Source organism: Glycomyces salinus (genome assembly GCF_016428645.1).
In the GTDB taxonomy this organism is placed as follows: Bacteria; Actinomycetota; Actinomycetes; order Mycobacteriales; family Micromonosporaceae; genus Glycomyces; species Glycomyces salinus.
In genome coordinates this window covers 1-114,829 of sequence record NZ_JAELXW010000001.1, presented here as the reverse complement: position 1 = coordinate 114,829, position 114,829 = coordinate 1, and the positions used below count along the sequence as shown (strand labels likewise).

Genomic DNA, 114,829 nt, shown 5'->3' with positions numbered 1-114,829 from the left:
GAGGAGGGCATCGCCCAGGGCAAGTACACCGGGCCGATCCACTTCGACTTCAAGCCCCCGCGGACCGAGGACGACGAGGGCGTGTGGGTCTCGGCCGCGGCGTGCATGCGCAACTACCTGATCCTGCGCGACAAGGTCAAGGCGTTCCGCGCCGACCCGGCCGTCCAGGACGCCCTGAAGGCCGCGCGGGTCGACCGTCTGGCCGTCCCGACCCTGGCCGAAGGCGAGACCGCCGCCGACCTCAAGGGCATCGAAGTCGACGTCGCGGGCCTGGCCGCCAAGGGCATGGCCTTCGAACACCTCGACCAGCTCGCCTTGGAACACCTCTACGGCGTGCGCTAGCCATCGCTTTACCGCACCTTGGCCCCGGAGCTACCTCCGGGGCCAAGGTGCGGTGTGGTCTAGGCCGGAGGGCGAGATGCATCGATACTTTCTGTTCAGGTATTTCTACACGCCGACGATATGGGTATGATCTATTGGGGTGAGCACTTAGAGTGAGGGGGTGACAATGACAATGTCGAAGACATCAGGAACCTCGAGAACAGTACTGAACCTGAATGACGAGCTCGTGACCAAGGCCAGCCAGATATTCGGGACGACGACGAAGGTAGGTACCGTTCACGCCGCTCTGAAGGATGCCGTTGACCGTCAGCGGAGGCTCAACCTCCTCAACTGGTTGGCGGATGGCGGGCTTGAATGGACCGACAGCGATGAGCTCAGGGAGCGCGCATGGCGGCGGTAGCCAAGTACCTCGCTGACACCAGCGTCCTGACCCGCGTCACCAAGCCGACGGTGCTTGAGCGGCTTCAACCGCTGTTCGAGAAGGGCATCGTCGGCATCTGCTCAATAGTCGAAATGGAACTCATCTTCGGAGCACGGGACCCCAGTCACTGTGACCGCATCCGCGACTGGTTTCGAGGATTCGAACACCTTCCGATCACAGATGATGTCACGGAGCGCTCAGTCGAAGTCCGGGCGGCGCTCGTGGAGCGCTCCGAGCATCGCACCGTCAAACTTCCCGATCTGATCATCGCGGCGGCCGCCGAGCGGCACAGAGTCACGGTCCTGCACTATGACAAGGACTTCGACCGGATCGCCAAGATCACCGGCCAGCCCTGCGAGTGGGTCGTCCCTCCGGGCGAGGCAGACTGAGGCGCCGACCCTGGGCGCAGTCGGCCGTGAAATTGAGATCGGGCCCGGGGCGTCAGCCCCGGGCCCGATCTCTTACCCCACACCCATCGTCAAGAGACGGATTTCTCCTAGCACCCCTTGAAAGGAACCCCCTTTGTTCCCCGATGGACGCAACGTTACGGACGCCGGATCGGGATTCCACCCGAAAACCATTAGAGGTTCATTAGAACTCCGGAGCCTCAGGGCTCGACCGGCGTCGTCGGGCGCGGCGGGTCCTCCGGTTCGGCCAGTTCGCGCTGCCACAGCACCACGTCGTACCAGGTCCCGAACTTGTATCCGGCCCTTCGGATGGTGCCGACCCGTTCGTAGCCGAAGGCGTCGTGCAGCGCCTCACTGCCGGGGTTGGGGCTGGTCAGCCCGGCCATGACGCTGCGGAAGCCCATCTGCTCCAGCAGCTTGAGCAGGCGGTCGTACAGGGCCGAGCCGACGCCCTTGCCGGTCTGGCCGTCGGCGATGTAGACCGTGCTCTCGGCCGTCCATGCATAGGCGCCGCGCGGGTTCCACGGCTTGGCGTAGGCGACCCCGACCACGATCGGGCCCTCGCAGGCGACGATCCAGGGGAAACGCCGTCCGAATTCGGCCAGTTCGCGGGCCCATTCGTCCTCGGTCTGGGGCTGGGTGCGCAGATTCGAGGTGTCGTGTTCGATGTAGTGGTTGACGATTGCGCAGATGGCGGGCACATCGTCGGGCCCGGCGGAGCGCACGGAGATGGCTTCGTTGTCGCTCATAACCGGCAATGCTAGCCAAGCGGCCGGTCTCACCAGACCGTACTGGGCCTCCATGAGACCATCTCCGGCCGCAGGCCGCCGGTGGAGCGGAACTCCTCGACCGCGTGGGCCAGGGTCGTCAGCGCGATGTGGGAGTCGGTCGGGAAGGTGCTCTCGGTGTACATGTCCCGGAACAGCCGCACCTCGGGGTGGTACCGGTCCTCGGAGTAGCTGACCCACGCGCCGGGGCCGTAGTCCTCGCCGCCAGGGCCGAAGTAGGCGAGCGCTCCGATCTCGGTCTCGGAGTCGGCGATGATCTTCAGGCCGTGGTCGGGACGCCCGCCCTGCTCGTAGCCGGGCCGGTCGCGCACCAGCGCCGTCGGCACCTGCACCAGGTCGGAGGCCATGATGGTGGCGATCGCGGCGGCCACCCCGTCGGGGTCGCAGGCGAGGAGCACCTGCGGCCCTTTCTCGGTGTGCAGCCTGAACTCGGCGCAGTAGCCGGCGATCCGGAGGCCGGCGGGACCGCCGCTCATGGTGGACTCTCCTTCCGGGTGAGGAGACGCAGGCGCGGACGACTGGGGATCGCGGGGTGAGTCGATTCGAACAGCCATGGCGGACACCGCACCTCATCGGGTCGGGGATTGTCTGAACGACAGTACGTGTATTGACCCGATATATGTGCGACAGAGTCGGAAAATTGACAATAACGGCTCAATGCGCCACAACATCCTGTCTATGCAGATAGTAGATTCCACTGGGGATCGAACTTTCCGTGTTCGCACGGGCACCCGAGCGGACCGGTGCCATCACCGATCCACCTCGGCCCCAACGGTTCCGGCCGTGATCCGGCGAATCGGAGCGAACCCGTCGAACCGGGTGGCGCGAGCGCCCAAGCGGCGGATCGAGCACTCGAAGCGGCGATCGCCGGGCGCGACCGCTCCCGTTGAGTAGGGAATCGGACACAGCTCCGTGGACGATCGGAACCGTCCGGCGCCGCGAGTCGACCCCGAGAGTCCGGCCTCCTGTTCGGGCGGCGCGGTCGAGCGCCGACGAGAGTCCCAAGGCAAGATGATGGGCATGCGTGTAGAGCTGCTCGGGCCGATGCGGGTCCTGGACGACTCCGGCGCGGAGGCCGAGGTCCCCGCCGGCAGGCAGCGCGCGCTGATCGCCAGGCTCGCCCTGGATCCGGGACGGCTGGTCTCGGCGGCGGCCCTCATCGAGGCCGCCTGGGAGGCCGACTCGCCGGCCAACGCCTCCGGAGCCCTCCACACCCAGCTCTCCCGGCTGCGGCGCACGCTCGGCCCGACCCTGCACACCGGCCAGGGCGGCTACCGACTCGACGCCGCGACCGACGTCGCCCAGTTCGAACGGCTCGCCGCCGAGACCGAGACCGCCTCCCGCGAACGGACCGCCTCGACCGTCCGCCGCCTCGCCACCGAGGCGCTGGCGCTCTGGCGCGGTCCGGCTCTGGTCGACGTGGCCGACTCCCGCTTCGCCGACGCCGCCGTCACCCGCCTCGAAGCGCGCCGCGAATCCGTGGCCGGACTGCTCGTCGAGGCCCGGCTCGAACTCGAGGGCCCCGAAGCGGTGCTCGGCGAACTGGCCGCCCGCGCCGCAGCCGACCCGCTCTCCGAGGTCGACGCCGCCCGGCACATGCGGGCACTCGCGGCGGCCGGCCGCCGGGCCGAGGCCCTCGACGTGTACGAGAAGGTCCGCTCCCGACTGGCCGAGGAGCTCGGCGTCGACCCGTCCCGGGCCCTGACCGACGCCCACCTGGACATCCTGCGCGGCGTCGAGGCGTCGCCCCCGCCCGCCGCCGAGAGCCACCTGCCCGAACCGCTCACCTCCTGCATCGGACGCGAACGCGACCTCGAAGCCGTCGAGGCGTCGATGGAGTCCAGCCGCCTGGTGACCCTCACCGGACCCGGCGGCACCGGCAAGACCCGCCTCGCCGTCGAGGTCGGCCACCGGGCCGAACGCCGAGGGGAGACGGTCCGGATGGTCGAGCTGGCGCCGCTGAGCGACCCCCACCAGCTGCCGGACCTGATCGCGGCCTCCCTACACCTGGGCGAGTCGATCCTCTCCCGCCGGCCCGAGGGCGCCCGCGACCGCCTCGAAGAGATCCTCCGCCACCGCTCGCTGCTGCTGATCGTCGACAACTGCGAGCACCTGATCGACCCGGTCGCCGACCTCCTGGCCCGCCTCCTGCCACGAGTCAGGGGACTGCGGGTCCTGTGCACCAGCCGCGAAGCGCTCGGCATCGCCGGCGAGGCGGTCTACCCGCTCGGCCCGCTGTCGCTGCCCGATCCCCGCGAGACCGCGGCCGAACTCGAGGCGCACTCGGCCGTCGGGCTCTTCGCCGAACGCGCCCGCCGCTCCGATCCCTCGTTCGCGCTGACCGAGGCGAACGCCGAGGCCGTCCTCAGCGTCTGCGCGGCGCTCGATGGGCTCCCGCTGGCCATCGAACTGGCCGCCGCCCGGCTGCGTTCGATGAGCGTCGACGACCTCGCCTCCCGCATCCACGACCGGTTCAACCTGCTCAACCGGGGCGACCGCACCGCCGCGCCACGCCAGCGCACCCTGCGCGGCGTCGTCGACTGGAGCTGGAACCTCCTCGACCCGGACGAGCGCCGAGCGCTCGCGCGCATGTCGGTCTTCAACGGCGGAGCCGACCTCGACGCGGTCACGCGGGTCTGCTCGGTCCCGGTCGACCTCGTCGCCGGACTGGTCGAGAAATCCCTGGTCCAAAGGCTCCCCTCCGGGCGCTACCGGCTGCTGGAGACCGTCCGCGAATACGCCGCCTCCCGGCTGGCCGAAATCGGCGAGACCGACCGGACCTACCTGGCCCACTGCGACTACTACACCGAAGTGGCCGCCGAGGCCGAGCCCCACCTCATGGGCGCCGAGCAGGTCGAATGGCTCGAACGCCTCGACGCTGACCACGGCAACCTCACCGCCGCGATCCGGCGGATGATCGCGGCCGGGAACGCCGCCGCCGCGCACCGCCTGGTCGGCCCGCTGGGCTGGTACTGGTGGATGCGCGGCCATCGCGACGAGGGCCAGGAACTGGTGCTCCAGGTCCGAAGCATGGAAGGCGAGGTCGACCCGCTGGACCGGGCGATGGTCGGCATGTCGGCCACTTGGGGCCTGTGGAACGGGGACCTCGACCCGCAGGTGGTCGCCGCCGGCTGGAAGATCAGCAAGGACCTGGCCGACCGCTACGGGCTCTACGAGCGCAAACCGGTGCTGAGGATCGTGCCCGCGCTGCTGGCCCTCATGGAGGACGACGAGTCGGCGCTGCGAGCGTCCCTCGACAGCCTGGAGGCCGAGCGCGACGCCGTGGTCAGGGGCATGATCCTGCTGTTCTGCTCGGGCTTCTCCGAGCGCTCCGGGGAGGTGGAGCGGTCGGACGCCGAACTGATCGAGGCCAACGGCATCTTCGAGCGGATCGGCGAGCGCTTCGGCACGATCATGACGCTTCAGGGCCTGGCCGGAATCCGCGAGGCCCAGGGCGACTACGCCGAGGCCCGGCGGATGGGCGCCCGGGCGCTGCGGCTCGAGTCCGAGTTCGGCGTCGACGCCTCCATGTCGGTCATCGCCGAGGATCTGTGGCGGATGGACGCCGAGCACGGCGAGGACCCCGCGGCGGTGCTGGAGCGCATGCGGGTGGAGCAGCACCGCGCGGCCGAGACCGGAAGCGCCGACAACCTGCTGTCCGCGCGGGTGTCGGCGGCCGTGTGCATGCGCCGTCTGGGACGCACCGAGGAGGCCCGGGACGAGCTCCTGTCGGCCGAGGCCGACCGCCCCAGGTACGTGCAGTTCTCCGAGGTCTCGATCCGGCTCTACAAGCAGCTCGTCGAGGTGGCGCGCGAACTCGGCGACCGCGACTTGGAGCGTCGGGCCGCCGAGTTCGCCGATCAGGCGAAGTGGCCGTTCAGTTCGTGAGCCTGCGCCGGTAGGCCCGGAGCGAGAGCGGGACGAAGACCGCGCAGATCGCGGCGCACCAGCCCAGCAGCGCCGCCACCTCCCCGCCGGGGGTTCCACCATTGAGGAACACCCGCATCGAGTCGGCCAGCGCCGTCAGCGGGTTGAGCTCGGCGAACCACTGGACCGCGCCGGGAAGCGTCTCGATCTCGATGAGCATGCTGGAGGTGTAGGCCAGCGGCATCAGCAGGCTGATCATCCAGGTCTGGATCTGGTCCTCGCTCCTGGCCGTCAAGCCGATCAGGACCATCGCCCATGAGCAGGCGAACATGAACAGCAGCACCGCGCCGGCCGCTCCCAGCACCCCGAGAACGCCGCCGTCGGCCCGGTAGCCGATCGCGAACGCCACGCCGCCGACCACCAGCAGCGCCCAGGCGTGCTTGACGATGTCGGCCGCCACGCGCCCGGCCAGCAGCGCGAATCGCGACACCGGCATCGCGGTGAGCCGGTCGAACACGCCCTCCTTGATGTCGGAGTACATGTTCAGCCCGGTCGAGGTGATCGCGAAGAACAGGCCCATCGCGATGATCGTCGGCCCGGCGTACTGGAGGAAGTCCTGCCAGGTGCCCATCATCTGTCCGCCCATGAAGAACGTGATGGACAGCAGGATCATCAGCGGGATCATGAAGAAGTCGATGAGCTGCGCCGGGTTGTTCCTGATGCCGATCAGGGATCGGCCTGCCATCGACATCGATTGCGCGAACGCGCCCCTGCGGGTGGTCCATGTGACGGCGGTCATGCCGCGACCTCCTCTTCCTGCTCTGTCGTTCGAGTCCTGTGGCCGGTGAGCGTCAGGAACACCTCGTCGAGGGTCGGCTCCTCGAGCCCGAACGAGACCAGGTCGATGCCGGCCTGCGATACCCGCGACATGACGACGGTGGCCTCACCGGCGTGCGTCACCGGCACGATCACCTCGCCGTCCTCGCTCCTGGCCTTGGCGCCTATCGCCCAGTCGGCCAGGTCCACGAGCTGCGGCAGCGCCTCTGGGCGAGCCGGACGCAGCCGCAGCACCAGCCCGCCGACCATCTGCTTGAGTTCCGAGGGCGCGCCGGAGGCGATGACCCGGCCGGAGTCGATGACGGCGATGGAGTCGGCGAGCTGGTCGGCCTCTTCGAGGTACTGGGTGGTGAGCAGTACCGTCGTGCCCTCGGCGACGAGTTCGCGCACGAGCTCCCACAGCCGGCCGCGGCTCTTTGGGTCGAGCCCGGTGGTCGGCTCGTCCAGGAACAGCACCTCGGGCCTCCGGACGATGGAGGCGGCCAGGTCGAGGCGCCGACGCATGCCGCCGGAGTACTTCCTGGCGACCCGGTTCGCGGCGTGGTTCAGTTCGAACCGGTCGATCAGCTCGGCGGCCCGCGCTTTGGCCCGGGGTCTGGAGGCGCCGAGGAGCCGGGCGATGAGGACCAGGTTCTGCTCGCCGGACAGGTCCGGGTCGAGCCCGGCGTACTGGCCGGTCAGTCCGATGCGCTTGCGGACCTCGCCCGGGTGCTCGGCCACGTCCAGGCCGAGCACGCGGGCGGTTCCGGAGTCGGAACGGGTGAGGGTGGTGAGGATGCGCACGGCCGTGGTCTTGCCCGCTCCGTTGGGGCCGAGCACGCCGAGCACGCTCCCCGTCGGGGCGGCCAGGTCCACGCCGTCGAGGGCGCGGACATCGCCGAACGCCTTCACCAGCCCCCTGACTTCGATCGCATGCCGCATGATGAGCCTTTCTGTCTGCGTCTTGCTAGGACGCCTCCAGCCTGCGCACCGGGCCTTTCACTCGGCTTTCACTCTCCTTGCGGTGCGCGGGCATGCGAAGAGGGCCGCCTCCCGGATCCGGGAGGCGGCCCTCTTCGGCTCCGAAACGGAGCCTTCCCTCTCTCACGAGCGGAGTCTTCGGCCGCTCTCGGCGACGCTTGCGAGCCGTAGATCAGCCCTTCACAGCACCGGTGATGACGGCCTTGGTGAAGTGCCGCTGGATGAACGGATACATGATCACGATCGGCAGGATCGTGCACACCACCACGGCCATCTTCAGCGCCGAGTCCGGGGCCTGGGTCTGGTACTGGCTGACCTCTCCGGCCGCTCCGGGCAGGCCCTGGGTGGACATGAGCATCCTCTGGAGCACCACCTGGATCGGCTGGGTGTCCTGGCCGGGGATGTAGAGGACCGCCTGGAAGTAGATGTTCCAGTACATGACGGCGTAGAACAGCGCGATGACCGCCAGGATCGCCTTGGACATCGGCAGCACGATCCGGAAGAGGATGCGGAACTCGGTGGCGCCGTCCATCTTGGCCGCGTCGATCAGCTCGGTCGGGACGCTGTTCATGAAGAACGCTCGCAGCACGATCAGGTTGAACGCGTTGAGCGCCATCGGCAGGATCAGCGACATGTAGTTGTCGAACAGGCCGAGTTTCTGCACGACCAGGAACTGGGGATACATGCCCGGCGCGAACAGAAAGGTGAACAGCACCAGCATCAGCAGGGGCCGGTGCAGCAGCGACCCGGGCCGGGAGAGCCCGTAGGCGGCCCCGATGGTCAGCACCATGCTCAGCGCGGTCCCGCCGGCGGTGAGGAGGAGGGTCAGCAGCAGGGACTCGGTGAGCGCGCCGCCGCTGAAGATCTCCTGGTAGGCCTGGACGCTGAGTTCGGTGGGCAGCAGCAGGAGGTTGCCGCCGGCGCGGTTGAGGGCGTCCTCGCTGGCGAAGCTGGTGGCCACGATCGCCCAGAGCGGGATGACCACGGCGGCCGCGTAGCAGATCAGGAATGCCGCCTTGGTGATCTTGCCGAAGCGGGTCGGTTCGTCGTCCCAGACCGGGCGGGTGTTCTTGCGGCGGCGCGGTCGGGCGCTGATGTCGGTGGCGGTCATGACTTCTGGTAGATCCCTTGCTCTCCGAGGCGGTGCGCGACGTTGTTGGCGACCAGGACCAGGACCAGGCCGATCACGCCCTTGAACAGGCCGGCCGCGGTACCGAACGACGCTCCTTCGGTGCCGACGATGCTGCGGTAGTAGACGAAGGTGTCGAGCACCTCGGTGGTCTGGAACCCGACGGCGTCGCGCTGGAGCTGGTACTGCTCGAACCCGACGGTGAGGATGCCGCCGAGCTGGAGGATCAGCAGCAGCACGATGACCGGCCGGATTCCCGGCAGGGTGATGTGCCACAGGCGCTTCCACCTGCTCGCGCCGTCGACTGCCGCGGCCTCGTACAGGTTCGGGTTGATCGACGAGAGGGCGGCGAGGAAGATGATCATGCCCCAACCGGCGTCCTTCCAGGACCACTGCATCCAGGCCAGGATCATGAAGGTGTCGGGGTTGGAGGTGAAACCGAGGCGGTCCCCGCCGAGTCCGAGCAGCCAGTTGCTGACCAGGCCGTCTGAGCCGAGCATCTGGACGAACACGGTGACGACCAGGACCCATGAGAAGAAGTACGGCAGGTAGACGATCGACTGGAAGGTGCTGCGCAGCTTGGTCGAGATGACGCTGTGCATGAGCAGCGCGAGGACGATCGACAGGGGGAACACGAACAGCAGTTGCGCGAAGGCGAACTGGAGGGTGTTGCCCAGGGCCGGCAGGAAGTAGGGGTTGGAGAACAGGCGTTCGAACCAGCCGAAGCCCACGAACGGGTTCTCCCAGAAGGGTCGGGTGGGCTTGTAGTCCATGAACGCGATGATGTTCCAGGCCGAGGGCCAGTAGAAGAACACCGCCAGCTGCGCCATGGCCGGGAGCGTCATGAGCAGCAGCGGCCAGTCGTGGCGCAGCCGCTGCCGCACCGTCGTCTTGCGTCTGATGGGGATTCGCCCGGTGGTCCGGCCCGAAGCCGCCGGTGCTGAGGTCTCTAGAGCTGCCATCGCTAGTCTGTGTCCAGTCGTGAGGTTCCGTGCGGGGGAGGGCAGTGGACGGGCGGCCCGACTCGGCCGAACTCGCGGGCCGTGGATCGGTGTGGCCGCCCGTCCATTCCGTTACTCGCCTCGGGCCGCTTTGTACGCGGCCGTGTAGTGCTCGCGGGCGGCCTCGCCGCCGCTGCCGAGGAACGTCTCGACCATGTCCGGGATCGAGGAGAGCTCGGCGCGGCCGTAGGCCACGTCGTTCTCCTGGTCCTCCAGAGTGGCGCGGGCCGCCTTGAAGTCGGCCGGGCCCTCGACCCTCATGCCCTCGAAGATGTCGACCTCGGCGTACTCCAGCACGGAGGCGTTGTAGTCGAACCGGCGCTGGACGTACTCGGGGTCGCCTTGCAGGAAGTTCGCGACCCGGGCCAGGGTCTTGTAGTTGACCGGGGCCTGGACGATGCTGGTGCCCGTCTCGGTGAAGACCGGGGTGCCGTCGTCGCCGTAGTCGAAGTGCTCGCCTTCGACGCCGTAGTTGAGCAGCTCGTACTCGGTGGTCCCGTAGGGGGCGGCGCAGAAGTTGACGACGTCGAGGATCTCCTCGACCTGTTCCGGCTCGAGGTCCTTCCTGAGGAAGGTCCAGCCGTCGATGCCGTGGACGACGTGGACCAGCGGGTCCCGACCGTTCGTGGCGATCGCTCCGAGCGGTTGGATGTCGCCTTCGGCCTCGCCGTTGTTCACCCGGTCGATGTAGGTCTGCCACCACGAGATGCCGTCCTGCTGGAACAGAATCGTCCCGGCCTGGTGGAGCGCCTGGGTGTCCAGGGTCCCGGTGGGCGCGTCGGGGTGCACCAGGCCCTCGTCCCACGCGGTACGGCGGAACTCGAGCCACTCGGCGTAGCCGGGGTGCTCGGTCCGGTGCTTGATCGTGTCCGTCTCCTCGTCGTACCACCAGTTGTCGCCGCTGGGCAGGCCGAACCACTGGGGCGTGTAGTAATCGAGCCCGCACAGGGCCCACCGCCCGGCCGCGTCGTCGGTCCAGGCGCGGGCGACGTCCAGCACCTCGTCGACGGTCGTGGGCATCTCCAGCCCGTCGGCCTCGAGCAGGTCGGTGCGGACGAAGAAGCCGTTGCCGGGTCCGCCGGCGGCCGGTCCGGGGATGCCGAATATCCGGCCGGTCTCCGGGTCGTCGGGGTCGGTCGACCACACGGACCTTCCCCACGAGGAGCTCGGCAGGCCGGCCAGCAGTGGCCAGCGGTCGGAGATGTCGCCGGAGACGATGTCGGTCAGATCGTAGAACTTGTCGGTGACCGTGGCCTGGAAGTCGGTGTGGGACAGCAGCATCCAAGCGAACATGTGGATCGCGTCGCCGAACTCGTTCGCCTGGATCCACTGGACCGAGGTCTCGGCGAAGTCGTTGCCGTCCGCGTGCCGGATGTTGAGCTGCGTGCCGCCCCAAGCCTCGAAGAGCGCCTGGTAGTAGGGGTCGTCGCTCGACGGCGGCTCGCCCCACATGGGCACGGTGATCTCATAGGTGCCGCTGCCCGACGGCACGTCGGTGATCGCGGGGACCGGCTCCGGATATGAGGTGAACGCGGACGGGTGGTTCGGCGGCTCGCCGACCAGGTCGGGCTCGAACGGCAGCGGCCATTCTTTGTATTCGGGGAGGAAGTCGAGGCCTTCCGTGGCCTGCGAGCTGCCTCCGCTGGTTTCGATGTCACCGCAAGCGGAGATGACGGGAAGCCCCGCGGCTCCGGCCGCGCCGAGTCCGGCCGCCTTGAACAGAGAACGGCGCCTGAATGGCGACCTGGATGAGGGAGTAGCCACGTTGCTGTCCTTTCCTTCGGAAATTCGTGAGGGTTGAGGGGCTAGCCGGTATTTAGTTCGGCTGCTCGATAAACTAAAGTAGCGCACGGTGACAACCGGCACAAGGCGGGGTCCGACCGATCCGATCGCGGAATTATCACGATTCGGGAACGCGTTCGCGTTGTGAACATGCCTCGGGGCCGCCCGAGGGCTGGTTGTCGCCATCGAAGACAATGCCTATGCACGGCCCGTAAGCGTCGCCGTGGAGTGGCCCCCCGAGTTCACCAGGAGGAAGACATGGCGATGCGCATCGCGGCGAAGCCCGCCGGGGACGGTTCGCCCGATCCCGGCGCGGGCAGGGCCAAGCGCGCCGACTTCACCGATGTGCGCGCCAACAACCTGGGCTACGTGCTGCGGCAGGTCAGATCCGAGGGCCGGTGCTCGCGCGCCGATCTCGCCGCCAAGACCGGTTTGAACAAGGCCACCGTCTCGAGCCTGGTGGCGGAGTTGATCGAGCGGCGGGTGCTTCGCGAGTCCGGTTCGGTCATCGGCAACATAGGACGGCCCGCCGTGCTGCTGAGCGTCGACACCGGTTATTACGCCTCGCTCGGTGTCGAAATCAATGTGGACTACATGACGCTCGTCGCCGTCGACTTGGCGGGCAACCGACTCCTGTCCTGGCGCCGCGCGCACGACGGCTCCGGCTCCACCCCCGGGCGGTCGATCTCGGCCCTGGCCGGCCTCGCCAAGCGCGCCGTGGACAAGATGGACACCGAGGGCCGCCAGATCCTCGGCCTGGCCGTCGCCGTCCCCGGCATGATCGACGACGCCGGCACCGTCCAGCGCGCGCCCATGCTCGGCTGGACCGACTTCGACCTGGCCGCGCGCCTGCGGGCGGCCATGCGCGACCCCAAGTACCCCGTCTCGGCCGACAACGACGCCAACCTCGGCGCGGTCGCCGAGCAGCGCTTCGGGGCCAACGCCGGCGTGGCGGACATGCTCTACCTCACCGGCGAGATCGGCTTGGGCGCCGGCCTCATCGTCGACGGCGGTCTGCGCCGCGGCACCGGCGGATTCGCCGGCGAGATCGGGAACATGCTCATCGAGGTCGACGGACGCACCGGCCGGGTCGAGGACCTCGCCAGCATCAACGCCGTCCTGGACGAGCTGGCCGAATCCGACCAGATCGCCGGGACCGAGGTCGAAGCCGAAGTCGAGGACATCGTCACCCGCGCTCGCACCGGCGAGGCCGCGGTGGTCGAGAGCCTGGAGCGGATCGGCCGCGCCCTGGGGGCCGGAATCGCCCTCGCGGTCGACCTGCTCAACCCCGAGGTCATCGTCCTCGGCGGCCACTACCTGGCCCTGAGCCCGTGGATCGTCCCCGCCGCCGCCTCCGAGGCGACCGCCCGCTCCCACGCCTCCGGGGCCGGAGGCGTCCGGATCGTCGTCTCCGAGCTCGGCCACGAGGCCCCCGCGCTCGGGGCGGCCACCGGCATCCTCAACGACATCGACTCCGGTCTCATGCCCACCCCGCTGGGCCGCTGAGCGGAGTGTTCCTCAACTGTTATCTCCGGTGTATCCGCAGGTAGCATTCCCATCGCCCGCCCCGGTCCGTCGCTGCGGCGAACCCTCGTCTTGACGACGGCCGCGGGCGGGTGTAGAACACAGTTAATTCCTGAATCGAAGCGCTTCGAAAAGCGCGAGCGCCCCGGCACTCCGTCCGTCGAAGCGCTTCGACACGACAGCGACGTCCAAAAGGAAAACCAAGATGACCCTCTCAGACGACCGCCCCGCCTTCCGCGACCCGGCGCGTCCCCGCTCGGAGCGAGTGGCCGACCTGCTCGAGCGCCTGACGCTCGACGAGAAGATCGGCCTGCTCCACCAGTACCAGCATCCGGTCGAACGCCTCGGCGTCGGCCCCTTCAAGACCGGAACCGAGGCCCTCCACGGCCTGGCCTGGCTCGGCGAGGCCACGGTCTTCCCGCAGGTCGTCGCGCTCGGAGCGACCTGGAACCCCGAACTGGTCGAGTCGGTGGGCGCCGCGGTCGCCGACGAGGTGCTCGCCTTCCACCACCGCGACCCCGCCGGGGCCGGGCGCAACGTCTGGGCTCCCACGGTCAACCCGCTGCGAGACCCCCGCTGGGGCCGCAACGAGGAGGGCTACTCCGAGGACGCCTGGATGACCGGCCTGATGGGCGCGGCGTACTCCCGCGGCCTCAAGAGCGACGACGGCCGCGTGTGGAAGACCGCCCCGACGCTCAAGCACTTCCTGGCCTACGGCAACGAAGCCGACCGCTGCGCGACCTCCTCCAACATGCCTCCACGCGTGCTGCGGGAGTACGAGTTCGCCGCCCACCGCCCGGCACTGGCGAGCGGCGACGCCGTAGCGGTCATGCTTTCCTACAACCTGGTCAACGGGCGCCCCGCGCACGTGACGCCGCTGGTCGCCACCGACCTGCGCACCTGGACCGCCGATGAGGTCTTCGTCGTCTCGGACGCCTACGCCCCCAATAACCTCGTCGGACTCCAGGGCTACTTCGACGACCTCCCGACCGCCTACGCCGCCGCGATCAAGGCCGGCCTCGACTCCTTCACCCAGGACGACGAGAAGCCGGACGCGGTCCTGGCCCACATCCGCACCGCCCTGGAGCGCGGCCTGGTCGACGAGTCCGACATCGACACCGCTGCCCGCCGGAACCTGCACATCCGCTTCGGCCTCGGCGAATTCGACCCCACCGACCCCTACGCCGGGATCGGTGAGGAGTCCGTCGACTCGCCCGAGCACCGGGCGCTGGCCCGGGAGGCGGCCGCCCAGTCCATCACGCTGCTGAAGAACGACGGCCTGCTGCCGCTGGAGGCCCCGGGGAAGATCGCGGTCATCGGCCCGCTGGCCGATGTCCAGATGCAGGACTGGTACTCCGGGACGCTGCCGTATTCGATCACCGCCCGGGACGCGCTGTCCGAACGCGGCGAGGTCGCCTACTGCGAGGGCGTCCACCGCATCCGACTGCGCCACAAGGGGAACTATCTGACCGCCTCGGCCGACGGCGGCGAGCTGACCCTGACGGAGACGACCGGCGCGGCCGCCCAGTTCGACCTGTTCGACTGGGGCGGCGGGTCGTACCTGGGCCGCAGCGTGCTGACCGGCGGGTTCATCAACGGCAGCAAGGAGGGCGCGGTCACCGCCGATTCCCCGGGCCCGCACGATTTCGACGTGACCGAGACGTTCACCATCGTCGAGGTCGCCGGCGGCAGCTACGCGCTCCGCCAGGTGCACAGGCCCGAGGGTGCCGAGACCGGCAAGTGGCTGGGAATGGACGGCGGCCGGCTCGGGCTGGTCGAGGACGTCGCCGACGCCACCGAGTTCGACCTCGACTTCGTCTTCAGGGGACACGAGCGGGCCGCCGAGGTGGCCCGCGGGGCCGATTTGGCCGTGGTGGTCCTGGGGGACCACCCGCTGGTGAACGGCCGCGAGACCGAGGACCGCGAGGACCTGTGGCTGCCGGACGCGCAGCGCGAGCTCCTGGGTTCCGTCTACGAGGCCAATCCGAATACCATTCTTGTCATGGCCTCCTCGTATCCCTTCGCGGCCAACTGGGCGCACAAGCACGTGCCCGCGATCCTCTGGTCCGGGCACGGCGGACAGGAGTGGGGCGTCGCCCTCGCCGACGTCCTCTACGGCGACCGCGACCCCGAGGGCCGCCTCCCGCAGACCTGGTACACCGACGCCGCCGAACTGCCGGCGATGCTCGACTACGACATCGTCGCCTCCGACGCGACCTACCTCTACTACCTGGGCCAGCCGCTGTACCCGTTCGGGCACGGCCGGTCCTACGCCGATTTCGAGTACTCCGATCTCCGGGTCGACCGCGAGCGCGCCCGGCCGGGCGAGGACCTGAAGGTGACCGTGGAGGTCGCCAACACCTCCGAGCGCGACGGCGTCGAGGTCGTACAGCTCTATTCGCACCAGTGCGGTTCGCGGGTCAAGCAGCCGCTGCGGCAGCTGCGCGGTTTCGAGAAGATCCGCCTGGCCGCCGGCGAGAAGCGCGAGGTCGCCTTCACCGTCGCCGTGGACGACCTGGCCCACTGGGACAACGTCTCCGGCCGCATGATCGTCGAGAAGAGCCGCCAGCGGCTCATGGTGGGCCGCTCGGCCGCCGATATCGTGCTGTCGGCCTCGGTCCGCGTCGACGGCGAGGTCGTCGGCTACCGCGACCTGTCGGCGCCGCTGGCCGCCGCGGCCAACGACACCTACTCGGGCGTGCTGTGGCGCGACGAGTCCCGCCAGAGCGGCGACGTCATCGCCGCCGCCGAGCCCGGAGGGTGGATCATGCTGGGCGACTGCGATTTTCGGCCCGGATTCTCGACGGTCACCGCTCGGGTGTCGGGGCAGCCCGCGCAGTTGACGCTGCGGGTCGACGACCCGCTCGACGGCGATGTGCTCGCCAAGATCGACACCCCGGCGACCGCCGGCGTCTACGACTACACCGACGTGACCGTGGAGCTCGGGCGCGTCGAGTCCGTGGCGGACCTGTACGTGACCTTCGAGAACGCCGGTGTGCGCCTGTCCTCGCTCAGATTCGGCGGGGCCGAGTGATGGGCGGCGGCCGTGGCGTGACCATCGCCGACGTCGCCTCGCGCGCGGGCGTGGCGGCCAGCACCGTCTCGTACGTGCTGAGCGGGAAGCGCTCGATCTCCCCGGAGACCGCGCAGCGGGTGATGGACGCCGTGGCTGAGCTCGGATACCACCCGCATGCCGGGGCCCGCTCGCTGGCCTCGCGCAAGGCCGGGGTCATCGCGATGATGCTGCCGCTGCGCCACGGCATGCACCTGCCGGTGCTGATGCAGTTCGCCTCCGGCGCGGTCACCGAGGCCCGCCGGCACGATCAGGACGTGCTGCTGATGACCGCCGACGAGGGACCGGCCGGGCTCGCCCGCGTCGCCGCCTCCTCGATCGTCGACGGCCTGATCCTGATGGACGTGGAGGTGCGCGACCCGCGCGTGGAGGCCCTGCGCCGCCTGGGCCTGCCGAGCGTCCTGATCGGATTCCCGGCCGAGGCCGAAGGGCTGACCTGCGTCGATCTCGACTTCTCCGCCGCCGGAAGGGAATGCGCGGAATACCTGATCGGCAGCGGCTGCCGCGAGGTGGCGCTGCTGGGCGCCTCCGAGGCGGTGTACGAGCGGCGCACCGGGTTCGCCGAGCGGGTCCGGTCGGGGTTCTTGAAGCGGGGGCTCGAACGCGGCCCCGATGTGCGCGCCGAGGCCCGACCGTGCCCGGACGACCCGGTCTCGGTGCAGCGCACCGTCAAAGAGCTCCTGGCGGCCCGTCCGGCTCTGGACGGCCTGGCCGTCCACAACGAGCCGGCCGTCCCGCACGTCCTGCACGCCCTCGCCGACGCCGGCCGGAGCGTGGGGGAGGATTTCCACGTGGTCGTCATCGGCCCCGACGAGGTGGCCGAGCGGGTCCACCCGCAGCTGCCCTCGGTGCTGGTACCGGCCGAGCGGCTCGCCGAGATCGCCGTGGGGCACCTGATGCGCAAGCTCGGCGGCGTCGAGGTGCCCGATTCGACGCTGGTGGAGCCCCAGCTGACGATCCGCTTATTCGAGCGGGACCCCGTGCTCCTCGAGCCAGGGGAGCGGGTCGACCTGCTCGCCGTCGACGCGGACCTCGAAGTGCAGATGCGGTCCGGTGGAGTTCCCGGTCGAGCCGGTCAGTGACAGCTCCTCGCCCTGCGCGACCTCTTGCCCCGCGGTGACCAGGATCTCCGAGGCGTGCGCGTAGGCGGTCTGGAGCCCGTCGCCGTGGTCGACGACCACCAGGTAGCCGTAGCCGTCCATCCAGCTCGCGTACGAGACCGTGCCGTCGCCGATGGCCCAGATCGGGTCGCCGGTCCAGTTGCCGAAGTCGAGCCCGGCGTGCAGGCGGCCCCAGCGCTGACCGTAGTAGGAGGTGATCCCCGAGTCAGAGGGGGAGATCCACTCCGGCTCGGGCTCCGGCTCGGGTTCCGGCTCCGGTTCGGGCTCGGATTCGGCCGCTTCGGGGGCGTCGGCCTCGGACTGCTTGGCGGCCTCCTCGGCCTCGTCCCTCGCCTGCTGCTCGGCTTCGGCCTCGGCCTGCTGCTCGGCGGCGATCTCGTCGATGACGTCGTCGACCTCCCAAGAGGTCTGGACCAGCGTCATCGAGTCCTCGTCGGTGCGTTCGGCGGTCCCGTCGGCGGCGCTGCTCCCGGTCAGCGCCGCCAGGACCGATCCGGCGGCGATCGCGGCGATCAGGCCGGCGGCGATGAAGCGCCGGTTGTGATGTTCACTACCCGACCCTCCCCGTCGCAGGAGGGCGCGGAGGCGGCGGCCGATCGGCTCGCGGCCGGAGAACTCGGAGGTGTCGTCGTGTTTGCCCATAGCGCCGGGAAACCTACCTGCACCGAACCCGACATCAAGCCCATGACCTGCCGATACAACGCGCGAACTGGTACCGGCGCCGAGCAATTGGGAACTCGGGGTCGGCCGGCTCTGGGCCGTTCGGCCGAGGCCGGTGACTTCGAGTAGTCAATGGAGACCACACAGTGGCCGCGGTGATATGGGAATGAACGTGACGGCGGTCGCCCCCTAGACTTGACGAGTCTGCCGATCCGGCATCGTCTCCCACTCTGAAGGAGTGCCATGATCACCGCCACCGGTCTCGAGCTGCGCGCCGGTTCGCGCATCCTCCTGTCCGGGGCCGATCTGCGAGTGCAGGCCGGCGACCGGATCGGCCTGGTGGGCCGCAACGGCGCCGGCAAGACCACCACCATGAACGTCCTGGCCGGCCTGAGTCAGCCCTACATCGGCGCGGTCGAGAACAACGGACCGTTCGGCTACCTGCCGCAGGACCCGCGCTTCGCCGACCTCTCCCAGACCGCCTCCAACCGCGTCCTGTCCGCCCGCGGGCTCGACCGGCTCCTGTCGGACATGGCCAAGGCCGAGGCCGAACTCGCCGAGGTCGCCGACGACGCCAAGCGCGACAAACTGGTGCGCCGCTACTCGCGGCTCGAAGAGCAGTTCGCCGCCCGCGGCGGCTACGCCGCCGAGTCCGAGGCCGCCCGCATCTGCTCCAACCTCGGGCTCGAGGACCGGGTGCTGGCGCAGACCCTCGAGACCCTCTCGGGCGGGCAGCGCCGCCGCGTCGAGCTGGCGCGGATCCTGTTCGCCGACGACGGCGACGGCGTCCTCCTGCTCGACGAGCCCACCAACCACCTCGACGCCGACTCGGTCGCGTGGCTGCGCGGCTTCCTCGCCGGCCACAAGGGCGGCCTGGTGCTCATCACCCACGACGTCGAACTGCTCGACGAGGTCGTCAACAAGGTCTGGTTCCTCGACCCCACCCGCAGCGAGATCGACCTCTACAACCTCGGCTGGACCGCCTACCAGCGTCAGCGCGCCGAGGACGCCGAACGCCGCCGCCGCGAGCGGGCCAACGCCGAGAAGAAGGCGGCCGCGCTCACCCGGCAGGCCGAGAAGCTCGGCGCCAAGGCCACCAAGGCCAAGGCCGCCAAGAACATGCTGCGCCGCGCCGAGACGATGATCGACGACCTCGAAGAGGACCTGCTGGAGGAGAAGGTCGCCGATGTGCGCCTGCCCGATCCGGCCAAGTGCGGCAAGGTCCCGCTGACCGCCTCGGGCCTGTCCAAGAGCTACGGCTCCCTGGAGGTCTTCTCCGGCGTCGACCTGGCGATCGACCGCGGCTCGCGGGTGGTCATCCTCGGCCTCAACGGCGCCGGGAAGACCACGCTGCTGCGCATCCTCGCCGGCTCGCTCGAACCCGACACCGGCTCGGTCGAACCGGGCCACGGACTGCGGATCGGCTACTTCGCCCAGGAGCACGACACGCTCGACCACACCGGCTCGGTCCTGGAGCAGATGCAGTCGGCGGCCTCGGACTCCGGCGCGGACCTGACCGAGACCGAACTGCGGAAGATCCTGGGCGCGTTCCTGTTCTCCGGAGAGGACGCCTTCAAACCGGTCGGCGTGCTCTCCGGCGGCGAGAAGACGCGGCTGGCCCTGGCCAGCCTGGTCTGCTCGGGCGCGAACGTGCTGCTGCTGGACGAGCCGACCAACAACCTCGACCCGGCCTCGCGCCAGCAGGTCCTGGACGCCGTCGACCGGTTCACCGGCGCGATCGTCATGGTCACCCACGACCCGGGCGCGGTCGAGGCCCTGCGCCCCGAGCGAGCGATCCTGCTTCCCGACGGCGACGAGGACCTGTGGTCCGACGACCTCATGGAACTGGTCGAACTCGCCTGAGGCTCATCCGGAGTACATCAGGACGATAGCCGCGCACGCTCCGGCCGCCGCGGTCATGAGCGGAACCCGCACCGACCGGCCCCCGCGCTCCTTGGAAGGCGCGGTCGCGGCAACCACCAGCCACGGGCACAGCGCCACCCAGCCGTACTCGGGCCGCTCCAGGCTGTTCCCGCTCAACGGAGCGAGCATCAGCGCCAGCAGCGGACCCGCCATGAGCGGCCACGCCGAGCTCGACCCGATCCGCCGCAGGCTCTCCACCACCGCCGGGCCGCAGGCGACGGTCACCAGCGCCGGCATCAGCAGCAGCCACCACAGCTGCCCCGGGTGGGAGGCGACCTCGCCGATCGAGGCGTTGTAGGTGTCGATCAGCCCGTGCGGCCAGGAGCTTCCGAAGGTCGCGGCCACGGCCAGGACCGCCAGCGCCGCGGCGGCGGTGTTGAGGATGTGGACCGGCCGCCTGCGCGCGAAGTACAGCAGCAGCAGCGAGACGGCGAACCACGCCGCCCCGTAGGACAGCAGGACCGCGACCGCCAGCAGGCCGCCGGTCGCGACCGCGCCCCAGAACGCGTCGAAGCCCCGCACGCGGCGCTCGGAGGCGACCGCGCCGGAGGCCAGCGCCGCCGCGCAGGCCGCGGCCGAGATCCCGTCCAGTCCCAGGGTCGTCCATGCCGCCCAGGGGCCGAGGATCATCACCGGGGCGATCGCCCGCGCGGCCAGCGGCCCGCACACTGAGCGGATCGCGATCAGCGAGAACGGGACCGCCAGCGACGACACCGCGGTGACGGTGATCGCCAGGCCCGCCTGCGAACCGGACAGGGCCACCAGCTGGTCCATGGCGCGGGCCGCGCCGGGCGTGTCGGTCGGAGTGATCGTGGTATCGACATTGGTGTGCAGCGACCCGGCCCAGGTCAGCGACGCCAGATACGACGACACCAGCAGGGAGCCCCACGACATTCGGGCCGCGGCCGGGCGCGAGGCGGCGATCAGGACCGCGGCGGCCGTCATCGGCGCGATGAACATGCCGGCGGTGACGTGCAGCGAGAGGTTCTGCGCGGGCCACCACGGCAGCGTCGACGGTCCGACCACATCGGAGGTCGAGACCGCGACCGAGGCCATCGTCAGGGTCGCCACCAGCAGCGAGATCCAGACCGCGATGTCGCGGGCTTGAGGATGCCGGACTCGGCTCTCGGGGAGCGAGTCGACCTGGTCGGCGAGTGGAGTCTGTGGCGCGGGCACGTCAAGAAACTATCGGGTATCCGACAGAAGCGACCGCCGGGCGGCGGAACTCCGGCAAACTTCACAAGACACCACGATCACCGTCCGTACTCAAGGAAGGACAAATGGCCCCTGACGCTGCCGCACCCCGAGGTGACCATGCTTCGAGCATCGCGCCGAGTGCATCCAGACACGACCCCAATCGGCAGGTCCGCGGCGACGAGCGCCGCGAGCTGACCGAGTACGTCACCGCCGAGTACCTGAAAGGGCAGAGCATCCGGGACATCGCTTCAACCATAGGCCGCTCTTACGGATTCGTGCATCGCCTCCTCACAGAAGGAGGCGTGAAACTCAGAACCCGAGGAGGCGCGCGCAAGAGCAGCGGATAGCGCCGATCCCCTCGGCGGCGCCCGCAGCGCCGCGAATCGGAGCCTCGCGGCCTCCCCGGCGCGTCGCGGAGGCCGCTTCGAAATAAACCAGCCCGTCGTCCACGTTGAGGATCAACGCCAGGATCACGCGTAGGAAGACGGAGCCGGACCCGCATCGCAAGCCGCGGCGGCTCCCGAATGTCAGGGGGAAGACCGAGTGGCATCAATGGGAGCCGCCGGCTGGGAAGCGATGCGCTCCATGCGGCGAGGCGACGAACTCAAGGGCGTCAAACTCTCCCGGGGGACCAGACGCCGCATCTTCCGCTTCGCGCGGCCCTACGCCCGCGACATCGCGGTCTTCCTGCTGCTGGTGACCATCAGCGCGGGCATCGGTGTGGCCACCCCGGTCCTGGCCGGCGACGTGGTCAACGAGCTCACCGAGCCCGGCGGCAGCCGCCGCGGGGTGCTGATCCTGGCCGCGATCATCGCCGGCCTGGCGGTCTTCGAAGCGGCCATCACCATCGGCACCCGCTGGTACAGCGCGAAACTCGGCGAAGGCATCATCTACGACCTGCGCCGGTCCGTGTTCGACCACGTCCAGTCGATGCCGGTGTCGTTCTTCACCCGCTCCCAGACCGGCGCGCTGGTCTCCCGCCTGAACAACGACGTCATGGGCGCCCAGCGCGCCTTCACCTCGACCCTGTCCGGCCTGGTCTCCAACGGCATCGCCGTCGCCCTCACCCTCGGCGTGATGTTCTTCCAGTCCTGGCAGATCACCCTGCTGTCGCTGGTGCTGGTCCCGGTGTTCATCATCCCCGCCAAATGGGTCGGCCGGAAGCTCGCCGAGCTCACCAAGGAGGGCTACGACCTCAATGCCGCCATGAACACCCAGATGACCGAGCGTTTCAATGTGGGCGGCGCGATGCTCGTCAAGCTCTTCGGCCGCCCCGCGACCGAGTCCGAGGACTTCGCAGACAAGGCCGACCGGGTCCGCTCGATCGGCGTCACCACCGCCATGTACGCGCGCACCTTCATCGTCGCGTTGACCCTCGTCGCCGGGCTCTCCCAGGCCCTGGCCTACGGGCTCGGCGGCGCCTTCGTCTTCGGCGGCACCCTCACCGCCGGCACCGTGGTCACCCTCGCGCTGCTCCTGACCCGCCTCTACGGGCCCCTGACCGCCCTCTCGAACGTGCGGGTGGACGTCATGAGCGCCCTGGTGAGCTTCCAGCGGGTCTTCGAGATCCTCGACCTCAAGCCGCTCATCCGCGAGGCCGAGGACGCCCGCGACCTGCCCGGCGGCGCCGCCTCGATCGCCTTCAGAGACGTCGACTTCCGCTACCCGGGGCGCGAGGACGTCTCCCTGGCGAGCCTGGAGGACCTGGCCCGGCCCGACCTCGGCGACGAAGGGCGTCCGGTGCTGCGCGGGGTCTCCTTCGAGGTCGCCCCCGGCGAGCTGGTCGCGCTCGTCGGCCCCTCGGGGGCCGGGAAGACCACCACCGCGAGCCTGGTGCCGCGCCTGTACGACGTGACCGGCGGCAGCGTCGAGGTCGGCGGCGCCGACGTGCGCGAGCTGACGCTCTCCTCGCTGGCCGACCACATCGGCATGGTCACCCAGGACGCTCACCTGTTCCACGACACCGTCAGGGAGAACCTGCGATACGCCCGCCCCGGCGCGACCGACGCCGAGATCTGGGAGGCCCTGGACCGCGCCCAGGTCGGCGAGGTCGTGCGGCGGCTCGAGTCCGGGCTCGACACGGTGGTGGGGGAGCGCGGCTACCGCTTCTCCGGCGGCGAGAAGCAGCGCCTGGCCATTGCCCGGGTCCTGCTGAAGGCCCCGCCGATCGTGATCCTCGACGAGGCCACGGCGCACTTGGACTCGGAGTCCGAGGCCGCCGTGCAGCACGCGCTCGACACCGCCCTCGAAGGCCGGACCTCGCTGGTGATCGCCCACCGCCTCTCGACGGTGAGGCGGGCCGACAAGATCCTGGTCCTCCGGGACGGCCGCCTGGCCGAGACCGGCACGCACGAGGAACTGGTCGCCGCGGGAGGGCTGTATTCGGAGTTGTATCGGACCCAGTTCGCCGAACGAAGTGAGGCGGACCGAGGGCATGGCGCCGAACGAGGTGAGGCGGACCGGGGGCCGGTTCTGAGAGAAACCTGAGCACCGAGTGCGGAGAATGCCCGGTGAGTTGAACCATAGTCATAGGCAAGGGTCGCGGGAATATCCAGCTCAGCGAAGCGTATGAAGAAATTTCCATCGGCGACCGGTTACAACTCGCCGGAATTGCTGTAAAGTCCAGAAGTCACCCCGACAGGAGACTGGCGAGGTGGAGAAGCGCCGAAACGGCGGAATACCTCGGATCGAATCGGTCGCTCACCCAGGTGAAGCATTCCCAGGGCGGGCGGCGGTGGATCCGAACATCAAGCAAGGATAGTTAGCAATGGCGCAAGGCACCGTCAAGTGGTTCAACGCGGAGAAGGGCTTCGGCTTCATCGCTCCGGACGAGAACGGACCTGACATTTTCGTTCACTTCTCTGCGATCTCGGGGTCCGGTTACCGGTCCCTGGAGGAGAACCAGCGGGTGGAATTCGACGTCGAGCAGGGCCAGAAGGGTCCGCAGGCCGCAAACCTGCGTGCTCTGTAGGCCACACTCTTAGGAACACGAAGCCGCCGCCCTTCTGGAAGGACGGCGGCTTCTAACGTGCCCGGAACTATTCGGTGTAGTAGCCGGTCAGGAGCGCCGACCTGGCACCCCGGTGATCGAGCACCCGGTCGTCCAGCAACTGACCCTCATCGTCGAACAGCGAGACCTCCACACCCTCGTCGGTCAACTCGCCGATGATCATGCCGCCGTCGGCCAGGAACACGACCTGGGCGCCATCGGCGCCGCCCGGCAGGTCGAGTTCTGCGCCGGTGGCGGTGTCGACATAGCGGTCGCATCGGACCGGATCGACGTGTCCGGATGAGGCCGACTCCCCCGTGTCGATCTGGAAGCACGCCCGATCCAGGTCGGCCGACACCGATGACAGCGAAGCGAACTCGCCCTCCTCGGTCTCGACTCCCGCCAGATCCGTACGCCCGGTGCCGTCCGGCCGCATCGCGACGGCGCCGTCAGTGCTGACCAGGTACTCGCCGTCGCCCGACCATCGGGGCTGGCACGAGACCTCCTCGGGCAGCTCGGTCTGCCCGCCGGTGGCCACGTCGAGCACATACCGCTCGTCGTACTCGGGACTGGGCACCGTCAACACGACGGAGTTCGAATCAGGCGACCAGACCGGGGCGCAGTAGAGCGAGTCGACGCCGAGATCGATGAGTGCACCGGTGTCGTCGATCGCGTCGATCGGACCGATCGTGCTGGCGCATTCCGCCGCGATGACGTACCGGTCGCCGTCAGGGGCCGGGAAGAGCGATTGGGCGGCGATCACGCTGTCCGATCCGCCGTCCTCGTAGCGCCAGACCTCGCTCATCCGCTCTCCCGTCCATTCGAACTCCACGAACAGCGCCTGGGGCAGCTCGGTCATCGGCCCGATCGAGTCCGAGTCGCCCCACCCGGACCAGTCCTCGCTCGGACGACCGCAGTCAGCGGCCTCCTCGTCGGGTTCGTCCGTCGCGGCGGTCGTCGGGTCGGCGGGCTCGTCCGTGGTCGGTTCCTCGGCCGGTGGTGCGGTGCCGTCGTCCGGCAGGATGATCGCCCCGGCCGCCATGCCGGCGATCGCGAGTCCGGCGGCCGCCCCGGCCGCGACGGCCGCGAAGCGGCGGCGGGCGATGCCGCGGGCCTTGTGCAGTGAGCCCTCGGTGAGCCCGGCAGACGGGCCGCCGGACTCGGCGGCGCGCTGCCGCAGCAGATCGCGCAGGGAGTCAGGCATGGGACTCTCCTCTCAATGGGTGAACTCTGGAATCCGGTCCGGACGGTTCGGCATCGGACAGTCGCAGTTCCGGGAAGCGCCGACGCAGCCGTTTGAGGCCCCGCTGGGTGCGGGCCCTGAGGGTCGAGACCGGGCAGCCGAGCGTCTCGGCGGCCGCGGTCTCGGTGAGGTCTTCGAAATAGCGCAGGACCACCGCCGCCCGCTGCCTCGCCGGCAGCGACAGCAGCGCGGCGTGGACGGCCAGCCGCAGGGCGGCGTCGGGGTCCTCTTCGCCCGGCTCGGGCGCGGCCTCGGCCGGCACCTCGGCCACCTTGGTGCGGCGCCATCGGCTGACGTGCAGGTGGTACATGGTCCGCCGGGTGTAGGCCTCGGCGTTCTCGACACGGTGCAGGCGCCTCCAGGCGCGCCAGGTCCGCGCCAGCGCCTCCTGCACCAGGTCCTCGCCGAGTCCGCGGTCGCCGGTGAGCAGGAACGCCGAGGCCGTCAGGGCTCCGGATCGGGCCCTGACGAACTCCTCGAACTCGCTCAGCCGCGTCGACGGCGGCGCGGGCTGTCTGTTCACGATCGGGCATCCGTTCTATCGAAAAGGGGGCGGTTCACCAACCCAGACGGGAAAAACCCGCACCGGTCGCATGGTCTGAACGGCCGGTCGAATTCATCCGAACGGACGATGCGGAAATTCGATGGTGCCACGCCCCTCCGGACGGCCAAACTGTACCGATGCAGATCATCGAATTCGGCGCCGACGATCCGGACCTGATCGCGGCCACCTTCGAAATCCGGACCGCCGCCCATGCCGCCGACACCCCGGAGAACCCGATGCCGGTGCGGCGCTTCTACGAGACCCTGTTCACCCACGCCTGGCCCGGCCGGAAAAGCCGCTGGTTCGCCGCCAGAAAGAACGGGCGCGTCGTCGGCGTCCTGCGGCTGACGTTCTGGCTCGACTCGAACCCGAACCTGGCCCACTTCCTCCTGCACGTCCACCCCGACGACCGCGGACAAGGCGTCGGATCGGCACTGCTCGACCTTGCCGTCGAGTCCACCCGCGCCGGAGGCCGCCGCAATCTCGCCACGAACACCCCGCTCGCCTGGGAAGGCGGCCCCGCCCGCGACGAAGCGGGAGCGCGCTTCCTGGAGCATCGCGGCTTCACCCGCGCGCTCACCGCGGTCAACCGCCGCTGCAAGGTCGACGCCCTCGACCCGTCGGAGGAAGACCGCCTCTACGACAAGGCCCTGGCCGCGGCCGCAGGCGCCTACGAACTGCGCCAATGGGTAGGCCCCGTGCCTGACGACCTCCTGGTGACCATGTGCCGCATGGACAACATGATCGTCAACGAGATCCCGCTCGGCGACCTCGAGATCGAGCCCGAGGATATCGACACCGAGAAGCTGCGAGCGGCCGAGGACGTCAACCGGGCCGAGGGCCGCATCAAACTCCACAGTGTCGCGCTGGACAAGGACGGCGGAATCGTCGCCTGGAGCGAGATCTCGGTGGACGAAGGCCCCTACACCGCCGCGCACCAAGGCATCACGATCGTCGACCCCGGCCACCGCGGCAACCGCCTCGGGCTGCTCACCAAGCTCGCCAACCTGCGACTGCTGCGGGAGCGCTTCGGGCACGTCACCGAGATCTGGACCGACAACGCCGACGTCAACGCCCACATGATCGCCATCAACGAGGCCCTCGGCTACGAGACCATCGATGCCGATGGCGACTACCAGCGCAAACTCGAGATGTAAAGGCCCGCTGCATGGAGATCCTCCGACTCGATCCGGCCGACACCGACCTGGCCTCCCGGGCCTGTGCCACACTCGAACTGGCCCGCCGCACCGACCTCCCCGAATACCCCGCCGTTTCCCTGGACCGATTCACATCGTTCCTGGCCAACCCGCCCACCGGCACCGAGGCGCGCGGGTACGTCGCGCTCGACGGCGGCGAGGCCATCGGCTACCTGCACCTGTACCTGCCCATGACCTCCAACTCCCACTACGCCGAGGCCGAGCTGACCGTCCACCCCGACCACCGGCGCCGCGGCATCGGGACCGCCCTGCTGGACTCGCTCCTGGACACCGCCCGCGTCGAGCGCCGCACCGAGCTCGTCGTCCTCGCCCACCGCACCTCGGACGACGGCCCGAAGCGATCCGAAGCAGGAGCCGAGTTCCTCGAACGGCACGGATTCGCCTTGGCGCTCACCGAGATCGAACGCAAGCTCGAACTCGCCTCCATCGACCCGGAGGCCGAGCGGCGCCTGTGGTCCCAGTCCGAGGCCGAATCGAGCCGGGACTACGAGCTGATCTCCTGGACCGGCCGAACTCCCGAGGAGCACCTGGAGGCGCTGTGCCGCCTCGAGTCGATGATCTTCGACGAGATCCCCCTCGGCGACGTCGAACTGCACCGCCGGGAGGTGAGCCCGGAGGAACAGCGCGCCAAGGACGACCGAAACGAGGCTAGCGGGACGGTCCCCGTGCGCACCATCGCCGTGCACCGGCCCACCGGCGAACCGGCCGCCCTGACGGCGATCTACACGCGGGCCGGCGAGGAGGAGGCCCGGCAGGCGATCACCATCACCGCCCCGGCCCACCGCGGCCACCGCCTGGGGATGCTCGCCAAACTGCGCAATCTCGCCCAGCTGCGCGAGCACTTCGGGCAGGTGACGACCGTATGGGCCGGCAACGCCGACACCAACGCCCACATGGTCGCCATCAACGAGCGCCTCGGGTACGAGACGGTCGACGCCCGCCTCTGCTACAAGCGCGAGCTGGAGCTGTGACCGGCGGCCGGACCCGCAAAATCGATTGCCGCCGCTCCCGCCGCCGACCACACTGAACGCTATGAACATCATCGAGCTCGATCCCGCGGAGACCCGCTTGGTCTCCGGCGCCTTCGAGGTGCTGCGCGCCGCCCACAAGGCGGACGCCCCCGAGACGCCGCCGCCCCACGAGGGCGTCTTCTCCAAGTCCCTGCACCACCCCGAACCCACCGAGGACGAGCACCACTACGTCGCCCTCGACGGCGACCGGGTGGCCGGCTGGCTCTCCGCCTTCTTCCCGAACCGCGAGAACCTCCACTTCTGCGGCGCCGACATCGTCGTCCATCCCGAACGGCGCCGCGAGGGCATCGGTTCGGCGCTGCTGGAGCGGTTCCTCGACCTGGCCCGCGCCGAAGGCCGCACCGAGGTGACGATCGAGACCCGCCTGAACTGGGAAGGCGGACCGGACCGCAGCGAGGTCGGCCGCCGCTTCCTGGAGAATCGCGGCTTCAAGCTCGCGCTCACCTGCGTGATCCGCCGGACCGACGTCGACGCGCTCGCCGAGGCCGACGAGCGGGCGCTCCTCGACCAGGCGACCCGGGCCGCGGGGGAGGACTACGAGATCATCTCCTGGATCGGGCACACTCCCGACGAGCTGATGGAGACCATGAGCCGCCTCGACTCCATGATCCTGTCCGAGGTCCCGCTCGGCGACCTCGAACTGGAGCCGGAGAAGGTCGACCCGGAACTCAAGCGCGCCAAGGCCGACCGAGCCGACGCCATCGGCATCGTCCCGGTCGCCACGATCGCCCGCCACCGCGAGAGCGGAGAGGCGGTCGCCAACACCGCCATCGGCGTGTTCGACGACCGCGAGTTCGAGCACTCATTCCAGTGGATCACGATCGTCGATCCGGCCCACCGCGGACACCGCCTCGGCACCCTCGTCAAGCTGGTGAACCTGCGACTGCTGCGCGAGCAGTTCCCGCAGGTGAGGCAGATCTGGACCGACAACGCCGACGTCAACGCCCACATGATCGACATCAACCGGAAGATGGGCTTCGAGACCCTCGACGCGGTCGGAGAGTTCAAGAAGAACCTCGACGCCTAGGCGGTGTTTAAGGACCCCCGGCGAGTCGGATAGCGGCCGTCAGGGGTCTTTAAACACCGCCTAAAGGTGTCTCCAGGCACAGAAGGGCCATGGAGCTGGCGGGCCCGCATCGACATCGGCTATTGTTCATAGCTGGCCCGCAAAGCGGCCCGAATCAGGCGCGTCCCGCCCCATCACCGTCGGACTATGGTGAAGCAGTTTTTCCGCGGAACGTGCGATGTACATGTTTCTCGCGGAAGGCGAACGATGAATCCCGAATCTACTGTGCCGGATACTGCCATGCATGAATCCGACACTCACCCCGAAAACCCCGAAACTCCTGAAACCGCGCAAGCGGTCGAGGCCCCCGAAGTTCCCGAAGCCGAGGAGATCACCGTCGAGACCGACGATGTGAAAGCCGCCGACCAGGCCACCTTCGAAGACCTCGGGCTGCCCGCGAAGATTACCGCCGCCCTCGCCGAGCAGGGCATCGAGGTGCCCTTCCCGATCCAGGCCGCCACCATCCCCGACGCGCTCGCCGGCCGCGACGTGCTCGGCCGCGGCCGCACCGGCTCCGGCAAGACCCTCGCGTTCGGCCTCCCGGCCCTCGCCCGCCTCGCCTCGGGCGGGCGCACCAGGCCCGGCAAGCCCCGCGCGGTCATCCTCAGCCCGACCAGGGAACTGGCGATCCAGATCGCCGACGCGCTCCAGTCGTTCGGCGACGCCGTCGGCATCGAGATGAAGGTCGTCTGCGGCGGCACCGCGTTCTCCCGCCAGATCGACGCGCTCCGCTCGGGGGTCGACATGCTCGTCGCCACCCCCGGCCGCCTGCGCGACCTGATCCGCCGCGGCGACTGCTCCCTCGAGGACGTCGAGCTCGCCGTCCTCGACGAGGCCGACCAGATGGCCGACATGGGCTTCCTGCCCGAGGTCGAAGAGCTGTTCGACATGCTTCCCGAGGGAGGACAGCGGATGCTGTTCTCGGCCACGCTCGAGAAGGAGATCGACGTACTCGTCCGCAAGTACCTGTCCGATCCGGTCCAGCACTCGGTCGACCCGTCGTCCAGCTCTGTCACCACCATGAGCCACCACCTGCTGCTCATCGGACCGCGCGACAAGCAGACCATGACCGCCGCGATCGCCGCCCGACCCGGCCTGACCATGGTCTTCGTCCGCACCCAGCTGGCGGTCGACCGCATCGCGGAGGAACTGCGCGATGCCGGGGTGAACGCCGAGGGACTCCACGGCGGTATGACCCAGGGCGACCGGTCCAGGGTGCTCGACCAGTTCAAGCGCGGTCACCTCGAAGCGCTGGTGTGCACGGACGTGGCCGCGCGCGGCATCCACGTCGACGGCGTCGACGTGGTCCTCCACGTCGACCCGCCCAAGACCCACAAGGACTACCTGCACCGCGCCGGCCGCACCGCCCGCGCCGGGGAGTCCGGCGTCGTGGCCACCCTGGTGCTGCCGCACCAGAACCGCACCGTGTTCAGCCTCATCGAACGCGCCGGAGTGGACGCCAAGCGCCATTTCGTGAACGACAACTTCGACCCGGAGCTCGCCGAACTGCTCGGGGCGCGGAACTTCACCGACATGCGGGCGGCCCGAGCCGACCACCAGGCCACCCGCAACGAGGCCGAGATCGGGAACCTCGAACGCAAGATCCAGCGGCTCCGTGAGGACGTCGAGGGGCTGCGGGCCGAGGCCGGCCGGCTGCGCGAGCAGGCCGAACGCGAGATCATCGAGGGCCCGTCCAAGCGGAGCCGCGACCGCGGCCCCCGGCGGGACCGCGACGGCTACCGAGGCGGCGACCGCCGCGGCGGCGGTGGCGGCGGCTACAAGGGCGGCCGTGGCTTCCGAGGCGACCGCGACGACCGTGGTGGCCGAGGCTCCCGCGGGGACCGCGACGATCGCGGCGGACGCGGCTACAAGGGCGATCGCGACGACCGGGGCTTCCGCGGCAACCGCGATGACCGCGGTGGACGTGACTTCCGGAGTCGTGACGACCGTGGGGACCGCGGCGGCCGAGGCGGCTTCCGCGGCGACCGCGACAACCGCAGTGGCGGCTACCGGGGCACCCGCGAGGACCGCGGCGGGCGCGACTTCCGGAGTCGTGACGCCCGCGGGGACCGCGGCGGCCGAGGCGGCTTCCGCGGCGACCGCGACAACCGCAGTGGCGGCTACCGGGGCAACCGCGATGACCGCGGCGGGCGCGACTTCCGGAGTCGTGACGACCGCGGGGACCGCGGCGGCCGAGGCGGCTTCCGCGGCGACCGCGACAACCGCAGTGGCGGCGACCGGGGCAACCGCGATGACCGCGGCGGGCGCGACTTCCGGAGTCGTGACGCCCGCGGGGACCGCGGCGGCCGAGGCGGCTTCCGCGGCGACCGCGACAACCGCGGTGACCGAGGCGGATTCCGAGGGAACAGCGACCGCCGCGAGCGCTGGTAGCCAAGACCTGGACCGAACGGCCGGGAGACGCGAACGCGTCTCCCGGCCGTTCGGCGTTGCGGAGCCCGCATACGATGGAGTGTCCACGCCCGGTGCCCCCTGTCCAGCAGGTTCCCTAGAACGGAAGACTCCGCGTGTCCGCCATCCCAGTCCCTTCTGTACCCGGCTACCGCGACCTCGAGATGTTCGCCCACGGGTCGACCGCGTTCGTCTACCGTGCGGTCCAGGAACGACTCGAACGGACCGTGGCGGTCAAGATCCTCCTGCTCGACGACGCCACCACCACCGCCGCCTCCGTGGAGAAGGAACTCGAGACCACCGTCCGCGTCTCCAACCACCCCCACATCGTCTCCATCATCGACACCGGGACCACCGGAGACGGCCGACCCTACATCGTCATGGAGTACTGCGAAGGCGGCTCCTACTCCTCCATCCTCAAAGCGCACGGCGCCATGGCGGTCGAGGACGTCATCGACGTGGGCGTCAAGATCGGGCTGGCGCTCCAAGCCGCCCACAACGCCGGCATCCTCCACCGCGACGTCAAACCGCAGAACATCCTGCGGGCCCAGTACGGGCCCGCACTGGCCGACTTCGGGATCGCCCGCGCCCCCGAGACCCTTGCGGCCACCGAGGCGATCAACCTGCTCACCCCCTTGCACGCCTCCCCCGAAGCGCTGCTGCGGGAACCGCAGACCGCCGCCAGCGACCTCTACAGTCTCGCCTCCTCCATGTGGCAGATGCTGGCCGGATACGCGCCCTTCGCCGATCCCGGCGGCGCCACCGGCCGCGATGACCACCTCCGGCGCGTCCTCTCCGACGCGCCGCCGCCGAGACTGCCGCGCGACGACGTCCCCGCCTGGCTCGAGAACTTGCTGGTGCGCTCGCTCGCCCGCGACCCGAACCAGCGCCCGCCCTCCTGCCAGGCGTTCGCCGACGAACTCCAGCTCGGCGCGCTGTCCGAGCGCCTCGAAGCCAGACGGGAGGCCGAGCGCACCGAGGTCCTGCCCGACTCGGCGGCGACCGTGCCCGCGCCGCGGTTCGACATCGGCCGCGACTCCGGCCCCAGCGCCCCCTTCGACCCCGGCTCGACCGAGCGGGCCGCGCCGTTCGTGCCCCCGCCGGCCCCGCCCGGACCCGTCCACCCCTCCCGGGCGCGCCGACCGAGGATCCGCCCCGAGATGTACCCCATGCTGGCGGTCGTCGCCATCGTCATCGTGGTGCTGCTGGGCGTCATCGGAGTCGTCTGGGCCGTCGGCGACGCCGACGCCGACCCCCCGTCGGACCCGGAGGCCCTCGGCTCCTCCGAGAGCGACGACCAGGCCGAGCAGTCAGAGGACGAGGAGAGCCCGACCGCCACGGGACTCGAGGTCAGCGACTTCGAAGCGACCGCCTCCACGATCACCCTCCGCACCGACGCCGCGGAAGGCGAGCACACGTGCACCGCGGCCGCCGAGAACACCGAGCGGCGGGCCGAGGGCGACTGCGGCGAGATCACCGTGGACGGGCTGGAGGCCCAGACCGACTACACCGTCTCCCTCCGCGTCCACGACACCGGGCAGGAGATCGTCGAGGTCTACACCACCGACCGGGTGCCCGCCCAGGTGTTCTGGGACTGCCCTCTGACGCGCCAGTACTGCGCCGACCAGAACGCCGAGATCGGCGTAGGCTCCGACCCCGAGCGCAACGACGTCATCGACACCGTCGAGTCCGGCACCGAGCTCTACGCCTACTGCTATGTGGAGACCGACACGACGATCACCCCGCGCGGCGACGAGGCGGAAGGCTACTGGGACTACCACCCCGGCAAGGACGCCTCGAACCTCGCGATCAAGGTCGACTTCCGCGGCGAGGTCGGCTACATCCCGTGGGTGTGGATCGTCATCGACTCCGGCGAACTCAACGACACCGACCCGCTGGCCCCCTGCCTGGAAGGGTGAGAAGCGAGCAGAACCGGCCCGGAGCAAGCCTCCGGGCCGGTTCCATGTGGGACTGCGCGGATCAGGCGGCCTGCTCGGCCTTTTCGGCTTCGGCCTGATCGACCTCGCCCCGCTTGCCGAACAGCCTGTCCACCGCCAGTGCGCCGCCGCCGGAGAACCCGATCACCAACGCGGCCGCGGCCAGGGTGAGAACGAACTCGTAGCCGCCCTCGGCGGACCAGAATCCCGCCTCCAGGTGGACGATGAAGAGCGCACCGAGCATGTCGGCCGCCAGCAGGACTCCCACCACCGGCAGGAGTGCGCCGAGGATGAGCAGCGCGCCGCCGACGAGTTCGACGGTGGCGGCGAAATAGGCCGAGAGCTGCGGCGCCGGTACGCCCATGCCCTCGAAGGCCGCCGCAGTCCCGTCGATGCCCCATTCCGACCACTTCTGCCAGCCGTGGGCGACGAAGACCGCGCCGAGGGCGATGCGGCCGAGCAGGAAGGCGACTGGTTGGATCTTCGTTATCATGATCCTCCTTATCTGAGCAGTCAGTTAAATGTTCAATAAAAAAGACCGTAGCAATGCCCAGAACCATGTGCAAACGAGGACAATGGACTCGAAAGGGTGATACTCGCCTCAGTGACGGCGAACGGCTTCCTCGACCAGGCGCAGGATGCTGGTGATCTCCAGATCGTCCCGGCCGGTCGCCAGATAGCGGACCAGGCCGTCGTACACCAGATGGAGGAACCCGGCCAGCACCTCGATGTCGACGTCGGTACGCAGCACCCCGATCTCGCGCTGGTGCTCCAGGCGCTCCCGGCTCGCCTCGGAGATCGCCTCGCGCCGCCGCCCCCACGCCTCGGCGAACTCCGGGTCGGTGCGCAGCCGCCTGGCCACCTCCAACTGCGTCCCCAGCCACCCGGTCGTCTCGGGCTTGTCGGCCGCCGCCGTCAAGTCCTGCATCACCCCGACCAGGCCCCGCTCGGCCACCGTCGCGGCCATCTCCGCCGCATCCACCGAAGCCACCGCCAGGAACAGCGCGTCCTTGTCGCGGAAATGGTGGAAGATGGCCCCGCGACTGAGCCCGGTGGCCTCCTCCAGCCGCCGCACCGTGGCGCCCTCATAGCCGAATCTGGCGAAGCACGAGCGCGCGCCGTCGAGGATCTGCTGACGGCGTGAATCGAGGTGTTCTTGGCTTACGCGAGGCACGCGGCAATCTTGCCATCCGAAGCTGGCCGCGGGCGAGCGAGTCGCCTACCGTTGTGCCAATGAATCAGCATTCATTCGAGTCCGGGCGGCGGGGGGTGACGGGCGGGTGAAACACAGCGACTTCTGGGATCGCATGAACGAGACGTTCGGCGCCGGATACGCCCGCAGCGTCGCCGCCGACCACACGATCGGGGCGCTGGACGGCCGCACCGTCGACCAGGCCCTGGCCGACGGAGAGAACGCCAAGCGCGTCTGGATGGCCGTCTGCCGGACTTGGCCCGACCGGGTTCCCGCCCGCCTCGTGCGCTGAATACGTGCGTTCCGCCCTGTTCGAACAATCCGTTGCCCTAGGTTGTCGGGCGGGGGGACTACCGTATTCGACATGGCGAAGCAAACAGGTTCCAGGGGAGGCGGCGGCATGAACTCCGCTCAGGACAAGGGCAAGGCGCTCGATCTCGCGCTGGCCCAGATCGACAAGCAGTTCGGCAAGGGCTCGGTCATGCGGCTGGGGGAGAAGCCCAAACAGAACATCAAGACCATTCCCACCGGCTCGATCGCGCTCGACGTCGCGCTCGGCGTCGGGGGGCTCCCCCGGGGCCGCGTGGTGGAGATATACGGACCGGAGAGCAGCGGAAAAACGTCGCTTGCGTTGCACGCCATGGCGAACGTGCAAGCCGAAGGCGGCGTGGCCGCGATGATCGACGCCGAGCACGCGCTGGACCCGGTCTACGCCGAGGCGATCGGCGTCAACGTCGACGAGCTCCTGGTCAGCCAGCCGGACACCGGCGAGCAGGCCCTGGAGATCGCTGACATGCTGATCCGCTCCGGCGCGGTCGACCTCATCGTCATCGACTCGGTGGCGGCCCTGGTGCCGCGCGCCGAGATCGAGGGCGAGATGGGCGACTCCCACGTGGGCCTCCAGGCCCGTCTGATGAGCCAGGCCCTCCGCAAGATCGCCGGCGGCCTGAACAACACCGGCACCACCGCGATCTTCATCAACCAGCTCCGCGAGAAGGTCGGAGTCATGTTCGGCTGTGCCTCCTGGTACACCAATGTCATGCTGGCGGACGGCACCAAGATGCCGATCGGCAAGATCGTGAACCAGAAGATGGACGTCGAGGTTCTCTCCTACGACGTCGAGTCCGGGAAGATCGTCCCCCGGAAGGTGGTGGACTGGTTCAACAACGGCAAGGCCGAGGAGTTCCTGTACTTCAGGGTCGAACGGGCAGGCGCCGGTACTGGCAACAGCAAAGCCAGTTTGGCGATGACTCCCAACCACCTCATCCGAACTCCGGGCGGCTGGCGCGAAGCGCAGGAGATCTGCGTCGGTGACCGCGTGATGCTGGCGGAGGAGCACCTGCTCAGCGAGCAGCAGCGGCAGGTCGTCCTCGGAACGCTCATGGGCGACGGATCGCTGAGTGGGCCGATTCGGTCGGACGCCCCTAGCGCTCGTCTACGGATGGGGCACGGTGCGAAGCAGGCCAACTACCTCGACTGGAAGGTGTCGCTGCTCCAAAACATCAACCACTCTCGGAGTGAAAACGAGAAGGGTGCTGTGTTCGCTGACTTCACTCCGCTCGCTGAGCTGGGTGAACTGCGGCAGGCAGTGTATTTCGGAGACGGCAAGAAGTGCCTGTCATGGGAGTACCTCAAGGCCCTCACACCTCTCGCGCTCGCTGTCTGGTACATGGACGACGGTAGTTTCACCCTCCGCTCGAAAGGGCGGTGGGAAAGCACCCAAGGCGGTACTGGGCGGATCGAGATCTGTGTGGAGGCGATGAGCCCGGGCTCGCGAGAACGCCTGACTGACTACCTGCGTGATACGCACGGGTTGGATGTCAAGCTGACCAAGAAGGGGCGGCGGCAGGTGAGCACAATCCGATTCACCACGGCCGCCACCACAAAGTTCCAAGAGCTGGTCGCGCCCTACATCCCCGAATCGATGGAGTACAAGCTGCTCCCGCGATTCCGTGGCATGTGCAAGGTGAAGCCGGAGCTTGCCGAGCCGACGCTCAGTCTGGTCCCGGCCCAAGTGCTTTCGATCGACTCGAAGCGGGACTACCAGAAGATGAACCGCTACGACCTTGAGATCGAAGGTACGCACAACTACCTGGCCGACGGCGTCATGGTCCACAACAGCCCCGAGACCACTTCGGGCGGTAAGGCGCTCAAGTTCTATGCCTCAGTGCGGTTGGACATCCGTCGGATCGAGACTCTCAAGGACGGCGGTGAGGCCGTCGGGAACCGGACCCGCGTGAAGGTCGTCAAGAACAAGGTCTCCTCGCCGTTCCGGCAGGCCGAGTTCGACATCCTCTACGGGGTCGGCATCTCCAAGGAGGGCTCGCTCATCGACATGGGCGTCGAGCACGGCATCGTCAAGAAGTCCGGCGCCTGGTACACCTACGAGGGCGACCAGCTCGGCCAGGGCAAGGAGAAGGCCCGGACCAACCTCAAGGAGAACCCGGACCTGGCCCTCGAGATCGAGAAGAAGATCCTGGAGAAGCTCGGCGTCGACTCCGGCGGTGAGCCCGTCGAAGAGGCCAAGAGTGAAGAAGCCCCGGTCGACTTCTGATCCGGACGACCCAGAGGCCGCCCGGCAGTACTGCCTCCGGCTGCTGTCGGGCCGGCCGAGGACCCGCACCGAACTGGGCGAGGCCATGCGCCGCAAGGGCTTCGCCGAGGAGGTCGTGGACGGCATCCTGGAGCGCTACTCCGAGGTCGGCATGATCGACGACGCGGTGTTCGCCCGCGCGTGGGTCGACTCCCGCCACCGGGTCCGCGGCCTGTCGAAGCGCGCTCTGGCCGGGGAACTGCGCCGCAAGGGCGTCGACCCCGAGCACGTCGAGGCCGCCGTCGAGCGGGTCAGCGACGACGACGAGCGCGAGGCGGCCCTGGACCTGGCCCGCCGACGCTACCGCGGCCTGGCCGGCCAGGACCCGCAGGCGGTGCTGCGGAAGCTGGTCGGCATGCTCGCCCGCAAGGGCTACGGGGCCGGAGTGGCGATCCCGGTGGTCAAGCAGGTCCTGGCCGAAGCCGAGAACGAGGCGGCCGAACTGCTCGACGAGGACGCCCACTTCGAATGACGCCCGCGCCCCGCAGCGGAGCGTGCCCGATCCAATGCGGTTTGTTCTGTTCTGCGTCGTGTTGCAGTAAATGAGATGAAATCGTCATCTTCGTGGACCGCGAAGGCTGTGCTGGAGTGCCAGGATGGGTGGACGCTCGCTCTCGGAGGATACTGTGGCCCACTCGGTCCCCACTCAGGTTCGGCCCCATCAACATTACTGCCTGGCGCACCGACTTCCCGCTCCCTGCGCCCGATGCGGGTCCGCCGCGCCGGCCGCGCCTCCTCCGCCCTCCGGTCCCGCCGCGCCCGGTCCGCCGCGGGTTCCGGCTCCGGCGCCCGCGCCGTTCGCCGTGGCACCGCCGCACGTATCGCCGCAGGTTCCCCTGCCGCCGCCGCGGCCGGCCCTGGCTCAGACGCGTCCGCGCGAGATAACCGTGGTCCGCTACCTGCTGGGGGTCGCCATGGTGTTCTGCCTGTTCGGCAACGTCATGGCCGTCGCCCAGTTCATCCGCGACCCCGACCCCATGATGCTGGGCTTCGCGGCCGGCCTCGCCCTCTTCGCCTTCCAGGCGGCGGTCTCCCCGGGCCCGCTCGGGCGCGGCGCGCGCTGGGCGTGGACCTACACTTTCGTCAGTTCCGTGCTCGGCCTCACCGGCGGCATCCCGGCCATCGTGATGGGACTCATGGGGTTCGCCTCGCAGTCGTGGCTGCTGCCGTTCGGCCTGGTCTGGACCGGGCTCTACTGCACCGCCATCACGCTGCTCTCCACGCCCGAGGTTCGCGCGTGGATATTCGGTCGAACCCTGGGACGGTGAATTCCAGGATTTGGACGGTCGGCGGTCCGTGAGGAGCTGTTAACGCGTTCGACATACCATTGGCCGCGACGACGCAGCGCCGCGCCCGGTCCGCCGTCCTGTCTCCATACCTTTGCGAGGTACGTACCCATGACCGAACCCAAGCCCGTCGTGGTCGTCGCCGACCCGCTCGCGCCAGCGGCCATCGAAGTCCTCTCCAGCGACTTCGACGTCCGGGAGATCGACGGAACCGACGTCGGTTCGCTCCACTCCGCTCTCGTCGACGCCGAGGCCGTCATCGTCCGCTCCGCCACCACGATCGACGCGCCCGCCCTGGAAGCGGCGCCGAAACTCAAGGTCGTCGCCCGCGCCGGGGTCGGCCTCGACAACGTCGACCTGCCCGCCGCCACCGAGCGCGGCGTCATGGTCGTGAACGCGCCGACCTCCAACATCGTCTCGGCCGCCGAGCAGGCCATCACGCTGCTGCTGGCCAGCGCGCGCCACACCGCCCGCGCCGACGCCTCGCTGCGCGAGGGCCGCTGGGACCGCAAGAAGTTCACCGGCGTCGAGATCCAGGGCAAGACCCTCGGCGTGGTCGGCTTCGGCAAGATCGGCCAGCTGGTCACCACCCGCATGCAGTCCTTCGGCATGGACGTGGTCGCCTACGACCCCTACGCGCTGCCCTCGCGCGCCGCGCAGTTGGGTGTGCGGCTGGTCGAGCTCGACGAGCTGCTGTCGGTGGCCGACTTCATCACCGTCCACCTGCCGAAGACGCCCGAGACCGCCGGGCTCCTCGGCGAGGACGCGTTCAACAAGGCCAAGCGCGGCGTACGCATCGTCAATGCCGCCCGCGGCGGCCTGATCGACGAGTCCGCGCTGCTGGCGGCCCTCCAGGACGGCCGGGTCGCCGCCGCCGGCCTCGACGTGTTCGACTCCGAGCCGTGCACCGACTCGCCGCTGTTCGAGCTCGAGAACGTCGTGGCCACGCCGCACCTGGGCGCCTCGACCCGCGAGGCCCAGGACAACGCCGGGCTCGCGGTCGCCAAGAGCGTCAAGCTCGCCCTCTCGGGCGAGTTCGTCCCGGACGCGGCCAACGTGCAGGCCGGCGGCGTGGTCGCCGAGGACGTGCGCCCGCTGCTGCCGCTGGCCGAGCGCCTCGGCCAGACCTTCACCGCCCTCGCCGGCGGCGCCTTCCAGTCGGTGACCGTCGAGGTCCGCGGCGAAGTCGTCGACAACGACGTGACGGTGCTCCAACTGGCCGCCTCGAAGGGCCTGTTCACCGACGTGGTCGACTCGGTCACCTACGTCAACGCGCCGCTCGTGGCCGAGCAGCGCGGTGTCGAGATCGGCCTCTACACCTCCGCCGAGTCGCCGGAGTTCCAGACCCTGGTGACGCTGCGCGGCGCGCTCGTCGACGGCCGGAGCCTGACCGTCTCGGGCACGATCAGCCCCACCGCGCACGCCGGGCTGCGGCTGACCGAGATCGACGGTTTCGAGCTCGACATCGACCTCGACGGCTCGCTGCTGTTCCTGCGCTACACCGACCGGCCGGGGGTCGTCGGCCTCATCGGCGGCACCCTGGGGGACCTGGGCATCAACATCGCCGCGATGCAGGTGGCACGCAAGGCCGCAGGCGGCGAGGCGGTCATGGCCATGGCCCTGGACGCCCCGGCGCCGGCCGAGGTGCTCGGCCGCATCAAGGAGTCGGTCGGCGCGACCGGGGCGAAGGCGGTCACGCTCAAGGACTAGTCGGTTCCATCTGCTGAGAGCCGTTTGTCGGAATGCGGGACGGGTGCGTTATGGTGAATGCACCCGCCCGCATTTCGTTCTCCGCCGGCGGGATCAGCGGAACCAGGCAATCCAGAGAGGCAGCATGAGCAGGATCGCGGTCATCCCCGGCGACGGGATCGGACAAGAGGTCATCGCCGAGGCGCAGAAGATTCTCGCCATCGCACTGCCCGGTTACGAGGCCACCGAGTACGACCTCGGCGCCCGCCGCTACAACGCCACCGGCGAAGTCCTCCCCGACAGCGTGCTGTCCGAACTGGACTCCCACGACGCGATCCTCCTGGGCGCCATCGGCGACCCCTCGGTCCCGCCCGGTGTCCTCGAACGCGGCCTGCTGCTGCGGCTCCGCTTCGAGTTCGACCAGTACGTGAACCTGCGGCCCAGCCGCCTCTACCCGGGCGCGGCCACCCCGCTGGCCGACGTCAAGCCCGGCGACATCGACTTCGTGGTCGTCCGCGAGGGCACCGAGGGCCTCTACGCCGGTGCCGGCGGGAACCTCCACGAGGGCTCCTCGGCCGAGATCGCCACCGAAGAGAGCCTGAACACCCGCTACGGGGTCGAGCGGGTCATCCGCGACGCCTTCGAGCGCGCCAAGCGCCGCCGCGGCCACCTGACCATGGTCCACAAGACCAACGTGCTGGTCCACGCGGGCGGACTCTGGCAGCGCGCCTTCGACGACGTCGCCGAGGAGTACCCCGACGTCGAGACCGCCTACCAGCACGTGGACGCCGCCGCGATGTTCCTGGTGAGCCGGCCCCACACGTTCGACGTGATCGTCACCGACAACCTGTTCGGCGACATCCTCACCGACATCGCCGCCGCCGCGACCGGCGGCATCGGTCTGGCCGCCTCCGGCTGCATCAACCCCGACCGCACCCACCCCTCGATGTTCGAGCCGGTCCACGGCTCGGCCCCCGACATCGCCGGGCAGGGCATCGCCGACCCGATCGCCGCGATCGCCTCCACCGCGCTCCTGCTGGACCACCTGGGCCGCGGCGACGCCGCCGCGGCCGTCAACGCCGCCGTCGAGCGCGAACTCGCCGCCCGCGAGCCCAACGCGCCCGTACGCACCGCCGAAGTCGGCGAGCGAGTAGCCGCCGACGTCGCCGGGCAACTGCGCAAGTAGACGAACCAGCTCTCAAAGCGCCCGGCGAGTGACACTCGCCGGGCTCCTCTGCGTCTCGCGACCTTCGACGAGAAGCGCGTTTCCATGTCGACCGTCAACCCCGGCACGACGAGCCTGACGACCTGAACGAGCGGTAAGTTAGGCGAAAGACCGATATTCCAGGCTCTGACCGAAGGAAATACCCATGACCAGTGAAGGTCTTCCCGACCTGCGGCGCGAACCGCACCCGAACCCGACTCCCGCGGACGAACGCGAGCGCGTCCTCGCCGACCCCGGCTTCGGAACCCACTTCACCGACCACATGTTCACCATGACCTGGACCGAAGGACGGGGCTGGCACGACGCCCGCCTCGGCCCCTACGGTCCGATCACCCTCTCGCCGGCCGCGGCGGTCCTGCACTACGCGCAGGAGATCTTCGAGGGCATGAAGGCCTACCGTTACCCCGATGGCGGCATCGGCCTGTTCCGGCCCGAGGCCAACGCCAGGCGCCTGAACATCTCGGCCGACCGCATGGCCATGCCGCACCTGCCCGAGCAGTGGTTCATCGAGTCGATCCGCGAGCTGCTGTCCGTCGACGGCGACTGGGTTCCGGCCCAGGAGGAGGCCAGCCTGTACGTGCGGCCCTACGTGTTCGCCGCCGAGCAGTTCCTGGGCGTCCGCCCGGCGAAGGAGTACCGGTACATGGTGATCGCCTCCCCGGCGGCCGCCTACTTCAAGGGCGGGCCGAAGCCGCTGACCCTGTGGGTCTCCGAGGACTACAACCGGGCCGGGCCCGGCGGGACCGGCGCGGCCAAGGCCGGCGGGAACTACGCCGCCAGCCTGCTTCCGCAGGCCGAGGCGATCGATCACGGCTGCGACCAGGTGGTCTTCCTGGACGCGGTCGAGTACAAGTACGTCGACGAGCTCGGCGGGATGAACCTGTTCTTCGTCTACGAGAACGAGCAGGTCCTCTACACCCCGCAGCTGGGGACCATCCTGCCCGGTATCACCCGCGACGCGATCTTCACGCTCGCGGCCGAGTCCGGCTGGGAGGTCCGCGAGACCAAGTACTCGATCGACCGCTGGAGGAACGACGCCGAGTCCGGCGCGCTCACCGAGGCGTTCGCCTGCGGCACCGCCGCGGTCATCACGCCGGTCGGGACGGTCAAGGGCCGCGGAGGCGAGTTCCAGATCGCCGGCGGCGAGGCCGGCAAGTTCACCATGCAGCTGCGGCAGACGATCCTGGACATCCAGCACGGCCGCGCCGCGGACACGCACGGCTGGACCATGCGCGTCGCCTGAGCCCGACTCAGGGCCGCCCGCATATCGGTCGGACCGTTTAAAGGTCAAACTGCGGGCAGAGTCTGGTTCCCTCCCCGTACCCTTGTATGCACGCGCGGGGGACAGGCGGGACCCCGCGTCTCGCGCGTCGAGGCTCGGGGAGGGGACTTGGGCGAGGTCACCATCCGGTTGAACCGGCTCGGTCTGGAGAAGGGGCGCATGTGGCAGGCCCTGGCCGCCGCCATCGCGATCGTGCTGCCGGTGTTGGCCTGGACCGGCGCCGAGCGCCTGGTCGGCGAGCCGGTCGAGCAGTTCGCCCCCGGTGAGACGATCACATTGGAGTCCACTCCGGCCCCGAACGCGCAGTTGCAGTTCCTGCCTCCCGGCGACGGCTGGACCACCGAGCTCAATCTCTCGCGCTTCCGCATCAACCTCGAACGCGGCAAGATCTCGGCCTCGGTCCAGGTCGACACCGATGTGGGCAGCCTTCGCACGCTGCTGGACCGGCGCGCCGAGCGCCTGACCACCACCCAGCCGGGCCTGGCGGCCACCAACGTGCGCGAGTACCGCAACGCGGTCAACGGCCTGACCGGATACCGGGCGGACCTGTACGGCCGCAGCGTCGCCGGGTCGATCGTGGTGGTCGGCAACGGCGACGGCGCGGCGGCCACGCTGATCCTGCTCTCACCGGCCGGTCAGCTCGACGGCGGCACGGCGGTCGCAGACGACTTCGTCTCGAGCTTCGTGCTGAGCGGCCGATGAACGTCCACACCGAACGCCTCGTCATCGAGAGCCAGGGCGCCTTCATCCGGGTGCGCCGGCCGGCCTACTGGCTCTACGTCGGCTGCCTGGCCTTCGGCCTGATCGGACTCGGCCGGGTGCTCTCGCCGGACTACGACGACATCGCCGGGGCCCTGTGGGCCTCGATCGGCGTCAACGCGGTGCTGGCGATCGTCTTCCTGTGGATCCTGGCCCGCCTGGACCTGTTCGAGCGCGAACCTGTCACCGTCAGGGCCGCCGCGATGTGCTGGGGCGGCCTGGCCGCGGTGTCGTTCGCGATGATCGCCAACAACGCGGCCCTGGTGGTCCTGGCCGACCTGGCCGGCACCGGCTGGGCCCGCACCTGGGGGCCGGCGATCGCCGGGCCGGTCAACGAGGAGTGGATCAAGATCCTCGGCGTGGTGCTGCTGGTCCTGATCGTCCGCGAGCACTTCGACCGGTCCATCGACGGCCTGATCTACGGGGCGCTGGTCGGGCTCGGCTTCCAGGTGGTGGAGAACCTCACCTACGCGATCAACTTCGCCGTCATCAACCCCAACTCGGACCTGTCGGGGTCGATGAGCGTGACCGTCACCCGCGTCCTGGTCGCCGGGCCGTGGTCGCACCCGCTCTATACCGGCACCGCCGGGCTCGGCATCGCCTACTTCGTCACCCAGCACCGCCGCCCGCTGCGGGTGCGCGCCGGGGTCGCGGCGGGCCTGTTCCTGCTGTCGGTGGCCATGCACGCCCTGTGGAACCTGCCGATCACCCCCGCGCTCAGCTCCTGGCTGACCGTGCCGCTGACCTACGGCAAGGGCCTGATCATCCTGGCGCTGTTCTTCGTGCTCTACCACCTGGCCGCGCGCGCCGAGTGGCGCTGGTTCGTGACCACCATGTCCGACCAGAGCGAGGCGGTCGTCACCACCGAGGACCTGACCACGATGCGGTCGCTGCGCAGCCGCCGCAGGGCCCGCAACGAGGCCGCCAGGCAGTGGGGCAAGCGCGCCGCGCACCTGCACGGGCGGCTCCAGCGCGAACAGGTGAACCTGGCGACCCTGCTGGCGCGCGAGCAGCGCCGCGGCGCCGACGGCGGCGAAGAGGCCCCCGACGTGGCCGCGGTCAAGCGCAACATCGCCGCGATCCGCGCCGAACTCTCCGAGGTCCGCACCGCGGCCTGACCGACGCTACGAGGACGGGTCCGGCTGCGGGCTCTCGCTCGGAGAGCCGGTGTCGCTCGGACTGGGCTCGTCGCTCGGCGTCGGGTCGTCGCCGGGTTCGTCGGTCGGTTCGTCGCTCGGCTCGGGTTCGGTCGTGGTCGTCGGGTCCGGGTCCGGTTCATCGGACTCGGTCGGGCTGTTCTCTTCCGAAGGAGTGCTCCCGCCCGGGGACTCGACCGGGTCGAGCCCCGGAGTCAGCGGATTCGACGGCTTGGTGCCGCCGGAATCGGGCCGGTCGTCGTCCCCGGGCGGGGCACTGGTCTGTCCGTCTCCGGCGGCCCGCGCGGAATCGCCGTCGCCGGGGCCTCCCGGAGGCTGCGGGTCGGGCTCGGCGTCCTGGGTCTGCGTGTCGGAGTCGAAGCCCCACCAGCCGTCGGTGATGCCCGACTCGTCCTGGTCGGACCCCACGCCCATGATCTCCGGGACCGGGCCGCGCAGGAGCGTCCCCGCGGCCAGGACCCCGCCGGCCACTCCGGCCACGGCCAGCACGCCGATCCTTCTGAACCGCTTGGAGTGGCGCAGGTCGTAGCCGACCGACCGCAATGCGCCCTTGGTCTCGCGCCCGACGGCGCCGAAGATCCCCACAGTCTCTGTCCCCACCGTTCGTTCGTTTCCCTCACAGGGGTCAACGAGCGGATCGACCGCGGGTTACCTCACCGTCACCCGCGCGAGTGGGCCCGGGGACAGAATGGTCCGTTCGGGCGAACCCCATCGGGCGGTTCGGGCCACGATCGGGGGTCAGAAATCGCGCTTGACGGCCTTGACCAGGAGTCCGGCGAAGACTTCGAGCGCGGCCCCGTCGACGGAGTCCCGTGATGCCTCCAGGGCCTCCTCGGCCCGGTCGGCCAGGGCCTGAATGCGCTGCTCGGTGTCGGCCAGCGCGCCGGTGTCCATCAGGATCGCCCGCAGCCGCGCCACGCCCTCCTCGCCCAGCTCCGGGTCGCCCAGGCCCGCCTCGAGCGCGGCGCTCTGGGCGGGATCGGCCGCCGCCGAGGCCCGCGCGACCAGGAAGGTGTGCTTGCCCTCGCGCAGGTCGTCCCCGGCGGGCTTGCCGGTCTGGGCGGGGTCGCCGAAGACGCCGAGCACGTCGTCGCGCAGTTGGAACGCCTCGCCGAGCGGGAGACCGATCGCCGAGTAGTGCTCCCGGATCCGCGGTCCGGCCCCGGCCAGCGACGCGCCCAGCAGCAGCGGGCGCTCGATGGTGTACTTGGCCGACTTGTAGCGGGCCACCTTGAGCGCGGTGTCCTCCGAGACGTCGCGGCGGACCTCCGAGAGGACGTCCAGGTACTGCCCGGCGCTGACCTCGGTGCGCATCAGGTCGAAGTCCGACCGGGCCCGCGCCACGGCCTCCGGCGCCATTCCGGCCGAGCACAGCAGCTCGTCCGACCAGGCCAGGCACATGTCGCCGAGCAGGATCGCCGCGGCCCGCCCGAACTCGTCGGCCCGGCCCGACCAGCCCTCGTCGGCGTGGAGGGCGGCGAAGCGGCGGTGGATCGAGGGGGCGCCGCGGCGGGTGTCGGAGCCGTCGATCAGATCGTCGTGCATCAGCGCCGAAGCCTGGAGCAGCTCCAGGGACGAGACGCAGGCCACCAGCTCCGGCGAGTCGCCCAGGCCGGCGCCGCGCGCGCCCCAGTAGGCGAAGGTGGGGCGGATCCGCTTGCCGCCGCCGAGCACGAACGACCGGGCCGCCTCGGCGTAGACCTCGAGTCGCCCGTCGATCCCGCCGATGACGGCGGCCCGGCGCTCCAGGAAGGCGGAAAGGGCGGATTCGATGCGGTCTTTGAGCTCCACGGTTCGACCTTATGCGTACAAGGGTCCGTCCCAACTATTGGGTGGAGACGCCTGCAGGTCAGGACACGTGTACCGGAACCGTTACCGTTGCCGTATGACCCTTGGAGTCGCCTCAGTGATGCCGCAGCAGACCGCCAAGATCGGCGATCTGCTCCGTTCCGGTACCCCGAGGTTCTCCTTCGAGATGTTCCCGCCTCGTTCGGAGAAGGACGAGGCGACCCTGTGGCGGACGCTCCGCAACCTCGAGCAGCTCGGCCCCGACTACGTGTCGGTCACCTACGGCCAGGGCGGCAAGACCAGGGACAAGACCATCGAGACGACCGACAGGGTCATCTCCGAGACCACCCTGCTGACCATGGCGCACCTGACGGCCGTCGACCACACGGTGAGCGAGCTGCGCAACCTCATCGGGCATTTCGCCAACGTCGGGGCCCGGAACATCCTGGCGCTGCGCGGCGACCCGCCCGGCGACCCCCAGGGCGAATGGGTCAAGTGCCCCGGCGGCATCGAGCACGCCCGCGAGCTGGTGGAGCTCATCAAGACCTCCGGCGACTTCAGCGTCGGTGTCGCGGCCTTCCCCGAAGGCCACCCCCGGGACGTCGACTGGGAGACCGGCGTGCGCCACTTCGTGGAGAAGTGCCGGGCCGGGGCCGACTTCGCGATCACCCAGATCTTCTTCGACGCCGAGGACTACCTGCGGCTGCGCGACGCGGTCGCCGCCGCCGGATGCGATGTCCCGATCGTCCCCGGCATCATGCCGGTGACCAACATCAAGCAGATCGAGCGGTTCGCGGTGCTGACCGGCATGGTCTTCCCCGAGGATCTCGCCGAGCGGCTCCGCGCGGTCGAGGACGACCGGGACGCCATCCGGGACATCGGCGTCGAGGTCGCGACCGATCTGGGACGGCGGCTGCTCGACGAAGGGGCGCCCGGTCTTCACTTCACCACCTTGAACCACTCCCGCTCCACCCGTCGCGTCTGGCAGAACCTCAACGGCGGCAAGAGAGGGACTAGGGCGCACGCCTGAGGGCGAAGTCTGCTAGAACATCTCCATGCGAACCCGCTTGCCCGCCGACTCCCTTGTGGGCAGGGCCATTCTGTCGACCCGCATCGGTCCCGGGGCGGTCGTCGGCCTCGGTCTGACCGCCAGCCTGCTCGTGCCCGTCATGGTCGGGCTCGGCGGAGGCTTGGTGCTGGTGTCGCTGCCGCTGATCGCCCTGACGGCCCTGGCCGACTCCTCGCTGGCGCTGCTCGCGAGCCGCGCGACCGGATTCTCGCGTCGGGTACTGGTGTTCGACACGCTTGCGGCGCGTCTGTCGGAGGGCGCCTGGCTGCTGGCCCTGTGGAACCTCGGCGCGCCCGGCCCGGCAGTCGTGTTCGCCGGGGCGCTGTGCTGGATCTACGAGCAGACGCGCGCCCGGGCCCGCCAGGTCGGCCTGCGCGACCTCGGCATGGTCACGCTGGGGGAGCGGTCGGTGCGGCTGTTCACGGTCGCCGTCGGCCTCGGCGCGGCCGGCGTGATCACCTTCGCGGGCGGCGGCGAGTACGAGACCTGGGTGTCGGGATCGGTCACCATCGCGACGGTCGGCTGGCTGCTCATGGCCGCGCTCGGGCTGCTCCAGCTGGTGATCGTCGTCTCGGCGGCGCTGCGCAGAGAGTAAGGAATTCACCGGGCGCCGCCGTTGTTGGTCCGATCATGCGCCACGACCAGATCACCGACGACCAGATCGCCGCCTTCATCGATTCGGCCTCGCGGGAACGCCAGGTACCCGAGGAGACGCAGCGTCTGCGGGACGCCGAGGAGATGCTCGCCAAGCGCGACCCGCTGGCGGCGCTCAAGTTCCTCGAACCGCTCCTGCGGGACCACCCGGAGCATCCGGACGTCATGCTGACCGCGGCGCGCGCCTACTTCAAGAGCGCGCAGCTGAACCGGGCCCTCGCCCTGTCCGAGAAGATGGTCGATTCGAACCCGGCCGACTTCTACGCCCGGATGCTGCTGGGCCGCACCCTGCAGCGCCTGGGCCGCCGCGACGAGGCCAAGGGGCACCTGAACATGATCGAACAGCTCGGTGAATAGACCGAGCGACCAGGGCCGCACCGGATCTTCCGGTGCGGCCCTTTTTCGTTGCACCGCAACGCACAAGCTGTCCGATTGACGACAGACGGTAGCCTGACGGCGATTTCCGGTAGCCGTGGGGGTTCAAATTGTCGGACCCATGTGGTTCCATATTCCTCGAACGCAAGTTCGAACACGGTTTTATGGAGGCCCCCATGGCTGCTTCTCGACCCGGAGCCACCCGGTCCACCGCTCGCCTCGTGCAGGCCGGGACGGTCTCGAACACCCGCCTGCGCATCCCGGCCGACCAACTCCCGAACCGCTCCCCGCTCCAGCTGCTGGCCGGAGCGCGAGCCGACCTCGACGACGCCGCCGAGCAGTCCCGTCCAGGCCAGCGCTACGCCGAGGCCCACATGGCGGCCCTGCGCGTGGCCGCCGCGGTGCTCGCGGTGCGAGCCGGAGACGTGGCCATGAGCCGCCGCAGACCCGGACGCCCCTCCAGTACCTGGGAGCTGCTCAAAGGCGCCGCCCCCGAGCTGGAGGAATGGGCCTCGCACTTCGCCCGCACGGCCCGTAAGCGCGTCCTGGCCCAGGCCGGCATCCCCGACATCGTCACCCCAGAGGAGGCCGACACGATCGTCGCCGACGCGCGCCGCTTCCTCGACGTGGTCGTCCGGCTCCTCGGCTTCAGCGCCATCCCGCGCTAGCGACCGCGTGATGCCCGACACCGCGAGGCGGTCGGGCACGCACAGCGGCAGGCGGCGCATTCCGAGGCCCGGGCGGGCGGATATACGATTGCTGGCGGTGCAGGCCGTTCGCGACAATGCAACCAGAGACCGGTGGCCCTCGCGAACCATCGACCAGCAGCCGACCATTCATCCGCCAGATCCTTCGAGGAGTTTTGAGCCCGTGTATCGGACACACCTCGCCGGCACCCTGAGTGCCGCTGACGTCGACCAGCAAGTCACCCTCGCCGGATGGGTGGCGCGGCGCCGCGATCACGGCGGGGTGGAATTCGTCGATCTGCGCGACGTCTCGGGCGTCGTCCAGGTCGTCTTCCGGGACTCCGAGGCCGCCAAGGCCGCACACGAGCTGCGCAATGAGTTCTGCATCCAGATCACCGGCGTCGTCGCCCGGCGCCCGGCCGGCAACGAGAACCCCGAGCTCCCCACCGGCGAGATCGAGGTCACCGCCGAGTCGCTCACCGTCCTGTCCGAGGCCGCGCCGCTGCCGTTCCAGATCGACGACCACATCGATGTCTCCGAGGACGTGCGGCTGCGCCACCGCTACCTCGACCTGCGGCGCACCGCCCCGGGCGAGGCGATCCGCATGCGCTCCCAGGCCAACCACATCGCCCGCAACCTGCTGGCCGAGGACGGCTTCGTCGAGATCGAGACGCCCACGCTGACCCGCTCGACCCCCGAAGGCGCCCGCGACTTCCTGGTCCCGGTCCGCCTCCAGCCCGGCAACTGGTACGCCCTGCCGCAGTCCCCGCAGCTGTTCAAGCAGCTGCTCATGGTCGGCGGCTTCGAGAAGTACTACCAGATCGCCCGCTGTTACCGCGACGAGGACTTCCGCGCCGACCGCCAGCCCGAGTTCACCCAGCTCGACATCGAGGCGTCCTTCGTCTCCCAGGAAGACATCGTCGACCTCGGCGAGCGCGTGACCGCCGCCCTGTGGAGCGAACTGGCCGACTACGAACTGCCGCGCCCGCTGCCGCAGCTGACCTGGCACGACGCCATGGACCGCTACGGCTCGGACAAGCCCGACCTGCGCTTCGGCCAGGAACTGACCGAACTGACCGACTACCTGCGCGGCACCTCCTTCCGCGTCTTCTCCGGCGCGATCGAGGCCGGCGGCTACGTCGGCGCGGTCGTCATGCCCGGCGGGGCCTCCCAGACCCGCAAGGAACTCGACGGCTGGCAGGACTGGGCCAAGGCCCGCGGCGCCAAGGGCCTGGCCTACATCGTCTTCAACGCCGAGACCGGCGAGCCCAAGGGCCCTGTCGCCAAGAACCTCTCCGAGGAGCACCTGGCCGGACTCGCGGCCGCCGCCGGCGCCGAACCCGGCGACGCGGTCTTCTTCGCCGCCTCGCCCGACCGCCACGAGGCCCAGGAGCTGCTCGGCGCCGCCCGCCTGGAGATCGGCCGCCGCTGCGGCCTGATCGACGAGGACGCCTGGGCGTTCTGCTGGGTGGTCGACGCGCCCATGTTCGAGCGCACCGACGAGGGCGGCTGGACGGCGATCCACCACCCGTTCACCTCGCCCAACCCCGAATGGATCGACAAGTTCGAGTCCGACCCGGGCAGCGCCCTCACCTACGCCTACGACATCGTCTGCAATGGCAACGAGATCGCCGGCGGCTCGATCCGTATCCACGACCGCGAGGTCCAGAGCAGGGTCTTCGACGTCCTCGGCATCACCCACGAGGAAGCCCAGGAGAAATTCGGGTTCCTGCTCGAGGGCCTGAAGTACGGCGCCCCGCCGCACGGCGGCATCGCCTTCGGCTGGGACCGCGTGTGCGCCCTGCTGGCCAAGTCCGACTCGATCCGCGAGGTCATCGCCTTCCCCAAGACCGGCGGCGGCTACGACCCGCTCACCGCCGCTCCAACGCCGATCACCCCCGAACAGCGCGCCGAGGCCGGAATCGACTTCGAGCCCGAAGCCGGGACCGACGAGGTAGACGAATAGTCATACGATGCCAGGTGAGCGGCTCGAGCCCCTCGGCTCGGGCCGCCAGCTGTTTCACGTGCCAGACTGCCCCTCAATCTCTTCCATCCCTTAAGAGCCTTGCGGGTCGAATTCGGGCGGGCAGAACGTGACTGATATATCTGACACCCGGGCGAGGCAGGAACAAGGAGCGATTCGACGTGCAGAGCGGGACCGAAGTGGCAGGCCGCTATCGGTTGGACGAACGGCTGGCCGCCGGTGGAATGGGCGAAGTATGGAAAGGCTTCGACACCAGACTCGGCCGCAGCGTCGCAATTAAAATACTCCATGCTGGACTATCGGACAACGATAAATTCCGCGCCCGCTTCCAATTGGAAGCCCGCGCCGTGGCGGCGCTCCAATCCCCCGGAATCGTCGCCCTCTACGACTACGGCGAAGAGGAAAGCGAAGACGGCACCCTCGCCTACCTGGTGATGGAGCTGGTCACGGGCCGATCCCTGGCCGAGATACTGCGCGAGCGCGGCCCCCTGCCCCCCGCCGAGGTCATGCGGATCGTCTCCACCGCCGCCGACGCGCTCGAGGTCGCCCACCGGGCCGACATCATCCACAGAGACATCAAGCCCGCGAACCTCCTGGTCGACGAGGAGACCGGCGCGGTCAAGATCGTCGACTTCGGCATCGCCGCGGCCCGCGGCGCCTCGGGCCTGACCGAGACCGGCACGGTCATGGGCACGCTCGCCTACGCCTCTCCCGAGCAGCTCAACGGCCAGGAGGCCACCGGCGCGACCGACCTGTACTCGCTGGGCGTCGTGGCATACGAGGCGCTGATGGGCCAGCCGCCGTTCGTCTCGGACACGCCGGTGGCCGTCATGAGCGGCCACATGCACCAGGCACCACCGCCGCTGAATCGTGACATCCCGCCCGGAGTCGCCCAAGTGGTCCTCCAAGCGCTCCAGAAGGACCCCGGCGCCCGATACACCTCGGCGGCCGACATGGCGCGCTCGGCGCGCGAGGGCCGAGTCGTCACCGGCGGCATCCCGGTGACGCCGTCGACCCCGCCGGAGGGCGCGATGGGCGCCGGCGCCACCCGGACGATGGGCGCCGTCGGAGACACCACCAGCCCGCAGCCGACCAACCGGCTCGAACAGGCCGGAGAGTCCAGGGGACGCGCCGTGCCGTGGCTGATCACCGGCGCGGTGACGCTGGCGGTGGCCCTGATCGTGTCCCTGATCTGGCTCCTGGGTCAGGATGACGATTCCGGAGACATCAATCCGGCCGAGGAAGAGACCAGTTCTGAGGCCCCCACCGAATCGGAGTCTCCCACCGAGGAGGAGACCACCGAGGAGGACGACACCTCCAACTGGGAGCCGACCACCGAGGAGCCCACGACCGAGGAACCCACGACCGAGGAACCCACGACCGAGGAGCCGACCACCGAAGAGCCCACGGACGAGGAACCCACGGACGAGGAGCCGACTGACGAGGAACCCACGGACGAGGAACCCACCGACAGCAATCCGACTACCGAGAACGAGAACACTTCGCCCAACAGCGAGGACTGACCTTGGCCGGTTACGGCGATCCTGGGGCTATGTCGCCCAGCGGCCTTCGATGTAGTCTGGGGATGGGAAACCCGACTCCTAGATATCGGAGGACATCGATGCCTATTCTCTCCGCCCGCCGGGCCGGAGGCACCGCTGCGATCGGTGCGATCGCCCTGGCCCTGGCCGCCTGTTCCGATTCGGACGGAGGCAGCAACGACGAAGCGGAGACCGACGGCAACGCCCAGCAGGGCGCCCAGGCCGCGGTGCTCGCTTCCTACGAGGGCCTGGACGACCAGTCGTACCAGATGGACTCGCACATGACCGTCGACGACATCGACTTCATGGACATGACCTTGCAGGTCGAGGGCGAGTCCTCGCACGCCACCCAGGACATCTACATGAGCGCGATCATGGAGGCCATGGGAGAGGACTTCTCCGGGGACCCGGAGATGGAAGAGATGATGGAGTCGATGTTCGCCGACGCCCACAGCGAGGCGATCGTCGTCGAAGACGTGCTCTACATGCAGTTCTCGGGCGGCGGCATCTTCGAGGCCCTGACCGAGGACTACGGCGAGGACGCCTGGTTCACCCTCGACCTCACCGACGACAGCGAGATCAGCCAGATCTACCAGCAAGTCGGCTCCTTCGATCTGCGTGAGCAGACCGAGCTGATGCTCGACGAGCTCACCGACGTCGAGGAGGTCGAAGAAGGGGTCTTCACCGGCACTCTCGAGGCCGACTCCGAGGCCATGCAGACGCTCATGAACTCCACGGGCGGCACTGCCAACGGAGCAGAGCTGGTCGACGACACCGAGGTCACCGTCACCGTCGACGAGGAAGGGCTGCTCGAGTCCGTCGAGACGACCCTCCCAGAGATCGAGGGCATGACGATTCACACGGTCAGCGAGGTCGTCGAGATCGGCGGGTCCTACGACATCGGCGCGCCCGAGTCGGACAACGTCCACACCTTCGAAGAGTTCGCCGGCTCGCTCCAGTAGCGGAGGCCGCGCGAAAGGGCCGCCGGGTCGATCCCCGGCGGCCCTTTCATGTCGCGCGCTACTTGGCGGCGCCCTCCTCTTCCAGGTCTTCCGACGGCGCGTTGCGCGCCGGGCCCTTCCGTGTGGACCATGCCTCTGCCAGAGCTCGGGCCGCCTCGACGATCATCCAGATCGCGAGCAGGAAGATGACCGCGTCCAGCGGCGCGAGCACCCATTCCCCGGCGTCGATGAAGTTCCGCAGGTTGGTGATCAGCGCCCAGCTGGTCATCGCGACCAGGAACACCAGCGGCACCAGCATCGCCAGCGGGTTGGCGCGGCGCTTGAGCACCCAGACCGCGATCACCGCCAGCGCCAGGCCGGCCAGGAGCTGGTTGGTGGTGCCGAACAGCTGCCACAGCACCCCGAAGGCGTAACCGGCGTCGCCGCCGCCCGGGATGAGCGCTAGCGCCAGCGGCGCGGCGACCGCGATCAGGCCCGCGACCGTGAGGTTGCCGGCCAGTCGACGCCACCCGGCGAGCTGAGCGATCTCCTGGACCACATAGCGTTGCAAGCGGACCCCTGTGTCCATCGTGGTCGCCGCGAAGGAGATGACCACCACGGCCGCGAAGATCACCGCGTAGTCCAGCGGAATGCCGAGGTTGTTGGCGAACGAGGCCACGCCGTCCACGAAGTTCCCGACGGCCCCTCCGGACGCGGTCGAGAAGTCCGGGTACAGGCCGTCCCATTCGGCCTGCGTGGCGGCCACGCCCGCGCCGACGGCCAGGACCGAGCACAGAGCGAGCGTCCCCTCGCCGATGGCCCCGCCGTAGCCGACGTATCGGGCGTCGGTCTCCTTGTCGAGCTGCTTGGCGGTGGTGCCCGACGACACCAGGCAGTGGAAGCCTGAGATCGCGCCGCAGGCGATGGTGATGAACAGGAACGGGAAGATGCTCGGGCTGTCCTCGGGCACGGCGTTGATGGCCGGGGCGACCATCGTGTTCCAGCCGACTCCCACGCCCAGCAGCACGACCGCCAGCGCGATGAAGAGCTGATGGGAGTTGATGTAGTCGCGCGGCTGGAGCAGGACCCACACCGGGATGCGCGAGGCGATGAAGGTGTAGACGAACAGGATCACGATCCACACATTCCGGGTCTGCTCTACCCCGAGCGCCTCGGCCAGACCGGTGATCTCGATGGGCGCGGCCTGGCCGACCCAGATGAGCAGGTACAGGGCCGCCACGCCCAGCAGGCTCGGCACCAGGGCCGCGCCGCGCTTCTTGTAGACGTAGTAGCCGATGAGCATCGCGATCGGGATCTCGCCGAAGATCGGGATCACGGCGCCGGGATTGGCCACCAGCAGGTTGCCGATGACGACGCTGAACACGGCGTTCACCAACGTCAGCAGGAAGAAGATGAGGATCAGGAACAGCGTCCCGGCCCGGGCTCCGATGACGTCCTTGGTGAGGGTGCCGATGCCGCGGGCCCGGTGGCGGACCGACAGCACCAGCGCGCCCATGTCGTGGACGCCGGCGGCGACGATGGTGCCGATGACGATCCACAGCAGGGCCGGAAGCCAGCCCCAGAAGACGGCGATCGCCGGGCCGACGATGGGGGCCGCTCCGGCCACCGACGTGAAGTGGTGCCCGAACAGGACGTGCTTGTTGGTGGGGACGAAGTCGACGCCGTCGTTGTAGCGGTGAGCGGGGGTGGAGTAGGTGGGGTCGAGCCGGTAGACCTTCTGCGAGAGGTATCTGGAGTAGAAGATGAATCCGCAGGCGAACAGCGCTAGTACGGTGATCGCCACGAACAGTGCAGGCATGGGCCGGCCTCCATTTATATGAGCCGTATGAGGCTGAGCAAATTTATGGCTCGCAAGCTTCGCCAAGGGGGCAACTCAACGGTTAAGACACCGTAAAACCAGGCAAACTGCGATGTCAATGCCCGAGCACGGCAAACTGCCCGGAATGCCAGGAATTCAGGGTGTAAAGGGCGAAAAAGTTGCAGTTGTTCGCCGGGAGAACAACTCGCGCCGACGTCTCCAGAGTCGTTCAGGCACTCGACAACCCCCGGTGATGCAACATGCGCATACAGATGGCCTACGCTGGTTCTGACATGGATGCTCCAGGGCTGTTCGAAATCGCCGAGCCTTCCGAACCCAGGCGGGTCGAGGTTCAGGGGGCCGGCACGTCCTCCGGGGACGAGCCGCTTGCCGTGCGCATGCGCCCGCAGACCCTGGACGAGCTGGTAGGCCAGGACCACCTGCTCACCCCCGGCTCGCCGCTGCGGCAGATCGTCGAAGGCCGCCAGCCCATGTCCGTCATCCTCTGGGGCCCTCCGGGCTCGGGAAAGACCACCATCGCCCACCTCGTCGCACAGTCCGACGACCGCCGTTTCCGCGCCATGTCGGCCCTCAACTCCGGCGTCAAGGACGTGCGGGCCGCCATCGACGAGGCCCGCCGCGTCCGCCGCACCGGCGGCCCCCAGACCATCCTGTTCATCGACGAGGTCCACCGCTTCACCAAGACCCAGCAGGACTCCCTGCTCGGTGCGGTAGAGGACCGCACCATCACGCTCCTGGCCGCCACCACCGAGAACCCCTACTTCTCCGTGGTCGCACCCCTGGTCAGCCGCTGCGTCCTCCTGACGCTCCGCGAACTCGGCGACGGCGATGTCGGCATCGTCATCGACCGCTCCATCGCGTCCCCGCGCGGCCTCGACGGGGCCGTCAAGATCACCGCCGAAGCGCGCGACCACCTCGTCCGCACCGCGGGAGGCGACGCCCGCAAGGCCCTCACCGCCCTCGAAGCCGCCGCCGCCACCCTGGCCGACCAGGCGACCGAAGGAAACTCCCCGGACCTGACCGTCGATGTCGTCGAGGCCGCCATCGACACCGCCGCCGTCCGCTACGACCGCGACGGCGACGGCCACTACGACGTGGCCAGCGCATTCATCAAGAGCCTGCGCGGCTCCGACGTCGACGCGGCGATGCACTACCTGGCCCGCATGGTCGTCGCTGGGGAGGACCCCCGCTTCATCGCCCGCCGCCTGGTCATCTTCGCCTCCGAGGACATCGGCATGGCCGACCCGACCGCGCTCCAGACCGCCACCGCCGCCGCGACCGCCGTCGAGCGCATCGGCATGCCCGAGGCCCGCATCAACCTCGCCCAAGCCGTCGTCCACCTGGCCACCGCTCCCAAGTCCAACGCCGTCATCACCGCGATCGACGAGGCCATCGGCGATGTGCGCGATGGCAGGATCGGTCCGGTCCCGGCCGATCTGCGCGACGCCCACTACCGCGGCTCGGCGGAGCTCGGCCACGGCACCGGCTACGTCTACCCCCACAGCGACCCGCTCGGGGTGGTGCCCCAGCGCTACGCGCCCGATGTGATCGCCGGTCGCGACTACTACCGGCCCACCCGCCACGGCACTGAAGGCGAAGTTGCCGAGCGGCTCGCCAAACTGCGCAAGATCGTCCGGAAGGACGAGGATGAGCGGTGAGAGCGCCCCGCCGCCCAGATCCTGCCGCCGCACCTCCGACCGCCTCGCCGAAGCGCTGGCCGCCAGCGGGTCCCGCATCGAGCGTCTGCGGGTGATGGTCCTGGTGATCGCCGGGGTCGCGGTCCTGCTGGTCGGTGCGGTGCTGTGGCTCGGTCGCGCCGTCACCATCGACCCGACTCGCCGCGCGGTCGACGAACTCGACGTACCCGAGTGGGCCGCCACCAGCGTCGGCGACGAGACCTACGGGTCGCGGTGGTGTCTGGGGGAGTGCCGGGTCCGCGTCCGCGCCTGGACTTCCGAGGGCACTGTCGACGACACGCTCGGGGAATTCCGGCAGGCGATCCTGGCGCGCGGCTGGGCTCCTGCCGACGGGGCGACATGCGTTGGCGGGGAGGGCGAAGGCGGCTGCTACGTGCGCGACGAGCTGTTCCTGGAGCTGTGGGTGGTACCCGTGACCTGCGACGACCGTCTCGAATTGTGCGTGGGCTCCGAGGTCACCGCAGTGGTCGCCGCCCAGGCGGCGCTGCCGCGCCTGATCGAGGACAGGAGTAGCGCCTCCGAATCCGGGTAGCCGAGTCCGATGCGACTCCGGGACGCCCCGTTGCGCTTTCTGTCCGGTACCGCAAGGTAAGGTCAGGACCGCACAAATCTACGGCTCCGCAGGCGTCGCCGAGGGGTTGCTCATGTGCGGGAGCCAGGAATCACCATCGACCGCAGTCGGGCGGTCGGTTCTTCAGTCGAGGGGGAAATTGTGCCTGAGGAGTCATTGGCGTTGGAGTTCAACGACGGCTGGGATCTGTTCGCGGCCCTGACCGGAGTCGCCATCCTGATCCTCTGCATCGTTTTGAGCGTGGTCTTGATCAGCCTGCGCAATAAGATCGTCGTGAAGGCAGGCCAGACCCTGGACAAGGTCGACCGCGAGATCGGGCCGCTGCTGCAGAACCTCAACACGACGGTCACCAACGTCAACGGTTCCCTGGTCAAGGTCGACGGCGAGTTGGAGAAGGTCGGTTCGATCACCGGCAACGCCGCCCACATCTCCTCGCAGGTCGCGAACATCACCAGCCTCATCGCCGCCGCTGTCGGCACACCGCTGGTCAAGGCCGCCGCCTTCGGGTTCGGTCTGCGCCGGGCGGTCAAGAAGCGCGGCCAGGAAGTGGACGAAGAGCAGGTGCGCCGGATGGTCGAGGCTTCCAAGCAGACCAAGAAGGAACGCAAGAAGGCCCGCAAGACCTCGAAACGGCGCAAGAAATAAGCATTGGCGCCGATGAGCGACATCGGCGAGTATCGAATCAGGAGCAGCCGTGTTCAAGCGGATGATCTGGGTAGGCATCGGTGTGGCCGTCGGCGTGGTGGTGGTGCGCAAGCTCACCAAGGCCGCGGAGTCCATCACTCCCGGCGGGGTCGCCGACCGCGTGGGCGGCGCCGGTGCTGAAATGAAGGAATCGATCAAGGCATTCTGGTCCGACGTCTCCGAGGCGAAGCGGGCCAAAGAGACCGAACTGTTCGATGCCATCGAGCGCGGCGACGACATCGTGCCGCTGCTGACAGAGGAAGACGACCGAGCCGAAGCCGAGCCAGGCCGGCGCTAGAGCACTGAAGGAGGTGCCCCATGGAGACCGCTGAAATCCAACGTCGGTTTCTGAAGTTCTTCGAGTCCAACGGCCATACGGTGGTCCCCAGCGCACCCCTGCCGGCCATCGACGACCCCAACCTGCTGTTCATCAACGCGGGCATGGTCCAGTTCGTGCCCTATTTCCTGGGCCAGGCCAACCCGCCGTGGAACCGGGCGACCTCGGTGCAGAAATGCCTGCGGACCCCCGACATCGAGGAGGTCGGCAAGACCTCCCGCCACGGCACGTTCTTCCAGATGAACGGCAACTTCTCCTTCGGGGACTACTTCAAGGAGCAGGCGATCCGCTTCGCCTGGGACCTGTCGACCGGATCGGTCGAGTCCGGGGGCTTCGGCCTCGACGGCGACCGCATCTGGGCCACGGTCTACCTCGACGACGACGAGTCGATCGACATCTGGCACAAGGTCATCGGCCTGCCCAAGGAGCGCATCGTGCGCCGCGGCCAGGCCGACAACATGTGGTCGATGGGCATCCCCGGCCCTTGCGGGCCGTGCTCGGAGCTGTACTACGACCGCGGCCCCGAATACGGGCCCGAGGGCGGCCCCGAGGTCGACGAGGACCGCTTCATCGAGTTCTGGAACCTCGTGTTCATGCAGCAGGAGCGCGGCAAGGGCCCTGCCAAGGTGGACTACGAGATCCTCGGCGACCTGCCCAAGAAGAACATCGACACCGGCATGGGCATGGAGCGCATGGCGGCGATCCTCCAGGGCGTCGACAACATGTACGAGACCGACCAGGTCCGTCCGCTCATCGACAAGGCCTCCGAGCTGACCGGGAAGCGCTACGGCGTCTCCACCTCGCACACCGCCTCCGAGTCGCACCCCGACGACGTCCGGTTCCGGATCATCGCCGACCACGTGCGCTCCTCGCTGATGCTCATCGGCGACGGCGTGGTGCCCTCCAACGAGGGCCGCGGCTACGTGCTGCGCCGCATCATGCGCCGCGCGATCCGCGCCATCCGCCTGCTCGGCTACGACAAGCCGGCGCTGCCGGAGCTGCTGCCGGTCGCGCGCGACCGCATGTCGCCGGCCTACCCCGAGCTGGCCGACGACTTCGAGCGGATCTCCTCCTACGCCTACAACGAGGAGGAGTCGTTCCTGTCCACGCTCAAGCGCGGCACGGAGATCCTCGACATGGCGGTCACCGAGACCAAGCGCGGCGGCGGACAGTCCCTGTCCGGCTCGAAGGCGTTCGAACTCCACGACACCTACGGCTTCCCGATCGACCTGACCCTCGAGATGGCCGAGGAGCAGGGCCTGGCGGTCGACGAGAGCGGCTTCCGCCGCCTGATGTCCGAGCAGCGCGCCCGCGCGAAGGCCGACGCGGAGGCCCGCAAGACCGGGCACGTCGACCTGTCGGTCTACCACGAGATCCGCGACACCGGCGGCACCTCGTCGTTCACCGGCTACGTCGAGGACCGCCGCGAGACCGACGTGCTCGCGATCGTCGGCGCCGGCGGACGGGTCCGGGACGCCGAGGTCGGCGACGAGGTCGAGATCGTCCTCAAGGCGACCCCGTTCTACGCCGAGGGCGGCGGCCAGCAGGCCGACACCGGCCTCATCAGCGTCGGCGGCGGAGAACTGGAGGTCTACGACGTCCAGACCCCGGTCGACGGCCTGATCGTGCACAAGGCCAAGGTCGTCACCGGCGGCATCGTCGAAGGCGAGACCGCGTACGCCCGGATCGACCGCAGGCGGCGCGGCGCGATCTCCCGGGCCCACACCGCGACGCACCTGGTGCACACCGCGATGCGGAACTACCTCGGCGAGAGCGCGACCCAGGCCGGTTCGCTCAACGCGCCCGGTCGGCTCCGCTTCGACTTCAACACGCCGGGCCAGGTGCCCGAGTCCGTGCTGAGCGACGCCGAGCAGCAGGTCAACGAGATCCTCGAGCACGACCTCCAGGTCAAGGCGTTCACCACGACCATGGCCGAGGCCAAGGCGCTCGGCGCGATGGCGCTGTTCGGTGAGAAGTACGGCGACGAGGTCCGCGTGGTCGAGGTCGGGGACTACGCCCGCGAGCTGTGCGGCGGCACCCACGCCGACCGCTCCGGCCAGCTCGGGGTGGTCAAGTTCCTCTCCGAGTCCTCCATCGGCTCCGGCGTGCGCCGCGTCGAGGCGCTGGTCGGCATAGACGCCTTCCAGTTCCTGGCGCGGGAGCACGCCCTGGTCAACCAGCTCGCCGGGCTCTACAAGGTCCCGAACGACCAGGTCAAGGACCGGGTCGAGCAGACCATCGCCCAGCTCCGGGACGCCGAGAAGGAGCTGGGTCAGCTGCGCAGTCAGATCGTGCTGTCCAAGGCCGCCGACTACGCGGCCGAGGCGCGGCAGGTCGGCGCGGTGAAGGTCGCGACCGTCAAGGCCCCCGACGGCACCGGAGGCGGCGACGTCCGCAAGCTCGCCATGCAGATCCGCTCCCACCTGAGCGACAACGAGCCGGGCGTGGCGGCCGTGGCCGCCACCTCCGGCGGCAAGGCCAGCCTCGTCGTCGGCGTCAACGCCGCGGCGAAGGCCCAGCACCTGAGCGCGGCCGACCTGGTCAAGACCGCGCTGTCGGGCCGCGGCGGCGGCAACGACGACATCGCCCAGGGCGGCGGCGTCCCCGCCGACCAGGCCGACCGCCTGCTCGACGACGTCCGCCGCGCCGTCGCCGAATAGCGCTCGCGTGAACGACGTGCACAACGGCCCCGCCGCAGTTCAATGGCGGCGGGGCCGCCGTCTCGGCATCGACCTCGGCAAGGCCCGCATCGGCGTCGCGACCTGCGACCCCGACGGCCTCCTGGCCACCCCGGTTGCGACCGTCCGTCGCGACATGAGGACCGGTGGCGAGGAGATTCCACGCGATATACGCGAACTCGCGGAAATCGCATCCGAATACGAGGTAGTGGAGATCGTCGTCGGCCTACCCGTTACCCTTTCGGGTGAGGAGGGATTGGCCGCCGGCCACACCCGGGAATGGGTGGAGCTGCTGGCCGACCATGTCTCCCCCGTGCCGGTAACCCTGACCGACGAGCGGCTCACCACGGCCGTCGCCACCCGCAGACTTCATGAGGGAGGCGTCCGCGGCAAGCGGAAGCGCTCCGTCGTCGACCAAGCCGCCGCGGTGGAGATCCTCCAGCAATGGTTGGATCAGCGGCGAAGGAATTGAATCGACATGCTCGGCGACCTGGACTCCCAATCGGAACACGCGGACGCGCCGAGGCGGCACCGTCGGCGCGAATCGAGCAGCTCCCTGATCGCCATGACGCTCGTGGTGGCCCTGTTCGGCGTCCTGGGCGTCGGAGGCTGGTGGGCTTACAACAACGTCATCAAGGACTTCTTCATCGCCGAGGACTACGAGGGCGACGGCAACGGCACCGAGGTCACCGTCGAGATCGAGCAGGGCTGGTTCGTCGCCGACATCGCCAACCACCTCTACGACGAGGGCGTGATCGCCTCCGCGAAGGCGTTCACCGACGCCTCCGAGGACGACGGGGACATCGGCCAGCAGATCCAGCCGGGAACCTACGTGATGCAGGAGGAGATGTCGGCCGCATCGGCGCTCGAATTCCTGACCGAACCGGAGAACAGGCTGGTCAACGCGTTCACCGTGGTCGAAGGCAAGACCTCCTTCGAGATCTTCGACGAACTCGCCGAGTTCACCGGGCTCCCGGTCGAGGACTTCGAGGCCGCCGCCGAGGACCCGGTCGCCCTCGGCGTCCCCGAGTTCTGGTTCGAGAACTTCGAGACCGACCAGCAGGTCTCGATCGAGGGCTTCCTGTTCCCGGCCACGTACGAGATTCAGGAAGACGCGACCGCCGCGCAGATACTGACCGAAATGGTCACGAAGTTCAACGAGGTCATGGACGAGATCAGCTTCGTCGACACCGTCCGGAACGAGCTCGAACTCGAACCGTGGATGGCGCTGCAGGTCGCCTCGATCATTCAGGCCGAGTCCGGCACCCCCGAAGACGACGCCAAGATCGCCCAGGTGATGTACAACCGGCTCTACTCCGACGGTGCGGTCGCGGAACTCAGCTGCAACTGCCTCGGCAGCGAAGCGATCTGGAACTACGGCCGCGAATTCGAAGGACTCGATCCCATCCCGTCGGGCGACATGAACGGCGACGAGATGTGGGACGCGGACAACCGCTGGGCCGCGAGCGTCCAACCGGGCTATTTCCCCACACCCATCGGCAACCCCGGCCAGGCGGCGCTCGAAGGCGCGATGAGCCCGGCCGAAGGCTCCTGGCTGTACTTCGTTACCGCCTACCAGGACGGCCGGGCGCTGTTCGCCGACACCCTGGCGGAGCATGAGGACAACACCGACGTCGCCGAGCAAAACGGGATCCAATAATGCAGGCAGCCGTCTTGGGCAAACCGGTCGAGCACTCGCTGTCCCCGGCGATCCACAACGCCGGATACCGGGCCGCCGGGCTGAACGGCTGGATCTACACCAAGCACGAATGCGACGAATCCGGGCTCGCCCGCTTCGTCGACGGCCTCGACGAGACTTGGGCCGGCCTGTCGCTGACCATGCCGCTCAAGGAGATCGCGCTCGCCGTAGCCGACGAGACCACCCCTTTGGCCGAGGCCATCGGCGCGGCCAACACGCTGGTCCTGCGCGACGGCAGGCGCCTGGCCGACAACACCGACGCGCCCGGCATGGTCGACGCGCTCGCCGAGGTCGGCCTCGAACAGGCGAAGGAAGTGGCCGTCCTCGGTGCCGGCGGCACCGCCCGCGGCGCGCTGGGCGCCGCGTCCCAGCTGGGAGCCGAGGTCGTCACCGTCTACGCCCGCCGCCGCGAAGCCGTCGTCGAGCTCGAGGAGCCCGCCGAGCGGCTCGGCGTCGAGCTGCGCTCGGCCGGCTGGGACGAAGCCGTCATCGCCGGGCGCGCCGACCTGGTCGTCTCCACCGTTCCCAAAGGCGTGACCGACGCCCTCCGGCTCGACTGGAGGCCCGGAACGGTCCTGTTCGACGTGCTCTACGACCCCTGGCCCACCCCGCTGGCCGCCCAGGCCCAGAACGAGGGCGCGCGCGTGGTCGACGGACTGGCGCTACTGTTGGCCCAGGCGGTCCGGCAGTGGACCCAGTTCACCGGGACCGACCCGGCCCCGGTCGAGGCGATGCGCGAGGCGCTCTACGAGACGGCGAGGCGGCGATGAGACGAGCGGTGTTCCTCTACGACGGCGACTGCGCCTTCTGCACCGCGTGCGCCGACTTCCTGGCCGAGCACGTCCGCACCGAAGCCGAGGTCACGCCCTGGCAGCGGGCCGACCTCGCCGCGCTCGGCATTACCCGCGCCGAAGCCGAAGCGGCCGTCCAATGGGTCGAGCCGGGCCTGGTCAAGGCCGGACCGGACGCGATCGCGGTCCTGCTGCGCCGCGCCCAGTGGTACTGGAAGCCCCTCGGCTGGCTCGCCTCGCTGCGACCGGTCTCCTGGCTGGCCTGGCCGGTGTACCGGGTCGTCTCCCGCAACCGCCACCGGCTGCCCGGCGGCACTCCCGCCTGCTCGATGCCCCAGGCCGACCGGGACCGCCTGGCGGGCGGCCCCGCGGCTTCCTGACCCGCGAGAAAACCAGTGGCTCAGGATCGGAGGTCTCGCTTACGGTCGGTGCATGCCGATTCTCGAGGCTCGATCCCTCAGCAAGCGCTTCCGCCGCCCCGACAAGAAGTCGGGGTTCAATGGCGCGCTCAAACACCTGGTGCAGCGCAAATACAAGAACTTCACCGCCGTGGACTCGATCGACCTCGAGATCGACGCCGGCGAGTCGGTCGCGTACGTCGGCCCCAACGGCGCCGGGAAGTCCACCACCGTCAAACTGCTGACCGGGATCCTCAAGCCCTCCGAGGGGACCGTGCGCGTGATGGGCCGCGACCCGCACACCGAGAGAATCGCCAACGCACACGACATCGGCGTCCTGTTCGGCCAGCGCACCCAGTTGTGGTGGGACCTGCCGGTGGAGGAGAGCCTCAAGCTCCTCAAGCACATGTACCGCGTCCCCGAGGCCGAGTACCGGCTCCGCATCGAGCGCTTCGACGAACTGCTGGGCCTGGGCGAGTTCATGCCCGCCCTGGCCCGCACGCTCTCGCTCGGCCAGCGCATGCGCGCCGACCTGGCGTGCGCGCTCATCCACGCCCCCAAGATGGTCTACCTCGACGAGCCCACCATCGGCCTGGACATCTCGGTCAAGGACCGGCTGCGGGCGTTCCTGCGCCAGCTCGTCGACGACGGCACCACCCTGCTGCTGACCAGCCACGACCTGGCCGACATCGAGGAGGTCTGCGACCGCATCGTCATCCTCGACGAGGGCAGCATCGCCTACGACGGCCCGATCTCCGAGCTCAAGGCCCGCTACATCACCACCAAGGCCGTCCACCTCATCCTGGACGGGCCCGCCGACCTCGACGCGCTGCGCGAGAAGTTCCCCGAATACGAGTGGGCGGCAGGCCAGGCGGCCAGCGAGGCCGTCGCGACCTATGAGACCGTCCGTTCCACCACCGCAGAGGTCCTGGGCCACCTGACCGCCCGGCTCGCACCGCGCGACCTGTCGCTGTCCGAACCCGACATCGAGGACGTCATCCGACGCCTCTACGCCGGAGAACTCGCCAAGTGACCACGCACAGCTTCGCGGTGGACCGTGCTTTCGCGATCATCGCCCTCAAACGGAAGCTGGCCTACCGCTGGAACTGGGCGTTCTCGATCGGCTTCGGAGCGCTCGGGCTCCTCGTCGGGCTCGCGGTGTGGCGCAGCCTGATCGGAAGCGGATCCCTCGGCGGCTACGACTGGGCGGACATGCGCGCCTACCTGATCATCGGCTTCCTCACCGGCACCCTCGCCTGGGGCGGTTCCGACTGGCAGATGGCCGACCGCATCCTCGACGGCCTCATCTCGATCGACCTGACCAAACCGGTCGACTTCCAGCGGGCCAGAGCCGCCGAGTACATCGGCAGCATGATCTCGGTAGTGCCGACGGCCGTGCTCGGCACCGTCGCCGCGTTCCTGCTGTTCCGACCAGCCCCGCCCGCTTCGGCCCTGGCGGCCGGACTGACCATCCTCAGCGTCCTGTTCATCTTCCCGATGGCCTTCTGCGTCAACTACCTGGCCGTCCTCATGTGCTTCTTCACCAGGCGCTATCTGGGCATCCAGTGGCTCAAGGACGGCCTGCTGTCGTTCCTCTCCGGCCTGGTGGTGCCCGTGGCGCTCATGCCGATCTGGCTCCAGGGACTGTGCTGGGCGCTCCCGTTCGTGCACTTCACCACCACACCGTCCAACATCTACCTCGGGCGGATCGACACGCCCGGGGCGCTCGGCCTCATCGCCGTCCAGGCCGCCTGGACCATCGTGATGTGGTACGGAGCCCGCCTGATCTGGCGTCAGACCATCAAGAAGGTGACCATCCATGGGGGTTGACGCGCGGCACACGGCGACCGTCTACGGACGGTCGCTCTGGGCGCACTTCCGTTCCGTCGTCGAGTACCCGGCCGACTTCTGGGTCATGGCCACGACCGGGATCTTCTGGCAGATCATGTCGTTCGGCTTCGTGACGATCCTGTTCCAGAACGTGAACGCCGTCGGCGGCTGGGGATACCACGAGATGCTCATGCTCGTCGGATTCCTCGCGGTCGCCGCGGGCAGCCCCGCCCTGTACTGGGACGGCATCTGGAGCATCGCCGACCAGGTCGCCGACGGAGGCATGGACTACCGCATCACCCGGCCCGCCCCGGTGATGCCCCAGATCGCCACCCTCCACATCGGCCTGCAAGGCGTCGGTGAGGTCCCGCTCGGCGCGGCCATGTTCGTCTACGGTTGGATCGGCGCCGGGGTGGGACTCGGCCAGATACCGGTGGCGCTTCTGCTGTTCGCCTGCGCCGCAGTGATACAGGTCGCCATGTACACGATCGCCAACTCGGCGAACTTCTGGGTCAAAGGCCGCGTTCCAGTGTTCGGCTTCTTCCTGGTCGAGATGCAGAACGAGGCGATGCGCTTCCCCCTCCCGGTGTTCCCCATGGCGGTGCGCGTGCTCCTGACCTTCGCGATCCCGCTGGCCTTCGCGAGCTTCGTGCCGGTCGAGATCCTCAACGGCAGAGCCTCGGAGTGGTGGCTGCTCGGCCCGCCGCTGACGGCCGCACTGCTGGCCGCGCTCGCCGTCTGGATCTTCCGCGCGGGACTGCGCTCCTACGACTCGGCGGGGCACTGACTTGACCAGCGTCGACCTCGCGCTCGCTCGAGCGACCTTCCTGCGCCGTGTCGCCTACAAGGGCAACTGGCTGTTCACCGTCATCGTCGGCGGCGCCGGGCTGCTGGCCTCGCTGGCGCTCTGGGAACACGTCCTGGCCGATGGCGACCTGGCCGGATACGACTGGCACGGAATGAGGGCGTACCTCGTCATCGGCTACTTCGCCATGACCCTCACCGTCGGCGCGGGGGACTGGCTGATAGCGACCCGCATCCTCGACGGACTGGTCGCCATCGACCTGACCAAGCCGATCGATTTCCAGCGGGCCAGAGCCGTGGAGTTCATCGGGGGCCTGTTCGCCACCATTCCCGGCGCGGCCGTGGCGATCGGCGCCGCCGCGGCCCTGTCCGGCCTTCCGGCTCCGGTCTCACCGCTCGCCGGTGCCCTGACCGGCCTGAGCCTGGCGCTGACGTTCCCGCTGTCGTTCGGCGTCATCTACCTGGGAGTCCTGACCTGCTTCTGGACCAGGCGGTACATGGGCGTGCTGTGGGCACGCGACTCGATCATCCTGTTCCTCTCCGGGATGCTGGTGCCGGTCGCGCTCTTCCCCGACTGGCTCGAGGTCGTCGCCTGGTCGCTGCCGTTCGTCCACTTCACCACCACGCCTTCCAGCATCTACCTGGGCCGAGTCGACACGGCCGGATCCCTGGGCCTGCTGTCGCTCCAGGCGGCATGGGTGATCGGCCTGTGGTGGCTGGGCCGACTGGTCTGGAGCCGCGCGATCAGGAAGGTGACGATCCATGGGGGATTACGGACGGCACGCCTTCAGCGTCTACCTCCGCTCGGTGAAGGCCCAACTCATGTCCATAGTAGAGTATCCAGCGGACTTCTGGGTCATGTCGGCCTCGGGGCTGTTCAGCCAGGTCACCACCTTCGGATTCCTGGCCGTCCTGTTCGGCTCGATCGACTCGATCGCCGGATGGGACTTCCATGAAATGCTCATCCTGGTGGCCTACATGCGGATCTCGGGAGCCCTGGTGGCCCTCGGCTGGGACGGCATCTGGAGCATGGGCCAGATGGTGGTCGAGGGCGACCTGGACTACCGGATCACCAGGCCCGCTCCGGTCGTGCTCCAGGTCGGCACCAGCCACATCGGATTGCAGGCGTTCGGGGACCTGCTGGTGGCAGGCGCCATGCTCGTCTACGGCTGGCACGGCGCCGGGATCGGTCCCGACCCGGCCGCGATCGGGAGCGCCGCCCTGCTCATGGCCTGCGCCACCGCGATCCAACTCTCGCTGATGACCTCGCTCAATTGCATCTGCTTCTGGATCAAGGGCCGGGCGACGCCGTTCGCGTTCACCGCCGTCGAACTCGAGGGCACGGTGGGCCACTACCCGATGGACATCTACCCGGCCGTCGCCAAAGCCCTGCTGACCTTCGGCCTGCCGTTCGCCTTCATCAACTTCATCCCCGCCCAGATCGTCACCGACCGCTTGAGCGCCACCTGGATCCTGGCTCCGGTCGCGGCGGCGCTGACCTCGCTGGCGATCATGGGCCTGGTCTTGAAGGCGGGCCTGCGTTCCTACGAATCCGCAGGTCATTAATGAGTTGCCAAGGCCGATTCGGTGCGCTACTGTCGGTCCGATCGCCCAAGAGCGTCGAAATGCTTGGGCCCGAGCGTGTTTGGAGGTGTGTACTGATGGCTGTGACTGTGTTCCGTCCCGCCTCGATCACCAGTTCACCTCCCGTCGGCTCGCTCTGATCTGGACGCGTGCCGCGGACTTCCTTCCAGGAGCTCAACCAGTGGCACGCAAGCCCGACAATACTTCCACCTTCGAATCCACTCGTCGCCGCAAGAAGCGCAGCCCGGCCGAGGTCTTCAGCCCCGAGGATCGGGCCAGGTACGAGGCCATGCGCTCGGAGATCGACGAGGGCCCGATCGACGACGGACCGCCCGAGGGCGACCGCTGGTCGATCTGGGACGAATCCGAACCGCTCCAACGCGGCCCCGAACCGTGGCCGGAGTGGGTCATCACCGACCTGGGCGCCGTCGACCACGAACTCGGCGTCCTCAAGACCGGCAAAGAGGCCGACGTCTTTCTCATCGAACGCGCCGTCCCGGGCACCGACCGGGCCGTGATCCTGGCCTCCAAGCGCTACCGCAGCGCCGAGCACACCCAGTTCAACCGGGCCGGCGACTACGTGGCCGGGCGCGGCACCAAGCGCTCGCGCGACGCCCGCGCGCTGGCCAAGCGCACCACCTTCGGCCTCGACCAGGCCGCCATGCGCTGGGCCTCCGCCGAGTTCGACGCGCTCAAGCGCCTCCATGTCGCCGGGGTTCCGGTCCCGTACCCGGTCCAGATCCTCGGCCGGGAGGTCATCATGGAGTTCATCGGCGACGACCGCACCGCCGCCCCCAGGCTCTCGGAGATCCGCCCCGACGAGGCCGAGCTCGAGAGCCTGTGGGACCAGGCCGCCGAAGCCCTGCGCCTGATGACCGAGCAGGGCTTCGCCCACGGCGACCTCTCGTCGTACAACACGGTCGTCCACGAGGGCCGCCTGATCGTCCTCGACCTGCCCCAGGTCGTCGACATCTACGCCAACCCGATGGGGCTCGACTTCCTCAGCCGGGACGTGGAGAACCTCGGGAACTGGTTCACCGCCCGGGGCCTGGACCGCCTGGAGGTCGACGAGCTGCAAGCCGAGCTGATGAACATGGTGGTCAGGGCTTAGCGGCTGCGCTGTCGGGCGCGGGATATAGCCTTGTCCTGTGGCAGTTGATTACCGTCCCGCGCCCGGCACGATCCCCACAGAGCCGGGCGTCTACCGATTCCGCGACCGGGACCGCCGGGTCATCTACGTCGGGAAGGCCAAGAACCTCCGCAATCGGCTCAACTCCTACTTCGCCGACGAGACCCGCCTCCACGAGCGCACCCGCCGCATGGTCAACACCGCCCGGTCGGTCGAGTGGACCGTGGTCGGCACCGAGGTCGAGGCCCTCCAACTGGAGTGGACCTGGATCAAGGAGTACGACCCGCGATTCAACGTCATGTTCAAGGACGACAAGTCCTACCCCTGGCTCGCCGTCACCGTCGGCGAGGAGTTCCCCCGCGCCCAGGTCATGCGCGGCTCCCGCCGCAAGGGCGTGCGCTACTTCGGTCCCTTCGGCTCGGCCTGGGCCATCCGCCAGACCCTCGACCTGCTCACCCGCGTCTTCCCGATCCGCACCTGCACCGACACCGAATTCAAGCGCTGCAACCGGATCGGCCGCCCCAACCTCCTGGCCGACATCGGCAAGTGCTCGGCCCCGTGCGTCGGGCGCATCTCCGCCGAGGAGTACCGCGAACTGGTCGACGGCTTCTGCGCCTTCATGTCCGGCGACACCGCCCCGGTCCGCAAACGGCTGCTCGCCGAGATGCAGGACGCCTCCGAGAACCTCGACTTCGAGAGGGCCGCCCGCCTGCGCGACGACATCGCCGCCCTCGATAAGGTCATCGAGCAGCAGGTCGTCGTCCTCGCCGACGACGTCGACTGCGACCTCATGGCCGTCGCCGACGACGAACTCCAAGCGGCCGTCCAGGTCTTCCACGTCCGTCGCGGCCGCATCCGCGGCCAGCGCGGCTGGATCATCGACAAGCCCGAACCGGTCGACCTGGCCGGGATCGTCGAGCGGTTCTGCACCCAGTTCTACGGCGAACAGGGTGAAACCGTGCCCCGCGAGGTCCTGGTCCCGGCCCGGCCCTCCGACTCCGCAGCCCTCACCGAGCTCCTGTCCGAGCGGCGCGGCTCCAAGGTCGACCTGCGAGTGCCCCAGCGCGGAGACAAGCGGGCCCTGGCCGAGACGGTCGAGAAGAACGCCCGGGAAGCCCTCCAGCGCCACAAGCTCAAGCGCGCCGGCGACATCACCGCCCGCTCCAAGGCCCTCGAAGAGCTGGCCGAGGCCCTCGAACTGCCCGAGGCCCCGCTGCGCATCGAGTGCTACGACGTCTCCCAGTCCCAGGGGGACGACGTCGTCGCCTCGATGGTGGTCTTCGAGGACGGCCTGCCCCGCAAGAGCGAATACCGCCGCTTCGTCATCAAAGGGGAGCGGAAGGACGACCTGTCCTCCCTCCAGGAGACCCTCCGCCGCCGCCTCTCGAAGCTCGACGAGCAGCCGGCCGGATCCCCGCAGGAGGAGGACGAGGGTGACGAGGAGCCGCGGAAGGGCTTCCACTACCCGCCCCAGCTGCTGGTCGTCGACGGAGGCCAGCCGCAGGTCGCCGCCGCCGAGGCCGTCATGGCCGAGCTCGGCGTCGACACGGTCAACCTCGCCGGGCTCGCCAAGCGGCTCGAGGAGATCTGGCTCCCCGGCGAGGACTACCCGGTGATCCTCTCGCGCACCTCCGAGGCCCTGTACCTCATGCAGCGCGTCCGCGACGAGGCCCACCGCTTCGCGATCTCCCTCCACCGCAACCGCCGCCGCAAGCGCATGAAGCTGTCCGCGCTCGACGGCGTGCCCGGCCTCGGCGACTCCAAGCGCAAGGCCCTGCTGCGCAAGTTCGGCTCGGTCAAGCGCATCCGCGAGGCCGAGGTCGAGGACCTCGAAGCGGTCCCCGGCATCGGCCCGAAGCTCGCCGAGGCCGTCCAGACACATCTGCGTAATCCCGAGGACAACGCCGATTGAGACTTCAGTGGTACTTATGCATACGTCCACCAGGCGCCGTGTCATGGCGTGAACAAGATCAACCTCGGGAATACTTGAAGCTATGAGTGTGGCAGTTGAGCAGTCCGCGTCTGTCGAACGCGAGAGGAGCGAATTGGACCTGGTGATAGTTACGGGCATCTCGGGCGGCGGCCGCTCGACGGTGGCCCGCGCCTTGGAGAACGTCGGCTACTACGTCGTCGACAACCTTCCGGAGTCCCTGGTCGCGCAGGCGGCCGAGCTGGCGGCCGCGGGCGGCCCGGAGACCAGCCGCACCGCGATGGTCCTGGACGTGCGCGCCAAGCCGTTCATGACCGACCTGGTCGGCGTCATCGAGGAGCTGCGCAAGGCCGGATTCAAGCCCCACCTGGTGTTCGTCGACGCCGACGACGACGTGATCATCCGGCGCTTCGAGAAGGTCCGCCGCGCCCACCCGCTCCAGGGGGACGGCCTCATCACCGACGGCATCGCCGCCGAGCGCCGCCTGCTGGAACCGGCGCGCGGCTCGGCCGACACGCTGTTCGACACCACGCACCTCAACGAGAACCAGCTGCGGGCGCGCGTAGAGGAGGCGTTCCTCGCTCCGTCCACTCCCGGACTCCAGTTCACCTGCATGTCATTCGGGTTCAAATACGGCATCCCGCGGGATGTGGACTTCGTGGCTGACGTACGATTTCTTCCCAACCCGTACTGGGTTCCGAGTTTGCGCGAGCACACCGGCACCGACCCCGAAGTCTCCGATTACGTCCTCGGCCAGGACGGTGCGGAGGCGTTCGTCGACGCCTATGCTGAACTGCTGCTCGGCACCACCCAAGGCTTCGAGCGGGAAGGCAAGCGCTACATGACGATCGCCATCGGATGCACCGGCGGCAAGCACCGCAGCGTGGCGATCGCCGAAGCCCTGGCGAAGCGCCTGGGCGCGGCCGGCTTCCCGGCGAACACGCATCACCGCGACCGAGGGAATGAATGACCCACACCCGTCGCCCCGCCCGCCGGCATCGCAAGCGATACCGCTCCCCAAACCGGAGTGATCGCTGATGGCCAAAGTCGTCGCATTCGGCGGCGGAAGAGGCCTATCGGCCTCCCTTCGCGCGCTCGCCCGGCTTGACATCGACTTGACCGCCGTGGTGACCGTCGCCGATGACGGCGGCTCCTCCGGAGTCATTCGGGCCACCCGGCCGATCCTGCCGCCGGGCGACCTCCGCAAGGCGCTGGTCGCCACCGCCGATCCCGAGCGGGCGGCGGCGGCAGAGCTGTTCGCGCACCGCTTCAGCGGCGAGGACTTCCTGTCCGGGCACCCGGTCGGGAACATCGTCCTCGCCTCGCTGCTGGAACGCTACGAGAACCCCGTCACCGCGCTGGAACAGGCCGCCGAGCTGCTGGGTTCGCGTGCCCGCATCCTTCCGATGTCCCCCGAGCCCCTGCACATCCAGGCCGATCTCGTCGAGGGCTCCGGATCGCGCACCATCCTCGGCCAGCACGACGTGGCCGTGGCCGACGGCCAGGTCACCGCCGTGCGGCTCCTGCCCTCCGACGCGCCCGCCTGCCCCGAGACCCTCGAGGCGGTTGCCGAGGCCGACTGGCACGTGTTCGGGCCCGGCTCCTGGTACACCAGCGTCATCCCGCACCTGCTGCTGCCCGAACTCTGCGAGGCGATCGCGGCCTCCTCGGCGCGCCGCGTGGTGGTGCTGAATCTCTCAGAGGAGAAGGAGACCGACGGCCTCACCCTCGCCGGACACCTCGACGCTCTGGGGCGTTATGCCGAAGGTGTCCGGTTTCACTACGTCGTCTCGGGGGAGACCCGAACCCTCGACGACCCTCGCTCGTTGAACAGTGCGGCACAATCGTTGCAGGCGGAACTGGTCGTTTCAGACCTCGCCGCGGACGTCGTCACCCACGACGTGGCCGCGCTCGCCGCCGTATTGGGAAACCTGCTCGTCGAAGATGGTGGTTAACAGATGGCGATGACCTCGGAGGTCAAGGACGAACTCAGCCGGATAGAGGTCACCAAGTCCTGCTGCCAGCGCGCCGAACTCGGTGCGCTCTTCAGGTTCGCCGGCGGTCTCCACCTGGTCGGCGGTTCGAACGTCGTCGTCGAGGCCGAGGTGGACGCCGGGAACGTCGCCCGCCGCGCCAAGAAGATGCTCTCGGAGCTGTACAACTACGACTCCGAAGTCCATGTCCTGGTCGCCGCCGGGCTGCGGCGAAGCAACCACTACCTGCTCCGCGTGATGGCCGACGGCCAGGCCCTGGCCCGCCAGATCGGCCTGACCGACCAGCGCGGCTATCCCGTCCGCGGCCTGCCCGCCCACGTCGTCGGCGCCTACCCGTGCTGTGCCGAATCCGCCTGGAGGGGCGCGTTCCTGGCCCGCGGCTCGCTCACCGAGCCGGGCCGGTCCTCGTCGCTCGAAGTGACGTGTCCCGGCCCAGAGACCGCGCTCGCGCTGGTCGGGGCCGCCCGCCGCCTCGGCATCGGCGCCAAGTCCCGCGACGTGCGCGGTGTCGACCGCGTGGTCATCCGCGACGGCGACGCCATCGGTGAACTGCTCACCCGCCTCGGGGCGCACTCCTCGGTGCTGACCTGGGAGGAGCGCCGGGTTCGCCGCGAGGTGAGGGCGACGGCCAACCGCCTGGCGAACTTCGACGACGCCAATCTGCGCCGCAGCGCCCGCGCGGCCGTGGCCGCGGCGGCGAAGGTCACCCGCGCCCTGGAGATCCTCGGAGACGACGTGCCCGAGCACCTCGCGAGCGCCGGCAAGCTCCGGCTCGAGCACCGCCAGGCATCCCTGGAGGAGCTGGGGGCGCTGGCCGATCCGCCGCTGACGAAGGACGCCATCGCCGGGCGCATTCGCCGCCTGATCAACATGGCCACCAAACGCGCCGCCGACGAGGGCGTCCCGGGCCCGGATGAGACTGTGGCCGAAGAGGAGACGCTCGCGGCGTAATGCCGTCGCGCCGCTTGTTGATAGCGCTTTCTTAACCGCGATGTCATACCGCTGTGGCGAGTGTGACATGATCTGGGGGTCCCGCCATGAAACCCCGCTCTCAGCCGGGGCGGTAGGGTCAAAGAGTGCTCGGCGACGAGGCCGAACAGCGCGATCTGTTCCACCGTCGCTCTTCGGAAGAACAGGTCGTTCAGTCAGATATATACACCTTCTGTTCTTAGCGAGGAGATGGGCACGTGACCATCCGTGTTGGCGTCAACGGCTTCGGCCGAATTGGCCGCAACTTCTTCCGGGCGGTTCTCGCCTCCAAAGCCGATGTTGAAGTCGTCGCCTTCAACGATCTGGGCGACGCCGAGACCATCGCAAACCTGCTGAAGTACGACTCGATCCTGGGCCGCCTTCCTTACGAGGTCAAGGTCGGCGCCGGTGAGATCACCGTCAACGGCAAGACCATCAAGGCCTTCGCCGAGCGCGACCCGGCCAACATCCCGTGGGCCGAGGTCGGAGCCGACGTCGTCATCGAGTCGACCGGCTTCTTCACCGACGGCACCAAGGCCGCCGCGCACATCAAGGGCGGCGCCAAGAAGGTCATCATCTCCGCTCCGGCGAAGAACGAGGACCTCACCGTGGTGATGGGCGTCAACCACGACAAGTACGACGCCGAGAAGCACAACATCGTCTCGAACGCGTCCTGCACCACCAACTGCCTGGCGCCGATGGCCAAGGTCCTCAACGAAGCCGTCGGCATCGAAAAGGGCCTGATGACCACCATCCACGCCTACACCCAGGACCAGAACCTGCAGGACGGTCCGCACAAGGACCCGCGCCGCGCCCGCGCCGCCGGCCTGAACGTGGTGCCCACCACCACCGGCGCCGCCAAGGCCGTCGGTGTGGTGCTGCCCGAGCTCAACGGCAAGCTCGACGGCTACTCGCTGCGCGTCCCGATCGCGACCGGCTCGATCACCGACCTCACCTTCGAGGCCTCCCGCGAGGTCACCGCCGAAGAGGTCAATGCCGCGCTCAAGGCCGCCGCCGAGGGCCCGCTCAAGGGCATCATGGCGTACACCGAGGACCCGATCGTCTCCAAGGACATCGAGACCGACCCGCACTCGTGCATCATCGACGGCCTGCTGACCAAGGTCATCGGCAACCAGGTCAAGGTCTTCGGCTGGTACGACAACGAGTGGGGCTTCTCCAACCGCGTCGTCGACCTCGTCAAGCTGGTCGGCGCCTAGCCCGATGAAGACACTCGACGAACTCCTGAAGGAGGGCGTCTCCGGTCGGCGCGTCCTGGTACGCGCCGACCTCAACGTTCCTCTGGACGGCAAGACCATCACCGACGACGGCCGCATCCGCGCCGTCGCGCCCACGCTGAAGGCGCTGGCCGAGGCGGGCGCCCGCGTCGTGGTCTGCTCCCACCTGGGCCGCCCTAAGGGCGAGCCCGACGCGGCGTTCTCTCTGGCCCCGGTCGCGGCGCGCCTGGGGGAGATCCTGGGCCGCGAGGTCGCCTTCGCGACCGACACCGTCGGCACCGACGCGGAGCAGAAGGCCGTCGCCCAGGTCGACGGCGGAGTGCTCATGCTGGAGAACCTCCGCTTCAACAAGGGTGAGACCAGCAAGGACGACACCGAGCGGGCCGAGTTCGCCGGCCAGCTCGCCGCCTTCGGCGACCTGTACGTGGACGACGCCTTCGGCGCGGTCCACCGCAAGCACGCCTCGGTCTACGACGTGGCGAAGCTGCTGCCGCACTACGCGGGCTGGCTCATCGCCAAAGAGGTCGAGGTCCTCTCCAAGCTCACCGGCTCTCCTGAGCGCAAGTACGTGGTCGTCCTCGGCGGTGCGAAGGTCTCCGACAAGCTGGCCGTCATCGACAACCTGCTCGACAAGGTCGACACGCTCATCGTCGGCGGCGGCATGGCCTACACCTTCCTGGTCGCCCAGGGACACGAGGTCGGCAACTCGCTGCTCGAGAAGGACCAGGTCGAGACCTGCAAGTCCTACCTCGAACGGGCCGAGAAGCTCGGCGTCGAGCTGCTGCTGCCGGTCGACACCGCCACGGCGGCCGAGTTCGCCGCGGACGCCGAGCCGCAGGTGGTCCCGTCGACCGAGATCCCGGCCGACCGCATGGGGTTGGACATCGGCCCCGAGTCGGCGGGCCTGTTCGCCGAGCGGATCGCCGCGGCCAAGACCGTTTTCTGGAACGGCCCGATGGGCGTCTTCGAGTTCCCCGACTATGCTCACGGCACGAAGGCCGTAGCGCAGGCGCTGGTCGACTCGGAGGCGTTCTCCGTCGTCGGCGGCGGCGACTCCGCCGCGGCGGTGCGCATCCTCGGCCTTCCCGAGGACGGGTTCGGCCACATCTCGACCGGCGGCGGCGCGAGCCTCGAGTACCTCGAAGGCAAGACCCTGCCCGGCCTTGACGCTTTGGAGAACTTATGAGTGAGACTCGCAAGCCGCTGATCGCCGGCAACTGGAAGATGAACCTCAACCACCTCGAGTCGATCGCGCTGGTGCAGAAGCTCGCCTTCAGCCTCACGCCCGAGCAGCTCGAGGCCGTCGAGGCCGTCGTCGTGCCGCCGTTCGTCGACATCCGCAGCGTCCAGACGCTGGTCGACGGCGACAGGCTCCAGATCGGCTACGGCGCACAGGACGTGTCGGCGCACCCGTCCGGCGCCTACACCGGTGAGATCGCCGGCTCCATGCTGGCCAAGCTCGGCTGCTCCTACGTGGTGGTGGGGCACTCCGAGCGCCGCCAGTACCACGAGGAGTCCGACGAACTTGTCGGCGCCAAGGTCCGCCAGGCCCTCAACAACGGCATCAGCCCGATCCTGTGCGTCGGCGAGGCGCTCGAGGTCCGCGAGGCCGGCGACCACGTCACGCACACCGTCGGCCAGCTGCTGGCCGCGGTGGACGGGCTGACCGAGGAGGAGCTGGCCAAGGTCGTGGTGGCCTACGAGCCCGTCTGGGCGATCGGAACCGGCCGCACGGCCACTCCCGAGGACGCCCAGGAGGTCATCGGTGCTCTCCGCGGCGCGCTGGCCGACAAGTTCGGCGCGGTGGCCGACCGGGTCCGCGTCCTCTACGGCGGCTCGGTCAAATCGGCCAACATCGCCCAGATCATGGCGAAGCCGGACGTCGACGGCGCCCTCGTGGGCGGAGCCAGCCTCGACGCCGAGGAGTTCGCCAAGATCATCCGCTTCCCGGAGCACGCACAGAGCGCTTGAGGAAGCCTATGACTGGGGCCGCTGTACAAGGGCGTACGGCGGCCCTACTCGCATCTATACCCGTATACAGCTTGAGTTAGACTCGGGGCCGGTTGCCCGCTGGGCGGGCGTTCCGACCCTTTGGAGAGGACACCCGATCGCCGATGATGACGGTACTGACTTTCGCCCTGCTGATCCTGCTGCTGGTCTCGAGCGGAGCGCTCGTGCTTCTTGTGCTGCTGCACAAGGGCAAGGGCGGCGGCCTGTCGAGCATGTTCGGCGGCGGCATGTCGTCGGTGGCCTCCGGTTCGTCCGTGGCCGAGAAGAACCTGACCCGCATCACCATCGGCGTGGGCGTGGTCTGGTTCGCCAGCATCATCGCCTACGGCCTGATCATCCGGGCCCTCCTCTAGGCACCCAAGCTTTCCGATGGCCTCGCCGGGCGGTGCTCGGCGGGGCCTCCGGCTTTGTCCCGCCTGGGAGCCAGCAACAGCAGCACCAGCAGCAGCGGGATCGGCAGCAGGAATGCCGTCCGCAGATCGATGCCGGTGTCGAGCCAGCCGAGGACGGTCGGCGCGGTCAGGATCGCGGTCCCCGAGGCCAGGGATCCGATCGACGCCGAGTGGCGCGAGTCCAGGTTCGGGACGTCCACCAGCTGCGCCAAGGTGATCGGGTACAGCAGGGAGATGCCCAGGCTCGACACCGTGATGCCGACGGTCACGGTGGCGGGGTCTGCGCCCGCGAACACGACGGCCGTTCCGGCCATGGCCGTCGCCGTCGCGGCCGTGACCGCCCAGGACCGCTCGGCGAACCTCGGGCCCGCCAGCCTGCCGAAGGTCATGCCGATCACGAAGCCGGTGGAGAGCACCGATGCGGTGCCCAGCGACACGCCCGTGTCGACCAGCCGGGCCACCCCCCACACTACGAAGCAGAACTCGCAGGCCACCGCCAGCACGATGCGCAGCCAGCCGATCGAGGCCGGACCGAGCGGGATCGCAGTGCGGTCGCCGTGCCCGCTCTCCTCGGTCGCCACGGTCCTGGCGGCGGCGACCACGAGCAGGATCGGCAACGGGGCTACGAGCGCGAGCCTGCCCGGAAGCCCGGCGTACTCCAATAGGCCGAATGCCAGCGGCGCACTGATCCCGGCCGTGCTGGCGAAGGCCACTGCTCGCGTGAGCCTCCCGGCCGCGCCCGGCCCGCGCAGCATCGCCGGAGTGACCAGCACGATCGCCGCGCATCCCAGGCCGACCAGCGCCGAACCCGCCCCCGCCACCGGCAGCGTCGGACTCGCCGCCATCGCGGCCGCCCCGATCGCCATGCCCAGGCAGGAGAGTCGCAGCACCGCCCCGGCTCCCGCCCGCAGCGCCGCCGGTCCGAACAGGGCCGCCAGCAGCAGCCCGACACCGAACGTCGAGGTCACCCACACCAGCTCGGCCCGCGGGCGCTCCAGTTCGCCGGCGAGGGACACCAGGTAGGGGCCGAAGGACGCGACCGCGAAGCCCAGCGCGATCTGCGCTCCACCGATGGCGCGGTCCGCCCGCTTGTCGGCCCGGACTCCGAGCTCCCGGCCTACCATTCCCGGTCACGATCGAAGAGGTCGGCGTGCCGGGCGCGTTCGACGAGGGTGCCGTCCATGTCGTACAGGACCGCTTTGACGTTGTTGTAGTTTCGCATGGTGCCATCCGGGAGGTAATAAACTCGTATGGCGAGAGTAATCGGCGGAGGGACGGGATGCAACCCAGAATCAAGGTCGGTCGCGCCGAGGCGGCCCGGTGGCTGGGAGCCCTGGACCTGCTGCGGCTCGTCCGCGCCCGCCCGGGGGGCACCCGGGCCGAGGCGGCCAGGTCGCTCGGCATCTCCAGCGGATCGGCCACCGAGATCTGCACTCGCCTGCGCGATCTCGAACTGCTCTCCGAAGAGCCCGCGCCGCCTACCGGGCGCGGGCGCCCGACCACGGTGCTGCGGGCCCATCCGAGCGGGCCGCTCGGCGTGGCGGTCGACATCCGGCACGCCGACTGGCGCGTCGCCGCGGTGGACCTCGAGGGCCGCCTGAGCGACGTGGTCTCCGAGCGCCACCGCGACCGGCGCCCCGAGGCCGTCGTCGCCGACCTCCGGACCGCCGTGGGGGAGTTGTCCGAAAGGTACGGTCGGCGCCTGCGGGCGGTCTCGGTCGCGGCCTCGGCGACCGTCCAGCACGAGCGCGTCGCGCAGGCCAGCGGCCTCGGCTGGCGGGACTTCGGGATCCGGCCGCTGCTTCCGGGTGTGCCGCAGTCGCTCCAGAACGACGCCACGCTCGCCGGTCTGGCCGAGGCGCGGCGCTCGAACCCCAACCGGGTAGTGCTCTACCTGCACATCGAAGTCGGTATCGGCGGCGTCTTCGTTGACCGGGGCGACGCGGTCACCGGAGCCACCGGCGCCGGAGGCGAATTCGGCCACCTGCCCCTCGGCGACCCGGCCGTGGCCTGCCCGTGCGGCGCGACCGGCTGCTGGGACATGGCCGTAGACGGCCGGGCGATGGCCCGGCTGCGAGGCGAGAGCGAACCGGACGACCCCCGGGCCTACGCCGTCGCCACCCTGGCGGACTCGTCTCCCGACGCGCGCGCGGCCCTCCGGGAGTGCGCCTCCCGTCTGGGGCGCGGCGTGGCCGGTCTCGTCAACGCCTTGGACCCCGAGATCGTCGCGCTCGGCGGGCTTGCTCCCGGACTGCTCGACGAGGCCGGTCCGGCGCTCGAGGAGGCGTACACGTCCGGTCTGATGCGGTTCCGCCGCACGAATCCGCCGCCGCTGGTGCCTTCCTCGCTCGGCTCCGACGGACCCCTGCTGGGCGCGGCCGAGTCCGCCTTCGACGAGATCATCACCGAGGACGGACTATCCCGCTGGGCCCAGGAGCGGCGCTGAATCACCCTTTCCCTGCCCCGCAAGTGATGCGAGTGGACACTGGCTCCTTCACCTCGGTCTCGTCACAGAATGACGAGGGATACTCACCCTTGGCTTTACAAGGTGTGCCGTGCGTCATAGAATCGCTTCGGGCGGTCCCCCAACCGCCACGACCAGATCCGGTCGAGATCCACAGAAGATTCTCCATCTGTGAGGAGCGAACCATTCATGTCCAACGGACACGCCATCCGTGGCACCCGTATCGGCGCGACTTCGGGACTCCACTCGGAGCGCGGCGAACCGGTGCCACGGCAGAACGTGAGTTATTGGTGCGCCAACGGACACGAGACTGACCGGTCATTCGCGCTGTACGTCGAGATACCCAACGAATGGGATTGCATCCGCTGCGGCTGGCCCGCCAGCCGCGACAGGACCAATCCGCCGGAACGTCGGACTGTCAAACCCTACAAGTCGCACCTCAAGTACGTTCAGGAGAGGCGCAGCGAAGAAGAGGCCGAAGACCTGCTCGCGGAGGCGCTCGCGGCCCGCGCGGCGAGTCGCGGCGAAGTCTTCGGGTACTGAGGACCGCCGCCGGATGGTTGGGCCGGACGGCGGTACGCATTGCACTGAACAATGATCCCGGTCCGATGGTGGGAGCGGCCGGGACAGGCGAACCGGAACCGATCAGGGCCCGGCGACCGCGGTCGCCGGGCCCTGATCGGTTCCAGTTCGCGAGAGGCGGAGCCTCAGAACTCCAGGTGCTTGAGTTCGGCGGCGGCCTCGGCGTCGATGAGCCAGCGGGTGTGGCCCTGCGCCTCGACCCTGCCGGCCGGCAGGGTCCCCTGTGCCAATTTACGGCTCGCAAGCTTCGCCGAGGCCGAGAGCGCCTTGTCGACCGCCTCGGACTTGCCCGCGCCCGAGGCGATGATCCAGGCCGCGGTCGCGGAGTTGAGCGTCGGCATGGTCAGCGAGACCCGCTCCGGCGGCGGCTTGGGGGAGTCGCGCACGGCCACCGCGGGCTCCCCGTCGGCCTCGAGCGCCGGATTGCCCGGGAACAGCGACGCCACGTGGCCGTCCTCCCCGATGCCCAGCAGCACCAGGTCGAACGGCGGCAGTCCCTCGCCGTCGGCCACCCCGCCCAGCTCCGCGGAGTAGACCGTGGCGGCCTCCTCCGGCGTGTCAACCGAGTCGGTCCCCGGGATCGGGTGGACCCGCTCGGGGTCGACCGGCAAGCCGTCCAGGAGCGACTGCCTTGCCAGCGTCTCGTTGCGCTCGGGGTCCCCCTCCGGCAGGAAGCGCTCGTCGCCCCACCAGAAGTCCACCCGAGACCAGTCGACGATGTTCCTGATGCGGGAGCCGAGCACCTCCGCGTAGACCTTCGCGGCGATCCGGCCCCCGGTCAGCACCAGCGACGCCTCGCCCCGCTGGGCCTGCGCGTCGGCCAGCCGGTTGATCAACCGGGCGGCGACCGCCTCGGCCAGCACCTCCGCCGAGTCGTGGACGATCACCGCGCTGCCCCGGCTCATGCTCCCGCCTCCGCGGCTTCCTGCCGCTGGGCGTACTCGTTCTGGAAGGTGTCCAGAACCCGCCGGTAGGCCGTGTCCGGGTCGAGGTGCCGCAGCTCCTCGGCCAGCAGCTGGCCCAGCGTCCGGCCCTGGAGCGACTGGCGGCGCTTGGGCAGCCCCTCCTGGCGCAGGACGGTCTCGCCGTCGGCCTTCCGCTCGACCTCCATCGTCTCGCCGCCGGCCATCGTGAACGACACCGACACGATCGCCGGAAGGTGTTCGGAGTTCCGCTCGACCTCGGTGTCGACGATCTCGGGCGACACACCGAGCCTGGTGTGGAGCCAGGCCGCCATCAGCTGCGCCGACGGGTCGTTCCGGTTGGCCTTGACCTCGATGCTCTCGACCTCGTGGCTCACCCCGTCGAAGGCGCTGGCGATGAGCGAGCGCCACAGGCTGATCCTGGTCCAGCAGATGTCGGTGTCGCCGGGCACGTACGACTGCGCGCGCCGGTACAGCGACTCGACCGGGTCGGCCGCCCGCGCCGAGTAGGTGATGCGCCGGTCGGCGAAGCTGCGCAGCTCCTGCGCCAGACCGAACTTGACCGGATCGAGCAGCCACCAGGTCACCACCGGCACGTCCGGCGCCAGCATCGGCAGCACGATCGAGGTCAGGCGGGCGGTGGCCGCGCCGTCGAGCCGCAGGATGATCGCCTCGGCCGCGCCCAGGCGCTCGCCGAGGGTCACCTCGGCGTCGATGCGCGGCGACTCGGCGTCCACGTCCCGCGGGATCGCCAGGATCAGCCGGTACGGGTGCTCCTGGGCGGCCTGCGAGGCCGCCTGCTCGACTTCTTCGCGCTCGTCCTCGGTGGTCAGCGCCACCAGGTTCAGCGCCAGGTTGGAGGTCCCGCCGACGTCGTGCAGCAGCTCGCCGAGGGCTTTCATGATCTCGCCGGTGGTGGTGTCCTTCAGGTGCACTTCGGGCTCCTCATCTACGCTTCTAGGCCCGCCGCCAGCGTCGACCGGACGCATGCAGCATCAGGTCGGCCCCGGACGGACCCCACGTCCCGGCCTCGTACGGCTCCGGCTTGGTCCCGGCCCAGAAGTCCTCGAGCGGGTCGACCACGGCCCACGAGGCGTCCACCTCGGCCGCGTCGGGGAACAGGGTCTTGTCGCCCAGGAGGACGTCGAGGATGAGCCGCTCGTACGCCTCCGGGCTGGACTCGGTGAAGGTCTCGCCGTAGCCGAAGCCCATGAGGATGTCGCGCAGCTCCATGCCCGTGCCCGGGACCTTCGACCCGAACTTCACGGTGATGCCCTCGTCGGGCTGGACCCGGATCACCAGCTGGTTGTTGCCGAGGATCTGGGTGTCGTAGTCGGCGAAGGGCATGTGCGGGGCCTCCTTGAAGACCACCGCGATCTCGGTGGTCCGCTTCGGGAGCCGCTTGCCGGTGCGCAGGTAGAACGGAACCCCGTTCCACCGCCGGTTCTGGATGCCGACCTTCACCGCCGCGTACGTCTCGGTCGTCGAGCCGGACGGGATGTTCTCCTCGGAGTGGTAACCGTGCACCGGCTGCCCCTGGACCCACCCGTCGGCGTACTGGCCGCGGATGGCCGTCGCCTCCAGGTCGTCGCCGATCTTGATCGCCCGCAGCACCTTGAGCTTCTCGATGCGGATCTCCTCGGCGTCGAACCCGACCGGCTGCTCCATCGCCGTCAGGGCGAGCAGCTGCAGGACGTGGTTCTGGAGGACGTCGCGGGCGGCGCCGTTGTCGTCGTAGAACCCGGCGCGGGTCCCGATGCCGACGTCCTCGGCCATCGTGATCTGCACGTGGTCGACGTAGTTGGAGTTCCAGATCGGCTCGAACATCGCGTTGGCGAACCGCAGCGCGAAGATGTTCTGGACGGTCTCCTTGCCCAGGTAGTGGTCGATGCGGAACACGTCGGGGGCGGTGAAGACCTTGTCGACCAGGCCGTTGAGCTCGCGGGCGGACTCGCGGTCGGTGCCGAACGGCTTCTCGACCACCACGCGGCGCCAGCCGCCGCAGTGCTCGTTGTCGGCCATCTTGGTGCGCTGGAGCTGCTTGAGCACCGTCGGGAACGCCTGCGGCGGAATCGAGAAGTAGAACGCCGCGTTGCCGGGGATGCCGTGGCTCTCCCGCAGTTCGTCCAGCGTGTCGGTCAGCTTGTCGAACGCCGCGTCGTCGTCGAACGTGCCCGGCACGAACTTGAAGTTGCCGCTGAGCCGGTTCCAGACCTCCTCGCGCCAGGGCGTGCGGGCGTGCGACTTGGCCGCGTCGCGGGCCATCTCCTCGAACGTCCCGTGGTCCCAGTCGCGGCGCGCGAAGCCCAGGATCACGAACGAGGCCGGGATCAGGCCCCGGTTGGCCAGGTCGTAGATCGCCGGGATGAGCTTCTTGCGTGCCAGGTCGCCGGTGACGCCGAAGATCACCAGTGCGCACGGCTCGGGGATGCGCGGCAGGCGCCGGTCGGCCGGGTCGCGCAAAGGATTCTGCGCGGGCGCAGCCCGTTCCGGTTCGGGGCTGTGGGTGGGGCGACTGGCGGGCGGATTCGAAAAGACTGCTTGGTCCATCGTGCTAGCTCAGCTCCCTAACCGCGTGGATCAGCTGATTGACGCCCCTTTTGCGGTCGGTCAGGTGCAGCCGCACCAGCGGGCGGTTCCGGGACTGGAGCGCCTGCCGGTCGCCGGCGGCCTGCGCGGCCTGCAACTGGGCGAAGGTGTACTCGCGCCCGGGGATCTCGACGTCCTCGCCGACCGCGCCGGTCAGCTGGAGGAACACGCCGGTCTGGCGGCCGCCCTTGTGGAACTGGCCGGTCGAGTGCAGGAACCGCGGTCCCCAGCCCCAGGTGACCGGGGCGCCGGTGCGGTCGGACAGCAGCGAGCGCAGCCGGGCCGCGTCGGCGTCGTCGATGCGGTCCAGGTAGGCCATGACCGCCACGTACGCGTCGGCGCTGTCGGCGTCCACCAGCAGCTCGCCGATGGCGCCGCCGACGGTCTCGGCGTGCGAGCCGTAGATCTCGATCGCGCCGTCGACCGCGTGCGGGCGCTCCTCGGGCAGGCCCTCGGCCAGGATGCGCTTGGTGTTCTCCTTGGACTCGGTCACGTTCGGCTGGTTGAACGGGTCGATCCCGATCAGGTAGCCGGCGTAGGCCGTGGCCAGTTCCCAGACCAGGAACTGGGCGCCCAGCGAGCCGTTGACGACCGTGTCGGGCATCGCCAGCGACGAGCCCGAGTTCGGCAGCCCGGTCGAGGAGCCGCCGACGGTGGTGTAGACCCGGTCCGAGCCGCGCGCTCCCGGCGCGGCCGGCCCCTCCAGGACCACCGGCAGGGTTCCCTTGCCGTCCTTGCCGAGGGACTCGGCGATCAGCTGCTCGGCCCAGTCTCCCAGGCCCACGATCCCCGAGCCGTCGTCGGCGACGGTGATCGTCGGCTGGGCGGCGATGACCGCGCCCAGGACCACGGCCGGGTTGTCGCCCTCGTTGGTGATGGTGGTGGCGAACTCCTCGGCCTGCTCGATCAGCTCGGAGATGTTCGCGCCGGCCAGCGCCGTCGGCACCAGCCCGAACGCGGTCAGCGCCGAGTAGCGCCCGCCCACGTTCGCGTCGGCCAGGAACAGGTGCGAGCCCCGCTCGGCGGCCAGGGCCTCCAACTGCGAGCCGGGGTCGGTGACGAACACGAACCGCCCGGCGTGGTCGGTGATGCCGAGGCCCTCGAATGCGGCCTCGAAGGCGCGCCGCTGCGAGTCGGTCTCCACCGTCGAGCCGGATTTGGAGGAGACGACCACTGCCGTGCGCCGCAGCGACTCCTCGCCGATCTCGGCCAGGATCTGGCCGGGGTCGGTCGTGTCCAGCACGCTCAGGCCCAGGTCGAGGGTCCGGGAGATGACCTCCGGAGCCAGCGACGAGCCGCCCATGCCGCACAGCGCGATGTGGTCGATGCCCTGCTCGCCGAATTCGGCGCGGAGCTTCGCCAGCGGCGCCACCAGTTCCTTCGAACGCTCGAAGGTGTCGACCCAGCCCAGGCGGATCGCGGCCTCGGCTTCGGCCTCGGTGCCCCACAGCGTGGGGTCCTTCGCCGCGACCTTCGCCGGTACGCCTTCGGTCTTGAGTCGCTCGACGTTAGCGCCGACGTCGATTCCGGTCGTGACGGCCAGGCCGCCGGCCGCTTCCATCTTGCCCATCGGATCGCTCACTTCTGGTCTCCGCTCGACTCGAGCTTGGATTCGACTTCGGCCAGCAGCTCGTTCCAGCTGACGGCGAACTTCTCGACACCCTGCTCCTCGAGGAGACTCGTCACGTCGTCGAAGTCCACGCCGACGTGCTTGAGCCGGTCCATGACCTGCTGCGCGTCCTCATAGCCCGGTCGGACCGTGTCGGCCTCGACCTCGCCGTGGTCGGCGAAGTCCTCCATCGTCCCCTCCGGCATGGTGTTGACGCAGCCGTAGGCGATGAGCTCCTCGACGTACATCACGTCCCGGTAGTCGGGGTTCTTCACCGAGGTCGAGGCCCACAGGGGACGCTGGGGCTTGGCGCCGGCCTCGGCCAGGGCCTCCCAGCGGGCCGAGGAGAAGACCTCCTCGTACGCCTGGTAGGCCAGCCGCGCGTTCGCGACCGCGGCCTTGCCCTTGAGCGAGGCGGCCTCGTCGGTGCCGATCGCGTCCAGTCGCTTGTCGACCTCGGAGTCGACGCGGGAGACGAAGAACGAGGCGACCGACTGGATCTCGGAGACGTCGGCCCCCGACGCCTTCGCCGACTCGAGGCCGGCCAGGAACGCGTCCATGACCTCGCGGTACCGCTCCAGGGAGAAGATCAGCGTGACGTTCACGCTGATCCCCGCCGCCAGGGCCGCCGTGATCGCGGGCAGGCCCTCCTTGGTGGCGGGGATCTTGATCATCAGGTTCGGCCGGTCCACGGCCCACCACAGCGCCTTGGCCTCGGCGATCGTGGTCTTCGTGTCGTTCGCGAGGCGCGGGTCGACCTCCAACGAGACGCGGCCGTCGGTGCCGCCGTCGTTGTCGAAGACCCCGCGCAGCACGTCGCAGGCCCATCGGATGTCGTAGGTGGTGATCGCGCGGACCGCCTCCTCGACACTGACCTTCCGGCGCGCCAGGTCGGCGAGCTGCTCGTCGTACTCGTCCCCCTTGGAGACGGCCCCGGCGAAGATCGTGGGGTTCGAGGTGACCCCCGCCAGGCTGCGGGTCTCGATCAGCTCGGCGAGGCCGCCGCTGGCGAGCCGTGAACGGGAGATGTCGTCGAGCCACACCGAGATTCCGGCGTCTGTCAGCGCGGCGAGGTTCTCATTGCTGGTCACTGGTTTCCTCCAGCCGAAGATGGTCCTCTGTGGCCAATGTCTACTGTTGCTGTGCCTTCTTGATCGACGAGCGGGCCGCGTCGGCCACGGCCTCGGCGGTGATCCCGAACTCCTCGTACAACTTCTGGAACGGCGCGGAGGCGCCGAAGTGTTCCAAGGAGACGCTGACTCCCGCGTCACCCACGATGTCGTTCCACGGCATCGCGATCCCGGCCTCGACCGAGACGCGGGCCTTGACGCCGACGGGCAGGACCGACTCCCGGTAGGCGGCGTCCTGCTCGTCGAACCACTCGCGGGACGGCATGGAGACCACGCGGGCCTTCACACCCTCGGCGGCGAGGGTCTTGGCGGCCTCGACGGCCAGCTGGACCTCCGAGCCGGTGCCGATGAGGATCACGTCGGGCGCGCCCTCGGTGTCGGCCAGGACGTAGGCGCCCTTGGCGGCCAGCTCGGCCGAGGCGTACTCGGTGCGGTCCCAGGTGGGCACGGCCTGGCGGGTCAGCGCCAGGGCGGCGGGTCGGTCGGTGCGGCCCAGCAGCGTCTTCCAGACCACGGCGGTCTCGTTGGCGTCGGCCGGGCGGATGACGTCCAGGCCCGGCATGGCGCGCAGGGCCGCCAGGTGCTCGACCGGCTGGTGGGTCGGGCCGTCCTCGCCCAGGCCGATCGAGTCGTGCGTCCACACGAACACCACCGGCTGCTTCATGATCGCGCTCAGGCGCACCGAGCCGCGCATGTAGTCCGAGAACACCAGGAAGGTGCCGCCGTAGGGGCGGGTCGGCCCGTGCAGCTTGATGCCGTTGAGGATCGCGCCCATCGTGTGCTCGCGGATGCCGAAGTGCAGGGTGCGGCCGTACTTGCCGCCCGGGAACTTCTTGGTCGAGCGGTGCTCGGGCAGGAACGACGGCTCGCCGTCCATCGTGGTGTTGTTCGAGCCGGCCAGGTCGGCCGAGCCGCCCCACAGCTCCGGCATGACCGGGGCCAGGGCGTTCAGGACCTTGCCGGAGGCGGCGCGGGTCGCGACGCCCTTCTCGGAGGCCTCGAACTCGGGGAAGGCCGCCTCGAACCCGTCGGGGAGAGCGCCGGCCCACAGCCGGTCGTGCAGGGCCTTCCGGTCGGCGTTGGCCGCGGCCCAGTCCTCGAAGCCGGTCTGCCAGGCGGCGCGGGCCTTCTGGCCGCGCTCGATGGCGCCGCGGGTGTACTCGATGACCTCGTCGGCCACGGCGAAGGACTCGGACGGGTCGAAGCCCAGCACCGCCTTGGTGGCGGCCAGTTCCTCGCCGCCGAGCTTGGAGCCGTGGATCCCGCCGGTGTTCTGCTTGTTCGGGGCCGGCCAGCCGATGATGGTCTTCAGCCGGATCAGGCTCGGCCGGCCGGTGTCGGCCTTCGCCGCCTCGAGCGCCTCGAACAGCGCCTTCGGGTCCTCGCGGTACTCGCCGCCGGCCTTCCAGTCGACGGTCTGCACGTGCCAGCCGTAGGCCTCGTAGCGGGCCGCCACGTCCTCGGACAGGGCCACGTCGGTGTCGTCCTCGATCGAGATCTGGTTGTCGTCGTAGATCAGGACGAGGTTGCCCAGCTCCTGGTGCCCGGCGATCGCCGAGGCCTCGTGGGTGATGCCCTCTTCGATGTCGCCGTCGGAGGCGATCACGTAGATGTGGTGGTCGAACGGGCTCTCGCCCTCGGCGGCCTCGGGGTCGAACAGGCCGCGCTCGCGACGGGCGGCCATCGCCATGCCCACGGCCGTGGCCAGGCCCTGGCCCAGCGGACCGGTGGTGGTCTCGACTCCGGCGGTGTGCCCGTGCTCGGGGTGGCCGGGGGTCAGCGAACCCCACTGGCGCAGATTCTGGAGGTCCTCCAGCTCCAGCCCGTACCCGGCCAGGTAGAGCTGCACGTACAGCGTCAGGCTCGAGTGCCCGGCCGACAGCACGAAGCGGTCGCGACCCTCCCAGGTCGGCTCGCTCGGGTCGTGCCGCATGACCTTCTGGAACAGGGTGTGGGCGACCGGAGCCAGGCTCATGGCTGTCCCAGGGTGGCCGTTGCCGGCCTTCTCGACCGCGTCGGCGGCCAGCACCCGCGCGGTGTCGACCGCCTTCTGGTCGAGGTCGGTCCACTCGAACTGTGCCACTGCGTTACTCCTCGGTATTCGTTCGTATTTCGGGCCGGAGGCGTCTGCCTTCAGACCCTACCTACCTGGGCTGAACTTTATGCGCGGTCTCTCGGAGGGCGAAATCTCGGCTTCTGTGAACCCGCACACGAGCTAGTCTCCCATTGCGAAGGCGCAGGTCAAGGCACTGGCCCCGAAACCGGGGCCCCAGGTCGCGCGCCGTAGTCTTCAGCGTGATGAACGAGCACCCGACCACGGCCGGCGAGGTCGAACCCCCGACCGCCGCCGCCCGACCGCGAATCACCGTCCCCACCCCCGGCGCCGAGGCTCCCGAGCGTCCGAGCCTGGGCGCCCGCATCGGCGGCTACGTCTCGCTCACCAAGCCCCGCATCGTCGAGCTGCTCCTCATCACCACCATCCCGGCCATGCTGGTGGCGGCCCGAAAGGAATTCGAAGCCCTGCCCTCGCTGGCGGCCGTGGTCGCCACGATCGTCGGAGGCGCGCTCGCGGCCGGGTCGGCCAACGCCATCAACTGCTACATCGACCGCGACATCGACCAGCTGATGCGCCGCACTTCCCGGCGTCCGCTGGCCAAGCAGGAGATCTCCCCGAAGAACGCCCTGATCTTCGGGCTGATCATCGGCACCATCGCCGTGGTCGGCATGTGGGCCGTGGTCGGTCCGCTGGCCGCCGCGCTCACCTTCGGCGCGATCCTCTACTACGACGTGGTCTACACGATCTGGCTCAAGCGCACCACCCCGTACAACACCGTCTGGGGCGGGGCGTGCGGAGCCGCGCCGGTCCTCATCGGGTGGGCCGCGGTCACCGGGCACATGTCGTGGATGGCCTGGGTGCTGTTCGCCGTGGTGTTCCTGTGGCAGCCCCCGCACTTCTACGCCCTGGCGATGAAGTTCAAGGACGACTACGCCGCCGCCGGCATCCCGATGCTCCCGGCCGTCGCCCCCGCCAAGCGCGTCGCGGTCGAGTCGGTCGTCTACGGCTGGCTCACCCTGGCCGTCTCCCTGGTCGCCGTCCCGCTCGGCGCCACTTGGCTGTACGGGACCGTCGCCTTGGTGACCGGCGGCCTGTTCGTGCTGGAGTGCCACAAGCTGCTCGCCCGCGTGAACCGCGGCGAGGACCCCAAGCCGATGCGCCTGTTCCACTGGTCCACCAGCTACCTGACGTTGCTGTTCCTGGCCCTGGCGGCCGACTCCTTCCTGATGTAGGCCGGGCGCCGCCGCCACGACGGCACCCGGCCAGAAGGCTCAGGCCGTGATCAGCGTCAGGTCGTAGGCGTCCAGAATCGGATTGATCGGGTAGAAGAACGTGGTGGCCCGGTCGGGCTGCCCGCAGCCACCGGACCCGCCCGAGGTCACGCCCTGGGCGGACCCGCCGCCGGTGATGAACGGGCCGCCGGAGTCACCGCCGTCGGCGCACGCCGACGTCTGGGTCATGCCGTACACGGGCCCGTCCGCGTAGTTCACGGTCACGCCCTTGGCCTGGACGCTGCCGCAGTTCCAACCGGAGGTCGAGCCCGAACGGCACACCCAGGCTCCGATCGGCGCCTCGTTGCTGTTGCGGACGATCGCGTCGGTGCCGTTCCAACGGGTCACCCAGGCTTGTCCCGCCCACTCGGAGTTCGTGTCCACGTAGGCGTAGTCGCCCCCGGGGAACACCGATCCCTGGAAGACGCCGAGTGCGATGTTCTTGGCGTTGGTGTGCTGTCCGGCGTGCCCGCAGTGCCCCGCGGTGACGAAACCGGACTCGTTGCCCGGGCGCCACACCGAGAACCCGATCGAGCAGCGGTAGCCCATCGCGGGGATGTAGTAGGCCTCGCCGCCGCGGAGGTTCTCGTAGGTGGTGGTGGGGCGATCCGAGGAGATCTCGACGTCGATGTCGGCGGGCGACAGGCCCGCGGACCCGGCGAACGCGACGGCGTCGCGGCGGCTCTCGGCGGTGACGGCGATGGTGTTGTCGACGACGTCGATGCTCCAGCCGTACACCTCGTCGGGGATCTCGGCGGCGTCGAGCAGCGCCATGTCGGCGTCGAGGTCGGCCAGCGTCGAGTCGACGATCCGGGCGGTGCCGCCGAGCCGCTCGACGTCGTCGGCCAGCCCGGGGTCGGTGACGGCGACGACGATGTCGTCTCCGGTCTCGCTGACCCAGGTGCCGGCGTAGTCCTGCTCGAATTGGCGCTCGGCGAGGTCCTCGATGTCGGCGGCCATCGTGTCGGTGGCGAGCCGGTCGTAGACCTCCGAGGCGCTCACTTCGAACTCGTCGATCATCGCCGCGAGCATCTCGGAGTCGACCTGCCCCGCGATGTCGGCGCGCGCGTCCTCGAAGGACACCGATTCTGCGGAGGCGGGGGCCGAGGCGAGGGTGAGTCCGGCGGTGGTGAGTGCGGCCGCGGCGCCGGCGGCCACGAATCTGCGTGGAGTCATTGGGGGACTGCCTTTCGGTTGTCGGGGTGGGGGTGCAGATGTGGACTTGTCAGGATGTCTCAGGACAAGCCCTGATTTGTAAGGATTGTTAAATTTTGTAGTCGTCCTGTCAAGACATAGGCGACGAAGACGCCCGAATAGTCTCGTGGTCCGACGCCGCCGTCCGGCCTCTCGTGACCGTTGAGCTACACTGATCCGAGCTGGGCAATCCCCGGTTATCGCGAAGCTCGTCGGCCGAACACGGTCCGGGCTTCCCTCTTCTTTCGCCACCCGAACTGCCGGGGCGATACCGCCCCCGGATTCGGCGATTGGGCACTTGTCATCTGAGCAATGGGGCTTACATCATCGTGTTCGACCTGCAGGATCCGGTCTTCCGCGCCCATCGCGGCGGGAAGCTGCGCACCGCCGCCACCGTCCCCCTCGACAGCCGCCAGGACCTCTCGATCGCCTACACGCCCGGGGTCGCGCGCGTCTGCGAGGCCATCGCCGCCGACCAGGCCCTGGCCCGCGACTACACCTGGCGCTCGAACCTGGTCGCCGTGGTCACCGATGGCACCGCCGTCCTCGGACTGGGGGACATCGGCCCGGCAGCCTCGCTGCCGGTGATGGAGGGCAAGGCGGCCCTGTTCCGCGGGTTCGCCGGGGTCGACGCCGTCCCGATCTGCCTCGACGTCACCGACCCCGACGAGGTCGTCGCCGCCGTCAAGGCCATTGCGCCCTCGTTCGGCGGCATCAACCTCGAGGACATCTCGGCGCCCCGCTGCTTCGAGATCGAGTCCCGCCTCAAAGCTGAGCTGGACATCCCGGTCTTCCACGACGACCAGCACGGCACCGCCGTGGTCGTCCTGGCCGCCATGCACGGCGCGCTGCGCTTCCAGGGCCGCCGCCCCGCCGACGTCACCGCCGTGATCTCCGGAGCGGGTGCGGCCGGCGTCGCCATCACCCGCATCCTGCTCCAAGCCGGCGTCTCCGACGTGATCGTCTGCGACTCCCGCGGCATCATCCACCCCGGCCGCGACCACCTCAACCCGGTGAAGGCCGACCTCGCGAAGACCACCAACCGCTTCGGGCGCACCGGCGGCATCGCCGACGCGCTCAAGGGCGCCGACCTCCTGATCGGCGTCTCAGGCGGGACCATCGGGGCCGAAGCGCTCGAAGGCATGTCCGAGGAGGCCATGATCTTCGCGATGGCCAACCCGAATCCCGAGGTCGATCCGGCTGTCGCCCGCGACCACGCGGAGATCGTGGCGACCGGTCGCAGCGACTACCCGAACCAGATCAACAACGTCCTGGCCTTCCCCGGGATCTTCCGCGGCGCGCTCGATGCCGGGGCCGCGGCCATCACCGAGGAGATGAAGCTGGTCGCGGCCGAGGCGATCGCCGACTGCGTGGGCGACGACCTGGCCCCCGACCGCATCGTCCCCTCCCCGCTGGACCCGAGGGTGGCCGAAGCGGTGGCGGCGGCGGTCAAGGCGGCCGCTTAGACCGCGGCGATCCGCGCCGCCAGGCCCGCTATGGTCTCGCGGCCCTCCACGGCGGCGGCCCATTCGGCCGGGAGCGCGCCGTGGCCGTAGGCCGCGCCGAGGAGGTTGCCCGCGATCGAGGCCGTGGAGTCGGTGTCGCCGTCGTGGCTGGCGGCCGCGATGAGCGCGCTCCGTGCGTTGTCGGTGCCGAGGAAGCAGTAGACGGCGATCGCCAGGGCCTCCTCGGCGACCCAGCCCTGGCCGAGCGGCTCGGTCGAGTTGGGGCCCGGCGGGAGGTTCCCGGCCAGTTCGTAGGCCCGCCTGAGCGCGTCGAGGGTCTCAGAGGCGTCCAGGTTCCGGCGCAGGTGCAGCATCGCCTCCGAGACCGCCTTCTGGGGGGTCTCGCCGCGCACCAGAGCGGCGATCATCATCGCGAAGGCGCCGGCCGCCTCTCCGGCGGTGCGGTGCCCGTGGGTGATGGCCGAGCAGTCGCGGGCCAGCTCGAACGCCTTGGCGGGGGAGTCGGCCAGCAGGCCGAACGGGGCCGATCGCATGACGGTGCCGCAGCCCTTGGAGTCGGGGTTCACGCCCGGCTCTCCGCCCTGGGCCAGGCCGGTCAGGCACGCGTTTCCGGGGGCGCGCCGCATGTAGAGCCAGGTCTCGGCGGCGAGTCCGGTCGAGCCCATCGGGGGCATGTGCTCGGTCTGGGTGACGTACCAGCGCAGGTAGGCGCGGCGGACCGAGCCGAATCGGTCGCCGTCGACGGCTTCGAGCAGCCCTTCGGCGGTGAACAGGGTCATCTGGGTGTCGTCGGAGACTTGGTTGCGCCGCAACCCGGTCACGCCGTCCGGTCCCCACTCGTCGACGATCTGCGGCCAGGATTTGAACTCGACCTGGTAGCCGAGGGCGTCGCCGATGGCGCCCCCGATCAGGCAGCCGAGTACGCGGTCTTCAGGGGAGATCCGAGGAGCCATGAGCCGCATTGTATTTGTCGGCCGCCTCCCGGCACGACCGCCAGTCCGGATACGGGCGGATTTCCGGAATCGTTCCGGTAGCGGGATGGCCTTGACTGGCGGTTCTGTATCGGTAAATATATTCAAATGGTTAAAACAATTGATCCGGAGGGGTCGTCTCCTCCCGTCCGACTCAGAACCGTGTCCGCGGCCGCGGTACTCGCGTTGGCCGCCACCGCCCTCACCGCCTCCGGGGCCGGCGCGCACGGGGCCGACGCGTCCATCCAGGTCGACCTCGAAGACGCCACCGAGATTTCCGACAGCCTCTACGGACTGTTCTACGAGGACATCAATCACGCCGCCGACGGCGGCCTCTACGCCGAGCTCGTCCAGAACCGCTCCTTCGAGTACGCCCCCGCCGACGAGGGCTCCTACCACGCCCTGACCGCGTGGACCGTCGACGGCGAGGCCGCCGTGACCGACTCGGACGGCCTGAACGCCGACAACCGCAACTACCTGTCCGCCTCCGGCGGGACCACCATCGTCAACAGCGGCTACAACTCCGGCATCAACGTGGTCGCCGGCGAGCCGTACGACTTCAGCGTCTGGGCCCGGGCGGACGCGAACGCCAACCTCACCGTCCAGCTCCTCGACGCCGACGGGAACCCGGTGAGCGGCACCGCCACCGTCAACGCCCACGGCGGCGAGTGGATGAAGCTGGAGACGGTCCTGAACGCCTCCGAGTCCACGGTCGACGGCCGCCTCGCGGTCACCGCCGACTCCCGGGCCGACCTCGACATGGTCTCGCTGTTCCCGCGTGAGACCTTCATGGGCCGCGACAATGGCCTGCGCCCCGACCTGGCACAGATGATCGCCGACCTGGAGCCGTCCTTCCTGCGCTTCCCAGGCGGATGCATCGTCAACACCGGCTCGTTCGACCGCGACGACCGCGAACGCGCCTACAACTGGAAGGACACGGTCGGCCCGGTCGAGGAACGCCCGACCAACCACAACTTCTGGGGCTACAACCAGTCCTACGGCCTGGGCTACTTCGAGTACTTCCAGTTCGCCGAGGACCTCGGGGCCGAGGCGCTCCCGGTCGTGCCGGTCGGCGTGACCGGCTGCGGCGACGACTACCGCATCACCGACCCCGACGAGCTCCAGACCTGGGTGGACGACACGCTCGACCTCATCGAGTTCGCCAACGGCGGCACCGACACCGAATGGGGCGCGGTGCGCGCCGAGATGGGCCACCCCGAGCCGTTCGGACTGGAGTACATCGGCCTGGGCAACGAGGAGTCCGACCCGCAGTTCTTCGAGAACTACCCGGCCTTCCACGAAGCGGTCCGCGAGGCGCACCCCGACATCGAGATCGTCTCGAACTCCGGCTTCGCCTCCGAGGGTCAGCTGTTCGACGATATGTGGGAGTTCGCCCGCGAGCAGGGGGCCGACCTGGTCGACGAGCACTACTACAACTCGCCGGAGTGGTTCCTGTCCAACAACGACCGCTACGACGACTACGACCGGGAGGGCCCGCAGGTCTTCATCGGCGAGTACGCGTCCCAGGCAAACACCTGGTGGAACGCGCTGGCCGAGGCGTCCTACCTGACCGGCGTCGAACGCAACGGCGACGTGGTCGAGCTGGCCTCATACGCGCCGCTGCTGTCGAACATCGACTACGTCGACTGGGCCCCCGACCTGATCTGGTTCGACAACCACCAGACCGTGGGCTCGACCAGCTACGAGGTCCAGCAGCTGTTCAGCACCAACGCCGGAGACCAGGTCCTCGGCTCGGACCTGGACGCCGCTCCGGTCGAGACGCCCGACATCGCCGGCGGCATCGGCCTGGCCACCTGGAACACCGCGGCGGCCTACGACGACGTGCGGGTGACCGCCGCTGACGGCTCGGTCCTGTTCGAGGACGACTTCTCCGACGGCGCCGACGCCTGGTCCCCGTCCGGGCCCGGCGGGGAGCCGAACGGGACCTGGGAGGTCGTCGACGGCGCCTACCACCAGACCGACCTGGTCGAGGACGCGCGCTCGACCGCGGGCGAGACCGACTGGTCGAACTACACGCTCGAGCTCGAGGCCACCAAAAACGAGGGCGACGAGGGCTTCCTGATCATGTTCGGCGCCGAGGACTCCGAGAACTACTACTGGTGGAACCTGGGAGGCTGGGGCAACACCACCTCGGCGGTGGAGAAGGCGGCGGGCGGCGGCAAGTCGACGCTGCTCAACCACGACACGGTCATCGAGGCCGGCCGCACCTACGACCTGCGCCTGGAGGTGGACGGCCGCACCATCACCGGCTACGTCGACGGCGAGCAGGTCTTCAGCTTCGTCGATGAGCAGCGGATCGAACCGCTCTACCAGGTCGTCACCCGCGACGAGGAGACCGGACAGGTCACCCTCAAGGTGGTCAACGCCCAGGACCGGGCGATGGCGACCGACGTCGAGCTCGACGGCTACAAGCTCCACCACAAGGCCGAGGTCACGACCCTGGCCTGCGACCCGGACTGCGACAACATCCTCGGCGAGGAACCGGTCCTCCAACCCGAGACCGAACAGGTGAAACACCTGGGCAACGAGTTCACCTACGAGTTCGAGCCCCACTCGGTCACGTTCATAACCCTCACCCCGAAAAAACGCAGATGACCGACCCCGACCACCGCGGCCCGGCCGATCGGCCGGGCCGCACCCGGCCGCCAATTTGAAGGAGCGCGACCGAGCGGGCCGATAGGCGGCGTGAGCAGATCGCGCTCCCGCAGTCACGCGTTCGGGGCGGCCGTTTCCGTCCGGTCGAGGATTCGGTCGCCCTCTCTGGTCGCGTGGATCTCGTAGTGGAGGGTCTCGGCGCCCTCGGTCCGCGGGGTGCGGCGGCGCAGGGAGAAGCGGACGGCGAGGACGGCGATCCACAGCAGCGCCGCGCCGAGCATGTGCATGCCGACCAGGATCACGGGCAGGTCCGTGTAGTACTGCGTGTAGCCGATGACCCCCTGGAGCAGCTCGACCGCCAGCAGCAGGTAGGCGGTCCGGCGGGCCCGTTCGGGGGCCCTCACGGCGTGCAGTGCGGCGATCATCGCCACGGTCAGACCCAGCAGCAGCCACACTGCGTCGGCGTGGAGCTGCGACATCAGCGCCGGGTCGAGGCCGTTGCGGGGAGTCTCGGCGTCGCCGGCGTGCGGGCCCGAACCGGTGACGATCACGCCCAGCACGATCGTCACGGCCGCCGCGGCCACCAGGCCCAAGCCGAGGCCGCCGACCGCGCGGGGGACCAGCGGCTCCACCGGGCCGTCGGGCTCGCCCGAGCGGACGTAGAGCGCCGTCGCCGCCACCAGGATGCCGATCGAGGCCAGGAAGTGCAGGCCGACCACCCACGGGTTCAGGTCGGTCCAGACGGTGATGCCGCCGATGACCGCCTGCACCGGGACGATCATGAGCACGCCGAACGACAGCTTCACCAGCGACATCCGCCGCGGTCTGCGGTACCAGGCCGCCAGCAGCGCGCCCACCGCCACGGCCACCAGAACCCAGGTCAGGAGCCGGTTGCCGAACTCGATGGCGCCGTGGACGCCCATCTCCCGGGTCGCGACCAGCGAATCCGAGGTGCACTTGGGCCATTCGGCGCAGCCCAGGCCGGACTCGGTCAGGCGCACCGCGCCGCCGGTGACGATGATGCCGACATTGGCGATCAGGCTGGCCAGCGCCCAGACGCGCATCGCGCGCGGGTGGCCGAACCACCGCTGCAACAGGTTCACGAGCCGAATCTATCCTTGAGACTCCGCCGCCCCGCGCCAGGCGGGCCCGAGTGTGGGCCAGGGCCGAGTAAGCCCGAGTGAGGTTAGGCAAACCTGCGTGCCGGGTCTCACTACCTGCGCTATCGACATCCGGGAGCGAATTACGTAACATTTTCCTTGTGGAAATGGTGACGAGGGCTACCGGCAGCCACTCGACCGACGGGGAGACCCGCGGCCGGGTGACGCAGCTGCTGCTCGAGCGCGGCCACGCCACGGCCGCCGAGCTCGCCTGCGCCCTCGGCATCACCGCCACCGCCACCCGCCGCCATCTCGACGCGTTGGAGTCGGAGGGGCAGGTCGAGACGCGCGTGCTGAAGACCTCCAAGCGGGGTCGCCCGGCCAAGCAGTTCCAGCTCACGCCCAGCGCCCGCGCGTCCTTCGGCCACACCTACGACGACCTCGCCACGGAGGCGCTGCGCTGGATCCGCCGGTTCGAAGGCGAGGACGCCATCGGCGCCTTCGCCGCCGAGCAGGTGGCCCGGCTCGAGGCCCGCTGCCGCGCCGCCCTCGACCGCGTCGACGACGACCCGATGGCCAGGGCCCAAGCGCTGGCCGACGCGCTCTCCGGAGAGGGCTATGCCGCCACGGCCTCGGTCCTCGCCACCGGGGGCCAGCTCTGCCAGCACCACTGCCCGGTGGCGGGAGTGGCGGCGGAGTTTCCGCAGCTGTGCGAGGCGGAAACCCGGGTGATCTCCAGGCTGCTGGGCGTCCACGTCCAGCGGCTGGCGACGATCGCCAACGGCGACGGGGTCTGCACGACCCACGTCCCCGGCCCGGTCCGGTTGCCCGCGCCCGAGCGGAAGCCGACGGAACGACCGGACTGACACCTACGACAGGTCAAAGGTGAGACTTGACATGACCGACACGCAGAAGACCGAGCCGCTGAGCCAGGCTGGGCCGCTTTCTCAAGAGGAGGCCCTCGCCTCCCTGGAGCGGTACGAGTACGGCTGGTCCGACTCGGACGTCGCCGGCGCGAACGCCAAGCGCGGACTGACCGAAGAGGTCGTCCGCGACATCTCCACGCGCAAGAACGAGCCCGAGTGGATGCTGAAGCGCCGTCTCAAGGGCCACAAGCTGTTCGGTCGCAAACCCATGCCCAACTGGGGCGCCGACCTGTCCGGCATCGACTTCGACCGCATCAAGTACTACGTCGAGGCGTCCGAGAAGCAGGCCGACTCCTGGGAAGAGCTGCCCGAGGACATCAAGAAGACCTACGACAAGCTGGGCATCCCCGAGGCCGAGCGCCAGCAGCTGGTCTCGGGCGTGGCCGCCCAGTACGAGTCCACGGTCCTCTACCACTCCATCCGCGAGGACCTGGAGGCCCAGGGCGTCATCTTCATGGACACCGACACCGGCCTGCGCGAGCACCCGGAGATCTTCGAGGAGTACTTCGGCTCGGTCATCCCCACCGGCGACAACAAGTTCGCCGCGCTGAACACCGCCGTGTGGTCGGGCGGCTCGTTCATCTACGTGCCCAAGGGCGTCCACGTCGACATCCCGCTCCAGGCCTACTTCCGGATCAACACCGAGAACATGGGCCAGTTCGAGCGCACGCTCATCATCGCCGACGAGGGCTCGTTCGTGCACTACATCGAGGGCTGCACCGCCCCGGTGTACTCCTCGGACTCCCTCCACTCGGCCGTGGTCGAGATCGTCGTCAAGAAGGACGCCCGCGTCCGCTACACCACGATCCAGAACTGGTCGTCGAACGTCTACAACCTGGTCACCAAGCGCGCTGTCGCCGAGCAGGGCGCGACCATGGAGTGGGTCGACGGCAACCTCGGATCCAAGGTCACCATGAAGTACCCGGCCGTGGTCATGACCGGCGAGTACGCCAAGGGCGAGGTCCTGTCCGTCGCGATGGCCGGAGCGGGCCAGCACCAGGACACCGGCGCGAAGATGACCCACGCCGCGCCGCACACGTCCTCGACGATCATCTCCAAGTCGATCTCCCGCGGCGGCGGGCGCACCTCCTACCGCGGCCTGGTCAAGGTCGACGAGGGCTCGCACCACGCCAAGTCCACCGTCAAGTGCGACGCGCTGCTGGTCGACACCATCTCGCGCTCGGACACCTACCCGTACGTCGACATCCGCGAGGACGACGTCGACATGGGCCACGAGGCCACGGTCTCCAAGGTCGGCGAGGACCAGCTGTTCTACCTCATGAGCCGCGGACTCACCGAGGACGAGGCGATGGCCATGATCGTGCGCGGCTTCATCGAGCCGATCGCCAAGGAACTGCCCATGGAGTACGCCCTCGAACTCAACCGGCTGATCGAACTCCAGATGGAAGGCGCGGTCGGCTAAAGCGGGCCCCGTAGAGGACGACAAGGAACCAGAAGACGCATGAGCATTGAAGTGGCAGCCCGCCCGCACACGCACGGAGCGGGCGAGGTGCCTCCGAAGACGAAGTCGCAGCTGCTGCGCTCGTTCGATCCCGCCGAGTTCCCGGCCCTGAACGGCCGCGAAGAGGAGTGGCGGTTCACGCCGATCAAGCGCCTGGCCGGCCTCGACGACGCCGACACCGCGCCCGCGAAGGCGGCCGTCGCCTACACCGCCCGCGCCCTGCCCGAGGGCGTCACGGTCGAAGCGGTCGGCAAGGACGACGAGCGCGTCGGCTCGATCCTGACCCCGTTCGACCGCCCCAGCGCGGTCGCCTGGGCCAAGACCGACAAGGCCCTGCTGGTCTCCGTGGCCCCCGAGGCCGAGATCGCCGAGCCGGTCTGGATCGACGTCACCGGAGGCGGCCTCGACGGTGCCAGCTGGGCCCACACCTACATCGAGGTCGGCCACCACGCCGACGTCACGCTGATCATGAGGCACACCGGCGCGGCCAGGCTCGGGGACAACATCGAGATCGCGGTCGGCGACTCGGCCCGCCTGCGGCTGGTCTCGGTCGCCGAATGGGACCGCGAGTCGGTCCAGGTCGAGCACCAGAAGGCCCGCCTGGGCACCGACGCCCGGCTCGACCACATCGCCGTCAGCCTCGGCGGCGACCTGGTCCGCCAGTACCTCTCGATCGACTACGCCGGGCGCGGCGGCTCGGTCGACGCCTTCGGCCTGTACTTCGCCGACACCGGGCAGCACCTCGAGCACCGCCAACTGGTCGACCACTCGGTCCCCGACTGCCGCTCGTACGTCAACTACCGGGGCGCGCTCCAGGGCGAGACCGCCCACACCGTGTGGGTCGGCGACGTCCTCATCCAGGACGCGGCCACCGGCACCGACACCTACGAGATCAACCGGAACCTGGTCCTCTCGGACGGAGCCCGCGCCGACTCGGTCCCGAACCTCGAGATCGAGACCGGCGAGATCGTCGGCGCCGGCCACGCCTCGGCCACCGGCCGATTCGACGAAGAACACCTGTTCTACCTGCAATCTCGTGGTATCCCTGAAGATGAGGCGCGCCGTCTGGTCGTCAAGGGCTTCTTCAACGAGATCGTGCAGAAGATCCCGTCCGAGCGGCTTCGCGAGGAGCTCACCGAGACCATCGTGGCCCGCCTCGACGCCGGACCGGTCCTCGGCTCCGCGAACGTCGCCGAGGGAGGGGCGGGTTCGGCCGCATGAGCGAGGACTTCGTGCGCGTCTGCGCGCTCGACGAACTGCCGGACGCCGAGGCCGTCGCCGCCGACATCCACGGCACGTCGATCGCGCTGGTGCGAAAGGGCGAGGAGGTGTTCGCCGTCTACGACGAGTGCAGCCACGCGGCCGTGGCCCTCTCCGAGGGCGAGGTCGAGGACTGCACCCTCGAATGCTGGCTGCACGGGTCGATGTTCGACCTGCGCACCGGCAAACCGACCGGGCCGCCCGCCACAGTGTCCGTGGCGACCTACCCGGTCGAGATCCGAGACGGCGACGTCTACCTGAGCCTGAAACCAAAGACCACCGAGTAAGAGGACCAGAACCACCATGAGCAAGCTCGAGATCCGCGACCTGCAAGTCTCGGTCAGCACCGACGAAGGCGCCAAGCCGATCCTGCACGGCGTCGACCTGACCATCGAGTCCGGCCAGACCCACGCCATCATGGGCCCGAACGGCTCCGGCAAGTCGACCCTGGCCTACTCGCTCGCCGGGCACCCGAAGTACGAGGTCACCGGCGGCTCGGTCCACCTCGACGGCGAGGACGTGCTGGCGATGAGCGTCGACGAGCGCGCCCGCGCTGGCCTCTTCCTGGCCATGCAGTACCCGGTCGAGGTCCCCGGCGTGAGCGTCTCGAACTTCCTGCGCACCGCCAAGACCGCCGTCGACGGCGAGGCCCCGAAGCTGCGCACCTGGATGAAGGACCTCAAGGGCGCGATGAACGCGCTGAAGATGGACGAGGCGTTCATCAACCGCAACGTCAACGAGGGCTTCTCCGGCGGCGAGAAGAAGCGCCACGAGATCGTCCAGATGGAGCTGCTCAAGCCCAAGATGGCGATCCTCGACGAGACCGACTCCGGCCTCGACATCGACGCCCTCCGCGTGGTCTCGGACGGCATCAACCACGCCAAGGAGACCACGGACTCCGGGATCCTGCTGATCACCCACTACACGCGCATCCTGCGCTACGTCAAGCCGGACTTCGTGCACGTCTTCGTCGACGGTCGCATCGCCGAGGAGGGCGGCTCGGAGCTGGCCGAGAAGCTCGAGGCCGAAGGCTACGAGTCCTACGTCGGGTCGAAGGCGGCCTAGAGAGAGGGAAGCCATGGCGGCTGCTCCGCAAAGTCACGACTCCGCAGGCGTCGGCGCGGGCAAGCTCGACGTCGAGGCCATCCGCGCCGACTTCCCGATCCTGGAGCGCAAGATCGGGGACCGGCCGCTGGCCTACCTCGACTCGGCTGCCACGTCCCAGAAGCCGGTCCAGGTGACCGAGGCGATGCGGCGCTTCACCGAGCACTCGAACGCCAACATCTCCCGGTCGGTCCACACGCTGGGCTCCGAGGCGACCGCGGCCTACGAGGGCGCCCGCGCGGCGGTCGCGGCCTTCATCGGCGCGCCGAGCGCCGACGAGGTCGTGTTCACCAAGAACTCGACCGAGGCGATCAACCTGATGGCCTATGCCTTCCAGAACTCGACCATCGAGCGCGGCTCGGACCCCCGGTTCGTGCTGCGGCCCGGCGACGAGATCGTGGTCACCGAGATGGAGCACCACGCCAACCTGGTGCCGTGGCAGCAGCTGTGCGAGCGCACCGGTGCCACGCTGCGCTGGATCGGCATCACCGACGCGGGCCGGCTCGACCTCGAACAGGTCGAGGAGGTCATCAACGAGCGCACCAAGGCCGTCTCGTTCGTGCACGTGTCGAACCTGCTCGGCACGGTCAATCCGACCGAGCGAATCGTCGCCCGCGCCAGGGAGGTCGGCGCGATCGTGGGGATCGACGCCTCCCAGTCGGTGCCGCATCTCCCGGTCGACGTGGCCGAACTCGGCGTCGACTTCGCGGCCTTCACCGGCCACAAGATGCTGGGACCCACCGGGATCGGCATGCTCTGGGCCAAGGCCGAGCTGCTCGACGCGATGCCGCCGTTCCTTTCCGGCGGGTCGATGATCGCGACGGTCACCATGGAGCGCACCACGTTCGCGAAGGCCCCGGCCAAGTTCGAGGCCGGAACGCCGCCGGTGGTCGAGGCCGTGGGCCTGGCCGCCGCCGTCGACTACCTCCGGGCGCTGGGCATGGACAACATCCGGGCCCACGAGAAGGAGCTGGCCGGCTACATGCTCGAGGGGCTCGAGAGCGTCGCCGGGCTGACCGTCATCGGCCCGCGCGTCCCGATCGGACGCGGCGCGACCGTCTCGTTCACCTTCGAGGACGTCCACCCGCACGACGTGGGCCAGGTCCTCGACTCCGAGGGCATCGCCGTGCGAGTGGGCCACCACTGTGCCAAGCCGACGTGCGTCAGGTTCGGCGTCGCCGCCACCACGCGCGCCTCGGCGTACGTCTACACCACCACCGACGAAATAGACCGGCTCGTGTCTTCGTTGGAGAAGGTGCGGAAGGTGTTTGCGTGATGGATCTCGACGAGCTGTACCAGGAAGTCATCCTGGACCACTACAAGAACCCGCGGGGCGCTGGCCTGCGGGAACCCTACGAGGGGGAGTCGCACCAGGTCAACCCGACCTGCGGCGACGAGATCACCCTGCGCGTCCACGTCGAGGGCGGCGAGGTCGCCGACGTGTCCTACGACCACACGGGGTGTTCGATCTCCAAGGCCTCGGCCTCGGTGCTGTTCGAGCTGGTCAAGGGCGCGTCGGTCGACGACGCCCGCGCCCGGTTCGAGGAGTTCTCCGCGCTGATGAGCTCCAAGGGCCTGGGCGAGGCCGACGAGGACACCCTCGAGGACGCCGTGGCGTTCCAGGGTGTATCCAAGTACCCGATGCGCGTCAAGTGCGCGCTGCTGGGATGGATGGCGCTCAAGGACGCGCTCATCCGAGCTGAAGCCTCTGTCCCGACTCCAGGAGGAGCCGAGTAATGACCGAAGCCACGAAGGCCAAGGAAGATGACATCTTCGAGGCCATGAAAGACGTCGTCGACCCCGAGCTCGGCATCAACGTGGTCGACCTCGGCCTGATCTACGGGGTCCACGTCGACGACGAGAACATCGCGACCCTGGACATGACGCTGACCTCGGCGGCCTGTCCGCTCACGGACGTGATCGAGGACCAGTCGCGGTCGGCCCTGTGCGGAGGGGCCGAAGGGGGACTGGTCTCCGACCTGCGGATCAACTGGGTGTGGATCCCGCCGTGGGGCCCGGACAAGATCACCGACGAGGGCCGCGACCAGCTCCGGGCGCTCGGTTTCAACGTCTGACGAGGTCGGACGTGAATTCGAGACCGGGCGAGGCCCGATGACGAAGGTCCGCCCCGCCCCGGGCGGCGGCAGGATCGTCGAGGTCGAGCCCGAGCGGCTTCCGAGGTGGGTCGCGAACTTCGCCGAACGCAACGGCGGCATCGCGGCCCACCATGCGGAGGGCGACGCCTGGACGATCGAGGCGAACGACGGCACTTCGGCAGAGGTCGCCTGGACGCTGGCCGGAGGCCTCCCCGCCGACTGGCTGCTGGACTCCGATCCGATCAAGGCGGCCGAGCACCTGCGTGACTACGCCCTCGAACCCCGTCGCATAGCGGTGCTGCTTGCCCGCAAGGGCGCCTACTCGGTCGGCGTCATATCGGACGGGCGTCTCCTCACCTCCAAAACCGACACGGCCTACGTGCAAGGCAAGACCAAAGCGGGAGGCCAGTCCCAGCAGCGCTTCGCGCGCCGCCGCGAGGGCCAGGCCAAGGCCGCCGCCAAACGCGCCGCCGAGGCGGCGGCAGCGGTACTCACCGGCGTCGAGTTCGACGCCCTGGTCACCGGCGGCATAGTGGACGACCTCCTCAAAGACTCTCGCCTGAACCACCTCGCCCCGGCCGCCCACTTCGGCGACATAGCCGAACCCAGGGCGGCCCTGCTCACGGAGACGGCCTACCGCGGCATCGGCTTCACCATCACGGTCCATTAGGCACCGTTCAGCCGAGGTCCGTTCGATGGCGGGTTGCCGTGGTGCCGGCCGAGGCCCCGCATCGGGACGACGCGGTGTGTGTTCGCTGGTTGGTCGCGCGGTTCCGGCTATGGTCGGCGTTGCGCCGCGCGTCCGGTGTGCCTCGTTCGGAGCACTCGCAGCCGGGTCGGGGTGATCCCGACCGGGCCGTCTCCCACCCAATCCCGCCGGTATCGGCGTAGAACGCTGCGGGACCCGATAGCACGAGAGGGGAAGCCCACCCGCCCGGTCGGGGCGGCTGTGCTCGGAACCGGTCCGGTTGGCCAGTCGGCTAGAGGCTTGTCTCAGTCTGCTTGCACCCACTCGACCCCTGGTCCGAATTCCGTGCCCTTGTGCGTACCTCAATTGTCTCTGCTCCGGGCCGGATCCGCATCGCCCGATCAGGGCCAATACGTTCACGTTCGATGCCGGATTCCCACGGCCGCAACGGGACTGGTCCTGTACCCCGCGGCCGGGAGTGTCGCTCCGCAGTATCCCCCCGTTCGATCGTGCCTGTGCGATACGACATCAGGCCCGTTCACCCTGAGTCGGACACGGCGACCGGGATCGTCCTCACCGCTTCGGCGCCAACGGCTTTGACCTAACCGAGCGCGAGTTCCACCAGTCGTTCGGCGTGGATGCGGGTGGTGTCGAAGACCGGGACCCGGCTGTCGGCGGCGCCGACCAGCAGTGGGATCTCGGTGCAGCCGAAGATGACCCCCTCGCAGCCGTCCTCGGCCAGATCACGCATGATGCGCCGGTAGGTCTGCCGTGACTCCTCGCGGACGACGCCCTGCGTCAGCTCGTCGTAGATGACGTCGTGGACCTCGTCGCGTGCCTCGGCGGGCGGAGTCTTCACGGTGATCCCGTATTCGGCCAGGTGAGCGGCGTAGAAGCCCATCTCCATGGTGAAGCGGGTGCCCAGGAGCCCGACCGTGGTGGGGCCGTCGGCCCGGATGCGCTCGGCGACGGTGTCGAGGAGGTGGACGAACGGGACGCCGATCGCGGCCTTGATCTCCGCGGCGTTGAGGTGCATCGTGTTGGTGCACAGCGCGATCAGATCGGCTCCGGCGCGTTCGAGCGCGGCCGCGGCTGCGGCGAGCCGCTCGCCGCTGGCCTTCCAGTCGTCCTCGCGTTGCATGGCCTCGATCTCGGCGAAGTCGACGGTGACCATGATGCTCTCGGCGTTGTGCTGCCCGCCGAGCCGGTCATGGGTCAGTTCGTTGATGAGCCTGTAGTACTCGGCCGAGGATTGCCAGGACATCCCGCCGATCAGTCCGATCGTCCGCATCGGTCGATTCTGCCACCCGGGAGGCGAATCGGCCTCGGAATAACCGGCGGTCACGGCGAGGTGTCGGACTCGCTGGATCCGGTGGCCCGCCGAGGACCCGACCGCGCTATGGCGGAGGGGGTTCAAGCAGCTCGGCCTGGCCCAATGCGTGTTCAATCGATCGCCACGAAGAATCTTTCACCGTCGTTCCAGTAGTCCTTGACACTGATCACGGCTTCCTCGGCACTATCGCTCGGAACTGCTACGCAGGCGTTCCCGGATGCCGTTCCGTCCGCATACACTTCGGGGGCATCAAGAAGATCGTCAGGGATCACTCCGCACCATTCGGTGTGGACGGCGTTGTCGAATGCGACTCCGAGCTCCAGCTCGTCCCAGGCGTAGGCGGAGTCGGCTCCCAAGTACGTGGCCTCGACGCGGTACATGAAGTACTGGTAGCCGTCTGCCGGCGGTTCGTTGAATTGATTCTCGTTGAGCACCGTCTCGGTGGCATCGGGAACGACATCGCTGAATGAGACCCTCCAGTTTCCGGTCTCGACTTCGCTTCCAGCCGGGAGCGGAGAGTTCAGGTCGGTGCCGTCGGGGCCGCCGAGATCCTCCTGAACGTCGGGGCCGTCCTCGGTATCGGTGTCATCGAGTCCTTCGGTGTCCTCGGGCGAATCCTCGAAGGTCGTCGGCCAGTCCTCGACGACCTCATCTATGGCACTGCCGAGCGTGATAGTGACGATCACCGTGACGATCAGGCCGACCACCGCCAAGGCGATGCCGAGGATGGCCATCAGTCTGTGGGACTTGAAGATACCGATGACGCCCAGCACGATCGCGGCGACACCGAAAAGGCCGCCGAGGAAGATCCCGGCCACCGGAATGATCCCGAACAGCAGTGCGACTCCACCGAAGGCGAGAGCCAGAATCGAGATCGTCTTGGGCGGCTCGGCCGGTCTGGGAGGTGGTGGAAAATAGGGCGGCTGGTCTGGCGGAGGCGGCGATCCAGGCGGTGGCTGGGGCGGTGACCCGGGTGTCTGTGTCATGATGCCCCCAATCCTGCGGTGGGGCTGTGTCCCTCGTCACTACCATGACAACACGGATTACAGAGGAAGTCTCAGTTTTCACCCGCATACATGGTTTCCCACGCCTCTCCGATCTCAGGCAATTCACGGCCTGGCGTCAGCTGGACCGCTTAACGACACTCCAGCCGCCCGCCGGGACGACCAGGTCGCCGATCCGGGCCTCGGCGTCGGTGTGGTTGACGACGTATCTCCACGGCCCCCGGTCGACCACGTCCACGCCGGGCAGTCCGGGCCCGGTCAGCTCCAGCGACTCGAACAGCCGGTCCCAAGCCTCGTCGACGAGCTTGCACGAGACGTACCAGGCCTCGCCCTCGCCGAAGGGGTTGACGGTCACCGCCGGTTGGTTCTCGATGACCTGGCCGGTGGCGTACTGGGTGACGCACTGCGCGCCGCGCAGCTCCACGAGCTCGCAGAACCGCTCGGCGGCCCCGAAGTTCCACAGCGCCCTGGTCTCCCCGGCAGGCTGGGGGAGGTGCTCGGTGACGCGGATGCCGAACATGTCGGTCAGGCCCCCGAGGTAGCCGTCGAGCCAGATCTGGCAGTGCTCGTCGACCGCGCCGGTGAGGTAGGAGGCGACCAGGCGGCCGCCGCCGGCGGTGAACCAGCGCAGGTTCTCGGCGGCGGCGCGGCTGAGCACGTAGGTGCTGGGGGCGATGACGGTCCGGTAGTTCGACAGGTCGCCCTCGGGGCGGACGAAGTCGGCCACCACGCCCCGGTCGCGCAGCACCCGGTGGATCTGGGCGACGTTCTCCAGGTAGTCGACCCGCGCCGGCAGGGAAGCGTGGTCGCCGGTGGCCCACCACGAGTCGGGGCTCCACAGGATCGCCACGTCGGTCTCGATCGGCTCCTCGGCACCCTGGGCCAGGCCCGGCAGCGCCTTCCCGAAGTCGACGACCTCGCGGAACATGCGGGTGTTCTTGCCGGCGTGGGGGACCAGCGCCGAGTGCCACTGCTCGGAACCGCCGCGCCCCGAGCGCCACTGGAAGAACATCGCGCCCTTGGAACCGCGCCCGATGTGGATCATCGAGTGGCGGGCCATGCGGCCCGGGGACTTGGCGATCGCGCCGTCGGGGCTGTGGATCGAGGCGGCGGCCTGCTCCATCAGCAGCCACGGGCGCCCGCCGGCCCACGACCGGGACAGGTCGGCGTGCATGGCGCTCTGCCGCTCGGCGGTCTCGTCGGGGGAGCTGGGGTAGGAGTCGAAGGCGATCAGGTCGACCTCCGCGGCCCACTTCCAGGGGTCGACCGGGGCCCACTGCCCGAACACGAAGTTGGTGGTGATCGGGATCTCGGGGTTGGCCTGGCGCAGCAGGTCGCGCTGGGCGATGTAGTGGCCCAGCAGGGCGTCGGAGGTGAAGCGCTTGAAGTCCAGCGCGTGGGCGGGGTTGGACAGGTACTGGGTGGCGCGCGGGGCCAGGATCTGGTCCCAGTCGCTGTAGCGCTGGCTCCAGAAGGCGCCCCACCAGGCCCGGTTGAGGTTGTCGAGGCTGCCGTACTTGGCCTGCAGCCAACCGCGGAAGGCCCGCTCGGCGTGGGCGGAGTGGCTGGTGGAGCCGTACTCGTTGTGGACGTGCCACATCGCCAGCGCCGGGTGCTCGGCGTACCGCTCGGCCAGCTCGGAGGCGATCCGGAGCGAGGCCCGCTGGTAGGCGGGGGCGTGCACGTCGTAGGTGTCCCTCGACCCGTGGACCTGGACGGTCCCGTCCGGGCGCGTGTTGAGCGCGTCCGGGTGGGCCAGGGTGAACCACGGCGGCGGGGAGGCGGTCGGGGTGGCCAGGTCGACCTTGACGCCGCCCTCGCCGAGCTTGTCCATGACCCGGTCGAGCCAGCCGAAGTCGAACTCGCCCTCCTTCGGCTCCAGGCACGCCCAGGAGAACACGCCGACGGTCACCAGGTTGACCCCGGCCTCGCGCATCAGCGCGACGTCGTCGTCCCAGACCTCCTCGGGCCACTGCTCGGGGTTGTAGTCGCCGCCGTAACACAGGCCGTCGACTCCGCGGGGCCAGTCCATGTGGGTCCTCCAGAGCGGGGAAAGGTGGGGAGTGTTCGTTGCCCGCCTAAACTATCCCGTTCCGGCCACATCCGGCCAGGTGATCTATCCCGCCCCGCTATTCGGGAGCCAGCGCCGCGAAGCGCTCGGCGCGCAGCCGCTCGGGCCAGGTTTCGTCGATCGGCGGCAGCGCGCCCGGGGCTGCGCCGACGGCCCAGGACAGCAGCAGGTCGGCCAGCCGCGGGTTGCGCGCCAGCGCCGGTCCGTGCATGTAGGTGCCGATGACGTGCCCGGCCCAGGCGCCCTCGGTGACGCCCTCGTTGCCGATGCCGGCCGAGACGTGCGCGAGCGGCTGGACCGCCTCGCCCAGGTGGGTGCGGCCGCCGTGGTTCTCGAAGCCGGTGATCGGGCCGATGCCCAGCGCCGGAATGCCCTCGCCGGCGATCTCGCCGACGGCCCGGGACTCGCCGCGGTCGCTGCGCAGGTCGAGGATGCCCAGGCCCGCGTAGCAGCGGCCGTTGGCGTAGAACGACTCGCCGAGCAGCTGGTATCCGGCGCACACGGCGAACACGGGCCGACCGTCCTCGGCGGCCTTGGCCAGCGCGCCGTCGTCGATGAGCCTCTCGGCCGCCACCGCCTGCGGGCCGTCCTCGCCGCCGCCGATGAGGTACATGTCGGCGCCGTGCGGGACGTGCTGGTCGCTGCGGACCTGCATCGGCTCGACGTCGATGCCGCGGGCGCGGGCGCGGTGGGCCAGAACGAGCAGGTTCCCCCGGTCCCCGTAGGTCGACAGCAGGTCGGGGTAGAGCCAGACGATGCGCAGGGTGCTTGTTGACACAGTCAATCCGCCTTCTCAGCCGTCAGTTGACGCGGTTGAATTCCGCTCGGATGTCTTGGAACGCCGTGTAGTTCGCCACGACCTCGACCGGCCCCGGGGCGACTTGGCCGATGGCGGCCCGTATGTCCTCGGCGACGGTGAAGTCGACCCCGTCGACCTCCAGGCGCACCGCCAGGTCGGTGCGGCGGTCCCCGGTGAGGACGACCTTGCGCCCGACCAGCGAGGTGAAGTCCACGTCGTAGATCCAGGAGGTGTCGAAGCCGTCGACCTCCCGGGCGTTGAGCGAGAGCACCACCGGCTGGGCCTTCTCGATCATGTCGAACGACTCCAGCCAGCCGGCGGGGTTCTTCGCCAGCAGCAGGCGCAGCTGGCGGCCGTCGCGCTCGACCCGCGCGTAGCGCCCGGCCACCGAGGCGACCTCGGACAGCCGGGGCGCGGCCTGGCCCGGTTCGACCCCGAACAGGCTGGCGATGGCCAGCGCCGTGGCGGCGTTGGCGCGGTTGATCCGTCCGGGCAGTTGCAGCCGGAGTTCGTAGCGGCGTCCGTCGGGACCGACGACGGCCTCCCCGGCCGGGGCGACCGACCACTGGGGGCTGGGGCGGTTGAGCCCGCAGTTGGTGCAGCGCCAGAACTCGCCGAAGCGGTCGAGGTGGTTGCCGCAGTTGGGGCAGATCGCCGAGTCGGCCGTCCAGTTCTGCCCGGCCGCGACCCACACGACCTTCTCGCACACCGAGGCGGCCCAGACGATCAACGGGTCGTCGGCGTTGGCCACCACCGTGGTCTGCGCGGCCGACACCTGGAGGGTCTGGCGCCACTTGGCCGCCAGCGCGGTCACCTCCATGGCGCGGTCGAGCTGGTCGCGCGACAGGTTCAGCAGCGCCACCACCTTCGGGGAGGCTGCGTCCAGCAGCTGCCCGAGGTAGTGCTCGTCGCATTCGAGGGCGGCGTACTGGGCCTTGCGGGCCTTGGCCAGGGCGGTGGTGTGCCCGGTCGGCATGTTGGCGCCGAAGGAGTTCGTGGCGACCTGCCCGATCGCCTCCAGGGCCGCGGTGGTGAAGCGGGTGGTGGTCGTCTTGCCGTTGGTGCCCGAGATGAGCACCACGTGCCGCCCGTCGGCCAGCAGCTCCAGCAGCCGGGGTTCGACGATCAACCCGACGCGCCCGCCGATGACCGAGCCGTCGCCGCGGCCGGTCGCTCTCGACATCGCCGCCGCGGTCCGTAGCAATGCAGTGGCGAATTTGGCGCGTGCAGGGAGATTCGCGCTCATGCGGGCTCGCTTTCCACGTGATCGACTCGACGACTCTGCCAAAGAGTTTGTCACATGGTCCGCCCCGGGCTTTCCGCGTGGCCGGACTCGGTGACTCGGGATGCGCTGGGGCTCGGGAAGGGATCGACGGCCTTCGACCCCGGCCCCACCCGAACGAATGAACATGAGCGGTACTCGCGACTACGTCTGTGGGTGTCCCACCCGTCACTCCACCACGCTCCACCGCGATGAGCAGCGCCTTCACCAGACGACTCATGGATTTGGCCGCGAAACAACCCCCAGGGGTGGGTGGAAGTGGAGTAATGTGGGGCGCATTGGTGGGGCGGAGGTCCCGCCGCGCGGTCGGAGGGGCCGCGCAGCCGCACAGTCACGGGGGGGTGACGCCGATGTTCCTCGGCACCCATACCCCGCATCTGGACGACAAGGGCCGCGTCATCCTCCCCGCGAAGTTCCGAGAAGCGCTCGCGGAGGGAGTGGTGATCACGAAGGGCCAGGAGCGGTGCCTCTACGTCTTCCCCATGGACGAGTTCACCCGCCTGGCCGACGCGCTCCAGCGAGCGCCCATGTCCAGCAAGGCCGCCCGCGCCTACAACCGCGTGTTCTTCGCCTCGGCGCACGACGAGACGCCGGACCGCCAGGGCCGGGTGACCATTCCGCCCCGCCTGCGCGAGTACGCCGGGCTCGAACGCGAACTGGCCGTCATCGGCGCCTCCAACCGCGTCGAGATCTGGAACAGCCGCACCTGGGACGAATACCTGGAGGCCTCCGAGGAGGCCTTCGCCGACATCGAAGAGGGCGACCTGCCCGAAGGACTGTGAGGAGAAGGAGGTGAGCGTCGTGGACGCACCGCACGTGCCCGTCATGCTCGACGAGGTGCTCGAATACCTCGCGCCGGCCGCATCGAGGCCGGGCGCGGTGGCCGTCGACGCCACCCTCGGGGCCGGAGGCCACACCGAGGCCCTCCTCACCGCCCACCCCGAGCTCACCGTCATCGGCGTCGACCGCGACCCCGGCGCGCTCGAACTGGCCTCGAAGCGCCTGGCGCCCTTCGGCGACCGGTTCGTGCCGGCCCGCGCCGTCTACGACGCGGTCCCGCGCGTCCTGGCCGAGCACGGCTACGAGGCCGCCGACGCGATCCTGTTCGACCTCGGCGTCTCCTCGATGCAGCTCGACCAGCCCGAGCGCGGCTTCGCCTACGCCCAGGACGCCCCGCTGGACATGCGCATGAACCCCGACGACGCCCTCACCGCCGAGATCGTCGTCAACACCTACGCCGTGGCGGACCTGACCCGGATCCTGCGCGTCTACGGCGAGGAGAAGTTCGCGCCCCGCGTGGCACGGGCCATCGCCGCCGCCCGCGACAAGGCCCCGATCACCTCCAGCAGGGAGCTGGCCGACCTGGTCCGGGACGCGATCCCGGCCGCGACGCGCCGCCGCGGCGGCAACCCGGCCAAGCGCACCTTCCAGGCCCTGCGCATCGAGGTCAACGGCGAACTCGACACCTGGGCGGCCGCGTTCCCGGCCGCGCTCGACGCCCTCGCCCCCGGCGGCAGGGTCGCGGTGCTGTCCTATCACTCCCTGGAGGACCGCATCACCAAGCAGGAGCTGGCCCGACGGGCCAGCTCCAGCTCTCCGGCCGGCCTGCCGGTCGATCTCCCCGGAACCGAGCCCACCTTTCGACTCCTGACGAGGAAAGCCCAACAACCTACCCAGACCGAACTCGACCGAAATCCGCGAAGCGCGCCGGCCCGGCTGCGCGCCGCCGAGCGGATCGCAACGTCCACCGGAGAAGGAGGCGACTCATGAGCAACGCGCCCTACCGTCGGCCCCAGGCAGACGCCGACGAGATCATCAAGGCCGCCCGACGCCGGGCCCGCGCCGCGTCCTCGCGGCGCCGCGCCTTGGTCGGCGAGGCGAACGAGGCTCCTGTGGTGGACGGCTCTCTGGCGGTGCAGCCCGAGGCCGCTCCGGTCGAGGCTCCGGTCGCTCCCGGCGAGCGCAGGACCGAGCCGATTCCGGCCGCTCCCGCGCCGCGCCGCGCCGAGCGCCCGAAGGCCGCCCCGGCCCCCGAGCCGGTCGAGGTGCCGCGCCCGGCCTTCATCGGTGGAGTGCTCGCACTGGTCGTCGCCGGGATCGTGGGGCTGCTGCTGCTCAACACCGTCATCAATGAGGACGCATACCACCTCCAGGACCTGCGGGGGGAGTCGGCCGACCTCGCCCAGACCGAGCAGGAGCTCACCGACGAGCTCTCCAGGCTGACCTCGCCGAACAACCTGGAGGCCATGGCCGACCAGTACGACATGGAGAAGCCGGGGAAGGTCACCTACCTGTTCCTGCCCGAGGGCGAGACCGCCGAGGTCCCCTGGAGCGGGGAGAGCGGAGAGTAAGCGCCGATGACCGAATCCGATCCCCGTCGCCGGCGCGACCCCTCCTCCATCAGCCGTGCCCGGAGGTACACGCCTCGCGGACGCACCGTCCGCGAGGCGGCCTCCGGGAACGAGGACAACCGCGCCCGCGAGCACGGCGCGCGCGACCGCGAGGCCGCGCGCCGTGCCCGCAAGCGCGCCGCCGAGCAGCCCGACGAGGACGCCGCCGCCAAGCGCCGCCG

Annotated in this window: 104 protein-coding genes (1 of these 104 cut by a window edge); 73 read left to right on the top strand and 31 right to left on the bottom strand. The window is 69.3% G+C overall.

The window, feature by feature from the left end; all coding sequences use genetic code 11:
* The 3 genes from xylA to JFB92_RS00505 all read left to right on the top strand — a co-directional run.
* A protein-coding gene (xylA, locus tag JFB92_RS00515) for a xylose isomerase (RefSeq protein WP_199033799.1) crosses the window boundary here: on the top strand, positions 1–342 show its 3' end. Its footprint begins 831 nt before the window's first position; only the last 342 of its 1,173 coding nucleotides appear in the window; the start codon falls outside the window, past its left edge; its stop codon occupies positions 340–342.
* 166 nt (positions 343–508) lie between these two features.
* Positions 509–742 (top strand): type II toxin-antitoxin system VapB family antitoxin, encoded by a 234-nt coding sequence (locus JFB92_RS00510; protein WP_199033798.1) that lies wholly within the window; start codon positions 509–511, stop codon positions 740–742.
* Complete coding sequence (locus JFB92_RS00505; RefSeq protein ID WP_199033797.1) at positions 730–1,152, top strand: PIN domain nuclease; 423 nt, start codon at positions 730–732, stop codon at positions 1,150–1,152. Before JFB92_RS00510 ends, JFB92_RS00505 begins: the two co-directional genes overlap by 13 nt.
* A gap of 218 nt (positions 1,153–1,370) precedes the next feature.
* Here the strand turns inward: JFB92_RS00505 and JFB92_RS00500 are convergent, their stop codons facing one another.
* Positions 1,371–1,919, bottom strand: a complete 549-nt coding sequence (locus JFB92_RS00500; protein ID WP_199033796.1) for a GNAT family N-acetyltransferase — start codon at positions 1,917–1,919, stop codon at positions 1,371–1,373.
* Between the two features lie 29 nt (positions 1,920–1,948).
* On the bottom strand, positions 1,949–2,434 hold the full coding sequence (locus JFB92_RS00495; protein WP_199033795.1) for an Imm1 family immunity protein: 486 nt from the start codon (positions 2,432–2,434) through the stop codon (positions 1,949–1,951).
* Between the two features lie 544 nt (positions 2,435–2,978).
* On the opposite strand from JFB92_RS00495, the gene JFB92_RS00490 reads away from it, so the two are divergent.
* Entirely contained in the window at positions 2,979–5,846 is a 2,868-nt protein-coding gene (locus tag JFB92_RS00490; RefSeq protein ID WP_199033794.1) for an AfsR/SARP family transcriptional regulator, read from the top strand.
* Here the strand turns inward: JFB92_RS00490 and JFB92_RS00485 are convergent.
* From JFB92_RS00485 to JFB92_RS00465, 5 genes are all read right to left on the bottom strand, one after another.
* On the bottom strand, positions 5,836–6,624 hold the full coding sequence (locus JFB92_RS00485; protein WP_199033793.1) for an ABC transporter permease: 789 nt from the start codon (positions 6,622–6,624) through the stop codon (positions 5,836–5,838). The two genes, JFB92_RS00490 and JFB92_RS00485, sit on opposite strands and share 11 nt — an antisense overlap.
* Positions 6,621–7,583 (bottom strand): ATP-binding cassette domain-containing protein, encoded by a 963-nt coding sequence (locus tag JFB92_RS00480; RefSeq protein WP_199033792.1) that lies wholly within the window; start codon positions 7,581–7,583, stop codon positions 6,621–6,623. Before JFB92_RS00480 ends, JFB92_RS00485 begins: the two co-directional genes overlap by 4 nt.
* A 211-nt stretch (positions 7,584–7,794) precedes the next feature.
* Positions 7,795–8,733, bottom strand: coding sequence for a carbohydrate ABC transporter permease (locus JFB92_RS00475; RefSeq protein WP_199033791.1), 939 nt, complete (start codon positions 8,731–8,733; stop codon positions 7,795–7,797).
* Positions 8,730–9,713 carry an ABC transporter permease gene (locus JFB92_RS00470; RefSeq protein WP_199033790.1) on the bottom strand — a complete coding sequence of 328 codons (984 nt, stop codon included), beginning with the start codon at positions 9,711–9,713 and terminating at the stop codon, positions 8,730–8,732. The genes JFB92_RS00475 and JFB92_RS00470 overlap by 4 nt, the downstream gene beginning before the upstream one ends.
* A gap of 111 nt (positions 9,714–9,824) precedes the next feature.
* The gene (locus tag JFB92_RS00465; protein ID WP_199033789.1) at positions 9,825–11,516 is read right to left on the bottom strand and encodes a type 2 periplasmic-binding domain-containing protein; all 1,692 of its coding nucleotides are present in this window, start codon (positions 11,514–11,516) and stop codon (positions 9,825–9,827) included.
* A 276-nt stretch (positions 11,517–11,792) separates the two neighbouring features.
* On the opposite strand from JFB92_RS00465, the gene JFB92_RS00460 reads away from it, so the two are divergent.
* From JFB92_RS00460 to JFB92_RS00450, 3 genes are all read left to right on the top strand, one after another.
* Positions 11,793–13,040 (top strand): ROK family transcriptional regulator, encoded by a 1,248-nt coding sequence (locus tag JFB92_RS00460; RefSeq protein WP_199033788.1) that lies wholly within the window; start codon positions 11,793–11,795, stop codon positions 13,038–13,040.
* 223 nt (positions 13,041–13,263) lie between these two features.
* Positions 13,264–16,092 (top strand): glycoside hydrolase family 3 protein, encoded by a 2,829-nt coding sequence (locus tag JFB92_RS00455; protein WP_199033787.1) that lies wholly within the window; start codon positions 13,264–13,266, stop codon positions 16,090–16,092.
* 17 nt (positions 16,093–16,109) lie between these two features.
* Positions 16,110–17,213 carry a LacI family DNA-binding transcriptional regulator gene (locus JFB92_RS00450; protein WP_199033786.1) on the top strand — a complete coding sequence of 368 codons (1,104 nt, stop codon included), beginning with the start codon at positions 16,110–16,112 and terminating at the stop codon, positions 17,211–17,213.
* Here JFB92_RS00450 and JFB92_RS00445 read toward each other — a convergent pair.
* Entirely contained in the window at positions 17,094–17,894 is an 801-nt protein-coding gene (locus tag JFB92_RS00445; RefSeq protein WP_199033785.1) for a M23 family metallopeptidase, read from the bottom strand. The two genes, JFB92_RS00450 and JFB92_RS00445, sit on opposite strands and share 120 nt — an antisense overlap.
* A 261-nt stretch (positions 17,895–18,155) precedes the next feature.
* On the opposite strand from JFB92_RS00445, the gene JFB92_RS00440 reads away from it, so the two are divergent.
* Positions 18,156–19,775: an ABC-F family ATP-binding cassette domain-containing protein gene (locus tag JFB92_RS00440; RefSeq protein ID WP_199033784.1), complete on the top strand. Its 1,620-nt coding sequence runs from the start codon at positions 18,156–18,158 to the stop codon at positions 19,773–19,775.
* 3 nt (positions 19,776–19,778) lie between these two features.
* On the opposite strand, the gene JFB92_RS00435 is transcribed toward JFB92_RS00440, so the two are convergent.
* Complete coding sequence (locus JFB92_RS00435; protein WP_199033783.1) at positions 19,779–21,011, bottom strand: hypothetical protein; 1,233 nt, start codon at positions 21,009–21,011, stop codon at positions 19,779–19,781.
* 104 nt (positions 21,012–21,115) lie between these two features.
* Here JFB92_RS00435 and JFB92_RS25095 point away from each other — a divergent pair, with 104 nt between their 5' ends.
* The 3 genes from JFB92_RS25095 (at position 21,116) to JFB92_RS00425 (ending at position 24,003) form a co-directional block, all read left to right on the top strand.
* Positions 21,116–21,379, top strand: a complete 264-nt coding sequence (locus tag JFB92_RS25095) for a helix-turn-helix domain-containing protein (protein WP_233162083.1) — start codon at positions 21,116–21,118, stop codon at positions 21,377–21,379.
* Positions 21,380–21,584: 205 nt separating this feature from the next.
* A complete protein-coding gene (locus JFB92_RS00430) occupies positions 21,585–23,519 on the top strand; it encodes an ABC transporter ATP-binding protein (RefSeq protein WP_233162107.1) in 1,935 nt (644 codons plus the stop codon).
* Positions 23,520–23,799: 280 nt separating this feature from the next.
* The gene (locus JFB92_RS00425; protein ID WP_199033782.1) at positions 23,800–24,003 is read left to right on the top strand and encodes a cold-shock protein; all 204 of its coding nucleotides are present in this window, start codon (positions 23,800–23,802) and stop codon (positions 24,001–24,003) included.
* Between the two features lie 67 nt (positions 24,004–24,070).
* Here the strand turns inward: JFB92_RS00425 and JFB92_RS00420 are convergent, their stop codons facing one another.
* Together JFB92_RS00420 and JFB92_RS00415 are read right to left on the bottom strand one after the other, a co-directional pair.
* Entirely contained in the window at positions 24,071–25,225 is a 1,155-nt protein-coding gene (locus tag JFB92_RS00420; RefSeq protein WP_199033781.1) for a TolB-like translocation protein, read from the bottom strand.
* The gene (locus JFB92_RS00415; RefSeq protein WP_199033780.1) at positions 25,218–25,787 is read right to left on the bottom strand and encodes a SigE family RNA polymerase sigma factor; all 570 of its coding nucleotides are present in this window, start codon (positions 25,785–25,787) and stop codon (positions 25,218–25,220) included. Before JFB92_RS00415 ends, JFB92_RS00420 begins: the two co-directional genes overlap by 8 nt.
* A gap of 158 nt (positions 25,788–25,945) precedes the next feature.
* Here JFB92_RS00415 and JFB92_RS00410 point away from each other — a divergent pair, with 158 nt between their 5' ends.
* From JFB92_RS00410 to JFB92_RS00390, 5 genes are all read left to right on the top strand, one after another.
* Complete coding sequence (locus tag JFB92_RS00410; protein ID WP_199033779.1) at positions 25,946–26,965, top strand: GNAT family N-acetyltransferase; 1,020 nt, start codon at positions 25,946–25,948, stop codon at positions 26,963–26,965.
* An 11-nt stretch (positions 26,966–26,976) separates the two neighbouring features.
* Positions 26,977–27,996, top strand: coding sequence for a GNAT family N-acetyltransferase (locus JFB92_RS00405; protein WP_199033778.1), 1,020 nt, complete (start codon positions 26,977–26,979; stop codon positions 27,994–27,996).
* A gap of 61 nt (positions 27,997–28,057) precedes the next feature.
* A complete protein-coding gene (locus tag JFB92_RS00400; RefSeq protein WP_199033777.1) occupies positions 28,058–29,083 on the top strand; it encodes a GNAT family N-acetyltransferase in 1,026 nt (341 codons plus the stop codon).
* 279 nt (positions 29,084–29,362) lie between these two features.
* Entirely contained in the window at positions 29,363–31,513 is a 2,151-nt protein-coding gene (locus tag JFB92_RS00395) for a DEAD/DEAH box helicase (RefSeq protein WP_199033776.1), read from the top strand.
* Between the two features lie 134 nt (positions 31,514–31,647).
* Entirely contained in the window at positions 31,648–33,450 is a 1,803-nt protein-coding gene (locus tag JFB92_RS00390; RefSeq protein WP_199033775.1) for a serine/threonine-protein kinase, read from the top strand.
* 61 nt (positions 33,451–33,511) lie between these two features.
* Here the strand turns inward: JFB92_RS00390 and JFB92_RS00385 are convergent, their stop codons facing one another.
* The gene (locus JFB92_RS00385) at positions 33,512–33,961 is read right to left on the bottom strand and encodes a DoxX family protein (RefSeq protein WP_199033774.1); all 450 of its coding nucleotides are present in this window, start codon (positions 33,959–33,961) and stop codon (positions 33,512–33,514) included.
* A 108-nt stretch (positions 33,962–34,069) separates the two neighbouring features.
* Entirely contained in the window at positions 34,070–34,642 is a 573-nt protein-coding gene (locus JFB92_RS26400) for a TetR/AcrR family transcriptional regulator (RefSeq protein ID WP_199033773.1), read from the bottom strand.
* Between the two features lie 106 nt (positions 34,643–34,748).
* Between JFB92_RS26400 and JFB92_RS25960 the strand changes: the two genes are divergently transcribed.
* From JFB92_RS25960 to JFB92_RS00335, 9 genes are all read left to right on the top strand, one after another.
* Positions 34,749–34,952 (top strand): DUF3046 domain-containing protein, encoded by a 204-nt coding sequence (locus JFB92_RS25960; protein WP_307788974.1) that lies wholly within the window; start codon positions 34,749–34,751, stop codon positions 34,950–34,952.
* 108 nt (positions 34,953–35,060) lie between these two features.
* Positions 35,061–37,214: a recombinase RecA gene (recA, locus tag JFB92_RS26775; protein WP_199034003.1), complete on the top strand. Its 2,154-nt coding sequence runs from the start codon at positions 35,061–35,063 to the stop codon at positions 37,212–37,214.
* Positions 37,189–37,725, top strand: a complete 537-nt coding sequence (locus JFB92_RS00365) for a regulatory protein RecX (RefSeq protein WP_307788973.1) — start codon at positions 37,189–37,191, stop codon at positions 37,723–37,725. The genes recA and JFB92_RS00365 overlap by 26 nt, the downstream gene beginning before the upstream one ends.
* A gap of 415 nt (positions 37,726–38,140) precedes the next feature.
* Positions 38,141–38,521: a hypothetical protein gene (locus tag JFB92_RS00360; protein ID WP_199033771.1), complete on the top strand. Its 381-nt coding sequence runs from the start codon at positions 38,141–38,143 to the stop codon at positions 38,519–38,521.
* A 129-nt stretch (positions 38,522–38,650) separates the two neighbouring features.
* Entirely contained in the window at positions 38,651–40,249 is a 1,599-nt protein-coding gene (gene serA, locus JFB92_RS00355) for a phosphoglycerate dehydrogenase (RefSeq protein ID WP_199033770.1), read from the top strand.
* A gap of 124 nt (positions 40,250–40,373) precedes the next feature.
* Positions 40,374–41,414, top strand: a complete 1,041-nt coding sequence (locus JFB92_RS00350) for a 3-isopropylmalate dehydrogenase (RefSeq protein ID WP_199033769.1) — start codon at positions 40,374–40,376, stop codon at positions 41,412–41,414.
* Between the two features lie 184 nt (positions 41,415–41,598).
* Positions 41,599–42,696 (top strand): branched-chain amino acid aminotransferase, encoded by a 1,098-nt coding sequence (locus tag JFB92_RS00345; RefSeq protein WP_199033768.1) that lies wholly within the window; start codon positions 41,599–41,601, stop codon positions 42,694–42,696.
* A 147-nt stretch (positions 42,697–42,843) separates the two neighbouring features.
* On the top strand, positions 42,844–43,437 hold the full coding sequence (locus JFB92_RS00340; protein ID WP_199033767.1) for a hypothetical protein: 594 nt from the start codon (positions 42,844–42,846) through the stop codon (positions 43,435–43,437).
* Entirely contained in the window at positions 43,434–44,612 is a 1,179-nt protein-coding gene (locus tag JFB92_RS00335; RefSeq protein WP_199033766.1) for a PrsW family intramembrane metalloprotease, read from the top strand. Before JFB92_RS00340 ends, JFB92_RS00335 begins: the two co-directional genes overlap by 4 nt.
* A 6-nt stretch (positions 44,613–44,618) precedes the next feature.
* Here the strand turns inward: JFB92_RS00335 and JFB92_RS00330 are convergent, their stop codons facing one another.
* Entirely contained in the window at positions 44,619–45,251 is a 633-nt protein-coding gene (locus JFB92_RS00330; protein WP_199033765.1) for a hypothetical protein, read from the bottom strand.
* Positions 45,252–45,389: 138 nt separating this feature from the next.
* Positions 45,390–46,442: a polyprenyl synthetase family protein gene (locus JFB92_RS00325; protein ID WP_199033764.1), complete on the bottom strand. Its 1,053-nt coding sequence runs from the start codon at positions 46,440–46,442 to the stop codon at positions 45,390–45,392.
* 94 nt (positions 46,443–46,536) lie between these two features.
* On the opposite strand from JFB92_RS00325, the gene metF reads away from it, so the two are divergent.
* The 7 genes from metF to JFB92_RS00290 all read left to right on the top strand — a co-directional run bounded on the left by metF (position 46,537) and on the right by JFB92_RS00290 (position 53,710).
* Complete coding sequence (gene metF, locus JFB92_RS00320) at positions 46,537–47,469, top strand: methylenetetrahydrofolate reductase [NAD(P)H] (RefSeq protein WP_233162082.1); 933 nt, start codon at positions 46,537–46,539, stop codon at positions 47,467–47,469.
* 25 nt (positions 47,470–47,494) lie between these two features.
* A complete protein-coding gene (locus JFB92_RS00315) occupies positions 47,495–48,103 on the top strand; it encodes a hypothetical protein (RefSeq protein WP_199033763.1) in 609 nt (202 codons plus the stop codon).
* A gap of 35 nt (positions 48,104–48,138) precedes the next feature.
* The gene (locus tag JFB92_RS00310; protein WP_199033762.1) at positions 48,139–48,519 is read left to right on the top strand and encodes a tetratricopeptide repeat protein; all 381 of its coding nucleotides are present in this window, start codon (positions 48,139–48,141) and stop codon (positions 48,517–48,519) included.
* Between the two features lie 194 nt (positions 48,520–48,713).
* On the top strand, positions 48,714–49,205 hold the full coding sequence (locus tag JFB92_RS00305; protein ID WP_199033761.1) for an SAV_6107 family HEPN domain-containing protein: 492 nt from the start codon (positions 48,714–48,716) through the stop codon (positions 49,203–49,205).
* 202 nt (positions 49,206–49,407) lie between these two features.
* On the top strand, positions 49,408–51,189 hold the full coding sequence (aspS, locus tag JFB92_RS00300) for an aspartate--tRNA ligase (RefSeq protein WP_307788972.1): 1,782 nt from the start codon (positions 49,408–49,410) through the stop codon (positions 51,187–51,189).
* Between the two features lie 179 nt (positions 51,190–51,368).
* Positions 51,369–52,730 carry a serine/threonine-protein kinase gene (locus JFB92_RS00295; protein ID WP_307788971.1) on the top strand — a complete coding sequence of 454 codons (1,362 nt, stop codon included), beginning with the start codon at positions 51,369–51,371 and terminating at the stop codon, positions 52,728–52,730.
* Between the two features lie 98 nt (positions 52,731–52,828).
* On the top strand, positions 52,829–53,710 hold the full coding sequence (locus JFB92_RS00290) for a hypothetical protein (protein WP_199033759.1): 882 nt from the start codon (positions 52,829–52,831) through the stop codon (positions 53,708–53,710).
* 58 nt (positions 53,711–53,768) lie between these two features.
* Here JFB92_RS00290 and JFB92_RS00285 read toward each other — a convergent pair whose 3' ends face one another.
* Positions 53,769–55,508, bottom strand: a complete 1,740-nt coding sequence (locus JFB92_RS00285; RefSeq protein WP_199033758.1) for a carbon starvation CstA family protein — start codon at positions 55,506–55,508, stop codon at positions 53,769–53,771.
* 293 nt (positions 55,509–55,801) lie between these two features.
* On the opposite strand from JFB92_RS00285, the gene JFB92_RS00280 reads away from it, so the two are divergent.
* The 23 genes from JFB92_RS00280 (at position 55,802) to secG (ending at position 78,222) form a co-directional block, all read left to right on the top strand.
* The gene (locus tag JFB92_RS00280; protein ID WP_199033757.1) at positions 55,802–57,187 is read left to right on the top strand and encodes a replication-associated recombination protein A; all 1,386 of its coding nucleotides are present in this window, start codon (positions 55,802–55,804) and stop codon (positions 57,185–57,187) included.
* Complete coding sequence (locus tag JFB92_RS00275) at positions 57,177–57,758, top strand: hypothetical protein (protein ID WP_199033756.1); 582 nt, start codon at positions 57,177–57,179, stop codon at positions 57,756–57,758. The genes JFB92_RS00280 and JFB92_RS00275 overlap by 11 nt, the downstream gene beginning before the upstream one ends.
* A 180-nt stretch (positions 57,759–57,938) precedes the next feature.
* Complete coding sequence (locus tag JFB92_RS00270) at positions 57,939–58,442, top strand: DUF948 domain-containing protein (protein WP_199033755.1); 504 nt, start codon at positions 57,939–57,941, stop codon at positions 58,440–58,442.
* Positions 58,443–58,491: 49 nt separating this feature from the next.
* Positions 58,492–58,779, top strand: coding sequence for a hypothetical protein (locus JFB92_RS00265; protein WP_199033754.1), 288 nt, complete (start codon positions 58,492–58,494; stop codon positions 58,777–58,779).
* 20 nt (positions 58,780–58,799) lie between these two features.
* A complete protein-coding gene (gene alaS, locus JFB92_RS00260) occupies positions 58,800–61,478 on the top strand; it encodes an alanine--tRNA ligase (RefSeq protein WP_199033753.1) in 2,679 nt (892 codons plus the stop codon).
* A gap of 7 nt (positions 61,479–61,485) precedes the next feature.
* Positions 61,486–61,968: a Holliday junction resolvase RuvX gene (ruvX, locus tag JFB92_RS00255; RefSeq protein ID WP_307788970.1), complete on the top strand. Its 483-nt coding sequence runs from the start codon at positions 61,486–61,488 to the stop codon at positions 61,966–61,968.
* 6 nt (positions 61,969–61,974) lie between these two features.
* On the top strand, positions 61,975–63,156 hold the full coding sequence (mltG, locus tag JFB92_RS00250) for an endolytic transglycosylase MltG (protein WP_199033752.1): 1,182 nt from the start codon (positions 61,975–61,977) through the stop codon (positions 63,154–63,156).
* On the top strand, positions 63,156–63,965 hold the full coding sequence (locus JFB92_RS00245; protein ID WP_199033751.1) for a shikimate dehydrogenase: 810 nt from the start codon (positions 63,156–63,158) through the stop codon (positions 63,963–63,965). Before mltG ends, JFB92_RS00245 begins: the two co-directional genes overlap by 1 nt.
* On the top strand, positions 63,962–64,366 hold the full coding sequence (locus JFB92_RS00240) for a thiol-disulfide oxidoreductase DCC family protein (RefSeq protein WP_199033750.1): 405 nt from the start codon (positions 63,962–63,964) through the stop codon (positions 64,364–64,366). The genes JFB92_RS00245 and JFB92_RS00240 overlap by 4 nt, the downstream gene beginning before the upstream one ends.
* Before the next feature lie 52 nt (positions 64,367–64,418).
* Positions 64,419–65,417, top strand: a complete 999-nt coding sequence (locus tag JFB92_RS00235; protein WP_199033749.1) for an ABC transporter ATP-binding protein — start codon at positions 64,419–64,421, stop codon at positions 65,415–65,417.
* Positions 65,414–66,214 carry an ABC transporter permease gene (locus tag JFB92_RS00230; protein ID WP_199033748.1) on the top strand — a complete coding sequence of 267 codons (801 nt, stop codon included), beginning with the start codon at positions 65,414–65,416 and terminating at the stop codon, positions 66,212–66,214. Before JFB92_RS00235 ends, JFB92_RS00230 begins: the two co-directional genes overlap by 4 nt.
* On the top strand, positions 66,204–67,001 hold the full coding sequence (locus JFB92_RS00225) for an ABC transporter permease (protein WP_199033747.1): 798 nt from the start codon (positions 66,204–66,206) through the stop codon (positions 66,999–67,001). The genes JFB92_RS00230 and JFB92_RS00225 overlap by 11 nt, the downstream gene beginning before the upstream one ends.
* A 1-nt stretch (position 67,002) precedes the next feature.
* The gene (locus JFB92_RS00220) at positions 67,003–67,974 is read left to right on the top strand and encodes an ABC transporter permease (protein WP_199033746.1); all 972 of its coding nucleotides are present in this window, start codon (positions 67,003–67,005) and stop codon (positions 67,972–67,974) included.
* Positions 67,877–68,584 (top strand): ABC transporter permease, encoded by a 708-nt coding sequence (locus JFB92_RS00215; RefSeq protein ID WP_199033745.1) that lies wholly within the window; start codon positions 67,877–67,879, stop codon positions 68,582–68,584. The genes JFB92_RS00220 and JFB92_RS00215 overlap by 98 nt, the downstream gene beginning before the upstream one ends.
* Positions 68,585–68,783: 199 nt before the next feature.
* Positions 68,784–69,713, top strand: a complete 930-nt coding sequence (locus JFB92_RS00210; protein WP_307788969.1) for a serine protein kinase RIO — start codon at positions 68,784–68,786, stop codon at positions 69,711–69,713.
* Positions 69,714–69,750: 37 nt separating this feature from the next.
* On the top strand, positions 69,751–71,643 hold the full coding sequence (gene uvrC, locus JFB92_RS00205) for an excinuclease ABC subunit UvrC (RefSeq protein WP_199033744.1): 1,893 nt from the start codon (positions 69,751–69,753) through the stop codon (positions 71,641–71,643).
* 82 nt (positions 71,644–71,725) lie between these two features.
* Positions 71,726–72,631, top strand: coding sequence for an RNase adapter RapZ (rapZ, locus tag JFB92_RS00200; protein WP_233162081.1), 906 nt, complete (start codon positions 71,726–71,728; stop codon positions 72,629–72,631).
* A 67-nt stretch (positions 72,632–72,698) separates the two neighbouring features.
* Complete coding sequence (locus JFB92_RS00195; protein WP_199033743.1) at positions 72,699–73,616, top strand: gluconeogenesis factor YvcK family protein; 918 nt, start codon at positions 72,699–72,701, stop codon at positions 73,614–73,616.
* 3 nt (positions 73,617–73,619) lie between these two features.
* Entirely contained in the window at positions 73,620–74,606 is a 987-nt protein-coding gene (gene whiA, locus JFB92_RS00190; RefSeq protein WP_199033742.1) for a DNA-binding protein WhiA, read from the top strand.
* Between the two features lie 236 nt (positions 74,607–74,842).
* Positions 74,843–75,841, top strand: a complete 999-nt coding sequence (gene gap, locus JFB92_RS00185; RefSeq protein WP_199033741.1) for a type I glyceraldehyde-3-phosphate dehydrogenase — start codon at positions 74,843–74,845, stop codon at positions 75,839–75,841.
* Between the two features lie 4 nt (positions 75,842–75,845).
* Positions 75,846–77,045, top strand: coding sequence for a phosphoglycerate kinase (locus JFB92_RS00180; RefSeq protein ID WP_199033740.1), 1,200 nt, complete (start codon positions 75,846–75,848; stop codon positions 77,043–77,045).
* Positions 77,042–77,830 (top strand): triose-phosphate isomerase, encoded by a 789-nt coding sequence (gene tpiA / locus JFB92_RS00175; RefSeq protein WP_199033739.1) that lies wholly within the window; start codon positions 77,042–77,044, stop codon positions 77,828–77,830. The genes JFB92_RS00180 and tpiA overlap by 4 nt, the downstream gene beginning before the upstream one ends.
* 146 nt (positions 77,831–77,976) lie before the next feature.
* Positions 77,977–78,222, top strand: a complete 246-nt coding sequence (secG, locus tag JFB92_RS00170) for a preprotein translocase subunit SecG (protein ID WP_199033738.1) — start codon at positions 77,977–77,979, stop codon at positions 78,220–78,222.
* On the opposite strand, the gene JFB92_RS00165 is transcribed toward secG, so the two are convergent.
* The gene (locus tag JFB92_RS00165) at positions 78,219–79,385 is read right to left on the bottom strand and encodes an MFS transporter (protein ID WP_199033737.1); all 1,167 of its coding nucleotides are present in this window, start codon (positions 79,383–79,385) and stop codon (positions 78,219–78,221) included. The genes secG and JFB92_RS00165 overlap by 4 nt on opposite strands.
* A 155-nt stretch (positions 79,386–79,540) precedes the next feature.
* On the opposite strand from JFB92_RS00165, the gene JFB92_RS00160 reads away from it, so the two are divergent.
* Both JFB92_RS00160 and JFB92_RS00155 read left to right on the top strand, forming a co-directional pair.
* Entirely contained in the window at positions 79,541–80,707 is a 1,167-nt protein-coding gene (locus JFB92_RS00160) for an ROK family transcriptional regulator (protein ID WP_199033736.1), read from the top strand.
* Between the two features lie 207 nt (positions 80,708–80,914).
* Positions 80,915–81,268, top strand: coding sequence for an RNA polymerase-binding protein RbpA (locus JFB92_RS00155; protein WP_199033735.1), 354 nt, complete (start codon positions 80,915–80,917; stop codon positions 81,266–81,268).
* A gap of 164 nt (positions 81,269–81,432) precedes the next feature.
* Here JFB92_RS00155 and pgl read toward each other — a convergent pair whose 3' ends face one another.
* The 6 genes from pgl to tkt form a co-directional block, all read right to left on the bottom strand.
* On the bottom strand, positions 81,433–82,212 hold the full coding sequence (gene pgl / locus JFB92_RS00150; RefSeq protein WP_199033734.1) for a 6-phosphogluconolactonase: 780 nt from the start codon (positions 82,210–82,212) through the stop codon (positions 81,433–81,435).
* Positions 82,209–83,165: a glucose-6-phosphate dehydrogenase assembly protein OpcA gene (locus tag JFB92_RS00145; RefSeq protein WP_199033733.1), complete on the bottom strand. Its 957-nt coding sequence runs from the start codon at positions 83,163–83,165 to the stop codon at positions 82,209–82,211. The genes pgl and JFB92_RS00145 overlap by 4 nt, the downstream gene beginning before the upstream one ends.
* 22 nt (positions 83,166–83,187) lie before the next feature.
* Positions 83,188–84,693 carry a glucose-6-phosphate dehydrogenase gene (gene zwf / locus JFB92_RS00140; protein WP_233162080.1) on the bottom strand — a complete coding sequence of 502 codons (1,506 nt, stop codon included), beginning with the start codon at positions 84,691–84,693 and terminating at the stop codon, positions 83,188–83,190.
* 91 nt (positions 84,694–84,784) lie between these two features.
* The gene (locus JFB92_RS00135; RefSeq protein WP_307788968.1) at positions 84,785–86,401 is read right to left on the bottom strand and encodes a phosphoglucose isomerase-related protein; all 1,617 of its coding nucleotides are present in this window, start codon (positions 86,399–86,401) and stop codon (positions 84,785–84,787) included.
* Positions 86,398–87,519, bottom strand: coding sequence for a transaldolase (gene tal, locus JFB92_RS00130; RefSeq protein ID WP_199033731.1), 1,122 nt, complete (start codon positions 87,517–87,519; stop codon positions 86,398–86,400). Before tal ends, JFB92_RS00135 begins: the two co-directional genes overlap by 4 nt.
* A 40-nt stretch (positions 87,520–87,559) precedes the next feature.
* Positions 87,560–89,641 carry a transketolase gene (tkt, locus tag JFB92_RS00125; RefSeq protein ID WP_307788967.1) on the bottom strand — a complete coding sequence of 694 codons (2,082 nt, stop codon included), beginning with the start codon at positions 89,639–89,641 and terminating at the stop codon, positions 87,560–87,562.
* A gap of 215 nt (positions 89,642–89,856) precedes the next feature.
* Here tkt and JFB92_RS00120 point away from each other — a divergent pair, with 215 nt between their 5' ends.
* Positions 89,857–90,846: a heme o synthase gene (locus tag JFB92_RS00120; RefSeq protein WP_199033730.1), complete on the top strand. Its 990-nt coding sequence runs from the start codon at positions 89,857–89,859 to the stop codon at positions 90,844–90,846.
* Positions 90,847–90,885: 39 nt separating this feature from the next.
* On the opposite strand, the gene JFB92_RS00115 is transcribed toward JFB92_RS00120, so the two are convergent.
* Entirely contained in the window at positions 90,886–92,061 is a 1,176-nt protein-coding gene (locus JFB92_RS00115; protein ID WP_199033729.1) for a S1 family peptidase, read from the bottom strand.
* Positions 92,062–92,417: 356 nt separating this feature from the next.
* On the opposite strand from JFB92_RS00115, the gene JFB92_RS00110 reads away from it, so the two are divergent.
* Positions 92,418–93,545: an NAD(P)-dependent malic enzyme gene (locus tag JFB92_RS00110; protein WP_233162094.1), complete on the top strand. Its 1,128-nt coding sequence runs from the start codon at positions 92,418–92,420 to the stop codon at positions 93,543–93,545.
* On the opposite strand, the gene JFB92_RS00105 is transcribed toward JFB92_RS00110, so the two are convergent.
* The gene (locus tag JFB92_RS00105; protein WP_199033728.1) at positions 93,542–94,498 is read right to left on the bottom strand and encodes an ADP-ribosylglycohydrolase family protein; all 957 of its coding nucleotides are present in this window, start codon (positions 94,496–94,498) and stop codon (positions 93,542–93,544) included. The genes JFB92_RS00110 and JFB92_RS00105 overlap by 4 nt on opposite strands.
* A 126-nt stretch (positions 94,499–94,624) precedes the next feature.
* On the opposite strand from JFB92_RS00105, the gene JFB92_RS00100 reads away from it, so the two are divergent.
* Entirely contained in the window at positions 94,625–97,132 is a 2,508-nt protein-coding gene (locus JFB92_RS00100) for an alpha-L-arabinofuranosidase family protein (protein WP_233162079.1), read from the top strand.
* Between the two features lie 113 nt (positions 97,133–97,245).
* On the opposite strand, the gene JFB92_RS00095 is transcribed toward JFB92_RS00100, so the two are convergent.
* A complete protein-coding gene (locus tag JFB92_RS00095) occupies positions 97,246–98,235 on the bottom strand; it encodes a COX15/CtaA family protein (protein WP_199033726.1) in 990 nt (329 codons plus the stop codon).
* 164 nt (positions 98,236–98,399) lie between these two features.
* On the opposite strand from JFB92_RS00095, the gene JFB92_RS00090 reads away from it, so the two are divergent.
* The 9 genes from JFB92_RS00090 to JFB92_RS00050 are packed head-to-tail and all read left to right on the top strand — an operon-like array spanning position 98,400 to position 105,750.
* A complete protein-coding gene (locus JFB92_RS00090; protein WP_199033983.1) occupies positions 98,400–99,098 on the top strand; it encodes a helix-turn-helix transcriptional regulator in 699 nt (232 codons plus the stop codon).
* Positions 99,099–99,129: 31 nt separating this feature from the next.
* Positions 99,130–100,581 (top strand): Fe-S cluster assembly protein SufB, encoded by a 1,452-nt coding sequence (sufB, locus tag JFB92_RS00085; RefSeq protein WP_199033725.1) that lies wholly within the window; start codon positions 99,130–99,132, stop codon positions 100,579–100,581.
* Positions 100,582–100,620: 39 nt separating this feature from the next.
* The gene (gene sufD / locus JFB92_RS00080; RefSeq protein ID WP_199033724.1) at positions 100,621–101,841 is read left to right on the top strand and encodes a Fe-S cluster assembly protein SufD; all 1,221 of its coding nucleotides are present in this window, start codon (positions 100,621–100,623) and stop codon (positions 101,839–101,841) included.
* Positions 101,838–102,167 carry a non-heme iron oxygenase ferredoxin subunit gene (locus tag JFB92_RS00075; protein WP_199033723.1) on the top strand — a complete coding sequence of 110 codons (330 nt, stop codon included), beginning with the start codon at positions 101,838–101,840 and terminating at the stop codon, positions 102,165–102,167. Before sufD ends, JFB92_RS00075 begins: the two co-directional genes overlap by 4 nt.
* Before the next feature lie 16 nt (positions 102,168–102,183).
* Positions 102,184–102,945 carry a Fe-S cluster assembly ATPase SufC gene (gene sufC, locus JFB92_RS00070; protein WP_199033722.1) on the top strand — a complete coding sequence of 254 codons (762 nt, stop codon included), beginning with the start codon at positions 102,184–102,186 and terminating at the stop codon, positions 102,943–102,945.
* Positions 102,946–102,958: 13 nt separating this feature from the next.
* Complete coding sequence (locus JFB92_RS00065) at positions 102,959–104,260, top strand: cysteine desulfurase (RefSeq protein ID WP_199033721.1); 1,302 nt, start codon at positions 102,959–102,961, stop codon at positions 104,258–104,260.
* A complete protein-coding gene (gene sufU / locus JFB92_RS00060; protein ID WP_199033980.1) occupies positions 104,260–104,721 on the top strand; it encodes a Fe-S cluster assembly sulfur transfer protein SufU in 462 nt (153 codons plus the stop codon). The genes JFB92_RS00065 and sufU overlap by 1 nt, the downstream gene beginning before the upstream one ends.
* Positions 104,721–105,059 carry a metal-sulfur cluster assembly factor gene (locus JFB92_RS00055; protein WP_199033720.1) on the top strand — a complete coding sequence of 113 codons (339 nt, stop codon included), beginning with the start codon at positions 104,721–104,723 and terminating at the stop codon, positions 105,057–105,059. Before sufU ends, JFB92_RS00055 begins: the two co-directional genes overlap by 1 nt.
* 37 nt (positions 105,060–105,096) lie before the next feature.
* Entirely contained in the window at positions 105,097–105,750 is a 654-nt protein-coding gene (locus JFB92_RS00050) for an acVLRF1 family peptidyl-tRNA hydrolase (protein ID WP_199033719.1), read from the top strand.
* Between the two features lie 619 nt (positions 105,751–106,369).
* On the opposite strand, the gene JFB92_RS00045 is transcribed toward JFB92_RS00050, so the two are convergent.
* The 5 genes from JFB92_RS00045 to JFB92_RS00025 all read right to left on the bottom strand — a co-directional run bounded on the left by JFB92_RS00045 (position 106,370) and on the right by JFB92_RS00025 (position 112,221).
* A complete protein-coding gene (locus JFB92_RS00045; protein WP_199033718.1) occupies positions 106,370–107,059 on the bottom strand; it encodes an aspartate/glutamate racemase family protein in 690 nt (229 codons plus the stop codon).
* Positions 107,060–107,211: 152 nt separating this feature from the next.
* Positions 107,212–108,087, bottom strand: a complete 876-nt coding sequence (locus JFB92_RS00040) for a DUF4190 domain-containing protein (RefSeq protein WP_199033717.1) — start codon at positions 108,085–108,087, stop codon at positions 107,212–107,214.
* Positions 108,088–108,223: 136 nt separating this feature from the next.
* A complete protein-coding gene (locus tag JFB92_RS00035; protein WP_199033716.1) occupies positions 108,224–110,137 on the bottom strand; it encodes a beta-galactosidase in 1,914 nt (637 codons plus the stop codon).
* A 97-nt stretch (positions 110,138–110,234) separates the two neighbouring features.
* The gene (locus JFB92_RS00030) at positions 110,235–110,954 is read right to left on the bottom strand and encodes a type 1 glutamine amidotransferase (protein WP_199033715.1); all 720 of its coding nucleotides are present in this window, start codon (positions 110,952–110,954) and stop codon (positions 110,235–110,237) included.
* Between the two features lie 22 nt (positions 110,955–110,976).
* Positions 110,977–112,221: a Mur ligase family protein gene (locus tag JFB92_RS00025; RefSeq protein WP_199033714.1), complete on the bottom strand. Its 1,245-nt coding sequence runs from the start codon at positions 112,219–112,221 to the stop codon at positions 110,977–110,979.
* 386 nt (positions 112,222–112,607) lie between these two features.
* Between JFB92_RS00025 and mraZ the strand changes: the two genes are divergently transcribed.
* The 4 genes from mraZ to JFB92_RS00005 all read left to right on the top strand — a co-directional run.
* Positions 112,608–113,039 carry a division/cell wall cluster transcriptional repressor MraZ gene (gene mraZ / locus JFB92_RS00020; protein ID WP_199033713.1) on the top strand — a complete coding sequence of 144 codons (432 nt, stop codon included), beginning with the start codon at positions 112,608–112,610 and terminating at the stop codon, positions 113,037–113,039.
* Positions 113,040–113,058: 19 nt separating this feature from the next.
* On the top strand, positions 113,059–114,027 hold the full coding sequence (gene rsmH, locus JFB92_RS00015; protein ID WP_307788965.1) for a 16S rRNA (cytosine(1402)-N(4))-methyltransferase RsmH: 969 nt from the start codon (positions 113,059–113,061) through the stop codon (positions 114,025–114,027).
* On the top strand, positions 114,024–114,608 hold the full coding sequence (ftsL, locus tag JFB92_RS00010; protein WP_199033712.1) for a cell division protein FtsL: 585 nt from the start codon (positions 114,024–114,026) through the stop codon (positions 114,606–114,608). Before rsmH ends, ftsL begins: the two co-directional genes overlap by 4 nt.
* A 6-nt stretch (positions 114,609–114,614) precedes the next feature.
* Positions 114,615–114,829, top strand: a 215-nt coding sequence (locus JFB92_RS00005; RefSeq protein WP_199033711.1) for a hypothetical protein, incomplete at its 3' end; no start/stop codon positions are given.

Bases quoted from the DNA above. Each gene is read 5' to 3' on its own strand.
- JFB92_RS00510 (WP_199033798.1), top strand. From the start codon at position 509: ATGACAATGTCGAAGACATCAGGAACCTCGAGAACAGTACTGAACCTG.
- JFB92_RS00505 (WP_199033797.1), top strand. From the start codon at position 730: ATGGCGGCGGTAGCCAAGTACCTCGCTGACACCAGCGTCCTGACCCGC.
- JFB92_RS00500 (WP_199033796.1), bottom strand. From the start codon at position 1,919: ATGAGCGACAACGAAGCCATCTCCGTGCGCTCCGCCGGGCCCGACGAT.
- JFB92_RS00495 (WP_199033795.1), bottom strand. From the start codon at position 2,434: ATGAGCGGCGGTCCCGCCGGCCTCCGGATCGCCGGCTACTGCGCCGAG.
- JFB92_RS00490 (WP_199033794.1), top strand. From the start codon at position 2,979: ATGCGTGTAGAGCTGCTCGGGCCGATGCGGGTCCTGGACGACTCCGGC.
- JFB92_RS00485 (WP_199033793.1), bottom strand. From the start codon at position 6,624: ATGACCGCCGTCACATGGACCACCCGCAGGGGCGCGTTCGCGCAATCG.
- JFB92_RS00480 (WP_199033792.1), bottom strand. From the start codon at position 7,583: ATGCGGCATGCGATCGAAGTCAGGGGGCTGGTGAAGGCGTTCGGCGAT.
- JFB92_RS00475 (WP_199033791.1), bottom strand. From the start codon at position 8,733: ATGACCGCCACCGACATCAGCGCCCGACCGCGCCGCCGCAAGAACACC.
- JFB92_RS00470 (WP_199033790.1), bottom strand. From the start codon at position 9,713: ATGGCAGCTCTAGAGACCTCAGCACCGGCGGCTTCGGGCCGGACCACC.
- JFB92_RS00460 (WP_199033788.1), top strand. From the start codon at position 11,793: ATGGCGATGCGCATCGCGGCGAAGCCCGCCGGGGACGGTTCGCCCGAT.
- JFB92_RS00455 (WP_199033787.1), top strand. From the start codon at position 13,264: ATGACCCTCTCAGACGACCGCCCCGCCTTCCGCGACCCGGCGCGTCCC.
- JFB92_RS00445 (WP_199033785.1), bottom strand. From the start codon at position 17,894: ATGGGCAAACACGACGACACCTCCGAGTTCTCCGGCCGCGAGCCGATC.
- JFB92_RS00440 (WP_199033784.1), top strand. From the start codon at position 18,156: ATGATCACCGCCACCGGTCTCGAGCTGCGCGCCGGTTCGCGCATCCTC.
- JFB92_RS25095 (WP_233162083.1), top strand. From the start codon at position 21,116: ATGGCCCCTGACGCTGCCGCACCCCGAGGTGACCATGCTTCGAGCATC.
- JFB92_RS00430 (WP_233162107.1), top strand. From the start codon at position 21,585: ATGGGAGCCGCCGGCTGGGAAGCGATGCGCTCCATGCGGCGAGGCGAC.
- JFB92_RS00425 (WP_199033782.1), top strand. From the start codon at position 23,800: ATGGCGCAAGGCACCGTCAAGTGGTTCAACGCGGAGAAGGGCTTCGGC.
- JFB92_RS00420 (WP_199033781.1), bottom strand. From the start codon at position 25,225: ATGCCTGACTCCCTGCGCGATCTGCTGCGGCAGCGCGCCGCCGAGTCC.
- JFB92_RS00410 (WP_199033779.1), top strand. From the start codon at position 25,946: ATGCAGATCATCGAATTCGGCGCCGACGATCCGGACCTGATCGCGGCC.
- JFB92_RS00405 (WP_199033778.1), top strand. From the start codon at position 26,977: ATGGAGATCCTCCGACTCGATCCGGCCGACACCGACCTGGCCTCCCGG.
- JFB92_RS00400 (WP_199033777.1), top strand. From the start codon at position 28,058: ATGAACATCATCGAGCTCGATCCCGCGGAGACCCGCTTGGTCTCCGGC.
- JFB92_RS00395 (WP_199033776.1), top strand. From the start codon at position 29,363: ATGCATGAATCCGACACTCACCCCGAAAACCCCGAAACTCCTGAAACC.
- JFB92_RS00385 (WP_199033774.1), bottom strand. From the start codon at position 33,961: ATGATAACGAAGATCCAACCAGTCGCCTTCCTGCTCGGCCGCATCGCC.
- recA (WP_199034003.1), top strand. From the start codon at position 35,061: ATGAACTCCGCTCAGGACAAGGGCAAGGCGCTCGATCTCGCGCTGGCC.
- serA (WP_199033770.1), top strand. From the start codon at position 38,651: ATGACCGAACCCAAGCCCGTCGTGGTCGTCGCCGACCCGCTCGCGCCA.
- JFB92_RS00350 (WP_199033769.1), top strand. From the start codon at position 40,374: ATGAGCAGGATCGCGGTCATCCCCGGCGACGGGATCGGACAAGAGGTC.
- JFB92_RS00345 (WP_199033768.1), top strand. From the start codon at position 41,599: ATGACCAGTGAAGGTCTTCCCGACCTGCGGCGCGAACCGCACCCGAAC.
- JFB92_RS00335 (WP_199033766.1), top strand. From the start codon at position 43,434: ATGAACGTCCACACCGAACGCCTCGTCATCGAGAGCCAGGGCGCCTTC.
- metF (WP_233162082.1), top strand. From the start codon at position 46,537: ATGACCCTTGGAGTCGCCTCAGTGATGCCGCAGCAGACCGCCAAGATC.
- JFB92_RS00315 (WP_199033763.1), top strand. From the start codon at position 47,495: ATGCGAACCCGCTTGCCCGCCGACTCCCTTGTGGGCAGGGCCATTCTG.
- JFB92_RS00310 (WP_199033762.1), top strand. From the start codon at position 48,139: ATGCGCCACGACCAGATCACCGACGACCAGATCGCCGCCTTCATCGAT.
- JFB92_RS00305 (WP_199033761.1), top strand. From the start codon at position 48,714: ATGGCTGCTTCTCGACCCGGAGCCACCCGGTCCACCGCTCGCCTCGTG.
- JFB92_RS00290 (WP_199033759.1), top strand. From the start codon at position 52,829: ATGCCTATTCTCTCCGCCCGCCGGGCCGGAGGCACCGCTGCGATCGGT.
- JFB92_RS00285 (WP_199033758.1), bottom strand. From the start codon at position 55,508: ATGCCTGCACTGTTCGTGGCGATCACCGTACTAGCGCTGTTCGCCTGC.
- JFB92_RS00280 (WP_199033757.1), top strand. From the start codon at position 55,802: ATGGATGCTCCAGGGCTGTTCGAAATCGCCGAGCCTTCCGAACCCAGG.
- JFB92_RS00275 (WP_199033756.1), top strand. From the start codon at position 57,177: ATGAGCGGTGAGAGCGCCCCGCCGCCCAGATCCTGCCGCCGCACCTCC.
- alaS (WP_199033753.1), top strand. From the start codon at position 58,800: ATGGAGACCGCTGAAATCCAACGTCGGTTTCTGAAGTTCTTCGAGTCC.
- mltG (WP_199033752.1), top strand. From the start codon at position 61,975: ATGCTCGGCGACCTGGACTCCCAATCGGAACACGCGGACGCGCCGAGG.
- JFB92_RS00245 (WP_199033751.1), top strand. From the start codon at position 63,156: ATGCAGGCAGCCGTCTTGGGCAAACCGGTCGAGCACTCGCTGTCCCCG.
- JFB92_RS00240 (WP_199033750.1), top strand. From the start codon at position 63,962: ATGAGACGAGCGGTGTTCCTCTACGACGGCGACTGCGCCTTCTGCACC.
- JFB92_RS00235 (WP_199033749.1), top strand. From the start codon at position 64,419: ATGCCGATTCTCGAGGCTCGATCCCTCAGCAAGCGCTTCCGCCGCCCC.
- JFB92_RS00225 (WP_199033747.1), top strand. From the start codon at position 66,204: ATGGGGGTTGACGCGCGGCACACGGCGACCGTCTACGGACGGTCGCTC.
- JFB92_RS00215 (WP_199033745.1), top strand. From the start codon at position 67,877: ATGTCGGCCTCGGGGCTGTTCAGCCAGGTCACCACCTTCGGATTCCTG.
- rapZ (WP_233162081.1), top strand. From the start codon at position 71,726: ATGAGTGTGGCAGTTGAGCAGTCCGCGTCTGTCGAACGCGAGAGGAGC.
- JFB92_RS00195 (WP_199033743.1), top strand. From the start codon at position 72,699: ATGGCCAAAGTCGTCGCATTCGGCGGCGGAAGAGGCCTATCGGCCTCC.
- whiA (WP_199033742.1), top strand. From the start codon at position 73,620: ATGGCGATGACCTCGGAGGTCAAGGACGAACTCAGCCGGATAGAGGTC.
- JFB92_RS00180 (WP_199033740.1), top strand. From the start codon at position 75,846: ATGAAGACACTCGACGAACTCCTGAAGGAGGGCGTCTCCGGTCGGCGC.
- tpiA (WP_199033739.1), top strand. From the start codon at position 77,042: ATGAGTGAGACTCGCAAGCCGCTGATCGCCGGCAACTGGAAGATGAAC.
- secG (WP_199033738.1), top strand. From the start codon at position 77,977: ATGACGGTACTGACTTTCGCCCTGCTGATCCTGCTGCTGGTCTCGAGC.
- JFB92_RS00165 (WP_199033737.1), bottom strand. From the start codon at position 79,385: ATGGTAGGCCGGGAGCTCGGAGTCCGGGCCGACAAGCGGGCGGACCGC.
- JFB92_RS00160 (WP_199033736.1), top strand. From the start codon at position 79,541: ATGCAACCCAGAATCAAGGTCGGTCGCGCCGAGGCGGCCCGGTGGCTG.
- JFB92_RS00155 (WP_199033735.1), top strand. From the start codon at position 80,915: ATGTCCAACGGACACGCCATCCGTGGCACCCGTATCGGCGCGACTTCG.
- pgl (WP_199033734.1), bottom strand. From the start codon at position 82,212: ATGAGCCGGGGCAGCGCGGTGATCGTCCACGACTCGGCGGAGGTGCTG.
- JFB92_RS00120 (WP_199033730.1), top strand. From the start codon at position 89,857: ATGAACGAGCACCCGACCACGGCCGGCGAGGTCGAACCCCCGACCGCC.
- JFB92_RS00115 (WP_199033729.1), bottom strand. From the start codon at position 92,061: ATGACTCCACGCAGATTCGTGGCCGCCGGCGCCGCGGCCGCACTCACC.
- JFB92_RS00105 (WP_199033728.1), bottom strand. From the start codon at position 94,498: ATGGCTCCTCGGATCTCCCCTGAAGACCGCGTACTCGGCTGCCTGATC.
- JFB92_RS00100 (WP_233162079.1), top strand. From the start codon at position 94,625: ATGGTTAAAACAATTGATCCGGAGGGGTCGTCTCCTCCCGTCCGACTC.
- JFB92_RS00090 (WP_199033983.1), top strand. From the start codon at position 98,400: ATGGTGACGAGGGCTACCGGCAGCCACTCGACCGACGGGGAGACCCGC.
- sufB (WP_199033725.1), top strand. From the start codon at position 99,130: ATGACCGACACGCAGAAGACCGAGCCGCTGAGCCAGGCTGGGCCGCTT.
- sufD (WP_199033724.1), top strand. From the start codon at position 100,621: ATGAGCATTGAAGTGGCAGCCCGCCCGCACACGCACGGAGCGGGCGAG.
- JFB92_RS00075 (WP_199033723.1), top strand. From the start codon at position 101,838: ATGAGCGAGGACTTCGTGCGCGTCTGCGCGCTCGACGAACTGCCGGAC.
- sufC (WP_199033722.1), top strand. From the start codon at position 102,184: ATGAGCAAGCTCGAGATCCGCGACCTGCAAGTCTCGGTCAGCACCGAC.
- JFB92_RS00065 (WP_199033721.1), top strand. From the start codon at position 102,959: ATGGCGGCTGCTCCGCAAAGTCACGACTCCGCAGGCGTCGGCGCGGGC.
- sufU (WP_199033980.1), top strand. From the start codon at position 104,260: ATGGATCTCGACGAGCTGTACCAGGAAGTCATCCTGGACCACTACAAG.
- JFB92_RS00055 (WP_199033720.1), top strand. From the start codon at position 104,721: ATGACCGAAGCCACGAAGGCCAAGGAAGATGACATCTTCGAGGCCATG.
- JFB92_RS00050 (WP_199033719.1), top strand. From the start codon at position 105,097: ATGACGAAGGTCCGCCCCGCCCCGGGCGGCGGCAGGATCGTCGAGGTC.
- JFB92_RS00045 (WP_199033718.1), bottom strand. From the start codon at position 107,059: ATGCGGACGATCGGACTGATCGGCGGGATGTCCTGGCAATCCTCGGCC.
- JFB92_RS00040 (WP_199033717.1), bottom strand. From the start codon at position 108,087: ATGACACAGACACCCGGGTCACCGCCCCAGCCACCGCCTGGATCGCCG.
- JFB92_RS00035 (WP_199033716.1), bottom strand. From the start codon at position 110,137: ATGGACTGGCCCCGCGGAGTCGACGGCCTGTGTTACGGCGGCGACTAC.
- JFB92_RS00025 (WP_199033714.1), bottom strand. From the start codon at position 112,221: ATGAGCGCGAATCTCCCTGCACGCGCCAAATTCGCCACTGCATTGCTA.
- mraZ (WP_199033713.1), top strand. From the start codon at position 112,608: ATGTTCCTCGGCACCCATACCCCGCATCTGGACGACAAGGGCCGCGTC.
- ftsL (WP_199033712.1), top strand. From the start codon at position 114,024: ATGAGCAACGCGCCCTACCGTCGGCCCCAGGCAGACGCCGACGAGATC.